The following is a 114,367-nucleotide window of genomic DNA, read 5'->3' on the forward strand; positions in this document are numbered from 1 at the left end:
ACCCGCTGCACGATCCCAAGGAGAAGCTGGCGGTCTCGGAGATCACCGCGCTGAGCAACACCGTCTTCCTGGTCGACGAGCGGGACGGCAACAAGGCGCCGAAGGCCAACAAGAAGCTGTGGACCATCGACATCACCGGCGCCACCGATGTCGGGCCGGACTCGAAGGTGCCGGGGGCACAGTACGATCCGGCGCTGGGACTGGTGATCGACGACAAGGCCCTGGAGACCTACGTGGGCGCGGTCCCGACCGCCGACGGCGTCGCCGCGCTGCAGAAGGCCGGGATCACCGCGGTCGCCAAGAAGTCGAATCTCGACCTGTCGGCGCTGCTGTCGGGACTGAACCCCGACGGGAAGTTCTTCGGCCACGACAAGATCGAGGGCGTGGCCACCACCGACGGCGGGAAGACCCTGTACATCGCCAACGACAGCGACTTCGGGCTCGGCGGCTCGACCGGTGACAAGCCGCCGTACGGGCTCGAGGCCAAGACGCTGCCCAACGGGGTCCAGGATTCGGGCGAGATCCTGCTGGTGGACACCGGCAAGCTGCCGGCGCGGACGCAGACCGCGACCATCAGCATCGAGGTGCGCTGAACCACCGCGGTTCACGCCGGACCACCGGCCGGCCACGACCGGCCGGGCAGCGATCGCGCCGAACGCGATCGCTGCCCGGCGGCGGTGTTCAGTCGAACATGATGACCTGGCGCAGGGCATGACCCGCGGCCAGGTCGTCCATGGCACCGTTGATGTCCTCCAGCCGGATACGCGCGGAGATCAGGCGTTCGACCGGGAGTTTGCCCTCGCGCCACAGGCGCACGTACTCCGGGATATCCCGGTCGGGCACCGCGGAGCCCAGGTAGCTGCCGATGATGGACCGGCCCTGCGCCACCAGCGCGAGCGGGGAGATGCTGGCCCGCGCGTCGGGGGCGGGCAGTCCGACGGTGACCGTGGTGCCGCCGGGCGCGGTGGCGTTCACCGCGGTCTCGAACGCGCGCACGTTGCCCGCGGCTTCGATCACGATCTCGGCCGTGATGCCCTGCTCGGCGACCTCGGCCGGGGTGTACGACTCGCTCGCACCCAGTTCCAGGGCGGCCTTGAGCTTGTCGCCCACGGTGTCCACCGCGATCACCTCGCGGCCGGTGCCCTCGCGCAGGGCGGCGGCCACCAGCACCGCGGCCATGCCGACCCCGCCCAGCCCGACCACCATGATGCGATCAGCGGGGCCGGGCTTCGCCGAATTCAGCAGTGCCCCACCGCCGGTCAGCACCGCGCAGCCGAGCACCGCGGCGACGTCGGCGGGGACGTCGTCGTCCACCGGGACCACCGAGCGGCGGTCGACCACGGCGTGGGTCGCGAAGGCGGAGACGCCGAGGTGGTGGTGCACCGGCTCGCCGTCGCGCAGCAGGCGGCGACCGCCGCCGAGCAGTTCACCGGCGTTGTTGGACATGCTGCCGGGCAGGCAGGGCGTGCGGCCCTCGCTCATGCAGCCCGAGCACTCCCCGCAGCGCGGCAGGAAGGTCATGACCACGCGCTGGCCCACGGCGATGTCGCTCTCCGGATCGCCGACCGCCTCGACCCGGCCGGCGGCCTCGTGCCCGAGCAGCATGGGAACCGGGCGCACCCGATTGCCGTCCACCACGGACAGGTCCGAGTGGCACAGACCGGCGGCCTCGATACGCACCAGCAGTTCGCCGGGACCGGGATCACCCAGGTCGAGTTCACTCACGCTGATCGGCTTCGACTTCGCAAAGGGCGCAGCCTGCCCGATTCGTTCCAGTACGGCCCCACGAATCCTCATGCGCCAGACGCTACTCCACGGGCCCGCGGATACGCAGCGGATGAACCTTCCCAGACAGTCGAGAATCTGCTTCGATGGGACCGGATAGGAGCACCCATGAACAGCACGTCCCACACCGCGGGCAATCGCGGCCTCAACAGCGTGGTGACCCGGTTCTTCGGCAACGTCGCCCGCGCCTACGACACCGCCGCCCTGCAACGCGCGGTGTATCTGCCGCCGCAGGATCAGGTGATCACCGAACTGCGGGCGGCCGGATCGCGGCGGATCGCCGACATCGGTTGCGGTACCGGCATTCTCACCGCGCGGATCGCGCGCGAACTGCGCCCCGAGGTGATCTACGGGGTCGACGCCTCCACCGGCATGCTCGACCAGGCCAGGGCCCGCTCCGCGGCGGTGCACTGGCGCACCGCGGCGGCGGAGAAGCTGCCGCTCGGGGCCGGCGAACTCGACGCGATCGTCTCCACCAGCGCTTTCCACTTCTTCGACCATCCGGTGGCGCTGCGCGAGTTCGCGCGGGTGCTGGTGCCGGACGGTTTGATCGCCATCGCGACGATGCATCCGGCAGCGCCCGCCGCGCGCCCGATCCAGCGCCTGACCCGCAGCCCGCTGTTCCCCGCGCACGCGCCCTCCCCGCGTGAGACCCGGAAACTGCTGGGGGACGCCGGATTCGAGGTGGTCGATCAGCGCAAGGTGAGCCGGCCGGTGCCGGAATGGCTGATCCCGGACGTGATCACGGTGGGCCGCCTGCGGTCCGCGTGAGGCGACGGCCGGACGTTCAGTGGCCGGGTGTGTCCGAGCCGCGGAAGCACACGGTCATGCGGCGCTTGTCCCAGACGACCCAGACCGCGCCCTGATCGTCGCGCGGGCAGTTCGCGCCGCTGGTCGTGTCGGTCAGCACGGCGGTGACCTGTACGACGTTGGCGCCCCGGGTGCCGCACGCCACCTTGGCGGGCTCGTCCATGTCGGCCGTGTCGTAGCAGAATCCGGCGCGCCAGTCGAAGCCTAGGCACAGGTGGTAGATCAGATTGCCGGAGCGGTCGCGGCGGCTGGATTCGAGTTTGTAGAGCGGATCAGTGCACGCGCCCGGACCGGTCTGCAGGACACGGTAGTTCGCGTCCACCGTGTTGCAGTCCGCCTGCACGGGACTGCCGGGCTGCCACGCGGTGCGGCCCTGCGCGTCGGTGGTGCGCTCCATCGGCACCTCGACACAGTCCCCCGGCTTCAACAGTGACATCGGATCGGGGGCAACGGGTTTCGTACTCGTCGGAGTCGTGACGGCCGCCGCCGGAATCAGCCCCGGCGCGGCGGGCACGGCCGTGCCCGCGACGGTGTCGCCGGTCGGCGGGCCGAGAACCGGAATCATGGTGGCGATCAACACCACCCAGCCCACCACGGCCATGGTGGGCGCCAGCACCCGCGCCACGAACAGCGCGCGCCGCTCCCCGGCGCCTCCCCCGGCCCGGCGCACCCGCGCGATCGCCCACCCGCCCCCGGCGGCCGCCGCGCACAACAGCGCCACAGCCGTGCATATCAGCACAGATTGCACGTCGAAACTCCCCACCCCACACGTGGAATCGCCTACACTTTTCCATCCCGCTGCGCCTGCAAGCTATCGCACCTCCCGAACCGGGGCAATGTGACGAACCCCGAACCGGTTGTAGCCGAGCGGTATCCGAGCGGGGCGGCTCGAGAAAGAAGTGGCGGTGAAGTCCACGCCGGTGGCGCCCGGTCGTGCGTGGCCGCCGCCCACTCGGATCACGCGTGTCATCGGGACCGGTTGCGACGAGCCGCACCCGGACAGAAGAAAGACCCGAGGGCCGGCCCGCGCGACTCGCAGCGGGTCGGTTGCCGCGTATCGAATCCGTCCGCCCGCAACAGTCTGCGGCGCCCGCGGGATCGGTTCGGGGTGAGTTCACTACTCGGTAGCGCCGATGCGAGAGCCGGAACGCATCGTGGTGACGGCGTCGCCGTTCGACGTGGAATTCCGCTACGCGGCGACGCGAGGTTTCGATCGCACGGTTCGACGACCTCGGAGCCGCCGGGGCAACGACGGCACGGTATCGGGGCGGCACGCGTGGCACGTGCGGCATTCGCGCCGGTTTTCGCGGAGGATGGGGATATGGGTGGTGTTCCCGCACGACTTGCGACCGGATTGGTGGTGCTGGCGGTCGCCGTCGGCTGCGGTACCGAGGACGCCTCACCGCCACCGGCGGCGACCGCGGTCACCACGGCGACGAGCGTGCCCGCGGGGAGCGTGGACCTGGAGGCCGGGCAGGAGATCGCGCAGGGGCTCGAGACGCCCTGGGGGCTGGCGTTCCTGCCGGACGGGACCGCGCTGGTCAGCGAGCGGGATTCGGGGCGGATCCTGCGGGTGGTCACCGGGGCCGCGCCGGAGCAGGTGTACCGGGTGCCCGGGGTCGAGGCGGCGGGTGAGGGCGGGCTGATGGGGCTGGCGGTGTCGCCGGACTACGCGCGGGACGGGTACCTGTACGCGTATTTCACCGCGGCGCAGGACAATCGCATCGTGCGGTTCCGGCTCGACGGGCAGCCGGAGGTGATCTTCAGCGGAATCGCCAAGGCGTCCAATCACAATGGGGGACGCATAGCGTTCGGGCCGGACGGGATGCTGTACGCGGGCACCGGGGACGCGGCCGAGGCCGAGCGATCCCAGGACGCCGGGAACCCCGACGGGAAGATCCTGCGGCTCACCCCCGACGGAGCGCCCGCCCCGGGGAATCCGACCCCGGGATCACCGGTGTACAGCCTCGGGCATCGCAACGTGCAGGGGCTGGCGTGGGATCGCGACGGGCGGCTGTTCGCGGCCGAGTTCGGGCGCAACGCCTTCGACGAGATCAACCTGATCGAACCCGGGCGCAACTACGGGTGGCCCGAGGTGGAGGGTCGCGGCGATACCCGGGACGGCCGCTTCACCGACCCGGTGGTGGTGTGGAAACCGGCCGACGCCTCCCCCTCCGGTATCGCCATCGCCGGAAACACGCTGTACGTGGCGGGATTACGCGGGGAGCGGCTCTGGGCGGTGCCGCTGACCGACGGGCGGACCGGTGAACCGCGCGCCTGGTTCGACGACCGCTACGGGCGGCTGCGCGCGGTCGCCGTCGCACCGGACGGCGCGCTGTGGCTGGGCACGTCCAATCACGACGGCCGCGGCGACGCGCGCGCCGGAGACGATCGACTGCTCCGCTTCCCCGCCCGCTGAGTTCCCGGCCGAGTTCGGCTGCCGCACGGCCCGGTTCGCCGCACGCCGTCCCGACAACCCGGCGGCACGATCAACCCGCGGACTCCGCCTTCTCCAGCTTCGCCGCCGCGCCCACTGTCACCGCGGGGGTGTCTGCCAGCGGCGGCGGCCACTGCTCGGGCCGCACGTTGACGGGTTTCGCGCCCGGATTTCCGGCCCAGTCGACCTGCACGCCGACCCACGCCTTGGGACGTTCGAAGCTGATGTCCTTCGCCTCGAAGACCGCACGGCGGAAGGAGATCTCGCCGAAGAAGTCGCCGCCGGTGAAGACCACCGCGCGCCCGCCCAGCACCGCGTCGGCGAAGGAGATGCGCCCGTGCAACTCGGCGCGGGCGAAGGACACCTCGCGGGTGCGACCGGCCCGCCACCGCGACTTCGCGCCGAGTTGCGCGCAGTCGAACGCGGTGGCCTCGGCGAAGAACCGGGTGGCGATGAAACTCGTGCGCGGGCCGGTGAATTCGGCGCTGGTGAAGGTCACGCGGTCGCCGTCGAACATGCAGCGCTCGAAGGAGGTCAGATCGGCGGTGAATTCCGCGCCCGCGAAACCGGTGCGCTCCCCGGCGAACCGGGCGCCGGTAAAGGCGGTGCGCCCGCCGCCGAAGACGGCGTTGTCGAAGGTGACCGAACCACCGAAGGTGGCGTCGATGAAGGTCGTTCCGGCACTGTCGCGTTCAGATCCGGCGATATGGGTGTGCGCGAACACCGCGTGCTCGAAGGTGGTCTCCGAACCGCGGAACATGGCCCCGCGGAAGGTGACCCGCGCCCCCAGGAACCGCGCCCGCTCGAAGCTGGTGACGCGCGACCCGGTGAATCCGGCATTGGTGAATCGGGTGCTGCGGCCCGCGAACACGGCATCGGAGAAATCGGCGTTCTCGAACACGGCATCGGAGAAGTCGAAATCACAGGTGGACCACGAACTCTCGGCGCTGCGCCGGATCCGGTCCGCGATCACCCGCACGATCGTGTCGCGCACCTGTCTGTCGTTCTGCCGGAAGTGGTAGACCCGCTCCACCGCGGTCCCGGAATCCTCGATGCGCTGGGATTTGGATACCAGGTGGCTGATGCCCTCGTCCGGCGCGTACGGCAGCCGCAGATACCCGCACAGCACGTCGACGCACTGCTGGCGCCTGCCCCGCTGGGAGAACTCGTCGGCCACCCCGGCCATCGCGTAGACCCCGGCGATGCGTACGGCCACATCGGAATCGCCCAGTTGCTTGGCCGCCGCGCCGAACAGGTCCGCGAAGCGCCCGCGTTCGAGATCGCGCTGCCGCCGATACGCCACCACGAGCGCGACCGCGAACCCGATACCGGCGGCGATGGCGAGCGCGATCTTGGTGAGCTCCACCTGATTCGGCGTCTCGTCCCGCGCGCCGAGCAGGTTCCACAGCAGCCACCAGGTGCCGCCGAGCAGGGTCACCGCGGCCACTATCGCGGCCAGCACCGAGAACAACAGCGCCGACCGATTGACCGTCCGGCTCACCCACCCACCGAACCTCGCCCACCACCGCATAGCGGAAGGATAGCGATCGGCTTCGCGAAACGCACAGCTTGGACCGATACGCGGTCTCGGGCAGTACGTTTCGCGCCGGCGCCGGCTCGGGAAGCCGTGGTTCGCGCCGCCGGAGCCGGCGCGGAACGACGGCTCCGGCGGTCGCGATCGGCTCGCTATGGCAGTTGCGGTTCGGTGACCTCGGCCGCGACCGGGATCGTCTCCACCCGCCGCCGCAGCCCGAGACCCGCCGCGCCCAGGCAGGCCACGGCCACCGCGCCGACGAACCACGGGAAGATGTTCTCGATGCCCCAGGTCGTGGCCGCCCAGCCCGCGAGCACCGTAGGCAGCGCCATGGCCGAGTAGGCGAGCAGGTAGTAGGCCGACATGGTCTCGCCCCGCTTGTGGTGCGGCACAACGTTGGACAGGTGGCGCAGCGATCCGCCGAAGCCCAGGCCGAAGGTCGCGCCGAGGGCGAATCCGGCCAGCAGCACCAGGCCCCAGCGACCGGTGGCCAGTGCCGGAATGGTCAGCACCAGCGCCACCGCCATGCCGATGTCACCGGCGATCGCGGCCCGGCGCGCCGGGATGTCGGTGGCGAACAACTGCGTGATCGCACCGGCCAGCGCCGTGGAGGCCACCACCGCGCCGCCGAAGACCAGGTTGTGGATGCCGGTCTGGGCCGCGGCCAGCGAGGGATACAGCGACAGCAGCACCCCCAGCACCGACCAGGCGGCCATCACGCCCAGCGCGGAGAACCAGAAATCACCGCGAATCTCCTGCGGCACGGCGGGTTTGGCGATCCGGATGCGGCCGTTGGTGCGCGCGGTGTGCGGCTCGCGCAGCAGCAGCACGCCCGCGGCGATGATCAGGCAGACCAGGGTGATGATCACGTACGGGGTGCGCAGCGGATGCGGGGCGTACTGCGCCAGCACCGCCGAACCCAGAATCGCCACGGCCATACCGACATTGAAGGCCACCCCGGAGAGCTGACCCGACCGCGCGCCGCGCTGGGGCCGCAGATCCAGCAGTGCCGCCGCGCCGGCCACCACGATCGCGCCCACCGCGGTGCCGTGCAGGGCGCGGGCGATCAGCAGCATGGCCACGTTGTCCGCGAGCAGGAAGACCACCAGGCCCGCGATCATGATGCCGAAAGCGCCGAGCAGCACCGGCTTTCGGCCGACGACGTCGGAGATGCGGCCCGAGACCAGGACCGCGGCCAGCGCGGCGACGGCGTAGACCGCGAAGACGAAGGTGGTGGTCAGCGGGGAGAAGTGCCACTCCTGCTGGTACAGGCCGTAGAGCGGGGCGGGCGCGCCGGATACCCCGAGCGCGACGCCGCTGGCGGCCAGCACCAGCGCGTACGCCCACGTTTGGCTGCCCTGTGTGTCGACCCGGCCCGGGTGCGTCACTGACGCTGCCATCGAACCCTCCATCAGGTAAGTTTGATAATGATCGAACCTGACGCTACTCCTGGTTCGATCGTCGTCAAACCCGATATCCGAGTGAGGTAGCTCATGGCAGACATCGAAGCGCTGCACTACGAGTCCCCCCTGCCCGCCGTCCTGCCGGTGGCGCCGCTGCCGACCGTGCTGGGCGCGCTCCAGGACCCGGTGCGCCTGGAAATGCTGCGCCGCCTGGGCAACGCCGGCGGACCGCTGCGCTGTTCGGCGCTGTACGAGACCATCGGCAAGTCGACCGCGGCCCATCACTTCAAGATCCTGCGCGAGGCCGGCCTCACCGAACGGGTGATGATCGACGGCCAGACCTGCCAGCGCCTGCGGTTCGACGACGTCGACGCCGCCCTGCCCGGACTGCTGTCCGCCGTTCTGGGGGCGGCGAACCGGGTATCGGAGTGATTCCACCGCCCGGGTGCGCTAGTTTCGGAAAATGCGCATTCGTGCGGCGAGATCCGACGACCTCCCCACCCTTCAGCACATCGAGGCCGCGGCCGGAGAACCCTTCCGGACCGTAGGCATGACCGAGATCGCGGAGGATGATCCGCCCACCATCGAAATGCTGGAGGAACACCGCCGCGCGGGGCGCGCCTGGGTGGCCGTGGACGACGACAGCGACACCCCGATCGCCTACCTGATCAGTGAGGAAGTGGACGAGACCGAGCACATCGGCCAGGTCTCGGTGCACCCCGACGCCGCGCGCCGGGGCATCGGCCGCGAACTCATCGAACACGCGGGACAGTTCGCCCGCGACGCCGGCCTCGGCGCGCTGACACTCACCACGTTCGTCGAAGTGCCTTGGAACGCACCGTATTACGAGCGCCTGGGCTTCCAGATCATCGACGACGAGGACCTGACGCCCGGCCTGAGCAAGATTCGCACCCGCGAAGCGGAGTACGGGCTGGATCGCTGGCCGCGTACGGTCATGCGGCGCGAGCTCTGAACCGCGCGGGCGTCGCCCGGTCGGTGCGGGACGCCAACCCGCCGTTCGGAGTGCGCCCGCGCCCGCCGGGCGACGGCTGCGGACCCGCTCCGGTGGCGAAACGACTCCCCCGGCAGTCCGCACCCACGGCTAGGCTGCGGCGGGTGAGCGATCGGATATGGGACGGCGTGCGCGAGCGCGTCGCAACACTCGGGCGTGCGAACAGCTCGGTTTTCGGCATGCAGGGCCACCGGTTCGAGCTCGAACCGGTGCTGTCGCCCGGCGAGGTCGCCGAACTGGAGGCGCAGATCGGCACGTCGTTGCCCGCGGACTACCGCGCCTTCCTGCTCGAGGTCGGCGCGGGCGGCGCGGGTCCGTCCTACGGGTTGTTCCCGGTGCGGCGGGTCGACGGCCGCTGGCGCTGGGACGGCGACGGCGCGGATCTGACCGAACTCGGCAGGCTGGCCGAACCGTTCCCCGCGCGCGGGCCGGACCGGGAACTGCTCGCCGCTCTGCGCGCCGAGGAGCCTGATGAAGCGGACTTCGATGATGAGGACGAGTTCGATCTCGTCTACGAAGCCTGGGACAACCGCTACACCGCCGTGTGGTGGAGCGACGATCTGACCGCGGGCGCCGCCGCGATCTGCCACCTGGGCTGCGCCATGCGCCAGTGGCTGGTGATCACCGGCCCGCACGCGGGCCGGATCTGGTCCGACGACCGCGTCGACGGGGCCGAAATGACCCCGCTGCTGGACGATTCCGGCGCGCCGATGACCTTCACCCGCTGGTACCTGGACTGGCTCGACGAGGCCGAACGACTGACATCCCCCGAATCAGAGCCCGCGACCTGATCGCACACCACCCGCCACCGCACAAACTGATCCGGGCAGGACCGGGCGTACTCGACCGCACCGGGCCCCGCGCGGCAACGCCGCGCGGGGCGAAACCCGTGCAGCTCAGCGCAGGATGCCCGCCCGGCGGGCGTCGTTGATCCAGGACGGGAACTCGCCGAGCAGGCGGTCGTAGAGCTCGCCGTCGCTGACCGTGTCGATGTCGTCGACGGCGAAGAAGCCGACGTTGTCGACGCGGCGGCCCGCCATGGTGTCCAGTTGCTCGAGGACGCCGTAGCCCGCCTTGCTGCCCAGGCCGATGAACTGCCAGAAGATCGGTTCCTCCACGGCGGCACGGAGTTCGGCCTCGATCTCGTTGTTCTTGTAGACGCCGCCGTCGGAGAAGAACAGCACCAGGGTAGGCAGCGGCAGCGGTTCGTGCCGGACCTGGGCGCGCACCTCCGCGATGACCTTCTGCTCCTCGTTCTGGATGCCTATCTTGCGCATGTCGACCTGGCCGGGTTGCAGCTTCTTGCGCCCCGAGCCGGGCAGGATCTTGAACTCACCGCCGCGCACGTGCAGCGAAAGCCACTGCGGCAGATCGGCGATGGTGAGATCGGGCAGGCGTGCGCAATTGCTGGCGAACGTCCAGGCGGCCATGGTGCCGTTGTCGTCGAGCTGCGCGGCCACCGCCGCCATGCGCTCCACGACACGGTGTACCACCTGCTTGCTGTAGAGCATGGCCATCGAACCGGACGCGTCCAGCACGATGATCACCCGCGCGGTCAGTTGCGGCACACCGTGTTTGGCGAGCGAGACCGCCACCTGCTCCTTGCGCAGCGACAGCCGCTTGCGCATGTCGACCGGCAGCCGCTCCTCCCCCTTGGTCAGGCGGACGCCGGGCGCGGGCGCACCGGCGGCGGCCGGCGCGGGAGCCATCCCCGGGCCGGGCGGCGGCGCGTATCCAGGCGCGGGAGGCGGCGGCGCGTACCCCGGCGCGGCGGGCCGCGGCGCGTACCCCGGCGCGGGCGGGGCATATCCCTGCCCCGGCAGCGGGAATCCCGGCGCCTCCGGCGGAACCTGGCCCGCCGGAGGCGGGGGTGCGAAACCCTGGCCCGGGGGCGGGAATCCGGGAGCCGGGTGCTGGGGCGCGGCGGGGACCGGCGGTTCCTCCTTGTCGACGCTGATGCCGAAATCGGTTGCCAGGCCGGCCAAGCCGCTCGACCAGCCCTGGCCGACCGCGCGGAACTTCCAGCCGGGGCCGCGACGGTACAGCTCACCGCAGAGCATGGCGGTCTCGACGCCCGCGGCGATATCGAAGCGGGCGATCTCCGCGCCCGCGGCGTCCAGCAGGCGCAGGTGCAGACCGGGCACCTGCCCGAAGGAACCGCCATCGGCGGAGGCGCACACCGCGATTCGGTCGACGACCGGTTCGACCGCCGCGAGATTCACGTCCAGGCCGTCGACGGTGTCGCGCTTGCCGAGATGGCGTACCGCGCCGCTGGCGTGTCCGGGCTGGTTGTAGAACACGAAATCCGCGTCCGAACGCACTCGCCCGTCCTGACCGAGTAGAAGCGCCGACACATCTACATCGGGTACCCCTGCCCCGCCCGACCACGCCAGGACCGCTCGCACCGCACTCGCGGTAACGGGCACATTCGCACCTTTGCTGAGGTTCGTCACCCGTGTCAGTCTGCCCGCTTCCCGTGAATCCCGACACCGTCCTCGCGAACAGCACATAGTCTGCTGCGCGAATTGATCCGGCAAGTCGAAGGAAACCATGATCCCTGCCCGGCCGAACCCCACATCCGCAGGCTCCATCCGGCGCTGGTTCGCCGCGATCGCCGTCACGATCACCGCGTTCGCCGGGGTGGCCGTCGCGACGGGAACAGCTGCCGCGGAACGGATTCCGACGCCGGATCACGACTCCTTCTACGACGCCCCGCCGAATCTAGGAACGTACGCCAACGGCACGGTGCTCGAGTCTCGCACGGTGGATCCGTACGGCGTGGACGCGGCGCCGCTGCTGCGGGTGTGGCAGGTGCAGTACAGATCCTCGGACGCGAACGGCGCGCCGAGCACCGGCGTCGTCACGATCGCGGTGCCCATCGTGCCCTGGACCGGCCCCGGCGCCCGTCCGCTGCTGAGCTACCAGGTCGCCGAGGACAGTCTCGGAATCGACTGCACCACTTCCTATTCCGTTCGAGCCGCGTTCGCCGCCGGGTTCAACAACACCAACGGCGAGGCCCTGGGCGCCCTCGCCCTGCTGCACCGCGGCTGGGCCATCGTGCTCCCGGACTACCAGGGCCCCGACCAGCGCTTCCTGGACGGGCCGCAGGGGGCGCACGGCGTGCTGGACGGCATCCGCGCGGCCCGCGCATTCGCCCCGGCCGGTCTGGGCGCCTCCCCCGTGGGCCTGCTCGGCTATTCCGGCGGCGGCTACGCCACCAGCTTCGCGGCCGCGGCCCAGCCGGTGTACGCCCCCGAACTCCCATTGGCCGGGGTCGCCATGGGCGGGCTGCCCGCCGATCTGATCAGCGCGCTGCGATCCACCAGCGGCACCTACAGCGCCGGTCTCGGCCTGCTGGCGCTGTCCGCGCTGGATCGCATCGCGCCCGAGGCGAACATCCCAGCCCTGCTCAACGAGCGCGGCCGCACGGCCCTGGCCCAGAACCGGCGCGCCTGCGGCCACGATTTCGGGAGCAAGTACGCCTTCAGCCACCTCGACGACTACGCCGCCGCCCCCGGCCTGGCCACCCATCCCCGAATCACCGCCCTGGCCAACCGCTTCCGCCTCGACGCCAACACCCCCGGCGCCCCCGCCTTCGTCTGGCACTCCACCGGCGACGACTCCCTCCCGATCGCGGGCACCGACGCCGCGGTAGCGGCCTGGTGCGGCGCCGGCGCCCGCGTGAGCTATGTCCGCACCAGCACCCCGACCCACCTGGTCTCGGCCCTGAGCGGCGTCGCCGATGCCCTGCACTTCCTGGACGAACGCTTCGCCGGCGTCCCGGCTGCGTCGGGCTGCCAGTAACCCGGACCAGTACGCCCACAACACATCTCCGTACCTAGGCCACTCGCGGACGGCACCCGCGCCGCCGACATGGGCGCTGTGGTCGAGCACTCCGGTCCATGAGCAGCGGCGAGGCTGATGATCGCCCGGCGCCCGGGCGTGAGGCTTTCTCGCACAGCCGGTTCGGACACCGGCCCGGCCGACACCCCTCGACGCGAATCGGGTCACGCGGCGCGAGCCCGGCGCGCGACCCGTCAGGGGCGGGGGTGGGCGCGGCGGTGCTGGATCGCCCACCAGATCTGGACGGCGGAGTGGGGAGTGCGCAGGTCCGCCCCGGTCAGTTCCTCGAAGCGGGACAGGCGGTAGCGGACGGTGTTCTGGTGGACGATCAGGGCGTCGGCGGTCGCCTCCACGCGCATGCCGAGGTCGAAGAACCGTTCCACGGTGTCGATCACGGTGCGCGCCTGATCGCCGGCGCCCAGCGGATCGAGGTAGCGGCGGGCCAGTTCCTCGCCGAGATCGCTGTCGGCCAGCACGGCGGGCAGCACGCCGAGGGCGCCCAGGTCCGCGGCACCGGTGCGGCCGTACACCTGCGCGGTGGACAGCATCCGGCTCGCCAACCGAAACGAGCGGTCGAGCTCGCCGAGCCGGACCGGCGGGCCGAGGCCGACGAGCCCGGCGGTCTCCACCGGGTGGCCGCTCTCCAGGAACCCCGCCAGGTCGCCGTCGACGACGGTGTCGAGGCCGCGCAGGGCGCGAGCGGGCTCGCCGCGCAGCACCAGGCGCAGGGCCGACCCGGCGGCCCGATCGTCCGGGCGCGCACGAAAGGCCCGGTAGGAGCGTTCGACATCGAGACCGTAGTTCTGCGCGCCGATATGGATGTCGGCGGGACCGAGCCCGCCGAGCAGGAGCCCGCGCGCGTACTCGGCGCGCTGATCCCGATCGTGCTGGGCCAGTTCGATCTCGACGTCGCGATGCCCGCCGGTGTAGTGTCCGGCCGCCTCGTCCACGATCTCGAGCAGATCGTGGGTCAGCTCCAGCATCGCGCGCGGCCCGACCCGCACGGTCCGGCCGGATTCGGTGAAGTCGTCCAGCAGCTCGCGCACCGCGATGCGCCAGCCGTTCTGCACCTCGGCCAGTGAAATGCCCTGCCGGGCACGGGTTTCCCCGAACTCGCGGATGGCGCGCAGGTCGTCCGCGCCGAGCGGGCCGCCGTCGCGCAGCGCGATCAGCAGCCGGGACAGGATGCCCACGGTCGCGGTGACCGTCGACGCGGTGGGCAGGGCCGCGTAGGCGGGCATCTCGGCGCGAGCGCGCGCGACCACCCGGGCGGCGAGCTGCTCGGAGTGGCCGAGCACGTGCGCGGCCAGCCGGCGCTTGGCCGGCGATCTCGAGGCGTCCCTGGCGGCTGTCATGGCACTGCCGAGGCTACGTCCACCCTTTGGAAAAACCAACAAAACGGACAAGTCATAGTCCGGCTGCTTCTCCATGGCCCAGGTCACACCCCCGCGGCGATACTCGTCACACCGACCATCGCTGTTCGACGAAGGATCCCGATGTACTTGACCCAGGGCCTGCACCGAGGCGCCCAGCAGCACCCCGACGCGCCCATGACCATCTGCGGCGACCGCACCCGCACCTTCGCCGAGACCAAGGACCGCGTCGCGCGGTTCGCCGGCGCGCTGCGTGAGCTGGGGGTCGGGTCCGGCGACCGGGTGGCCATGCTCGCGCTCAACTCCGATCGCTACCACGAGTACCTGCTCGCGGTGCCGTGGGCCGACGCCGTGCTCAATCCGGTCAACACCCGCTGGAGCCCGGACGAGATCGCGTACTCGCTGCGGGATTCGGGCACCGAGGTGCTCGTGGTCGACGACGCCTTCGCGGCCATGGTGCCCGCCATCACCGAGCGCTGTCCCGAACTGCGCGCGATCATTCACGGCGGCGCGCAGCCGACCCCCGAGGGACTGCTCGCCTACGAGGAGCTGATCGCGGCCGCCACCCCGATTCCCGACGCCCGTCGCGGCGGCGAGGCCCTGGCCGGGGTGTTCTACACCGGCGGAACCACCGGCTTCCCCAAGGGCGTCATGCTCAGCCACAACAACCTGGCGACCTCCGCGCTGGGCGGGGTGTCCAGCGGCTTCCTGTTCGCCCCGCGCGGGCGATTCCTGCACGTGGCGCCCATGTTCCATCTCGCGGATCTGGCCGGCTGGTACGGCGCGCTCATGCTCGGCGGCACCCACGTCATGATCCCGATGTTCGACCCCGTCGCGGTGCTGTCCGCCATCGAGACCCATCGCGTCACCGACACCGTGCTGGTGCCGCTCATGATCCAGGTGCTGGCCGACCATCCCGCGATCGCCGACCACGACCTGTCCAGCGTCGAGCACGTGATGTACGGCGCCTCACCGATTTCCGCGCCCGTGCTCGAACGCGCGATGAAGGCGTTCCCGCAGGCCGGCTTCACCCAGGCGTACGGGATGACCGAGCTCGCACCCATCGCCACCCTGCTCGGCCCGGCCGATCATGCCGCGGGCAACCTGCGCTCGGCCGGTCGCGCGGCGCCGCACAGCGAGATTCGCATCGTCGACGCCGACGGCGCGGAGGTCCCGCGCGGCACGGTCGGTGAGATCACGGTCGCCGGCGGGCACGTCATGCTCGGTTACTGGAACAAGGCCGAGGAGACCGCGACCGCGGTCCGGGACGGCTGGATGCACACCGGCGACGGCGGCTACATGGACCCCGAGGGCTACGTGTACATCGTGGACCGGCTCAAGGACATGATCGTCACCGGCGGCGAGAACGTGTACTCCGCCGAGGTGGAGAACGCCGTCGCCGGGCACCCCGCCGTCGCGGCCTGCGCGGTCATCGGTGTGCCGGACGAGGAATGGGGCGAGCGGGTGCACGCGGTGATCGTGTGCCAGCCGGGCGCGAGCCTGACCGCCGAGGACCTGCGCGAGCACGTGAAGACCCTGATCGCCGGATACAAGGCCCCGCGCACCATCGAAATCGTCGACGCCCTACCGGTGTCCGGCGCGGGCAAGATCCTCAAGCGCGATCTGCGCGCGAAGTACTGGGACGCCACGGGACGCCAGGTGCACTGACGCCGGGTTCCGTCAGGCCGGGTTCCGCTGAGCCGGATGGGATCCCGGCCCATCGCGCCGGGGTGGCGAGGTTGGGACGCCACCCCGCGCGATGTGCCCCGACCTCGCCGCACAACGGCGCGCACCGTCGCCGCGGTCGGATTCGAGCCCGAACCCATCGGGCTCATCGCACCGAAAAGGCCGTGTGCCGCAACCCGATCCGGTTGCGGCACACGGCCTTTGCACGGTCCTCGCTATTCGACCAGCCGCCGGACCACGGCGGGCAGGTCGCGGTTGCGCCGGTACGGCCCCGCCACCGCCGCGCCGAAGGGCCGCGACAGCAGCGTGGCGGCGATCCGCGACACCTCGCCGGTGGTCACCTCGTCGATCCGCGCGAGGGTCTCCGAGACGCTGCGGTGGTTGCCGTAGCTGAGTTCGCTGCGCCCGATGCGGTTCATGCGCGAGCCAGAATCCTCCAGGCCCAGCACCAGCCCGCCGCGCAGGGAACCCTTGGCGCGGGCGCATTCGGCATCGGTGATGCCGTTCACGGCAACGTCTTCCAGCACATCGCGCGCGAGTTTGGCCACCTGGCCGAGGTTTTCGGGCTGGCAGCCCAGGTACACCGAGAACGCGCCGGTATCGGCGAAGGTGTCGACGCTGGAGTACACCGAGTACGCCAGGCCGCGCTCCTCCCGAATACGCTGGAACAGCCGCGAACTCAGCCCGCCGCCGAGCACGGTGTTGAGCACCGAGAGCGGCCAGCGCTTGTGGCCCTCGTGCCTGCCGAACGCGCGGGTGCCGAACACCAGGTGCGCCTGCTCGCTGTCGCGGTACATGCGGATCAGCTCCGGATCGGCGCGCGGGCGGAACTTGCCCTCGCGCCGCGGCGCGGGCTCGCGCACCGGATCGAGCCGGGCGGCGAAGGCGCGGTGCACCAGCTCCACCGTGTGCTCGTGTTCGATGTTGCCCGCCACCGCGACCACCATGCGGTCCGGGCGGTATCGGCGCTGATGGAACGAGCGCAGCTGGGCCGCGCCCATCGTCTCGATGGACTCCACGCTGCCGATGACCGGGCGGCCGATCGGGTGATCGCCGAACAGCGCGCTCAGGAAGGCGTCGCCGACCATGTCCTCGGGGTCGTCGTCGCGCATGGAGATCTCCTCCAGCACGACCTGGCGCTCGACCGCGACGTCCTCGGCCCGGCACAGGCCGTTGAGCACCACGTCGGTCACCAGATCGATGGCCATCGACAGGTCCTCGTCGATGACGTGCGCGTAGTAGCAGGTCTGTTCCTTGGCGGTGAAGGCGTTGAGCTCACCGCCGACCGCGTCCATGGACTGCGCGATATCGAGCGCCGACCGGGTGGGCGTGGCCTTGAACAGCAGGTGTTCGAGGAAGTGCGCGGCGCCCGCGACCGAGGAACCCTCGTCCCGGGAACCGACCCCGACCCACACCCCGATGGAGGCCGAGCGGACCCCGGGCACGTGCTCGGTGACCACCCGTAGCCCGCCGGGCAGCACGGTTTTCCGCACGCCGGTATCGGCGAACGGCGCCTCGGCGGCGGAGCGGACCAACGCAGAACTCTTACCCGACAGTGGAGTGTCCTTCTTCCGAACCATGCTTCCCAACCCGCATGAGCGATGACCGATGTTTTCGCGAATCCGCGAAAGCTCGTGGCCCCCTGCTCCGTTTCCGGAGCAGGGGGCCACAGAACCTTACGTCAGAGAACCGACAATCACTCGGCCGCGACTTCGGCGGCGACAGCGGTGTCCGCGGTGTCCGCGTCCTCGTCGACCGGGACCAGCGAGATCTTGCCGCGGTTGTCGATGTCGGCGATCTCGACGCGGATCTTGTCGCCGACGTTCACCACGTCCTCGACCTTCGCGACCCGCTTGCCGTTGCCCAGCTTCGAGATGTGGACCAGGCCGTCGCGGCCCGGCAGCAGCGAGACGAACGCGCCGAAGGCGGTGGTCTTGACGACCGTGCCCAGGAAGCGCTCGCCGACCTTCGGCAGCTGCGGGTTCGCGATGGCGTTGATCAGATCGATCGCCGCCTGCGCCGCGGGGCCGTTGGTCGCACCGACGTAGACGGTGCCGTCATCCTCGATAGAGATGTTGGCGCCGGTTTCCTCGGTGATCTGGTTGATGACCTTGCCCTTGGGCCCGATGACCTCACCGATCTTGTCGACCGGGATCTTGATCGCGGTGACGCGGGGAGCGTAGGGGCTCATGTCGTCCGGGGTGTTGATGGCCTCGGCCATGACATCCAGGATGGTCAGACGGGCGTCCTTGGCCTGGTTCAGCGCACCGGCCAGCACCTGCGACGGGATGCCGTCGAGCTTGGTGTCCAGCTGCAGCGCGGTGACGAACTCCGGGGTGCCGGCGACCTTGAAGTCCATGTCGCCGAAGGCATCCTCGGCGCCCAGGATGTCGGTCAGCGCGACGTAGCGGACCTCGTCCTCGCCCTTGTCGTTCTTGATGGTGTCCGACACCAGGCCCATGGCGATACCGGCGACGGGGGCCTTGAGCGGCACACCGGCGTTCAGCAGCGACAGGGTCGAGGCGCAGACCGAGCCCATCGAGGTGGAACCGTTGGAGGACAACGCTTCCGACACCTGACGGATGGCGTACGGGAACTCCTCCTGCGACGGCAGCACCGGCATCAGGGCGCGCTCGGCGAGGGCGCCGTGGCCGATCTCGCGACGCTTGGGCGAGCCCACGCGGCCGGTCTCACCGGTGGAGTACGGCGGGAAGTTGTAGTGGTGCATGTAGCGCTTGGAGGTCTCGGGCCCGAGGGAGTCGACCTGCTGCGCCATCTTGACCATGTCCAGGGTGGTGACGCCCAGGATCTGGGTCTCGCCACGCTCGAACAGCGCCGAGCCGTGGGCACGCGGCACGACCGCGACCTCGGCGGACAGGGCGCGGATGTCGGCCAGACCGCGGCCGTCGATGCGGAAGCCGTCGGTCAGGATGCGCTGGCGCACGAGCTTCTTGGTGACCGAACGGAAGGCCGCGCCGATCTCCTTCTCGCGACCCTCGAAGGTCTCGGCCAGGCTGGAGAGCACATCGAGCTTGATCTCGTCGATGCGATCCTCGCGCTCGTGCTTGCCCGCGATGGACAGCGCCTCGTTCAGCTCCGACTTGGCGGTGCCGAGCACGGCCTCGAACACGTCGGACTGGTACGGCAGGAAGACCGGGTACTCGGCGGTCTCCTTGGCGGCGAGCGCGGCCAGGTCGGACTGCGCCTTGCACAGGCGGGCGATGAACGGCTTGGCAGCCTCGAGGCCCTGCGCCACAACGGTTTCCGTCGGCGCGGTGGCGCCGTCGGCGACCAGGGCGAGCACCTTGTCGGTGGCCTCGGCCTCGACCATCATGATCGCGACGTCACCCTCGACGACGCGGCCCGCGACGACCATGTCGAACACGGCGCCCTCGAGCTGCTCGACGGTCGGGAACGCGACCCACTGGTCACCGATCAGGGCGACGCGCACACCGGCGACGGGGCCGGAGAACGGCAGGCCCGCGAGCTGGGTGGAGGCGGAGGCGGCGTTGATGGCCACGACGTCGTACAGGTCCTTGGGATCCAGGGACATGACGGTCACGACGACCTGGATCTCGTTGCGCAGGCCGTCGACGAAGGACGGGCGCAGCGGCCGGTCGATCAGGCGGCAGGTCAGGATCGCGTCGGTGGAGGGACGGCCCTCGCGACGGAAGAACGAGCCGGGGATGCGGCCCGCGGCGTACATGCGCTCCTCGACGTCCACCGTCAGCGGGAAGAAGTCGAACTGGTCCTTGGGGTGCTTACCGGCGGTGGTCGCCGACAGCAGCATGGTCTCGTCGTCCAGGTAGGCGACGACGGAGCCGGCGGCCTGCTTGGCCAGGCGGCCGGTTTCGAAACGGATGGTGCGAGTGCCGTAGCTGCCGTTGTCGATCAGGGCGACGGACTCGAATACGCCGGGCTCGACCTCGGCGGCGGAACTGGTCACTGTTTCGGTCATTCTCTTCTCTCAACCTCTCGTCTTCGCCGAGTTCGAGCGCCCGTGCCGTGCACAGGGGCGATCCCGGCTGTTGTGTCCCCTTGACAGGGGGTGAGCAGTACCCGGCTCGGGCGCGCGGCGGCCCTCCTGGCCACCGGGCGCACACCCGGCCGTCTCCCCCCGGCTGTTCCGGGGCTGGAAACGGCGACGCAGAGGCGGTCATCGATCGAAGCTCTCCGGCGGCGCGTTCGTTCATCCTCTTGCTTGCGCGCCGAAAAGCCACTACCGAAGACCGACGCCACGCGACGGGTGCATACGGCTCTGTTGGCGTGCATCGGGCAGCGTTCACCAGATGCACGAAAGGCCAACGAGGAGATTCTATGCCTCCCCGCTGGCCGGTTCGTCAACTACCCGAGGTAGTCATGGGCTCGTCCCCGCCCAGGCGGGGAAAACTGCCCGTCGTGTCGCACACGTGCGACACGGGTGTCACGAAGATCAGCGACGTGGTGTCGCGACGATCAACGACGCAGGCCGAGACGCTCGATGAGCGAACGGTAGCGGTTGATGTCCTTGGCCTGCAGGTACTTCGAGAGGCGACGACGACGACCGATCAGCGCGAGCAGACCGTGCCGGGTGTGGTGGTCGTGCTTGTGCTTCTTGAGGTGCTCGGTCAGGTCGGCGATCCGCTTGGACAGCAGCGCGATCTGCGCCTCCGGGGAACCGGTGTCGGTCGGGTGCAGACCGTACTCGGCCAGGATGGTCTTCTTCTGCTCGGTGGTCAACGCCACTGATTCACTCCTGATTTCTCAGTCCGCGCTCGAAGGACCGGGACGAACCCGGGCGGGCGCCGCCGCGGACCGCAGCAAACCCGACGAGCCAGGGTACCGGACCGCTGACCTGGACCGGAAATCGGGTCCGGGCGCGAGCTACCGCTCGGCGGCCTGGTTCTCCGCGACCCCGTTCTCGGCCGCGTCCGCGGTGAGCACCTTGCGGGCCTCGTCCACGTCGGCGCCGATGGCCTCGACGAGTTCCTCGATGGACTCGAACCGGCGCATGCCGCGCAGCTGCTCGACAAAGTCGACCGCGACGTGCTTGCCGTACAGATCGCCCTCGAAATCGAGGATGTGCGGCTCGACCGTGCGGTTGCGGCCGCTCTCGAAGGTCGGGTTGGTGCCGACCGAGATGGCGGCCGGGCGGCGGACCGCGCCGGGCTCGTCCAGCACGGTGAACCAGCCGGCGTAGACGCCGTCGGCCGGGATCGCGCTGTGCGGAACCGGGTTCACGTTGGCGGTCGGGAAACCGAGGCCGCGCCCGCGCCCGTCGCCGTGCACGACCTCGCCCTCGACCCGGTGCGGGCGGCCCAGCGCCTCGGCGGCCGCGGCCACGTCACCGGCGAGCAGGCAGGAACGGATATAGGTGGAGGAGAAGGTGACCGCGTGCTCGCCGAGCAGCTGCACCGCGTCCACGTCGAAGCCGTAGCGGCCGCCCAGCTCGCGCATGGTCTCGACGGTGCCCGCGGCCTGCTTGCCGAAGGTGAAGTTGTCCCCGACCACGACCTCGGAGACATGGAGCTTGTTCACGAGAAGTTCTTCGACGTACTGCTCGGGGGTGAGCTTCATGAACTCGCGGGTGAACGGCATGACCACGAACACGTCGATGCCCAGTTCCCGGGCCAGCTCCGCGCGGCGCGGCAGCGTCGAGAGCTGCGCCGGATGCGAGCCCGGCCGGATCACCTCGAGCGGGTGCGGATCGAATGTCATGAGCACCGACGGAACACCCCGGACCGCAGCGGATTTCACCGCACGGCTGATGAGCTGGGCGTGACCGCGGTGCACGCCGTCGAACACCCCGATCGTGAGCACGCATCGGCCCCACTCCGCGGGCATCTCATCGAGACTTCGCCATCTCTGCACACCGGAAGCCTACGCAAAGCGCGTCACAGACAGTATTCTCGCCTCGGTCGAATACCCGGACGGCCCGGAAGTTCACGTGGACGCCACGCCCGTCACCGCCCGTTCACACGCGCCTCGCAGCTGATCTACCAGCGGGCGCGCCAATGTGTGAAACCGGACCAGGTATGCCTAAGCTCGAGTACGTGCCCGGAAAACGAGACATCGCCACGCGCCGCGAGCTGGCCGATCCGTCCGCGCCTTCCGAAGCCGCGATCACCGCCGCCACCGCGAACAGCGTCGCCCCCGTGTTGTCCTCGGTCGCCCAGGATTACCTGAAGGTGATCTGGACCGCGCAGGAGTGGTCGCCGCAGGAGAAGGTCACCACCAAACTGCTGGCCGAGCGCATCGGCGTGTCGGCCTCGACGGTCTCCGAGGCCGTCCGCAAACTCGCCGACCAGGGTCTGGTCGAGCACGCGCGCTACGGCGCGATCACCCTCACCGAGGACGGCAGCAAGGCCGCGGTCGCCATGGTGCGCCGGCATCGGCTCATCGAGACCTTCCTGGTCAACGAACTCGGGTACGGCTGGGACGAGGTGCACGACGAGGCCGAGGTGCTCGAGCACGCGGTCTCGGAGACCCTCATGGCGCGCATCGACGCCAAACTCGGCTACCCCGACCGGGATCCGCACGGTGACCCGATTCCCTCGGTGGACGGCGCGGTGCCGACCCCGCCCGCGCGCCAGCTCAGCGATTTCCGCGACGGGGAATCCGGCCGGGTGGCGCGGATCTCCGATTCCGATCCGGCCATGCTGCGGTACTTCGACTCGCTCGGGATCGCCCTGGACACCCCGATCGCGGTGGTGGAGCGGCGCGATTTCGCGGGAACGATCGCGGTGCGGGTGGATCAGGAGCGCACGATCGACCTCGGCAGCATCGCGGCCGAGGCGATCTGGCTCACCAGCGAGAACTGAGTCCCGGCGCGTTGCGCACGCGGCGGGATATTCGTCGGTACCCGCCGGGGTCGCCCGGCCCGGGCGCCCGGGCGGCGAGCACCTGCACCCGCGCGCGCCACTTGCGATCCGGTGTCGACCGAACCGCGTTGCCCGGCAATCGATTACGGCGCGGGCTGACAGCCGCCCGTGAGCGCCTCGGCGAGCGCGTGCAGGACCGAGTTGCGCGCGGCGGGACGCCAGGCGGCGATGTAGGTGATGGTCAGCGGGCGGGGGCGCAGCGGGCGCCAGGCCAGGCCCGGGGTCGCCGCGGCCGCGCGGGCCGAGCCGAGCCCGATCGCCGCGGGGCGCAGCGGCAGCAGAGCCAGCAGTTGCGCCTGGCCGACCGCCAGCGCGCTGAGCATCACGGCCGCGCCGAGGTCGCGCAACTGGGCGAGCAGGCTGTCGTGCAACTCCGGGGCGGTGTCCCGGGGAAACATGATCAGTTCTCGGTCGCGCAGCTGGGCGGGCTCGATGTGCGCGCCGGCGGCCAGCGGGTGTTCGCGCGACATGATGATGCCGAGCTCCTCGGCCGCCAGCGGCGTGGACACCAGATGGTCGGGCAGGCGGACCGGCAGGCGCAACACCGCCACGTCCACGTCCTCGCGGTCGAGCAGGCGTAGCTGATCGGTGGCCGGTCCCCCGGTGAGCCGAACGCGCGCACCGGGTTCGCGGGTTTCGAGCAGCGTCTCGATGCGCGTTGCCAGCCAGCGCGGGGCCCCGTTCACCAGTCCGAGGCGCAGCAGGGCGCGTTCGGGATCGGCGACCGCCCGGGTCTCGCGCATCGCGGCCTCCGCGGCCTCGAGCACGCCCCGGGCGGCCTTCAGCAGCACCTCACCGGCGGCGGTGAGCTCGACCCCCTGCGAACCGCGAATCAGCAACGGCCCGCCCACATCTCGCTCCACGGCCCGAATCTGCTGACTCAGCGTGGGGGTCGAGATGAACAGGCGTTCCGCGGCACGGCGGAAGTGTAGTTCCTCGGCCACCGCAACGAAGTACCGCAACTGCCGCAATTCGACCACCCATGCACTGTAGGCGGCTCAGGTGTCGGTTCGGGGCCGAGCCGGTCAGCAGGGTGAGAAGTACTTGTGCAGCGGCGCGGGGACGCCGTCCGTCTTGGCCTTGTCCAGGCACACCTGGTGCGGGAAGACGACGTAGTTCTTCCAGCCGAAATCGGTGCCGCGGTGCACGATTCGCTGACTGTCGCCGGGCACGTTCCAGGAGATGACCGCCCAGGAGCCGTCGCAGTCGGTGACCGTCGGGGTCGCCTTGCGCAGGCCCTCCTCCACCGCCAGATCGTGCACGATGGCCTGGGACGCGCACAGCGGCTGCGGCGCGGGATCCTGGAATCGCAAGCGCCCGTTCACCACCTGCCCGGCGGTCTCCACGAACAGGGTGTGCAGCCCCTCCGGCACGGGGTTGGTGCCCACGGGCGGATCCATGCCGAAGCGGTAGCAGCCCACCGGAACCGAGAACACGGCCTGGCCGTCGATGTCGGTCACCGCGTCCCAGCGCTGGCTCTCCGGGGTCCCCTCGGGCAGATCGTGGGTGGCCGGATCGCAGGGCCGGTAGAGCCGCAGGTGCACCGGCACATAGGGAATCGCGGTGCCGCCCAGGGTGGCCGTGCGGATCGCGACCGCGCCGTTGGCCGGGGTGGTCGGCTGGCCGCCCGGCGGGGCGGTGGTCTTGGAGATTGAGGTGAGCGACGAGGTGTTCGGCGCGCCGGGCGCCCCCGGCGTGGTCGGCGCGCCGGAGCCGGACGAGCTCACCGGCGCCGTCTCGGTGACGCTGACCGTCGAGGTCGTGCCGTCGCTCGACGGCGGGTCCGTGGTGCCGCAGGCCGTGGCAGCCACCACGACACCGAGAGTGAGCACTGCCTGTACAAACCTGGAAACGTACATCGCAACCGTCCTTGGAGCCGCCCCCGATGCCGGTCCGTCGCCGGTCCGGGGACCCGGAATTACCTCGGCAATACCCCTTTCCGACAGCGACACTCGCCCGAACATGGTCATCGACATGATGAACGGGCACGCTCGGGCGTGTATCGCGATCGCGGGGAATCGGCCCGCCACGCCGGACGGCGGGCCGATGGGGCGGCGTCGTCGAACGCCCCCGCGTCGCGCCGGAAGCCCCTGCGGGGGCAGGCCGGCGCGGACTCCCGGTGGGTCAGCAGGCCGAGAAGTACTGCCGCATGGTCGCGGCGGGCGCTCCGGCCGCGGCGGCCTCGCTCCAGCAGGTGTCGTGCGGGAAGATCACGTAGTCGGCCCACTTGCCGTTGTCGCGATGGACGATGCGAGCGCTGTCGCCGGGGGAATCCCAGCTGATGAACGCCCACGTGCCGTCGCAGTCCTTGACCGTGGCGGTGGCGTCGCGCTGCCAGTCACCGATCGTCAGGTCCTTGACGACGTTCTGCACCGCGCAGGCCGACTGCGCGGAATCGGGCGGGGTGCTCACCACGACCGGGCCACCGCCGGTATCCGGCTCGCAGGCCGCGGCAGCGAGAACGACACCGATCGCGAACGCCGACTGCATAATTCGCTTGCCATAGCTGTTCATACCGAGTTATCTGTGTGGCGCGCGCTCTGCGCAACGAGGGCGATGCCCCCAATTCCAGTGGCTCGGAGATCATTGCGCCGAACGGCGGTCTTCGAGTATGGCGAGCCGGATGTACAGCGGCGGCAGCAGCACCTCCAGGGCGGTCAGGACCAGGATGAACGGGTGCGGCCAGCCGTACACCGCCAGGGACAGGAAGCGGCCGAGCGCTCCCAGCAGGAAGATGCCGGCGAGCCGGCGCACCGCCCGGGTATCGATGACGGGGCCGCGCACCGCCCATATCCAGGCCAGTCCGTAGCCGACGAAGACCGCGCCGAAGAAGCGGCTCTGGCTGTCCGGCGTCGCGGCCGCCGGGCCCATGTCCGGCACGGCCGCCTCCCCGATCGCCAGGTGCGCCAGACCGATTGCGACGCAGGCGTATCCGACGATCAGGCTCATCCACTTCAGGGTCGAGTGCGGCCACACGGGGGCGGTGTTCGTGACGGTGTCGGCCGTTGCGTTCATGCGAACCTCCGGGGCTTGGGTGGACGCCACGCAGTTAGTAGACGTGCGTCTACTAACTGAGGCTACGACGCTAGTAGACACGCGTCAACTAAGCTGGCGCGATGACCCGCCGCCGCCTGCCGCCCGAGGAACGCCGCCGCCTGCTCGTGGACGCGGCCGCGGGACTGTTCGCCGAGCGCGACTATCCGACGGTGCTCATGGAGGACGTGGCGGCCGCGGCCGGGGTGTCACGGGCGCTGCTGTACCGCCACTTCCCCAGCAAGCCCGACCTTTTCGCGGCCGTGTACCGGCAGGCCACCGCACAGCTGCTGGTGGACACCACCCTCGATCCGGCGCTGCCGTTCACCGAGCAGCTCGCCGCCGGCCTCGATGTGCACTTCGACTACTTCGAGGCCAACGCCCGCACGGTGATCGTGGCGAACCGCCTGCTGGCCGCCGACCCGACGATTCAGTCGATCATCACCGGTGAACTGAGCGAGCTGCGCGAACGCCTGCTGGACACGCTGGGCGTGGAAGGCCCCGCCCGCCAACTGACTTCGACGGTCCTGATGAGCTGGCTGACCTTCGTCCGGGTCCTGACGGTGGAGTGGCTCGAGACCCCGACGTGCCCCCGGCCGGTGCTGCGCGAGATCTGCGTGGGCGCGCTACTCGGGGCGCTCGAACCGCTGCGCGGGGCACCGCCGGAGTAGACGGCACCCCGGCTCGAGGCAGGCGGAGACGGGGGCTTCGACCCGGGTCGGGCGTCGCGGTGTAACCCACTGCCGCACGGCATGACAGGGAATGCCTCGGGGACGGCGAGCGGTCACACGGCCGTGCGGCAAGCGGTCCCAGAGCACGCGGCAGCGGGTCGCCTCGGAGACGATGGGCAACCCGCCCCGTCGCGTTGCGCCGGGCTCAGAGGTTGGCCGGGCGGACGACCATGACGGACGACGCGCGCTTGCCGCTCTCCTGGAGGAGGGCTATCGCGTTGCCGTGCGCATCGACGGCGGCGTAGACGCCGGGGATGCCGACCGGGTCCAGCCAGCGGCCGTTGCGGAGGTCGTCGGCCTGCTTGTCCTCGACCTCGCGCAGGGGGAAGGCGGCGCGGACCGCGGCGTCGATGTCGAGGCTCAGGAGGGGTTGCCCGGCCTCGGCGGCGGCTTCCAGGGCGGTCAGGGTGCGGGCGTGTTCCAGGGTGAAGGGACCCACGCGGGTGCGGCGCAGGGCCGTGAGATGGCCGCCCACGCCGAGCTTTTCACCGAGATCGCGGGCCAGGGCGCGGATGTACGTGCCGGAGGTGCACTCCACCTCCACGTCCAGGTCGACGAATTGTTCTGTGCCGGTGTCGATGTCGCGGCGTTCGAGGATGTCGAAGCGGCTCACGGTGACCGGGCGGGCCGCGAGCTGCACGTCCTCGCCGGCGCGAGCGCGGGCGTAGGCGCGCTCGCCGTTGACCTTGATGGCGCTGACGGTGGCGGGGACCTGCTGGATGTCGCCGGTCAATTCCGCTACGCGCGCGGCGATGTCGGCATCGGTGAGGTGCGCGGCCGATGTCGTGTCGGTGACCTCGCCCTCGGCGTCGTCGGTGATCGTCGACTGCCCGAGGCGGATCGTGGCGGTGTACGCCTTGGTGGTCAGGATGAGCTGGCCCAGGATCTTGGTGGCCCGTTCCACACCGAGCACCAGGACGCCGGTGGCCATCGGGTCCAGGGTGCCCGCGTGGCCGACCTTCTTGGTGCGCAACAGCCTTCGGCTCTTGGCGACCACGTCGTGGCTCGTCCAGCCGCCGTCCTTGTCCACGATCAGCAGTCCGCCCAGCGCGTCGACGAGCGGGGGCTTGCGCTCGCCCATCAGGCCTCCACGATCGCGGTGAGGATGAGACCGTCCGAGATCGCCCAGCGGCCGTCGAACGTCTGCAGGTCCGCGCCGCCGTCGGTGGTGTGCCCGGGGATGAGCAGTTCGGTGTGGAACGTGCCCGCGCCGCCGTCGGCGTTCTCGTCGTCGACGACGAAGGTGATGTGCGCGTCCTCGAAGCCGAGCCAGCGGCCGGTGAGCGGCCGCCACGCCTTGTAGGTGGCTTCCTTGGCGCAGAACAGCAGTCGATCCAGATGCAGGTCGGTGGCCTGCAGCGCCGCCCGCAGCCAGGCGCGTTCGGCGGGCAGGCTCACCGAATCCAGCACGCCGTCCGGGAGCGCGGCGTGCGGCTCGGCGTCGATGCCGATGGACCGGAAGCGCAGGCTGTGGCCCAGCGCGGCGGCCTTGTAGCCGTCGGTGTGGGTGAGGCTGCCGACGACGCCGCGCGGCCACAGCGGTCCGCCGTCCTCGCCCTTGCCGATGGCCACGGCGGGCTCACCGAGCTGGGTCAGCGCCTGGCGGGCGCAGTGCCGGGCGCCGATGAAATCGCGCCGGCGCTTCTCCACCGCCTTGGCGATGAGGTGCTCTTCGCTCGGGTGCGGCTTCAGATCCTCCGGGTACACCACCAGCTCGGCGGATGCGACGCCCGAGGGCAGGATCCTGCCGAGAATGCGCGCCGATTCCGCCGCGACTGCCCGCTCTTCGATGACCGCCTCCTGATCCGCACCGCTACTTGCCCGGACGAGCCTACCGGCCCGCGCGGGACCGCCGCGCACCCCCGAACCGGGGCCTTGCCCGCCAGGAGGCGCGACCGCGTTCGGCGGTTGGGCGCGACCGTGCTCAGTGATGAATGGGACCGTCCAGCGTCCCCAGCGGGCGGCCGGTCGCCCCGCCCGCCTCGGCGATGATCTGCGCGACGATGGAGACCGCGGTCTCGTCCGGGGTGGTGGCGTTGAGGTCCAGGCCGACCGGACTTCGCAAGCGCGCCAGGAGATCCGGGGTGAGGCCCGCGGCGATCAGGCGCGCCGTACGGTCGGCGTGCGTGCGCCGCGAGCCCAGCGCCCCGACGAAGGCCAGGTCCGGCAGGTTCAGCGCCTCGGCCAGCAGCGGCACATCGAACTTGGCGTCGTGGGTGAGCACCAGCACCACGGTGCGGGCGTCGACCCGCCCGCCCGCGTGCTCGGCCCGCAGATACCGATGCGGCCAGTCCACGACGACCTCGGCCGCCGCCGGGAATCGCGCTGCGGTGGCGAAGGTTTCGCGCGCGTCGACCACCGTGACCCGGTACCCGAGCTGGCTCCCGAGCCTGCTCAGCGCCCGCACGAAGTCGTTGGCCCCGGCCAGGATCATGCGCGCGGGCGGCCCGAAACTCTGCACGAAGGCCCGCGACGGCAGGTCACCGACCTCGCACTCGTCCGACCCGATGGTCCCGGTGCGCCCGGCCCGCGCCATCTTGATCGCGTCGCGCGGTACTGCTGCCGCCATGGACCCGAGTCCGGGCCGTTCAGGTGTGCCGGCGGACTCGGGTGGTCCGGGCGGCGCTGCCGACTCGGAGTCACGAACACGATCGGCTGGCGCGAGCGGGTGGTCCGCGCCCGCACCACCCGCGACGCCGGGGCCACGGGCGCCCGGCACCGGATCCGACAGCAGGCGCCATTCCGGTTCGCCCGCAAGCGAAGTCAGGACCGCTACCGGGCGGCACGCCTCGATCTCCCGGGCCAGCGTCTCGAGCAGCGCGAGCCGATGTTCGTCGACCCGCTCGAGGAAGACCTCCATCTCCCCGCCGCAGGTCAGCCCGATCGCCATCCCGTCCGGGTCGGCGATCCCGAACCGTTCGAGCACCGCCACCCCGTCGCGCAGCACCATGGCGGCCGACTCGACGACCGCGGCCTCCACGCACCCGCCCGACAGCGACCCGATGACCTCCCCGTCCCCGGTGACGACCATGCTCGCCCCCACCGCCCGCGGCCCGGCCCCGGTCACCCCGACGACCCGCGCGAGGACCACCGGCCCACCCCGGACCCGGTCGATCAGTTCCTCGAGCACATCCCGCATTCCCCCATCATCACCGCTGAACAGGGCCCGCGCACGACCCCGCACCGGATGGCAACACCACCGCAACACCCCCGAATCGTGGGGCCTCGGCGATCGCCGACCCGAGCTGCGATCACGCCCGGCGGCGGCCGGCACTCGATCGCACAGCCGGTCCGCGAAACCGGCTGTGCGGCAGCCCCTTGCCCCACCGCGGCCGGGTCCGACCAGCCCGCTGATCAAGAGTCAGCTGCTCTGCCAATCCCGATCCTGCCCTGTCGGCCACACCGCGCGTACTCGGTGCGCGGGTGCGCGCGTGGGTCCGCGTTCACGCGGGGCGTCCGGCACGGTTGGCGGCGGCACGCGCGCGAACGTCATGCGGCCCCGGACGTGGTCGGATCAAGTCCTCCTTGCCGGCCGCCCGCTGTCGGCACGAAGGCGGCGCGGACATCGGGCGGCCGCCCGGCGCACGGCGGTCGGGTGTCAGAGCCCGCGGCGGCGCTGGGCCTGTTCGCGCATCTTGGCTGCGGCCTCGGCCATCTCGGGGGTGATCTTGAAGTGGCCGCCCCACTCGTTGAGGGTGTCGCCGTAGTCGGGGACGGGCAGGATCTGGCGCAGGAGCTGCTCGGGGAGGCCGCGGCGCTGCCACTCGCGGGGGTAGCCGAGGGAGACCTCTTCGTGGCGGACGCCGTCGTAGTAGGTGGTGCGCGGGATGTGCAGGTGGCCGTAGATCGAGCAGACCACGTTGTAGCTGGTGTGCCAGTCGGCGGTGAGGTCGGTGCCGCACCACAGGGCGAACTCCGGGTACCAGAGCATGTCGGTGGGTTCGCGCAGCAGCGGGAAGTGGTTGATCAGGACCACCGGGGTGTCGGCGGGCAGCGCGTCCAGGCGGCGCTTGGTGTACTGCACCCGCGCGTGACACCAGGCGTCGCGGGTCAGGTACGGCTCGGGCGAGAGCAGGAACTCGTCGGTCGCCACCACGTTGCGCTCGCGCGCCAGCGCCAGGCCGGCGGCCTTGGTGACGGTGCCCTCGGGCAGCCACGAGTAGTCGTAGAGCAGGAACATCGGCACCAGCGTGACCGCGCCGCCGAACTCCTCGGCGCCCGCGCCGGTCCACACCGGGAACGGGTCCTCGGGGGTCAGCACGTCCACGTCGCGGCAGATCGAGACCAGGTAGTCGTATCGCCCCGCGCCGTGCATCTGCACGGGATCCTTTGCGGTGGTCCACAATTCGTGGTTACCCGGCACCCAGATGACCTTGGCGAACTGCCGGCGCAGCGTTTCCAGGGCCCACCGGAAGTCGTCGGTCTTCTCCCCCACGTCCCCCGCGAGGATCAGCCAATCCTCGGGTGAGTCCGCGCGAATACCCTCGACCACCGGCTTGTTGCCCTGATGACCGACATGGATGTCGCTCACCGCAACCAGTTTCGGAATCACCCAGCTCCGCCTTCCTGTTCACGAACGGTCCTCGCAGCAACAGCACCGATCCAGAACAGATTCCCACGCCCCCGCCGCGCACTCGCGGGCAGGGAGCGTCCCGCACGAAGATCGCCCGGATCCGGCGCGCCTCAGCCGGTGACGTGGAGGCGCGCGGCGGGGGCGAACCCGGCTGCCACGGTGAGGGTTCCGGTCGCTTCGCGGCGGCAGGAGGCCACGGCGACGTGGCAGGGGCGGGGGACGTCGGCGGGGAGCTTCGCGCCGCCGTCGATCTGGTAGCGGGTGTTGGTGACCTTCCACTTGCGCGCGGCGGCCGGATCGTCGGGGTCGGTGGGCGGCGCGTCGGCGCGGGCCACCACCATGACCTCGGTGACGCCCGCGGGCCATTCGAAGGTCAGCAGGCCCGCGTTCGCGGTCAGGCCGCGCACGGCGGGCATGCCGCTCGGGGTGTCCGAGGGCGGGGATGCGGTGGGCGAACCGTGCGGACCGGCGCCGAACCCGCCCGTCCGGGAGGCGGCGGGCGACGGGCCGGGGTGCGTGGCCGTCGCCGCGGAGGACGACGCGTTCGCCGGGGTCGGCGCGGCGTCGGCGCGAGCGGAGTTCGAGGCGTGCGATCCCGTCGTGGACGACCGGTTCGGCTCGACGGCCGGGCCGTCGGAGCGGCTCATCTCCGACGCGCGCCCGGAGATCGAGGCCACCACCCCGTAGACGGGCACCGGACCGGTGCCCGCGCCACCGTCCTCCAGCGCGGTGCCGCGCGTGCGGCCCACCACGCGCCAGGAACCGTCGGATTGCAAACGGGTGACCCGGTATTCGACCTGTTCGGTCACCGAGGGCGACCACGCGATCTCGACGGTGCCGTCGGGCTTGCGGGTCGCGGACACGCGGCCGGGGGCATCGACCGGCAACTCGGCCAGGGCCGCGGTCGCGCCGGTGTGATCGGCGCACAGGTCCAGCACCGACAGCAGGGCGCGTACGCGGGCGGCGGCGGGCGCGGCGGGAGCCGCGGCGAACAGCCGGTCGGCCTCGGCCATCGCGTTGCGCGCCTGGGCGAGCAGCTGCTCGAGCCGGGGGCCGCGGCCGTCCGGGTTGGGCACGTCCGAGGCCGAGCGGGTCAGGTACTCGAGGTGTTCGAGGGCGTCGACGTAGCGTCTGCCACCGCAGCCGGAGGCGGCCGAGCGCCAGCGCAGGGCGGCCTCGGCCAGGATGCGGTCGACCTCCTCGGCGACGGGGCGCACCGCGGTGTTCCCGGCGCTGTCACCGCCGACCGCCAGCTTGGCCTCGTCCACCCGCTGCGACGCCTCGTACGGGCGGCCCGCGCGCAGGGCCGCGCGGGCGGCCTTGAGCGGCTCCTCCCAGGCGCGGACGGGCGGGCCGGTGGGCGTTCTGCCGCCGGCGGGGGTGATCGGGGTGCGCGACGCCGAACCCGTGCCGCGCCCGGGGTGGGCGTAGCGCCCGGAACCGGCGCCCGTGCCGGCGGAGAATCCGGAGGCGGAGCTCGAACCCCGGTGTCCCGGAATCGAATCCACGCCCCGCTCGCGACCCTCCACGGTCGTCCCGAGCTCGGTCGCCAGACCGATGATCACCTTCTCGGCGGCGACGCGGTCCAGCCCGGCGGTGATGGCCTCACCCACCAGGTACTCGAAATCGCCCGCCACCAAATGGTCTTCGACCAGCACCGCCGCCCGCACCTGCGGGCGCAGCGCCTCGGTCACGTCCTCGACGATCGCGGCCAGATAGTCGTCGACGATGGCGCCGCCCGCCTCGAGCACATCGCTGATGTGCACCAGCAGTTCGTCGAGCACCACGCGAATACGCCCGGGCGGAAGTTCCCGGGTGCGGCTGCGCAACGCCTCGGCGCGCAGGCGGATCTCGCCGGTCTCGTGCGCCTTGGTGAAATCCAGGCGCAGCAGCACCAGCAGCGTCGGCACCGGATCACCCGGCAGCAGCCGCTCGTATTCGGCCAGGAGCTTGCGAATCTGTTGCCGCCGTTGGGCACTGATCTCGCTGGTGCGCGCGGCCGGGGCGGGCGCGGCGGCGTCCTCGATCCGGCGGTGTCTGCGCAGGCGCGCCTCGATCTCCTTCGGGTCCAGCCCGCCGAGTTTGCCGAGATCCTCCAGCCCGGCGATCTTGCCGACCGGAATTCCGCCGTGCCGCTGCACGAGTCGTTCGATGGCGCTGTCGAGCATCTCGTAGCGCTCGGTGTCGCGCCGGTCGCGGGTGCGCCGCACCTGCTCGGCCTCCACGCGCCGCGAGGCCGCGCTCAGCAGCGGATAGGAACGCTCCTCGTGCCCGTCGACCAGCAACCCGACCAGCACCCGGTACTTGGGATGGTCGCGCTGCTTCTGCCAGAAGGCCCACACCTCGTCCAGGCGCGCGCCGACCTGCGCGTCGGTGAGCTGTTCGGCCTCCTCGAGCGGAATGTCGTACAGCTCGAAGGGATCCGAGGAGTCGATGCCGCCGCGGCGTTCCACCGCGGCCAGCACTCGCTTGCGATAGTCGTTCGGGTCGAAGGCGTGCATGGTTCGTCGTTCAGACGGCCCGGCGGCGGGTGCGCTGCAGCTGATCCAGTTCCCGTGCGACGTCGGCCTGGGACAGCGTGGCCCCGGTCTGCACCGAGAGCACCAGCGGCATCTTGGCGTCCACGTGGTACGCGGTCACGTGCAGAACGCCGTCGAAACCCATCTCGAAGGTGACCCGCACTTCGCTGCCCGCCTCGTACCCGGGCGGGATATCGCGAATCTTGCCCTCCACCAGGATCTTCGAATCCTCGGGGCGGGTCGAGGCGGCCTGCCCCTGCTGTTCGACGATGGTCAGCTCGATCTGGTCCTGATCGGTGCGCACGGTGCCGTACGAACGCCGCACCTTGATGGGCAGCGTCTGATTGCGATGCACCAGCCAGCTCGCGGCCAGCCCGTTGTACGGGTCGAGGGCCAGCACGCCGAACCCGCGCGAGACCACGGTGTCGACCTGGATCTCGAGCATGCGCCGCACCAGGGCCACCGGCTGCCCGAACGAGGCCGCGACCCGCGCCACGGACTGCTCCAGTTCCCGGGGATCGGCCTCACGCAGTTCCGAGCCGTCGCGCAGGCGGCCGCGGGTCACCAGATCGGCCAGGACGAGCCGTTCCATCTCCAGCTTCTCCCCGTACAGCGCCGCGCCGCGGGCCACCGAGAGATCCGGATCGCGCAGCTCGCCGACGAGGCCGAGTTCGCGCTGCAGTTCACGCGCCACCATGGGCATGCGCGAGGATCCGCCGACCAGCAGCAGTCTGTCGACCTTGTGGACCCCGCGCTGCCCGGCCGCGGCCAGGCACGCCCGGGTGAGGTCGACGGTGCGCCGCATGAGCGAGGCCGTCATCGCCTCGAGCTCGGCACGGGTCAGGGTGATGACGGCGCGGACGCCGTCGTGCGCCACCACGACCTCGGTGCTCTCGGCGTCGGTGAGTTCCATCTTCGCGCGCTCGGCGGCCAGCACCAGCATCTGCGAACCGGCCGAATCGTCGAGCGGATCCTCGGCGTCGGGGTTGGCGGCGCAGAACTGCTGGGACAGGTGCAGGGCGATGCGCTCGTCCCAGTCGGCGCCGCCGAGCTGGTGGTCGCCCTCGACCGACAGCACCGAGATGCGGCGGTCGGACAGTTCGATGACGGTGGCATCGAAGGTGCCGCCGCCCAGGTCGTAGACCATGACGGTCTCGCGCGGGCCGCCCTTGCCGATGTCGATGCTGCCGTCGAGGCGGCCGAAACCGTAGGACAGGGCCGCGGCGATGGGTTCGGACAGCACGCCCGCCACGTCGAATCCGGCATAGGTGCCGGCCTGGATGGTGGCGCGCCGCTCCTCGTCGCCGAAGTAGGCGGGCACGGTGATGACCACGCGCGAGACGGTCTCGCCGCCGCCGAATTCGGCGTCGGCGGCCAGGCTCTTGAGGATCAGGGAGGACACCGCGGGCGCGGACCAGGTCTGCCCGTGTGCCACGAAACGCCAATCCGCGTCGCCCATGCGCCGTTTGACCAGCGCGCAGACGTGCTCGGGATCGAGGCGAGCCTGGCGCCGCGCGCCCTCGCCCACCACATGATCGTTCGCGGAGGCGAACAAGACCACCGAGGGAACCGTTGGCTCCCCGTTCATGCCGATCAGGACATCAGGACGGCCGTCAGCGTCGATCCGCGCGATAGCCGAATTCGTTGTGCCCAGGTCAATACCGAAGACCCCCATGGCGGCGATCGTAGCAGCCACCGCCGACACCCGGGATTAAGGTTTCGAGCATGACCGAACCCGCCGCCGTGACCGGGAATTCCGATAGCGCAAGCGAACCCACCACCGATCAGTTTCCCGTGCAGCAGCCGGCCGATATCGCACTGCCCGCGACTCCCGGGATCGAGCCCGCGGTGGCGAGCATCAACGAGCGCGTCGAGGATCTCGCCCGGGTGATCGCCCGGCAGGCCGGGACCATCGAGCGCCTGGCCGACGACGCCAAGGCGCGCGCTCAGCGGGAGCGGGCCGGGGCGGACGTGCCGCTGCTGGTGGAACTGTTCGCCCTGCACGGCGATGCCCGCACCTGCGCGGCCACCGCGCAGTCCGACACCGAGCGCGCGGCCTTCGACGCCTTCGCCGCGCGGGTGGAGCGCCTGGTCGCCGGTCGCGGCGGGCGCATCGTGGAACCGGCCCCCGGCACCGCCTTCGACGCGCTGACCATGGAGGCGATGGACGTGACCGCGGCCGTGACGGCGACCGAGGACCGGACCGTGGCCGCGGTCATCGAACCCGGGCTGGCCGTGGCCGAGCGACTGCTGCGGACCGCGAAAGTCGTTGTCCGCCGGTTCACCGAGCCCGCGGCCTGATCGGCACGGGGCCGACATCACCCCTTGTCTATTTAAGCGAACATGCTTAATCTCGGGGAATGACAGGCTCCGCGCACGTTCGGACCATTGATGTCGGCAAGCCGATGACGCGTTTCGCACGCGGCTGGCACTGCCTGGGGTTGGCGGAGAGTTTCCGCGACGGGGAACCGCACTCCGTCAACGCCTTCGGCACCAAGCTCGTCATCTGGGCCGACAGCACCGGGAAACTCAACGCGCTCGACGGTTACTGCCGTCATATGGGAGCGGACCTCGCCTACGGCAGCGTGAAGGGCGACAACATCGCGTGCCCGTTCCACGATTGGCGCTGGCGCGGGGACGGCAAATGCGACGCGATCCCCTACGCGCGCCGGGTGCCGCCGCTGGCCCGGACCAGGTCCTGGATCACCTGCGAGGAGAACGGGCAGTTCTTCGTCTGGAACGATCCGGAGGGCAACAAGCCGCCGCCGGAGGTCGCCATCCCGCACATCGAGGGCATGGGCACCGAACAGTGGAGCGACTGGGACTGGAACTCACTGCTCATCGAGGGCGCGCACTGCCGCGAAATCATCGACAACAACGTGGATATGGCGCACTTCTTCTATATCCACTACGCGTACCCGGTGTTCTTCAAGAATGTGTTCGAAGGACACGTGGCGACCCAGTTCCTGCATTCCAAGGGCCGCCCGGATGTGCACACGTCCTCGAATTACTCGACCGAGATGCAGTTGCTGCGTTCGGAGGCCTCGTATTTCGGGCCGTCGTACATGATCAACTATCTGCACAACGACTTCGGCGAGAACACCGTGGAGGTGGCGCTGATCAACTGCCACTATCCGGTCACCCACGATTCGTTCATGCTGCAGTGGGGTGTGAGCGTGCAGCGCATCGAGGGCCTGCCGCCGGAGAAGTCGCAGAAGCTCGCCAAGGCCTTCGGCAAGAGCTTCGGCGTGGGCTTCCTGCAGGACGTGGAGATCTGGAAACACAAGACCCGCATCGACAATCCCCTGCTGACCCAGGAGGACGGCCCCGTGTACCAGCATCGCCGCTGGTACGAACAGTTCTACGTGGACGTCGCCGACATCACCCCGGATATGACGGCGCGCTTCGAGTTCGAGGTCGACACCACGCACGCCAACGAGAACTGGCAGGCCGAGGTAGCGGCCAATCTCGCGGCGCGGGCGGCCGAGAACGACTGAACGCGCACATCGGCGGCGGTCGTTTCGGCAACCACAGCGGCGGTGCCGGGTCGCGATCGCCCGCCGCTGTCAGGCCAGGGTGCGGGGGACCTCCGCGCCCGCGCGGGCCCAGCGGCCGGAGAGTGCGCGCCAGGAGACCGCGGCCAGGCGTAGGAGCATGAAAATGACCAGGCCGGACCAGATTCCGGCGATGCCCCAGTCGTTGGCGAGGGACAGCCAGATGGGTGGGAGGAAGCCGAGCAGGGCCGCGCCGAGGGTGGCGTTGCGCAGGAACGCGGCGTCGCCCGCGCCGAGGAGGACGCCGTCGAGGGCGAAGACCACGCCCGCGAGGGGAATGATGCCGACGAAGAACCACCAGGCCACGTGGGTGCGCTCCAGGACCGAGGGGTCGTCGGTGAACAGGCGCGGGATGACCGAGTAGCCGGCGGCGAAGATCAGGGCGAGGACGGCCGCGAACGCGGTCGACCAGGCGGTGATCCGGCGCGCCAAACCCTGTGCGCCCCGGACGTTCCCGGCGCCGAGCGCCGCGCCGACCAGGGTCTGGGCGGCGATGGCGAGCGAATCCAGGGTCAGGGCCAGGAAGTTCCAGAGCTGGAGCACCAGCTGGTGGGCGGCGACCGACGCCGCCCCGAACCGGGCGGCCACGGCGGCGGCGGAGATGAAGCACGCCTGGAAGGCCAGGCTGCGTGCGATCAGGTCGCGGCCGAGCACCAGTTGCGCCTTCATGATCTCGATGCGCGGGGCCAGGGGCACCCGGGTGCGCACCAGCGCCGCCACGAACAGCAGCGCGGTGACCGTCTGGCCGATCACGTTGGCCACCGCCGACCCCGCCAGTTCCAGCCGCGGCGCGCCCAGCAGCCCGTGCACCAGCACCGGGCACAGCACCCCCGAAAGTCCCAGTCCCGCAACCACGTACAGCAGCGGCCGCCGGGTCTCCTGCACCCCGCGCATCCACCCGTTGCCTGCCATGGACAGCAGGATCGGCGGCACCCCGAACAGCGCGATCCGCAACCACGGCAGCGCCTCCCCCGCGATGTCACCCCCGCCCGAGATGGCCCGCGTAACCGGCCCCGCGAACCCCTGCAGCACGACCACGATGGCGAGCCCGACCCCCACCGCGATCCAGCTGGCCTGCACCCCCTCCCCCATCGCCCCGCGCTCGTCCCCCGCCCCGTGCCGGCGCGCCGCCCGCGCGGTCGTCCCGTAACTCAGAAACGTCAACTGCGAACTGACCTGCGCCAGAATCAATCCCCCCACCGCCAGCCCCGCCAGCGCCAGCGCCCCCAGCCGCCCCACCACCGCCATGTCGAACAGCAGGTAGATCGGCTCGGCGACCAACACCCCCAGCGTCGGCACCGCGATCCCCAGGATCCGCCGGGGCCCCGCGTGCGCGGCCTCCTCCCCCCGCTCCGCCACCGATCGACCGCCCTCGTCCTCCCGCATGACCCCACCATCGCACACCCGCCCGGAGTCCCCGCGCCCTCCGTAAACTTCGCACCCCCACGCGTCCGCCCCGCACCGCCCGCCCACACCGAGATGCCGTCGCGTCCCCGTTTCCATCGCAACCACGTCGCGCGGAGGGCCACTGCGCGAAGCCACCAGCACGCACCAGCCGTGACCGACACGCACAGACCGACCCGAAAGCCCCGACACTGCAACCGATCAGCATCCCGGCGGCCACTTCCGCTCGTGTGATCGCGAGGTCGATCGGTCCGGGACAGGGACGGAGCACCATGAGCGCATCCGCTGCTCCCCGGTCGAGTTGAAACGCATCGGGGCGGCCGCGTCGCAGCAGGTGTGGATCCGGTGCTGCGCACGGGCTTCGGAGTCCAGCGCCGACCACTTCGAGCCACCGACGCGAATCAGGGCTCATAGGTCCGGAACATTCAGGCCGCTCGAGCCCGGAACCCAGGCTCCGTCTCACAACCGTCGAACTGCCCGACGACCCGGCTCGGGACGCCAACTCGAGCGCCGACGGCGGCCGCGCCGCCGCCGGCGGTGAGCATCAGGGCCGCATGTTCTGGAACAGGTAGGTCGCTTCGCGGCCCGGGACAGGCTCCGAGTCGCCGACCGTGAAGTTGCCCGACATGTTGTCGGTGCACCGCAGCGACAGCGAATAGGCGATCGGCTGGCCGGCATTCGCCTGGGTGGCGTCGATGACCGCGTGGCCGGGCTCGGGCACCGTGTAGCTGTAGGTGCCGTCGTGCCACATCCCGGTGCCGACCACCATGTACTGCATCGTGTCAGGGGTCGGGAAACGGGCCACCACCATGGAGTAGTCGCCGCCCGGCACCATCGGCACCGACGGCGCGGTGCCGCGCAGGATCAGGAACTTGCCGGTCGCCTGGTCGGGCACCGTGCACTGGGGGGCGGGCTGGTCCTCGGGCTGGGCGTGACCCACTCCGCCCGAGAGCAGTGTGCCCGTGGCGAGCGCGGCGCCGATGGCGACGCGTACGGGGTACCTCATGCCATGCTCCTTTCGCCAACGTCGATGTGGGGTGTTCCGAGGTCGAATTCGTCAGAGGCCGAGCACGATTCGTGTCTCAGAAGCCCCAGCACCAGTCCAGGGTGGCGGATCCCGGGGTCGGGATGTGGACGCAGATGTTGATCCAGATGTAGGGGGCGTCCGCATTGGTGCGCAGCGGCAGGTCCGTCCTCGAACCGGCGGATTGATCGGCCGCGGACGTTTCGGGCTGATCGGCGAAAGCGGTGGGTGTCGCGAGGGCGACGAGCGGGACCGCCATGGCGGCGACCACCGCCGCGCGGCAGAATCCTGCGAGCATGTCGTTGCTCCTTCGAGTCAGAGATCCGTGGCTGTGAGCTTCGAAGAGTTCTAGACGCAACCCACGCTAGCATCCGTTCAGCAAACATACGGGGGTCGCCCCGAATTGCGACTCGGGAGGCTCAGGGCAGGTGCGGAGGACGGTCTACGGTCACCTCGGGCGGTTCAGCTCATTCGGGGCTACTCCAGCAGGCCCACCGCGCGCAGGTCGGCGGCGTACTTGGCGATCAACGCGGGGGTCAGGTGCGGGATGTCGGAGTCCGGGGTCAGATGGGCTGCGCGGACCGCGGCGCGGAAGCGAACGGCGGTGCCGGTCAGGTCGACGGGCGGGGCCTGATGGCGGTAGGCGTGCAGGAGCGGCAGCACCGAATGGCGGCGCAGACGATCGGGGAGGGCGCGCAGGGCCGCCTCGAAGCGGGTCAGCCACTCGCGGTAGTCGTCGATGCGCTCGACGCGCTCGCCGGACTCGATCAGCCAGGTCACGAACTCGTCCAGGGCGATGCCGTCATCGTGGGGGTTCAGGACGTCGTAGGTGGCGAAGCCGGCCTCCGGGCGGGGGCCCAGGGCCGTGACCGCCGCCGCGGTGAAGTCCGCCGGGAGACCGGCGTAGTGGGGGCGAACGCCCCCGGTATCGGTGCGGTAGAAGGACTTCGGCGCGATGCCGGTGGCCAGGATGCTCAGCAGCAGGCGGGTGAACATGTCGGGCAGGTTCAGCTGACCGGGATAGGTGGAGTGGGCCAGGATCATGTCCGAGCGGAAGACCGCCACGGGCAGCCCGCACAGGTCGTGCGCTGCGCGCAGCAGGACCTCGCCCGCCCATTTGCTGTTGCCGTAGCCGTTGGCGTAGCCGTCGTCCAGCGCCCGCACGGCGCTGATCTCGCGGATGTCGGCGTCCTCGGTGAAGCGCGCGGGATCGACGCCCGCGCCGACGGCGACGGTGGAGAGGTAGGTGACCGGGGTCAGCCGCGTGGTGAGGGCGAGCCGGACGATCTCGGCCGTGCCCAGCACATTCGGGCCGAAGAGCTGGTCGTAGGGCAGGACGTGATTAACCAGCGCGGCGGAGTGCACGATGAGGTCCACCTCGGCGGCCAGTCCGCGCCAGTCCGCATCGGACAGGCCGAGATTCGGTGCGCCGACATCCCCGGCGAGCACCCGTAGCCGGCCCGCCGCCAGTTCCCGGTAGGTCGCGGCGAGCCCGGGGTCGCCGGCGGTGAACACCGCGTCCAGGCGCGCGCGGGCCGCCGCGTCGTCCGTGCCGCGCACCACGCAGATCAGCGTGCCCGCCGAATCCCGCAGTCGATCCAGCCATTCCAGCAGCAGGAAGCGGCCCAGGTACCCGTTGGCTCCGGTCAGCAGCACCGTGCGCGCGGGCCCCGGCGGGACCGCCGGACACGATGGCGCGGCGCGCAGGGTGTCCGCGTCGATGAAGGTACCGAGGGTGAGATCGGCGGCGCGGATGGCGCCGCCCGGGCCGTGCACGGTCGCGACGGTGGGGCGGACATCACCCGAATCCCTTGCGGCGGTGACGAACCGGGCGATCGCGGCGAGATCGGCGGTGGGACCGACGATCAGCGACACCGGAACCTCGACGCCGAACAGCTCGCCCAGCAGCGACGAATACGACAGCGCGGACAGCGAATCACCGCCGAGATCGGTGAAACGCGCGTCCGCCCGCAGCTCGTCGGCGGCGGACCCGAGTACGACCGCGGCGGCCCGCCGGACCGTCTCGGGCACGGGCCGGTCGGTGACCGTGCGACGCAGGGCGAGCAGTTCGTCGTCGCGCCGGCGCGCCAGCTCCGAGTACAGCTCTTCGAGCCGGTCGCCGTAGCGATCGGTCAGCCTGGGCCGCAACAGTTTCCCGATGCCGGACAGCAGGCCGTTCTCCTGGGTGAACGGCTCGGTCTCGACCAGGAACTCACGCGGGATCTCGTAGGGTTCCAGCTCCGCGCGGGCGGCGCAGCGGCGCAGTGAATCCGCCAGCGACGCACGCAGTTCCGCCGGGTCGAGCGCGGCGGCGGCCGGGGTCGGCACGACCACCGCCAGCAGGTAGGACCGTTCGCCGTTGCCGTACACGAAGATCTGCCGGATCAGCTCGCTCGCGCCCAGCGCGGCCTCCACGGTCGCCACCGTCACGAACTCGCCCTGGGACAGCTTCAGCACGTTGTTGCGCCGATCGACGTACACCAGGTGATCGGGTTCCAGCTCGGCCACCACGTCGCCGGTCCGATAGAACCCCTCGTCGTCGAACATCTGCGCCGTGATCTCGGGCCGCCGGTAGTACCCGGGGAACATCGTCGTTGTCTTGATGAGCAGCTCACCGCGCGGATGCGGGGTGTCGGTGCCGAAGTAGCCCAGTTCGGGCACGTCGACGAGCTTGTAGTCCAGCACCGGTGGGCGCCTGATGCGGTTGTCCATGAGCACCCCGCCGCCGGCCTCGGTCGAGCCGTACCCATCGTGCACCTGCACCTCGAGCGCGGATTCGAGCACGGCCTTCAACTCGGCCGACAGGGGCGCGCTCGCGCTCAGCGCGGTGAGGTAGCGGCCGCCGAAAACCTGTTCGCGCAGTTCGGCTTCCACCGCTTCGACCGCGTCCGCCCGATCGGCGCCGGCCAGTACCCGCTGTTCGATCGCGTCGAGCCGCCGCTGGTGCACCATCTCGCACACGCGCGGCACGAACACCAGCTCGGTGGGCCGCACCAGCGCGTAGTCCTCGAACAGGCTCGACATGTCCGGGCGCGCGGTGAAATACGCGGCGCCGCCGCGTGCGAGCGTCCCGTACAGGGTGAGCCTGCCCGCCACGTGCGACAGCGGCATGTAGTTGAGCGTGATAGCGGGCACCCGCAGCTCGTACGCCGCCCAGAACGCCGCCACCAGTCGCCGGGTGTACATGGCGCCCTTGGGCGTTCCGGTGCTGCCCGAGGTGTAGATCAGCAGCGACAGCGGATCCTCGTCCCCGAAGTCGGGAGCCGGGGCATCGGGCAGGCCCCGGCCGTGCTCGACGACCTCACCGAGGAGGTCCACCGCGATATCGATGCCCGCGTCCGCGAGCCGTTTGCGCGCGGAATCGACAGCGGCACGGTGGGTTCGGTCCCCCGGCGCCTGATCGAACACCAGCAGCCGCCCCGGCGCTACCCCTGCCGCCACGGCCGTCACCGCCGCGTCCAGCGCGTCCACGCTGACGGCCAGCACCCGCGGCCGCGTCTCGTCCAGGATCGACATCCACTGTGCCGCAGGCGCACCGGCCTGCAGGGGCACGGCCACCGCCCCGAGCCGGACACACGCCAGGTCGATCGTCACATAGTCCGCACTGGAAAAGCCCAGCGTGCACACGAAGTCACCCGTCCCGACCGCTCCCGACCGCGCCCACGCCGCCGCGAGGGCCCGCACGCGCGCACCGAGTTCCCCGTAGGTGATGGTCCGGAATTCCGGCAGTAATCCCCGCGCCCCGTCGCCGTCGGCGCCCGTGTCGAAGGCCCGCTCCCCGAGCGCGATCCGGTCCGCGTACCCGCTCAGCACCGTGTCCACGATCGCCCCGAGCTCGAGCCCCGGTTCCCGCAGCCGAGCCACGATCCCCGGCTCCCCCAAGGTCGCCCGCACCTGCGGATCGTGCAAGGCGTCCGCGATCCGCCGTTCACGCCGAGCCTTCTTGATGTCCAGCTCCATGACAGACCTCCCTGGCCCGGGCCCACGGGACCCCGGCAACCGGCCGAAGATCCACCGCCTCGCCCCATTAACTTAGCAACGCGTAACACCACTCACGGTGGCCGCCCGCCCCCACCCTGTCAAGGACACCACGCGCCAAACCACCCCCGCCGCCAGAACCCGCCGACGCCCCGGCCACCGTCCCCCAACCCGACCCGAGTCCACCGCCGACGGCCCTCTATCCGGCCCGTAGCCGCAACGTCCAGAACACAGTGGAGAGCCTGCGGGCACACCGTCGCCCAAAGGTGCAGAGGTTCCACATCATCACCCCGGATCCAGTGCAGCCTTGATCCACTACGACACCAGCCAGGTTCCTCGCCGTGTCATCCAGGCCGGTCCGCTGCTGGAACCCGGCGGATACCAGCACCAAAGTTGTTCGACCGCAGCGATTCCGCACCGATCACCCTGGGCCGCTCGACACTCGCCGACATCGCGGGACCAGTGCTGCGGGGCGTGAATCCACCGCATAGCGCACCCGGCCCGTGCAGCACTAGAACGGCGGGGAGTTGTTCGACGATGCCCGCGCGCCATCGCCAAAGGTGTTCGAGTTCAAGGGTTTCGAGTTCAAGGGTTCCGTGCCAATCGAGCTCACGTCCGGCGTATCGCGGGCCCCATCGCGCCCGGCGATCAGCCGCCCGGCGCGCGACCAGCTGATGCGTTGCCAGCGGCTCGACATTCCGGCGCGCGCAGGGCCGGTCGCGTGCGGGGGCGCCGGTCAGTCGCGGGCGAGCTCGGTGCGGAGGCGGTCCACCAGCTCTTCGGGCGTGCCGGTGGCGGAATAGCCTGCGGCATAGCGGTGTCCGCCGCCGCCGAGAACGGTGGCGACCCTCGAGACGTCCACGCCGGGGGAACCGTCCGGGCCCTCGTGGGAGCGCAGGGACACCGTCCAGTGCTCGGCCGAACTCCTGGCCTCCTTGAAGACCGCCGCCACCTGGGCCTCGGATGTGGTGCGGACCAGGTCGACCACGCTCTCGACCTCCTCCGAGCGCACGCCGCCGGTGTCGGCCCGGCGGACGAAAACGTAGACCAGGCCCGCGCCGTGGGCGGCGTCGCGATCCAGCTGGGCGGTCGCCAGCACCCGCGACAGCATGGGCAGCCACGCGAACGGGTGGGTGTCCATCAGGATGCGGGTGATGCCGGGGCCGTCGATACCGGTGGCGAGCAACCGTTCGGCCAGCGCGTGCGATCCGGGGCGGGCCCATTTGAACGAGCCGGTGTCGGTGACCAGACCGGCGTAGAGGCAGTGCGCCACATCGCGATCGATCGGTTCGCCCCACGCGTCCAGGACGCGGGCGACCAGTCCCGCGGTCGACTCGGCGGCCTCGTCGATGACGTTGACCGAGCCGAACCGGGTATTGGATCGATGATGATCGAGCACCAGCGAGACGCGCGCGCCGTCGAGCCGGTCCCGGAGCGACCCGAGCCGGCCAGCGCTGCCGCAGTCCACCGCGACCAGCACGTCGACCTCGCGCGCGACCTTGTCGGCCGGGACGAGCAGGTCGGTCCCGGGCATCGAGCGCATGGACACCGGTAGTTCGGCGGGCTCGGCGAACGAGACCTGCACGGGCACGCCACGCCGGCGCAGCACCTGCGCCAGGGCCAGGCCGCTGCCGATGGTGTCGGCATCGGGCTGGACGTGACACAGCACCGTGACCGAAACGGCGGTGTCGAGAATCGACACCGCCGCGGACAGATCGACCGGTTCCATCACCGGCGGTCTCCTCCCACTGCGCGCGAGCGCAGGTCAGTCTTCGTCGTCGGCGTCGTCGGCGACCTTGTACGGGTCGACGTCACCGGCGTAATTCGCGTTCACCGCGACCTGGGCCACCCGAGCGTCGGCGGCGCGGGCGCGGGCCAGCAGCTCCTCCATCTCCTTGGCGGCGGTCGGCACGGTGTCGAGCTTGAAACCGAGGATCGGGGTGAACTTCACCCCGGTCGCCGCGCCGACCTTGGAACGGAGAATGCCCTTGGCCTTCTCCAGCCCGGCCGCGGCCTCGGTGTAATCGGGTTCGGCGTCCAGGGTTTCCCCCATCACCGTGTAGTAAATCGTGGCTTCTCGCAGATCACCGGTCATCTTGGTGTCGGTGATGGTGACGAAACGCAGCCGCGGATCCTTGATCTCGTATTCGATGGCCGTGGCCACGATCGTGGAGATCCGCTTGGCGAGTCGGCGTGCCCTGGCCTGATCCACCATGGTCATGCCCTCCTCACAGGGATTGGTTCAGTCTTCGGGTCCGAAGACGCGGCGGCGTACCGCCAGCAACTGTAACTCCGGCCGTCCCGCGACATGCCGTTCACACCTGTCCAGCACCTGGCTGAGATGGTCCATTCCCGCACTGACCATCGCCACGCCCAGCAGTGAACGCCGGTGTAGATCGTGATCTCCGCCTTCGACGGCACTCACGCCGAACTTCTGCAGTTCGGCCAGGACCGGGCGGATGACGGAGCGCTTCTGCTTCAGCGAATGCACATCGCCGAGCAGGATGTCGAACTCGAGCGCCCCTACGAACAAGTCGTTGTTCATGTGATGCGCACGCACTTGTCTCTCGAAAAACCGGCGCGCCCGGATGGCGTGCGCAGAACGTGCCGGTATGTGGGGGTCACAGCCCTGCCGGGTCCGGATCGCTCCGGACCCGGCAGGTGTGCTGTGTCGATACCTGTCAGTCGCGCGGCTTCTCGCGCAGCTCGTAGGCCTCGATGATGTCACCCTCGCGAATGTCGTTGTAGGTCAACGTCATACCGCATTCGTAGCCTTCACGAACCTCGGTGGCGTCATCCTTCTCACGACGCAGCGAGGCGATGGTGACGGTCTCGGCGATCACGATGTTGTCACGCAGCAGGCGCGCCTTGGCGTTGCGCTTGACCGAGCCCGAGGTGACCCAGCAACCGGCGATGTTGCCGAACTTGGAGGAGCGGAAGATCTGGCGGATCTCCGCCCGACCCAGCTCGACCTCTTCGTAGATCGGCTTGAGCAGACCCTTGAGGGCCTTCTCGATCTCGTCGATCGCCTGGTAGATGATCGAGTAGTAGCGAATGTCCACGCCTTCGCGGTTCGCCAGCTCGGTCGCCTTGCCCTCGGCACGCACGTTGAACCCGATGATGATCGCGTTCGAGGCCGACGCCAGGTTGACGTTGGTCTCGGTGACGCCACCGACGCCGCGGTCGATGACGCGCAGACGCACCTCGTCGCCGACATCGATACCGAGCAGCGCCTCTTCGAGGGCCTCGACGGTACCGGAGTTGTCGCCCTTGAGGATCAGGTTCAGCTCCGAAGTCTCCTTCAGGGCGGCATCCAGATCTTCCAGGGAGATCCGCTTGCGGCTGCGCGCGGCCAGGGCGTTGCGCTTGCGAGCGTTGCGGCGGTCCGCGATCTGCCGGGCGATGCGGTCTTCCTCGACCACGAGCAGGTTGTCACCCGCACCCGGAACCGAGGTGAAACCGATGACCTGGACCGGCCGCGACGGCATGGCCGCCTCGACGTCGTCGCCGTGCTCGTCGACCATGCGGCGGACGCGACCGTAGGCGTCACCCGCCACGATCGAGTCGCCGACCCGCAGGGTGCCGCGCTGGATGAGCACGGTCGCCACGGGACCACGGCCACGGTCGAGGTGGGCTTCGATGGCCACACCCTGCGCGTCCATGTCCGGGTTCGCCCGCAGATCCAGCGAAGCGTCGGCGGTCAGAACGACAGCCTCGAGCAGCGAATCGATGTTCGTGCCCTGCTTGGCCGAGATGTCGACGAACATGGTCTCGCCACCGTATTCCTCGGCGACCAGACCGTATTCGGTCAGCTGCTGGCGAATCTTCTGCGGATTCGCGCCTTCCTTATCGATCTTGTTGACCGCCACCACGATCGGCACGTCCGCGGCCTGCGCGTGGTTGATGGCCTCCACCGTCTGCGGCATGACGCCGTCGTCGGCCGCGACCACGAGGATCGCGATGTCGGTGGCCTTCGCACCACGGGCACGCATGGCGGTGAACGCCTCGTGACCGGGGGTATCGATGAAGGTGATGAGGCGGTCTTCGGCGTTCACGTGCGTGAGCACCTGGTAGGCGCCGATGTGCTGGGTGATGCCGCCGGCTTCGCCCTCGCGGACGTTCGCCTTGCGGATGGTGTCCAGCAGTCGGGTCTTACCGTGGTCGACGTGGCCCATGACGGTCACGACCGGCGGACGGATCTGCAGGTCGTCCTCGTCGCCCTCGTCCTCGCCGTAGGTGAGGTCGAAGTTGGCGAGCAGCTCACGGTCCTCGTCCTCGGGCGAGACCACGTGCACGACGTAGTTCATCTCGCCGCCGAGGAGCTCGAGGGTCTCCTCGTTCACGGACTGGGTCGCGGTGACCATCTCGCCGAGGTTGAACAGCGCCTGCACCAGCGAGGCCGGGTTGGCGCCGATCTTGTCGGCGAAGTCGGACAGCGACGCGCCGCGGGCGAGACGGATGATCTCGCCGTTGCCGCGCGGCAGCCGCACGTTGGCCACGGGGGCCTGCATGTTCTCGTACTCGGCGCGCTTCGCCCGCTTCGACTTACGGCCCTTGCGGGGCGCGCCACCGGGACGACCGAAGGCACCCGCGGCACCGCCGCGACCGCCACCGGAACCGGGACGACCGCCGCCACCGCCGCCACCGGGACGACCGCGGAAACCACCCGCCGCCGCACCACCGGCGCCGGGAGCGCCACCGGTACCCGGGGCACCGCCCTGGCCACCGCGGTACGGACCACCGGCACCGGCCGGACGACCGGCGCCACCGGGACGCGGACCACCCTGACCCGGACCACCGGGACGACCGCCGCCGGGCGCGGGACGCGCGGCACGCGAGGGCATGGCACCCGGGTTCGGGCGCGGGGGCATCGAGCCGGGGCTCGGACGCGGGCCGCCGGGGCGGGGACCGCCCTGACCCGGAGCCGGACGGGGACCGCCCTGACCGGGAGCCGGACGACCGCCCTGCGCGCCACCGGGACGCGGGCCACCCTGGCCGGGAGCCGGACGGGGACCGCCCTGACCCGGGGTCGGGCGCGGACCGCCCTGACCCGGACGCGGGGCGTTCTGGCCGGGGGCCGGACGCGGCGCCGGGCGCTCGGGCGCCGAGGAGAACGGGTTGTTGCCCACGCGCGGCGGCTTGGGACCGGGCTTCGGGCCGGCCGGACGCGGAGCGCCCGGGGTCGGCGCGGCGCCACCGGCCTGCTGGGCCGGACGCGGGGCGGGAGCGGGGGCAGCCGGACGCGGGGCGCCCGGGGTCGGCCGCTGCTGCGGCGCGGGCGCCGGAGAAGCGGAAGCCGCTGCCGGAGAAGCGGTTTCAGCCACGGGGGGCTTGGGGGCGGGACCCGGCTTGACGGCCGGGCCCGGGCGCACGGCCGGAGCCGGTGCGGCGGCCGCGGGTGCGGCCTGCTCGGCGGCGGGAGCCTTCGGCGCCGCCGGAGCGGGCGCGGGGGCTGCCGGAGCCGGTGCGGACGGACGGGGGGCGCCGGGACGGGGTCCGGAGGTGGCGCCGGGCTTGGGGCCGGACGGACGCGGGGCGTCGCCGGGCTTGGCGGCCGACTTGGCGGCGCCGTTCGCGGGGGCGCTCTTGGGTGCGAGCGACTCACGCAGGCGACGTGCGACGGGGGCCTCCACCGTCGACGACGCGGACTTCACGAACTCGCCCTGCTCCTTGAGCTTCGCGAGTAGTTCCTTGCTCGTGACACCGAGTTCTTTGGCCAACTCGTGCACGCGGGCCTTGCCTGCCACTGCTCTCCTCACTGAGAGGTCGAGCGCGGCAACCCTTTTGGCAAAGGGCGGGCCCGCACGACCTCAGATTATTTCCGATGGTCGATCATCGTTGGTGCTTCACGGTGTGCTCATGAGTGCTCGTGCCTGTTCTCTACGTAATGCTCCAGGGCTGAGATATCCAGATGTCCGGACACTCGTAGTGCTCTGCCGAATGCTCGGCGCCGAACTGCGTTGTTCAGACAAGCCGAAAGGGGGTGCAACCAGGCACCCCTCCCGGGCAGTCTACGCCGAGGATCGGGAACAACCGTGGTTTCGGTTGCCACGACTCGCAGCAGATCGGCGGCCAGTGCGCGTTTGCGACATCCGACGCAGGTCCGCACGGGTGCGGACGAGGAGGAAATCGAAGACTCGCGCTGAGCCTGCGTCCACTCTACCGCTGTCATGTCCCGATCTCCGCATCCGTCCCCGTGGGAAGTTACCAACATGTCATCCGTGGGGTCTGTTTCTTTTTCCGATCCGGTCCGGCCGGGAGCCGGACCGGGACCAAGATCGGCGCCCCGCCGCGATCAAGATCGCTGCGCCTCCGAGCGCACCGAGCCGGCCACATCCGGGGCCGCATCACTGCGAATGTCGATTCGCCAGCCCGTGAGCCGGGCCGCGAGGCGGGCGTTCTGGCCCTCCTTCCCGATCGCCAGCGAGAGCTGGAAATCGGGCACCACGACCCGCGCCGCACGCGCGTCGGGGTCGACGATGGTGACGGAGACAACTTTCGAGGGGGACAGCGCATTCCCCACGAACGTCGCCGGATCCTCGGCGTAGTCGATGATGTCGATCTTCTCGCCGGCCAGTTCGCTCATGACGTTGCGCACGCGCTGACCCATCGGGCCGATGCACGCGCCCTTGGCGTTGACGCCCTGCACGGTCGAGCGCACCGCGATCTTGGAGCGATGCCCGGCCTCGCGGGCCACGGCGGTGATCTCCACCGAACCGTCGGCGATCTCGGGGACCTCGAGGGCGAACAGGCGGCGCACCAGGTTCGGGTGCGTGCGCGAGAGGGTGATCTGCGGGCCGCGCGGGCCGCGCGAGACGCCGACCACGTAGCACTTGATGCGGTCGCCGTGCTCGTAGGTCTCCCCCGGCACCTGCTCGGCCGGCGGGATGACGCCCTCGGCGCCGTGCGCCTCGCTGCCGATGCGGACCACGATGGTGCCGCGCGCGTTCATGCGCGCGTCGCGCTGCACGACACCGCCGACGATGTCGCCCTCGTGCGTGGCGAAGTCGCCGAAGGACTTCTCGTTCTCGGCGTCACGCAGGCGCTGCAGCACGACCTGGCGCGCCGTGGTCGCGGCGATGCGGCCGAAACCCTCTGGGGTGTCGTCCCATTCGGAGATGAGGTTGCCGTCGGCGTCGACCTCGCGGGCCATCACGCGCACGACACCGGTCTTCTGGTTGATGTCGATGCGGGCGCTGGCCTGGTGGCCGTCGGTGTGCCGGTAGGCGGTCAGCAGCGCGGACTCGATCGCGGAGATCACTGTCTCCATCGAGATCCCCTTGTCGGCGACTATCGCGCGCAGGGCTTCGATTTCGATGTTCATTCCACGATCCCTTCGGTCGGTGAATCGGATGCAGCTTCTACGTCTTGTTCGTCTTCGGAGCCGTCGCCGGGTTCGGCGTCGTCCGGGTCTTCGGCGTCGTCACCGTCGCCGGATAGGTCGTGCGCCTGCGCGCCCGGTTGCGGACGGCCGGGGGCGACGCCGCCGGCCAGTTCCAGTTCGGCCGCGCCGGGTGGCGCGAACTCCACCTGGACGACGGCGAATTCGATGTCGGCCAGCGGGACGCTCACCCGGTGCGGTTTGCGCTTGCCGCCCAGGACCAGGGCCACCTCGGTCTCGGAGGCCGCGCCGACGCGGGCCTCGAAGCGGGCCTTGCCCTTCTCCTCCGGGGATTGCACACCGGCGCGCAGGGTGAGTTTGACCTTGCGGCCGCGAGCGCGCTGCCAGTGCCGTAGCTCGGTGAGGGGTCGTTCGACGCCGGGGGTGGTGACCTCCAGCAGGTAGGGGGTCTCGCCGAAATCACCGGCGGCGTCCAGGGCTTCGGAGATCTCCGAACTGAGCACGGCGACGGCGTCCAGGGGCGCGGCATCGTCGCGATCCACCGTCACCTTCACCTTGGCGTGCGCGGTACCGGCAGCCGAAATCGCAACGCCTTCGAGGTCGAATCCTCGGCGTTCGACGAGCTCAGCAACTAGCTGGCTCACCCTTTCCTCGGACGGCATCGGCATGTGGGGCGGCTCCTGGTTCAGTTGTGACGGTTTGAGTTGTGTCCGGCAGTGGAGCGGAAACGCTGAATATCCGCACCGAAGGTCTAGCGTAACGCGCGGAAAGAGTGTAAAGGACCAGCCGATCGTGGCGACTTCGGCATGGTTCGCGCTACCGGCATCGCGGCGTGTCCGTGTCGCGGGTGCGACAGCGGCGGCGACGCGCCCGTGCCGGGGACATATCGATCGAGATCACAGCCTATCGGACGGCCCGGGTGCGGTGAGCACGCCGGAACGACTGGCACCATGTACCCGTGCCCAGCAGTCAGAGCGGCCCTATGGCCGGTGTCACACGCGCGCCCCTACCCGCATATCCGCTGGACCGCCGGGCGGCAGCCACCCTCGATCGCCGGGCCGCCCTGCGATTGGCCGGCGGCGGCGCGCTGGTCGTGACCGCGCTCGGGGCCGGGACCGCGTGCACCCGAGAGGAAGCGCCCGCGCTGCCGGATCCGCTTCTGGCGCAGGAGGAGTCGGCGCGCAAGGACGCGGCCGCGGCGACCGCCGCCATCGCCGTCGCACCCGATCGCGCGGGGGTGCTGCAGGTCATCGCCACCCAGCGCACCGCGCACGCCGACGCGCTGCGGGCCGAAATCGACCGCGTGGTGGGCGTTTACGGCGACGGCACGGTGCCGAGTCAGCGCAGCGCGCCCATCTCGGCCGCCGCGCCCGCGACGCCGCCGTCGGTCGCGCAGGTGCAGGCCGCGCTCACGGGGGCGCAGCGCTCGAGCGGCGAGCTGGCGGTGCAGTTGTCGGGGTATCGGGCCGGGCTGCTGGCCTCGATCAGCGCCGCGTGCGCCACGCACGCCGGGGTGCTGCTCGCGTGAGCCATGCCTGCGGGCGGCTCGGCACGGGCGCCGCACACGAGCGGACGGAATACAGCGGGAGCGCGCGGGCGCGCACCGGACCACGGCACATCATTCGGGCGGGGAGGAACACGGTATGAGCGGGGCGGATTCGAAGGCGCTGGCGGACGCGCTGAGCGCGGAGTACGCGGCGGTGTTCGCGTACGGGGTGATCGCGGCCTACGCGAATCCGGATCGGGAGCGACTCGTGGCGGAGTACACCGCCGCGCATCGGGCCCGCCGGGACGCGACCATCGACGCGTTGAAGGGGCTGGACGCCGCGGTGCCGGCGCCCGCGGCCGCGTATCCCAGCCCGGTGCCGGTGGACGACCCGATCCCCGCGGCCAAGCTCGCGGTCGTGGTGGAGACCGACACCGCGACGGCGTGGCGGGCCGCGGTCGAGGCGGCGGCGACGCCCGAGGTGCGGCGCACCGCGGTGGAGGCGCTCACCGAGAGCGCGCTGCGGCTGGCCACCTGGCAGTCGATCCTGGGTGTGAATCCGGCGACGGTGGCGTTCCCGGGGCAGCCCTGAGATAAGCCGAACGCACGCAATTCCCGGCCCGCACACCCGAATCGGTGTGCGGGCCGAGCCATTTCCCGTACACCGATCCTGAAAGCATCGCGAATTGCGAGTAAGGTCGCACCGGCGCGGTCCGATGTATTTTCCTGCCGCGCAATCAATTTCCGGTGGGAGTCGAGGAGAGATTGTGGCGGTCGATGCGGCCCGGGAAGAAAAAGCACTGCACGCGGTGACGAATCGCCTGGTGGAACGCTATGTCGAGGTGCATACAGCGGAGCAGGTCGAGGCCGTGGTCGGTACGGTGCGGCGGCGGTTCGATGGGCATGCGGTGCGGGAATTCGTACCGATTCTGGTGGAGCGCATGGCACGCCGGGAACTGGATCCGGACGACGCGAAAGTCGAACCGGAACAAGTGGATACGGAATTGTCCACGGCAATTCCATTGGCCGACAATTCGAATTCAACGCGTAGTCATCTATTCGACACCTTGGACCTCTCGGTGTTGCGGCGGCGATCGGTTCTGCTCGGTGCGGGCGCGCTGGTGACGGTTGTCGCCGTCGCGGCGTTCGCCGCTGTGCGCGAGCCGGATCCGGCGCCGGTGGCTCCGGTCGCCGCGCCGCTCGCCACCGTGCGCGGCGTGGTCGGGTCGGAGAAGGTCGCGTTCTTCGAGGATCCGCGGGTGGCCGAGGTGCTGGCGCGCAACGGGATCCGCGCCGAGGTCGATCCCGCCGGTTCGCGGCAGATCGCCACCTCGGTGGATCTGGCCGGCTACGACTTCGCCTTCCCCTCCAGTTCGGCCGCGGCCGAGCGCATCCAGCGCGGGCGCGGGGTGAGCGCGAAGTACACCCCGTTCTCCTCTCCCATGGCCATCGCCACCTTCGCGCCGATCGTGGAGTTGCTGACCGCCGCGGGGATCGTGACGCCCGGCGCGGCACCGGTTTTCGACGTGGAGAAGTTCCTGGCCCTGGCCGAGCGCGGGGTGCAGTGGGATCAGCTCGCGGGCAACACGACCTACCCGGTCCGCAAGAACGTCCTGGTCGGGACGACCGACCCGCGCACCTCGAACTCCGCGGCCATGTACCTGTCGGTCACCGCCTACGTGGCCAACGACAACACCATCGTGCGCGGCGCGACCGCCGAGGCCCACGCCCTGTCCCGCATCTCCCGCCTGTTCACCCGCCAGGGCTACACCGAGAACACCTCCGACGGCCCGTTCAAGGAGTACCTGGCCGCGGGCATGGGCCCGACCCCCATGGTCTGGATCTACGAATCCCAGTACGTGGCGGCCGCGGTGAACAACCAGCTGAAGCCCGGCATGGTGCTGATGTACCCCTCCCCGACCGTGCTCTCCCAGCACACGGTGATCCCCCTGAACGACGACGGCGACCGCCTGGGCAAACTCCTCGCCACCGATCCGGACCTCCAGCGCCTGGCCGCCGACCACGGCTTCCGCCCCAACGATCCGTCCCTGTTCACGAAAGTCGCCGCCGACCACAAGGTTCCGGTGAACCCCACCCTGATCGACGTCGTCGACCCGCCCGACTACGACACCCTCGAACACCTGCTGGACGGGGTGGCCAGGGCCTACAACTAGACCCGGCGTCCCACCCGGACCCGCGGCCGACGCCCGGCATCACCTCATAACCCGGCGAGCCGCACACCCGAAGGTGCGCGGCTCGCCGGGTTGCCGGGGCAGCGCGATCAGCCGCGGACCTTCGCGATGATCGAGGCCACGGCGGTCTCGGCGGGGAACTCCTCGCTCTCGCCGGTGAAGCGGTCGCGGAGCTCGAGCTTGCCTTCGGACCAGCCGCGGCCGATCACCACCACCAGGGGCATGCCCAGGAGCTCGGCGTCCTTGAACTTCACGCCCGGGGAGGCCTTGCGGTCGTCGAACAGGACGTCCAGGCCGGCGGCGTTCAGTTCGGTGACAACCTTTTCCGCGCCTTCGCGGGCGGCGTCGTCCTTGTTCGCGATGACCACGTGCACGTCGTAGGGGGCGATCTCCTTGGGCCAGCGCAGGCCCTTGTCGTCGTGCTGCTGCTCGGCGACCACGGCCATCATCCGGGAGATGCCGACGCCGTAGGAGCCCATCGTCAGGCGGACCGGCTTGCCGTTCTCGCCGAGCACGTCGACGTCGAACGCGTCGGTGTACTTGCGGCCCAGCTGGAAGATGTGGCCGATCTCGATGCCGCGCGCGGACTCCAGCACACCCTTACCGTCCGGCGAGGGGTCGCCGTCGCGGACCTCGGCGGCCTCGATGGTGCCGTCGGAGGTGAAGTCGCGGCCCGCGACCAGGTTCACGTAGTGCTTCCCGGCCTCGTCGGCACCGGTGATCCAGGCGGTGCCCGAGACCACGCGGGGATCGAGCAGGTAGCGAACGCCGTTGGCCAGCAGCGCCTTCGGGCCGATGTAGCCCTTGACCAGGAAGGGGTTGGCCTTGAAATCCTCTTCGGCGAGCAGCTCCACCTCGGCGGGCTCGACCGACGCCTCGAGGCGCTTCTCGTCCACCTCGCGGTCGCCGGGCAGGCCGATGCCCAGGATCTCGGTCTTGCCGTCCGGGTAGCGCAGCTTGACGATGACGTTCTTCAGGGTGTCCGCGGCGGTGACGGGACGGCCGAGCTGGTCGGCGATGCCGTTGGCGTTGGCCCACTCCACCAGCTTCGCGATTGTCGCGGTGTCCGGGGTGTCGTGCTCCTCGGCCGCGGCCAGACCCTCGAGGGGGATCTCGGCCGGAACCGCGGTGACGACGGCCTCGACGTTGGCGGCGTAACCGGATTCGCGGCTGATGACGTAGGTGTCCTCACCGACGGGGCTGTTGGCCAGGAACTCCTCGGACGCCGAACCGCCCATGGCGCCGGAAGTGGCGGCCACGATCACGTACGAGACGTTCAGGCGATCGAAGATCTTCTGGTACGCGCCGCGATGCGCCTGGTAGCTGGCGCTGAGGCCCTCGTCGTCGAGATCGAAGGAGTACGAGTCCTTCATGACGAACTCGCGCCCGCGCAGGATGCCCGCGCGGGGACGCGCCTCGTCGCGGTACTTGGTCTGGATCTGGTACAGCGTGACGGGCAGATCCTTGTAGGAGTTGTACTCGCCCTTCACCGTCAGCGCGAAGAGTTCCTCGTGGGTGGGCCCGAGCAGGTAGTCCGCGCCCTTGCGGTCCTTCAGGCGGAACAGCGCGTCGCCGTACTCGGTCCAGCGATTGGTCGCCTCGTACGGTTCGCGCGGCAGCAGCGCCGGCAGCGAGATCTCCTGGGCGCCGATGGCGTCCATTTCCTCCCGGACCACGTTCTCGATCTTGCGCAGCGTGCGCAGGCCGAGCGGCAGCCACGAGTAGATGCCCGGCGCGATGCGGCGCACGTATCCGGCGCGGACCAGCAACTTGTGGCTGGGCACCTCGGCGTCGGCGGGGTCATCGCGCAGCGTGCGCAGGAACAGATGCGAGAGACGGGTGATCACGGATCCACAGAGTAGCCGCTGCACACGCGATGCTCACAAGGCATTACCGTGTTGGCTCGTGCTGGTGCTGCTGCCTCCCTCCGAAACCAAGTCCGACGGTGGCTCGGGCGATCCACTGAACCTGGACTCCCTCGCGATGCCGCAGCTCACGGCGGTCCGCGACAAGCTGGTCACCCAGCTGAGCCGGCTGGCCGCCGATCCCGACGCCTCGCGCTCGGCACTGGGTCTGGGCAAGGGGGCTGACGCGGAGATCGCGCGCAACGCCGCGCTGCGCTCCTCGCCCACCCGCCCGGCACTGGACCGCTACACGGGCGTGCTCTACGACGCCCTCGACGCGGCGTCGCTGACCCGGACCCAGCGGGCCAAGGCCGACGCGCGCCTGGCCATCGGGTCGGCGCTGTTCGGCGTGGTGCGCGCGGGCGATCCCATTCCGGCGTACCGGCTTTCGGGCGGATCGAAGCTGCCGGGCCTGCCCACCCTGCAGTCGGTGTGGAAGCAGGTGCTGCCCGAGGCGCTGCGCGCGGAGACCGACGGCGAGCTCACCGTGGACCTGCGCTCGGGCACCTATCAGAATCTGGGCCGCATCCCCGGCGCGGTCACCGCCACCGTGCTCACCGAACGGCCCGACGGGAGCCGAACGGTGGTGAGCCACTTCAACAAACACCACAAGGGCCTGCTCGCCCGCGCGCTGGTGCTGACCCGTTCGGAACCGGCCGACATCAACGGCCTGGCCCGGGTGGCGGAGAAGTTCGGTCTGCGCATCGAAATCGCTTCTCCCACTGAACTTCTGGTGCTCACCTAACATCGCGCACGGTAAGAAGGCGCCGGAATTACAGCACCCCGCCGGCCGGGCCCACGGCGGCGGCCCGGCCGGACCGCACGCGCTCGGGCGCACTGTTACCGGCCGGAAGCGATCGGACAGCACCACAGCCGAATCCGCTTCCGGTTATGGTGGCGAACAGTGGGCGATGGGAGATTGCTGTGCCGTTCGTGAGTACTGCCGGAGCGAAAGTTCATTACACCGACACCGAGGCCGACGGCCCGGTCGTGGTGCTCAGCCACGGATTCTTTCTCGATGAGGAGATGTTCGCGCGTCAGGGGGCCGGGCTCGCACCGGATTACCGGGTGATCGCCGTCGACGCGCGCGGGCACGGACTGACCGAGGACTACCGGGATCCGTTCACCTATTGGGATCTGGCCGAGGACGTCTGGGCGGTGCTCGACGAACTCGGCGTCGACGAGGTCGTCGCGGGCGGCATGTCGCAGGGCGGGTACACCGCCCTGCGGATGGCGTTGCAGCAGCCGAGCCGGGTGCGCGCGCTGGTGCTGATGGGCACCTCGGCCGAGCCGTACGATGTCGCGGCGCGCGAGCGCTATCGCGGAATCATGACGGCGTGGATGGAATCCGAGCCGTTCCATCCGCTGGCCGCCATGATCGCCAAGAACATGATCGGCGGGACCCCGGCCGAACAGCAGTTGTGGATCACCAAGTGGTGCAACAGCGATCGCGGACGGCTGCGCCTGGCGGCGGACTGCCTGATCGAGCGGGATTCGGTGGCCGAGGCGATCGGCGGGTTGAGCTGTCCGGCGCTGCTGGTGCGCGGTGAGCACGATCAGGCCGAGAGCGACGCGGACATGACCGCGCTGGCGGCCCAGCTCGGCGGTCCCGCACGCTTGCACACCGTGGCGGGGGCGACGCACGGGGTGAACATCACCCATGCGGCGCAGGTGAATTCGCTGCTGCGCGAGTTCCTGGACGCGCTACCGTCCTGAGAAGCGGCGAAAGGTGTTGCCCGGCAGTCCCGGACAACACCTCGCGAGCGAAACCTACTCCGCGGCCAGGGTGGCGGACGCCTGCGCGTGGCTGGGCAGCACGCACACCGCGTCCAGGCCGAGCACGTGGTTCAGGCGGCCGAAGGCCAGCCACGAGCCCAGGCACATGGACAGTTCGGTGACCTCGGCCTGGGTGTAGTGCGCGAACATGCGCTCCCACCAGGCGTCGTCGAGGCCGTGGTGGTCGAGGGCGTAGCGCTCGGCGTACTCGGCGGCCAAACGGGTGCGCTCGTCGAAGGATTCGGCGGTGCGCCAGTTGGTGACCTCGTCGGCGAAGGACTCGTCGACCTTCTCGCCGTTGCGGTCGGTGCGCCAGTCCAGGCAGAACAGGCAGCCGTTGATCTGCGCGATGCGCAGCCGGGCGGCTTCGAACTCGGGCAGGCCGAGGGTGGTGTGCTCGTAGACCGCGAGCGAGAACGCGGCCGCGGCGACGCCGATGCCGGGGACCATTTCGCCCCAGACGTAGCCGATGGGATCCTTGCCTTCGGGAATGTCGATGATCACGGCTGATTCCTTCCGAGTGTGCCGTTGCGCAGGGGGATGTCCAGCGCGTCGTAGAGGCCGGGTTCGGCGGCGGCGAGCCATTCGATGGCGCCCACCAATCTGCCTACGGCCGTGGCGTTTCCGCCCGCGGAGTGGTTGCTGCCCTCGTCGGTGGCCTGGATGGTGACCTCGATGCGCGGGCTGCCCTCGATGATCACGCGGTGGGCGCCGGCGCCGCTGTGCGGGATGGGCCAGTCGGGCGCGCAGGTGGCGTGGATGCGGGTGACGTGTTCGATGACGATCCGCGGGCGGCCGTCGACGATGCCCTGCACCTCGAAGCGCACCGCGCCCTGCCCGCCGGCTTCGAAGTCGCCCATGAGCTCGGTGGTGACGGTCTGCTCGAGCGGCCGGCGTTCCACGACCTCGCGGACTTCCTCGATCTCGACGCCGAGGCCGCGCGCGATGAGCCGAATCTGCCCGCCCCACACCATGGTCGGGATGCCGGGGGCGAGCATGGGCGGCTCGTACTCCAGGGGCTGGCCCATGCCGACGAGCCAGCGCACCGAGTCGGGCTGGTCGTAGGTGGTGTAGTCGAAGATCTCCTGGCAGCGGATGACGTCGACGGTGTGGCCGAGTCCGCTGATCAGCAGCGGCAGTACGTCGTTGCCCCAGCCCGGGTCGATGCCGCTGACGAACAGCGAGCCGCCGCCCTCGGCGACCGCGGCCAGCACCTGCTCGCGCAGTTCGGGGGGCGCGTTGCGCTGGTCGTACAGGGCGTAGAGCGAGGGGGTCACCACGACCGCACCGGCGCGGATCGCGCGCGCGATGTCGGCGAGGGCGTCGTCGGGGCGGATCTCGCCGGAGCCGGCGTAGACCAGCGCCCGCGGGCCCGCGGCCAGGACCGCGTCGATGTCGTTCGTCGCGGCGACACCCAGTTCGGTGTCAAGGCCGGCCAGGGTGCCGGCGTCCCGGCCGACCTTGTCGGGGTTGTTGACCAGGACGTCGGTGAGCTTCAGTCCGGGATGGGCCGCGACTGCACGAATGGCGGCCCGGCCCACATTGCCGGTGCCCCAGACCACGGTGGGAATCATGGCCGCAATGTAGCAAGCGCTTGGTTGCTAAGTAGGTAGAACGAGATGTTCAGTTCCGGACTACATCGAACCGAAACGCTGATCGAGCACCTGCGCCCAGTTGACCTGGTCCAACGCGTGATAGTCGACGCGTATCACGTCGTACACATCGCGGCCCTCGCTGAGCCAGCCACCCTTCTTGTCGGCCTCGATGATCACGTCGAGATTGTGCGCGCGGGCCACGAAGGTGACCTCGATCTGCTTCAGATGCGGGTAGCGCGGAGACCCGAAGAACTCGATCTCCTGGAAGAACGGCAGCTCCTGCTGAATGCCGCTGAGACGGCCCCACTCGCAGTCCGCGGAGTGCAGCCCGAAACCGAGCTGTTCGATGGCGGCCAGGATGTGGTGCTGGGCGGGCAGCGCGCCCACGCCGAGCGGATCACTGTCCCCGGCGTCGACCGCGCCCGCGATCTCGACCATCGTGCGCACCGCGACCTGCGCGCCGGGCAGGTGCCGCCCGTTGTAGAAGGTGATCGGGGTTTCCAGCGGGGTGTACAGCCCGAACGGAATGTCGTAGAGCGCCTTGGGTTCCAGGCGGAACGGGCCGTGCACGGGGGTGAGATGGAAGCCGCGCAGGCCGCTGGTCTCCTCCTCGGTGTGCTCGAATTCCACCCGGGTCACGAACTCCAGCGCCACCCGGGAGATGTCCTGCGCCACGCTGCCCCCGCGCAGCCGGACCACGCCGTGCACGGTGCCGCCGGGCTGAACGCCGGGGGTGTGCAGTTCGGTCTCGACCTCGGCGCCGCCTACTCCGGCGGCCGCCAACAACTTCTTGAACATGGGAACAGTCTGTCCGGTGATCGGCCGGAGTGATTCCCGGATCGGCAACCCTGTGTTCCAATTCATCCCGACTAGTTCTCGGGAGGTAATCGCTATGGACCACACCGCGCTGGAAGAGATCCGCCAGCTCAAGTACCGGTATCTGCGCACGCTGGATTTGAAGGAGTGGGACGAGTTCGGCGCGACGCTGAGCACCGACGTGATCGGCTCCTACGGCTCGCCCTCGGGCGGGCAACCACTCGAATTCACCGGCCGCACCGCGCTGGTCGACTACATGCGCACGGCGCTGGGCGGCAACATCATCACCGTGCACGTCGCCAATCATCCGGAGCTCGAGGTGGATGGCGAAACCGCAAGGGGCAGTTGGTGTCTGGAGGACACGGTGATCGTGCCCGACTTCCAGATCACCATTCGCGGCGCGGCCTACTACCACGACACCTACGTGCGCGAGGACGGTCGCTGGGTGATCGCCAGCACCGGGTATCAGCGCATCTACGAGACCCGCACCTCGACCGCGGATCAGCCCGGCTACCTCATCACCGCCAACCGCTGGGCGCCCACCGAAGTGTCCTAGCCGCCCGCCGGCTTCCGGCCGCCGCGCGTCCGCACCCGTGAGCCCGCGCCTCGATTCACCGTCGAGGCGCGGGCTTTCGCGTGTGCGGGCCCGGGCTGCGCGTTCGGTCGCGTGTAAACGCTCCCGGCGCCGGCCGCGATTAGTTGTTCGTACCGGTCAGACGGTCTTGATCGGTAGTACTTCAGTTCGCCTCGAAGCTAGGACATCTCATGCGCAAGATCCTGTTGGGCACCGCCGGCATCTCCTTCGCCGCCCTCGCCACCCTCCTGCCCGCCGCACCGGCGCAGGCGTACACCTACTGGGGCGCGATCGCGGTGTCCAGCAACGGCGACCTCGGCTGGTCGTGGAACTACGACACCGAGGCCGGGGCGAGCCGCGCCGCCGAGGACAAGTGCGGATACAGCGATTGCTCGACGGTCACCACGTTCACCGGCTGCGGCGCGGTGGCGTACTCCGAGATCATGAACAAGTACACCGGCGGCTACGGCGCCACCCGGGTCGAGGCGGAGAACGGCGCGCGCTGGTACAGCGATTCGGTGCTGGTGCACGACGCCGTCTGCAACGAGTGATCCGTCCGCACCGAGTGCGATGACCCGGGCTCGGCGCCGCGCGGCGCCGACCGGTTTCCGGATGGCATCGGCGGCGTGGGGAATGTTCCCCCGCCGGACCCGGCCGCGCCGCTCAGTCCGTGACGCCGATGTCCTCGTGCCAGAGTTCGGGCCGCTCGGCGATGAAGCGGGTCATCATCTCCACGCAGGCCGGATCGTCCAGGACGGTGACGGAAACCCCGTGCGCGGCAAGCCATTCGTGGCCGCCGGAGAACGTGCGGGCCTCGCCGACGACGACCGCGCCGATGCCGAACTGCCGGACCAGGCCGCTGCAGTACCAGCAGGGCGAGAGCGTGGTGACCATGATGGTGTCGCGGTAGTCGCGGCGGCGCCCGGCCCTGCGGAAGGCGTCGGTTTCGGCGTGCAAGCTGGGATCGTCCGACTGCACGCGGCGATTGTGCCCGCGCCCCAGCAGTTTTCCGGTGCTGTCGAACAGCGCGGCGCCGATCGGGATACCGCCCTCGTCCAGTCCGAGCCGCGCCTCTTCGTAGGCGGTGCGCAGCAGATCGTTCGGATTGATCATGCCGATCATGGTGCCACCGGAGCAGCGGCGCGCCCGGTACGCGCGGTCGGCGTGAGCGCGCGAATCCCCCAGCCTGACTTCAGTTTACTAGATCCAGCCAGTAGGCTGGCGGGCATGGACAACGACTTCGCCCGATCGATGTGGCGGGTAATCGAACCGCTGCACGCCATCACGTACTTCGCGCCGGACTGCCGCGCGGCGAACAAGGCGCTCGGACTGCGCGGGTACTGGATGGGGTACTTCGCCACCCGCTCGGCGCCGATCGGAGCGGTCGGGCCGGGGGTCGTCGAGGCCACCTTCTACAACTTCGCGCCCGCGATGGTGCGCCGCGCCCTGCCCGACGCCTGGGGTTTCGCGACCAGGGACGCGGTCCTGGACGGCCGGGTCGTCGCGGCCGCCGGTGTCCTGCGCACGCTGGTTCCCGATATCGAGACCGTCGCCGGGAGCGCCCTGCCGATCCTGCACACCGCGATCGCCGACGCGCCCGCCGACGGTCGCACGCTCTTCGGCGCCAACCGCGATCTGCCGACTCCGCCCGATCCGGTCGCCGCGCTGTGGCAGGCGGTCACGACCCTGCGCGAGCATCGCGGCGACGGCCATGTCGCCTGCCTGCTCGCGGAGGGCATCGACGGCTGCGAGGCGCACGTGCTGTTCTCGGCGGCGACCGGCGTGCCCGCGACCGTGTGGCGCGATGTGCGCGGCTGGAGCGAATCCGATTGGGAGGCGGCCCGGCTGCGGCTGGAGACCCGCGGCCTGCTCACCGGCGACGAGATCACCGCCGCCGGCCGGGCGCTGCACACCCACGTCGAGGCCCGCACCGACGCCCTGGCGATGACCGCCTACCGCGACACCGCCGCGCACACCGAGATCCTCGACCTGCTGACCCCCGCCGCGACGGCGATCGCCCACAGCGGCACGGTTCCCTACCCCAACCCGATGGGCGCCGACCCGGCTTGAGGCACAGGCCGGGCGCCGGCGGCTGTGCCGTGCCGGCCGTCACGTGCGCGGGAGCACCGGGCGCGGCGTGTTCGTGCGAACATCCGCGCGGCGAATACGAGCCGATGTCGGACATAACCGGCAGACTCGTGGCATGGAGATCACAGCGGCCGTCGGGGCGGTGCTCGGCGCGTTCGGGCTCTCGGGCGCGGCGGGGCTCAACGCCTGGTTGCCACTTCTGCTGGTGGGGTTCGCCGACCGATTCGGCTGGATCGATCTGGGCGACTCGTACAGCTGGCTGTCCTCGACGCCGGCGCTGATCGGTGTCGCCGTGGTGTTCGTGCTGGACCTGATCGGGGACAAGATCCCGGCCCTGGACTCGGTGCTGCACGGGTTCGGCGCGCTGGTGGCGCCGGCCTCGGGGGCGATCCTGTTCGCGGCCGAGACCAGCGTGTCCGCGCAGCTGCCGCCCGCCGTCGCGGCGATCCTCGGCGCCGTCACCGCGGGCAGTATCCACGCCGGGCGCACGGTGGCCCGCCCGTTCGTCACCGGAACCACCGGCGGCGTGGGCAATCCGGTGGTCTCGACCGCCGAGGACGGCACCTCCCTGGTGCTGACCGTACTGGCCCTGGCGGTCCCGGTCCTGGCCTTCGTCGCCGTCCTGATCCTGCTGGTCGGCCTGACCTGGCTGGCACTGCGCGCCCGTCGCTGGCTCCGCACCCGCAAGCAACGACGCGAGACCGCGACCGGCGCGGACCCGATCGCCTGAGCGGCGGCCCGAACGGCACGCCGTCCGGGCGATTCACCCGGTTGTCTCGACGCCACCGGACGATTCGCCGCATCATCCCGCACATGCGCCGTTGAACGGCGCACAGCCGTCGCGCCGTCGAGCAGGTCGGGGCATCGGCCCGGACGCGGCGTGGCTTCGGTGCCGACGCGAGACCGCGCGTCCCGAGGCACCTGGCCAACGCCGAAAACCCTAGCGGGGCAGGTGGTCCGGGAGCGTGAGGTCGCGGATGAGCAGGGCGGTGTGGAGGGACGTGCGGGTCTCGCCGTCGTCGAGGTCCACGTCGAGGAGGCGTTCTATGCGGGCCAGGCGGTCGTAGAGGGTGGGGCGGCTGATCATCAGGCGTTTGGCGAGTTCGGTCTTGTTGCCCGCCAAATCCAGGAATTGCCGCAGGGTGCGGGTCAGGTCGGTGGCGTGGCGGATGTCGTGGCGTAGCAGGGCGCCCAGTTCGGTCTCGGCGAAACCCTGCACGCCCGGTTCGTCGCGGATCAGCGCGAGCAGGCCGCGCAGGCGGACATCGCCGCTGCGGTAGAACGGGCGGGGCGCGGCGGGGGTCAGGGCGAGGGCGACCTCGGCCACGTGCGCGGCGCGGGCGAGCTCACGGGCGGTGTCCAGCAACGACTCCGAGGCCGAGCTCACCCCGATGACCGCGCGATCCACCCCGGGCACCCGCCGGACCTCGCCGAGCACGGCGGTGCACACGGCGGTCAGCAGCGCGTCCAGCTCGCCCGTACGGGACAGCGCCAGTAGGAGATTCACGCGATTGCCGTGCTCGGGGGTGGCCAGCGCGGTCGCCTTGGACAGCGCCACCCCGTGCAGCGCGGCATCGATGATCGCGGCCGTACGACGCTGGTGCGCAACGGGATCGGCCTCGACGGTCCCGGCCACATCCAGGGCCAGGGGTAGGTAGCGGGCCCGGCGGGCCAGGCCCAGGGTCGCGGCCATGGCGACCGCGTCGCGCTCGTCGGTGAGGCGGCCGGTGACCATGTCGTCGATGAGCCCGGTCTGGGCCTGGCGGTGCAGGCCGAAACGATCGCGCTCGATCATGCGGTGCAGGGTCAGGGTCTGGGCGGCGCGTTCGAGCACCACCCGGGCGCGGGCGGCCGGAATCGCGGTCCGCGCGTCCGCTGTCGCCGGGCGCACGATGAGCCGGCCCCAGGGCTGCGTGTGCGGGCCGACCGGCACCACGCTCGCGTCACCGTCGGGCAGCAGCCGGGACGTCGTCTCCCACCGCTCGAGCAGCGCCGAGGTGGCGGTGTGCCGGGCGGTCGACGCCAGCACCCGGTGGGTCAGATCCTCGAGTACCACCGAGGCGTCGAGCATCCCGGCGGCGGTCTTGACGATCTCGGCCAGGGCGGCGCGGCGCACGCTCAACGCGGTGAAGGTCTCGTGCACGGTGCGCGCGAACTCGAGCTCGGCGTACTGCTCGGCCACGATGATGCGGTGCACCGCCTCGGTGATCTCCACGAACCGCACCACCGCGCGCAGCGCCACCACCGGCAGGCCCAGCCGATCGGCGGTCTCCCCCACGCACGGCGGCAATTCCGGTACCGAGGTGCCCAATTCGACGAACAGGCCCGCGACCCCGGCGGCCGCGAGCGCCTCCAGATAGCCGACAGTGGCGGCCGCATCGCCCGCCAGCGCCTGGCCCGTGGTCAGGATCAGCTCTCCGCCCGCCAGCAGCGCCGCCACGTCGGGCAACTCGCTCACGTGCACCCAGCGCACCGGGCGCGTCAGCGACCCGCCGCCCGCGACCTCGGGTTGCCCGGCGCGCACCACCGGCATCGCCAGAATGTCAGCAACGGTGAGGAGCACCGACGAATCGTAATACCGCCAACGGAATTTCGTACAGATCGTCGGGACCGGCGCCCGCGCCCGGGGCGCACAGTGGAAACCGGGCCGCGGCCCGTCCCGACCGCCTCCGGAATCGAGGAGCTATGCAGACCATCGGACACTGGCTCGACGGCAAACCCTTCCCCGGCTCGGGCACCGCGACCGCGCCGGTGACCAATCCCGCGACCGGCGTGGTGACCGGACAGGTCGCGCTCGCCACCGCCGCCGACGTGCGCACCGTGGTGGACGCCGCCGTGGCCGCCTTCCCCGCGTGGCGCGATTCCTCCCTCGCCCGGCGCACCCAGGTGCTGTTCCGCTTCCGCGAACTGCTCAACGCGCGCAAACAGGAACTGGCCGCGCTGATCACCGCCGAGCACGGCAAGGTGCTGGGCGACGCCCTCGGCGAGGTCACGCGCGGGCTGGAGATCGTCGAATTCGCCTGCGGCATACCGCACCTGCTCAAGGGCGGCTACACCGAGAACGCGTCGAGCCGGGTCGACATCTTCTCGATCCGCCAGCCGCTGGGCCCGGTCGCCATCATCTCACCGTTCAATTTCCCGGCCATGGTGCCCATGTGGTTCTTCCCGCTGGCCATCGGCGCCGGAAACACCGTGGTACTCAAGCCGAGTGAGAAGGATCCCTCCGCGTCGCTGTGGCTGGCGGCGCTGTGGGAGGAGGCCGGGCTGCCGCCCGGGGTGTTCAACGTGGTGCAGGGCGACAAGGTCGCGGTGGACGAACTGCTGGCGCATCCGGCGATCCGGGCGGTGTCGTTCGTCGGTTCCACGCCGATCGCCGAATACGTGTACACCCACGGCACCGCCGCCGGAAAACGCGTCCAGGCGCTGGGCGGGGCCAAGAACCACATGGTGGTGCTGCCCGACGCGGACCTGGACCTGGCCGCGGACGCGGCGGTGAACGCCGGCTTCGGCTCGGCGGGCGAGCGCTGCATGGCCATCAGCGCGCTGGTCGCGGTCGGGCCGATCGCCGACGCGCTGGTGGCGCGAATCAGCGAGCGCGCCCGCACGATTCGCACCGGCGACGGCACCGCCGAATCGGATATGGGACCGCTGGTCACGCGGGCGCACCGCGACCGGGTCGCGGACTATATCGCGGCCGGGGAAGCGGACGGGGCCGCGGTCGTGCTCGACGGGCGGGGCGTGCGCGCGGACGGTGACGAGAACGGATTCTGGCTCGGCCCGACGATTCTCGACCACGTCACCCCCGAGATGAGCGTGTACACCGACGAGATCTTCGGCCCGGTGCTCTCGGTCGTGCGGGTCGAGACCTACGACGAGGCGCTGGCCCTGATCAACGCCAACCGCTACGGCAACGGCACCGCCCTGTTCACCAACGACGGCGGCGCGGCCCGGCGCTTCCACAACGAGGTCGAGGTCGGCATGGTCGGGATCAACGTTCCCATCCCGGTTCCCATGGCGTACTACAGCTTCGGCGGCTGGAAGAACTCGCTCTTCGGTGATTCGCACGCGCACGGCGTGGACGGCGTGCACTTCTTCACCCGCACCAAGGCCGTCACCACCCGCTGGCTCGATCCCAGTCACGGCGGGCTGAATCTCGGCTTCCCGCAGAACAGTTGAGAGGACCCGTCATGACCCTGCCCAACGGATTGTCCCTCGAGACCGCGCGCGCCGAGGCCGACCGCGCGTACGAACTCGACCGCGCGCACGTCTTCCACTCGTGGTCGGCCCAGGCCACGCTCTCGCCCATGGTCGTGGCCGCCACCCAGGGCTCGTACGTGTGGGACGGCGCGGGCACCCGGTATCTGGATTTCTCCTCGCAGCTGGTGAACACGAACATCGGGCACCAGCATCCGAAGGTGGTGGCGGCCATCCAGGCCCAGGCCGCCAAGCTCTGTACCGTCGCGCCGCAGCACGCCAACGACGCGCGCTCGGAAGCCGCGCGGCTCATCGCCGAGCGCACCCCCGGCGAGCTGAACCGGGTGTTCTTCACCAACGGCGGGGCGGACGCGGTGGAGCACGCGGTGCGCATGGCGCGCCTGCACACCGGGCGCTACAAGGTGCTCGCGCGGTATCGCTCGTACCACGGCGGCACCGAGACCGCGGTCAATCTGACCGGGGACCCGCGCCGCTGGCCCAATGATCACGGCAATGCCGGGGTCGTGCACTTCTTCGGGCCCTTCCTGTATCGGACGCAATTCCATTCCGGCACCGATGAGCAGGAGTCGCAGCGCGCGCTCGAGCATCTCGAGCAGACGATCGTGTTCGAGGGGCCGGGCACGATCGCCGCGATCATCCTGGAGCCGGTGCCCGGCACCGCGGGCATCATGGTGCCGCCGCCGGGCTACCTGGCGGGCGTGCGCGAACTGTGTGACCGGCACGGGATCGTGCTCATCGCCGACGAGGTGATGGCGGGGTTCGGGCGGACCGGAAAGTGGTTCTCCATCCAGCATTTCGAGGTGACGCCCGATCTGCTCACCTTCGCCAAGGGCGTGAACTCGGGGTACGTGCCGCTCGGCGGGGTGGCGATCGCGCCGCACATCGCGGCGACCTTCGCCGATCGCCCGTATCCGGGCGGGCTCACCTACTCCGGGCATCCCCTGGCGACGGCGGCGGCGGTGGCGACCATCAACGCCATGACCGAGGAGCGGATCGTCGAGAACGCCGCGCACATAGGCGAACACGTGCTCGGGCCGGGGCTGCGGGAGCTGGCCGAACGGCATCCGAGCGTCGGCGAGGTGCGCGGGCGCGGGGTCTTCTGGGCGGTGGAACTGGTGCGCGATCGCGAGACCCGCGAACCTCTGGCCCCGTACGGCGGGACCAGCCCGGCCCTGACCGAGACCGTCGCCGCCGCCAAGGCCGCCGGGCTGCTGCTGTTCAACAACTTCAACCGGATCCACGCCGTGCCGCCGTGCACGGTCAGCGAGGCAGAGACCCGGGAGGGGCTCGCGATTCTGGATCAGGCGCTGAAGGTGGCGGACGAGTACGCGGACTCGGCCGGGTAGCCGGGGTCGCCGAATATCGGTCCGTCCAACGGGATTCGGCTCCGGCCAGCACCCGTAGCAGGGCCCGTCCCGGAGACCAGGCGTGCCGACCCGGCCTCCGCGACCGACTTCACCCGACGGCGGACGTGGCAGCACGCGGGGCGGCGACGGCCGGGGCGGACCGAAATCGGCTGCCGCCCCGGCCTGCTCGTCAGGCCGCCGGCGACCGCAGGACCAGGACGGTGATCTCGCTCGGGGCGAAGACCCGCAGCTGCGGACCCCAGAAGCCGGTGCCGCGGCTGGTGTAGAGCTGGGTGTGCTCGCTGTGCCGGCTCAGCCCGGCCACCACGGGCTGGTCCAGGCGGACCAGGTAGCGGAACGGCCAGATCTGGCCGCCGTGGGTGTGGCCGGAGATCTGGAGCGCGACTTCGGCTTTCACCGCGTCGGTGATCTGCTTGGGCTGGTGGGCCAGCAGGATCACCGGGAGCTCCGGGTCCGCGCCGGTCAGGGCGGCGGGCAGATCGGGGCCGTGCCCGGGCACGGCCACACCGGTGGGATCGTCGATACCGGCGATGATCAGGCGCTCGCCGTGGTGGGTCAGGGTCTGGTGCTGGTTGCGCAGCGGCTGCCAGCCCAGGCCCGCCATGTGCTCGATCCAGCCGGGCGCGTCACCGAAGTACTCGTGGTTGCCGGTGATGTAGAAGCGGCCGAGCGCGGCCTCCACCTTGCCGAGCGGATCCACCTGGGCGCGCCGCTTGGCGACCGAGCCGTCGGCCAGATCGCCCGCGTGGCAGGCGATGTCGGGCCGCTGCGCGTTGACCGTCTCGACCACCCGCTCGGACCAGCGCAGCCGGTCGGTGGCGGCGTAATGCGTGTCGGTGACGACCACGACCCGCAGCCCGTCCAGCGCGGGCGCGAGCTTGGGGATGGTCACCTCGACGGTCTTCACCCGCGGCAGCCGCCGGGCCTCGTAGATACCCCACGCCGTCAGCACCGCCGAGATCGCCAGGACGCCGAGCGCCACCACGCGCGATCGCACCGGATCGTCCACGCCCGCGACGATCAGCACCGCCCGGGCCACCGCCCCGATGGCCGACCAGCTGAACAGCACCCACAGGATGCCGAGCATCGTGTCCCCCACCAGCGCCGCCGCGTCGGACTCGCGCGGCCCGTGCCCGGTCACCATAGCGAGCGGCAACGCCACGTATCCCAGCAGGAACACCGCGGTCCCCGCCCAGAACGCCGCTCCCGACAGCGTCGTGTACACCAGCAGCCACCACGGGAGCAGGAACAGCAGTGCCGGAACGACCAGCATGAATACCGCGCGCGGAATCTTTATCACCAGGAGCTCATCCTCGAGAGGGGACCGTGCCCGGAAAGACCTCCGGCCACCGCAAACTCCCTCGACGATACCCGCGGGTAGCCCACGCCCGCCGGTGCCGTGAACCACGTCCGGAGCACACGGAACACCCCGCCCGCAGGCCATGCCCGCCCCGACGACGCGTTTCGTAGGAACCCCGCGTCCCGCACGACCGTCCGGCGTTCGCGCTGAGCGCAACGCGCGCGATCGACGCGTATCGGGTGCGCCGTAGCCTCAGGCGATCTCGGCGGTCAGGCTCGCTATCTCGGCGGTCAGGTTCGCGCGGGCCGGGGCGTCGTAGCGGGCGCGGGCGGTGGGGGTGCGAAAGAGGTTGTCCTGCTGGACGAGTGCGGTCAGGACCGCGGCGCGGCCGGGGCGGAACAGATCGTCGGGGACGTGGGCGTACTCGGCGCGGACCGCGCGCGTGTAGGCGGCGTAGGACGGCGCTTCGGCGGCCAGGATGGCCAGGTCGGCGTCGCACAGGACCGCGCCGTTGCGATCGCCCGGGTCGGGGGTGTGGCCCGCGGTCAGGCGGACCAGGCGGGCCACCTCGGCGACGGTGTCCGCGTTCAGACCCAGTGCGGGCAGGGTTTTCTCGGCCAGCTGCGCGCTGGCCTCCTCGTTGTCGGGGCGGTCCACGGCGTAGATCGCATCGTGGAAGAAGGCCGCGTAGCGCACGGCGGCGATATCGTCGGCGTCGGCCTGCAGGTCGTCGATGACGGTGAGCATGGCGGCCAGGTGCTCCACGGTGTGGTACCGGCGGTGCGGCTCGCGATAGCGCCGCACCAGATCCTCCCCCACCCCGCGCGCCGACGGCCCGGCCAGCTCGATCCAGCGGTCCAGCAATACTGCGTCGAGGTTCCCCATCCTGGCAGTGTGCCGAATCAGCGCCTCCGGCAACACCCCTCGCGGGCGGTGCTTTTCACCACGCCGCCCGCTTCACGGCAATAGCCCGATTTGCGCTGGGGCCCAGCGCTTCCGGGCTCAGTTCTTCTGGGCTTCGTCCTGCGCGTGCTGCGCCTGCGAGAGCTGCTCGGGGGTGTAGCGCAGGGTCAGCGCGAGCAGGCCCATGACCGCGGTGCCGAGCGCGCACACCAGCAGCACCAGCATGTACCCGCTGCCGAGTGCGGCGATCTGCATCTCGTTCATGTCGGTCACCTTGCCGTTGGTCCCGTCCAGCGACAGCGTGCGCGAGAGCGCGACCGGGCTCAGCAGGCCGACCGCGAACGGCGTGCCCATGTTCATGAACATCTGCCCGACCGCGGACAGCGGGCCGATGTTGGCCATGTCCACCCCGACCAGCACGCACAGCGGCAGGATCACGATGACCACGCCGACCGTCGCGCCGACCACCGACAGCAGCAACAGCAGCGTCGGGAAGTACTGCACCGAACCGTCGAGGGTCGAACCGAAGTACAGGGCCGCCGACAGCAGCATCGCGGCGCCGAACAGCAGCCAGCGCGGCTGCACGTACTGCACGGCCTTGGACGCGACGGCCGTGCCGACGCCCGCGCCGAGGGTGAACGGGATGCTGGCCAGACCCGCGTTGAGCGGGGTGTAGTCGAGCACGTTCTGCAGGAACTGCGCCACGAAGAAGGTGGTCGCGCCCAGCACGCCCGAGGCCAGGAAGATGGCGATGAACGAGATCACGCGATCGCGGCTGTCGAACAGCGACCACGGCAGCAGCGGGTTCTTCACGTTGCGCTCGGCGAAGACGAACAGCAGCAGCAGCGCCAATCCGCCGATCAGCGAGCCGAGAATGATCGGGCTGTCCCAGCCCATCTGCGGTCCCTCGGTCGCGCCGAAGACGATGGCCGCGCACGCGACGGTGCCCAGCACCGCGCCGCGCACGTCGAGCGAGACCCGGTGGTGTTCGGTGTCCTGCAGCACCTTGATCGCGCCGAGCACGATGAGGATGCCGATCGGCACGTTGATCCAGAAGATCCAGCGCCAATCCAGTTCGGTGAGCGCGCCTCCGACCACCAGACCGCCGACCGAGCCGACGCCGACCATGGAACCGAAGATGGCCACCGCCTGGTTGCGCGCCGGACCGGGCGCGAAGGTGCTGGCCACCAGCGCGAAGGCGGTCGGGGCGGCGATGGCCGCGCCGGTGCCCTGCAGGGCGCGCGCGGCGATCAGCCAGGCTTCGTTCTGCGCGGTGCCGCATAGGGCCGAGGCGAGGGTGAACAGCGCGACGCCGTAGATCAGCATGCGCTTGCGGCCGAAGGAATCGCCGAGCCGGCCGCCCAGCAGCATGAGGCCCGCGAACGGCAGACCGTACGCGGTGACGGTCCACGCGCTGCCCGCGCTGGACAGGCCCATCTGCTCCTGAAGCCTGGGCAGCGCGAGAATCATGACGGTGCCGTCGAGCACCACCATCAGCTGCAACCCGCTCAAGACGAGAATCGCGAGCCCGAACGCCCGCTTGGTCACCGGATACTGCATCGTCGCAGCGGGGTTATCGAGCACGCGCCCACTGTAGTGGATGGCCTGCCGCGAACCGGATCGAACTTCTTCCACAATGGGCGATGACGGTGACGAAACAGCCCGTCGCCGTACCGGATCGCCAGGTCAGAGCAGGGTCTCGAACTCGCGATAGGCACGATAGTTCCGGAAATGGCGGGAGTATGCGGCCGCTCAGACCGTGCCGGTCTCCGTGTCCGGCGCGCCCGCGGTGAAACCGGCGGTCGGCCCGATGACGATGATCGCCGGCGGGCGAATCGCCTCGGCGCGCACGGTGTCCGCGGCCGTGGCCAGGTCGGCGCGCACGATGCGCTGGGTGCGCAGGCTGCCCTCCTGGATGATGGTGACCGGGGTGTCGCCCGCGCGCCCGCCGGCGAGCAGGGCGGCGGCGAACTGCTCGATCCGCTCGACCGCCATGAGCAGCACGATGGTGCCGCGCAACCGGGCCAGGGCGGGCCAATCCACCAGCGAGTCCGGGTGATCCGGGGCGACATGCCCGCTGACCACGACGAACTCGTGGGTGACGCCGCGATGGGTGACCGGGATACCGGCCAGCGCCGGCACCGAGATCGCGCTGGTGACGCCCGGGACGACGGTCACCGGGACACCGGCCTCGACGCAGGCCTCGAGTTCCTCGTAGCCGCGGCCGAAGACGTACGGGTCGCCGCCCTTGAGCCGGACCACGAACTTGCCGGCCTTGGCGCCTTCGATGAGCGCGGCGTTGATGGCCTCCTGCGCCATGGCGCGGCCGTACGGGATCTTGGCCGCGTCCACGACCTCGACGTCGGGGCCGAGTTCGGCGAGCAGCTCGGGCGGGGCGAGCCGGTCGGCGACAACGAGATTGGCGTGCGCGAGCAGGCGGCGGCCGCGCACGGTGATCAGATCCGGATCGCCGGGGCCGCCGCCGATGAGGGCGACGCCGGGTGCGACGGGCTCCGAATCATCGCTCACCACACCGGATTGCAGCGCTTCGAGCAGCGCGTTGCGGATCGCGGCCGAGCGGCGGTGCTGCCCGCCCGCGAGCACGCCCAGGCTCATGCCGTCGTAGCGCGCGGTGGCGGGGGTGACGGCGGTGCCGAGCCGGGCGGTGTCCGCGCGCACGCAGAACACGCGGCGGCTGGTGGCCTCGGCGACCACGGCCGCGTTGGTCTCGGGCTCATCGGTGCAGGCCATGACGTACCAGGCGCCGTCGAGATCGCCGTCGGCGTAGTCGCGCAGTTCCAGGGTGATCTGCTCGGAGGTCGCCATGCCCTCCACGGCCGGGGTGGCCTCGCGGGCGATCACGTGCACCTGCGCGCCGGAGGCGATGAGCAGGCCGAGACGGCGCTGGGCGACGGTGCCGCCACCGACGACTACGACGCGCCGACCGTTCAGATCGAGCCCGACCAGGTAGTTCGGGTCACCTACGGGCTGGTCCTGCGATGCGGCTGACGTGTTCGGCACAAGGATTGAGCCTACGGCGTGTATTCGCGAAGGTAACAATCGCCTCGCGGCTGTCGCGCCGGGTTCGCCCGAAAGGTCCGTGGCACGGACGCTGGTCCCGGCCACCTGCGCGGGATCGCCCGGGCACGTTCCTATGCTGTGCCGCTATGACACTCGCCAGCGCAGCGCACGCGATGCTCGTTCCCGCACTACGGATTTGCGCGGTGCTGACCGTCCTACTCCTGCCCGCGACGAGTTCGGCGATAGGCACCGCCGACGCCCCGGCGGCCGCCACCGTGGAGGCCGGGTACGCCGAGCGCGGGCCGTGGGCGGTGACCGCCGTACCCGGCTTCGGCTGCTGCGACTCCAGCGGCGCGTCCTACGACCTGTGGCGGCCCGCCGACCTGGGCGCCGGCGGCGTCCGGCACCCGATCGTCACCTGGGGCAACGGCACGAACGCCACGCCCGATCAGTACGCCCACCTGCTCGAGCACCTGGCGTCGTGGGGTTTCGTGGTCGTCGCCGCGCGCAATCAGCAGACCGGCTCGGGCAAGGACATCGCGGGCGCGGTGGAGTACCTGCTGCGCCAGGCCGAGGATCCGGCGAGCCCGCTGTACGGCAGAGTCGATCCGGACGCGGTCGGGGCCGTCGGCCATTCCCAGGGCGCGACCGGAGTGCTCAACGCGATGGCGCTGTCCGGCGGCAGAATCAAGACGGCGGTTCCACTGGAGCTGCCGATTCAACTCTGGTGTTCGACCGGCTCGTGGTGCCCGGACATCGCCGGCTCCGGGCACGGGTCGATCTTCCTGGTGAACGGATCGGCGGACGGGGTGATCTCCCCGTCCCGGCAGCTGCTGCCGCCGCAGGTCATCGGCCTGCAATCGATCCAGGCGTACTACGAGGCGATTCCGGCGAGCGTGCCCAAGGTCTGGGGCACGCTCGCCGAGGTGAATCACAATGACGTGCAGGGCAAGCCGCAGTGCTCGCGGACCATTCCGCTGTGCGCGCTGGGCGTGCACGGCTACCTCGGCTATCCGACCGCGTGGCTCGCGGCCAGACTGCTGGGCGACACCGCCGCCCAGCGGGCCTTCGTTTCCGGGAGCGGAGAGTTCTTCACACGGAATCCGAACTGGTCCAACCAGATCGGCAACATCACCGACTGAGGTCGGGTCGTCAGTTGGCGGGGAAGTCCTGCACGAGGTGAATACCCTTGTCCCGCAGCGGGAATCGATCGGGATCCAGGAGCGTCAGCGTCATCGTCACCGGACTGCCGGACAATTCACCGGCGAGCACGAGCCGGTCCGGCGCGGGACGCTCGACGGTGAACTCCCCCAGGGGTTTCGGGGTCGCGGCCGGATCGGCCGCGGCCTCGGGATCGGTCAGGGTGAGCCGGCGGGCCTCGGGATCGAGGTCGACGGCGACCATCGCCAGCGTGTCGTCCATCCGCTGATAGTGGGCGAACGGCACCTCCTCCAGAATCAGTCGCCGCCAGCGGGTTTCGTCGGTGAGCAGCGGCGGCACCGGCTGCCCGTCCCGGGTGAACTCGGTGACGTCCCAGATTCCGGCGAGCGGGGAACGCTCACGCCCCCCGCCCCATTCGTGCCAGCCGTCCCACTGCGCGAGCGAGTTCCCCGCCAGGAACCACACCGCCAGCACCAGCTGGGCCACCACCACGGCCCGCGTCGCGCGCGGCCCGCGCACCACCGGCGGGGTCCGAGCCGGGCCCGCGGCCCGCCCGGTCAGCAGCAGCGTCAGGCGCCGGGCCTCGGGCGCCAGCAGCACCAGGCACAGCAGCAGCAGGTGGAACGACAGCAGCTTGACGGGCACGTCGTAGGTCATGTTCAGCACCCACACCTGCGCCATGCTCACCAGGCTCAGCAGCACCCCGGCCAGCGCGGTGCGCGGTATCAGCAGCAGGACGCCACCGAGCACCTCGGCCACGCCGAGCAGGATTTCGTACACCGGCGAGGCGCCCACCTGCGTCCACAGCAGCGACATGTGCGAGAGCTCGCCCAGCGGGGTGACCAGCGCGGACAACGCCGGCTCCGGCATCTGGGTCGGGATCATCTTGGCGAAGCCGTACAGCAGCATCTGCCCGGCCAGGAACACGCGCACGGCGAGCAGGAACCAGCCGGCCAGCCGGCGATAGTCGGTGCGCCGGCGATCCAGCAGCGTCCACACCAGCGTGGCGAGCACCGCCAGCAGCAACAGGCCGAACACCAGAACCCACAGGTAGGTCTGATCACCGCTGCCCGAGCCGGTGTTCAGGCTCGCCTCCACGCCGAAGACCGTGCGGCCCAGCCACTCCACGACCGGACTCGGTAGCTGCGCGAACGAGAGCACGGCGTCGTCGGGCAGCCAGCGCGCCAGCGGGCCGGTGAAGGCGAACAGTAGCTGCGGATAGCCGAGGCAGAACAGCGTCACGTAGGCGAAAACGAAGCGGAATCCGATCCTGGCCAACGGATTCCAAGCCCGCGCCGATTCCACCGGCGCGGGGCCGAGATCGGTCTCGGGGTCGATCGTGCTGGTACTCATCCGGTCCTCCCGCTCGGAACTGCTCGTTCCGACGATAGGAATCACCGCGGCCGGACACCTCCGGGATGACCCTGAGCAATCCCCGGTTCCCGGCGTCGCTCCGGTACCCCCGGGGGCGTACGTGCCCGCACTACCGGCGCCCCCGGGACCGAATCGAGCACCATCCCATTCACCGGTACTTACCATGCGAATCCCTGTCCCAACAGACTGGAACACGTTACATTTTCTTGGCACCGTGTTATCCGGATCACACCGGTCCTGCCCGACCTCTGTGCGCCGCATCGACACGCCCGCTTCAGCGCGCCAGGAGGAAACCGAACATGTCGGCCGACGACCCGAATCAGAGATGGGAACTCACCGTCTCCGATCGCGACAACGACGAACTCGCGAATCAACTGGCGCAGTGGCTCGCCACCAAGGTCGACGCCGACGAAGCGCCGCGCGTCACCTCGCTCACCAAACCGCAGGCGGGCGGCATGTCCAGCACCACCCTGCTGTTCGACGCCGAATGGACCGTGGCCGGACAGCCCGAGGGCGGCTCGTTCGTGGCCCGGCTCGCACCGGAGGAGAGCTCGTTCCCGGTCTTCGAGAAGTACGACCTGGAAACCCAGTACGCCATCATGGCCGGGGTCGCCGCGGCCACCGACGCGCCGCTGCCGCCGCTGTGCTGGCTCGAGACCGATCCCGCGGTGCTGGGGTCCACCTTCTTCGTCATGCGACGGGTGAACGGGCGGGTGTGCGAGGACAATCCGCCGTACGTGTTCTTCGGCTGGGTCTTCGACGCCACGCCCGAGCAGCGGTTCGAGATCACCCGCAAGACCGTCGAGGTCATCGCCACGGTGCACGGCATCGACCGGCCCGAAGAGCGTTTCCCCATGCTCGACGGCGAGGGCTCGGCGCTGCGCAGGCACTTCGACGCCCAGAAGCGCTGGTACGACTGGGCGCTGGCGAACGACGGCTACCGCATCCCGCTGCTCGAGCGCACCTTCGAGTGGCTCGAACAGAACTGGCCGCAGGATTCCGGGCCCGACGTGCTCACCTGGGGTGACGCGCGACCCGGCAACATCATGTTCGCCGAGGACGAGGGCGCGGACACCGTGGCCGTGCTCGACTGGGAGATGGCCGCCATCGGCCCGCGCGAACTGGATGTGGCCTGGCCCATCCTGATTCACCGTTTCTTCCAGGACATCGCCACCAGGTTCGACCAGCCCGGGCTGCCGGACTTCCTGCGCCGCAGCGACATCGAGAAGCTGTACGAGGAGGCCACCGGGCACGCCGTGCGCGACCTGGACTGGTACCTCATGTACGCGGCACTGCGCCACGGCATCGTCATGGGCCGCATCAAGCGGCGCATGATCCATTTCGGCGAGGACACCGACACCGCCGATCGCGACGACTACGTCATGCACCGTCCGCTGCTCGAGGCCCTCCTCGACGGCACCTACGCCTGGGATTGAGAGATATGCGACCCATGATCGGCCCGCTGGACGAATACCCCATCCACCAGACGCCACAGCCGATGGCGCGGGTATCGAGCAGCGACAAGAACTTCTACGACCGCAGCTACTACAACGCCATCGACACCACCGGCGACCTCATGCTCATCACCGGGTTCGGCGTGTACCCGAACCTGGGGGTCAAGGACGCGTTCGCCACCGTGCGGCGCGGGAACACCCAGCACACGGTGCGCTTCTCCGACGCGCTGGACCAGCGCGGGCTGGACCTGGCCGTGGGCGGCTACCGCATCGAGGTCCTCGAACCCCTGCACAAGCTGCGGGTCGTGGCCGAGCACGAGGACCTGTCCTTCGACATGACCTGGGAGGGTTCGCATCCGGTCGTGCAGGAGGAAGCGCACACCATCATCACCGGCATGAACAAGGCGATGATCGACGCGCAGCGCTTCGCGCAGGTCGGAACCTGGTCCGGCACACTGCACGTGGACGGCACCGATTTCACCGTCGATCCCGGCGCCTGGGTCGGCACCCGCGACCGCTCCTGGGGCATCCGGCCGGTCGGCGACGCCGATCCGGCGGGGCGCGTGGCGTCCGAGCCGTCCGAGGGCTTCTGGTGGCTGTACGTGCCGCTGCGCTTCGACGACTACTCGATCATCGTGATCGTGCAGGAGGAGCCCAACGGCTTCCGCACGCTCAACGACGCGACGCGTATCTGGCACGACGGCCGCATCGAGCAGTTGGGCTGGCCCCGAGTGCATCTGACGTACAGGTCCGGCACCCGGATCCCGACCGCCCTGCGCCTGGAACTCACCACCCCGGACGGCAAGCCGCTCGAGGTGGAGGTCGAGGCGGGCACCCACATCGCGCTGCACGTGGGCTGCGGCTACGGCGGCGACCCGGACTGGGTGCACGGTCAGTGGAAGGGCCGCGGCTTCGCCGAGAGCCAGAGCTACGACCTGACCGACCCGGCGATTGCGGGCCGCGTGCCCTTCGGCGTGATCGACCACGTCGGCCGGGCCCGCTGCAACGGCGACCAGGGCTGGGGCCTGTTCGAGCACGGCTCCCTGGGCCGCCACGATCCCACCGGCTTCGCCGATTGGGGCTCGGTGGCCCCCTGATCCACCCCGACCGCGAATCGCTCTCCCACACAGGGTGATTCGCCCGGCCGCCGCACCCCCATACCCAACCTGCCGGGGTGCGGCGGCCGCTCCATGTCACCGGGTGGTCACCGGTATTCGACCAGACAGAACTCGTGTCCCTCCGGGTCGGCCATCACCACGACCACCCCGCCCGGATGCTCGTGCCGCTCCCCGGTCGAGCTGCCGCCCAGCGCGATCACCTGGGCCATCCCCGCGGCGATGTCGTCAACCGCGATGTCGAGGTGCAACCGCACCTTGCCCCGCGCGGGCTCGCCCACCGGCTGAAAGACCAACCGCGGCTGCGCGTCTCCCGCCTCCCCCAGGTAGACCCACCCCGCCTCCGAAGACCCCGGCGCCCGCTCGAGCAGCGCGCTCCAGAAGCCCGCCACGCGCCCGACGTCCACACAGTCGACCGTCACCCCAACCCACCGGTTCCCCATCGAGCCAGTATCGCGGCAACCCCGCGAGTCCGCTCGGGCCGCCGCGATATCGGGTTCGCAGGTGCGACGGGTGTTGTGGTCAGGGATGGTGCATGACCGCCGTGGCGGCGGTGACGCCGGCGACCTGGAGTTTGGGGACGTGGACCTGGGTGGCTCCGGAGGCCAGGAGGGCTGCGGCTTCGCAGACGCTGGGGCTGCCCAGAGCATGGGCGGTGCGGGGAGAGGGGGTGGGTACCTCGACCTCGGCCAATTGGGTTGGGGTGTAGGCGACTACGGGAACACCCAGGTGTGCCGCCGCTTCTTCGAGGCCGGGGTCGGTGGCGCGGCGATCGACGGTCGCGAGGCAGGCTATCGGTGCGCCGGCGGCGGCTGCGTGGACCGCCGCCAGGATCGAGTCGGCCGTCGCGCCGGGGCGCATGCCCACGCCCACTGCGAGCTCGGGGCCCGCGGCACGAGCCCGGTCGTGGGTCGTGGCAACGGCCGTCGGGACGGCGCGCCCGGTGGGAACCGGATCCGCCAGAGCCGGATCGGCCGGGGGCGGGGTGCCGTGTGCGTCAGGCGGGGGCATGGGATTGGGCGAAAGCCCTTGCCGCGGTGACGAAGCGGGCTATCGCGGCGGGGTTTCCGGCGGGGTGGGTGTGCAGGTAGGAGGCGTGGACGTTGGCCGGGGCCGAGCCCTCGCGGACCGTGTCGCCGGTGGGGGCGCGCCACGCCCAGGCGGCGGGGGACGTGGCGGGGGTGGTCAGGCGGGTGCGATGGAACTCGTGGCCGCGCACCCGATCACCTGCGGCGAACAGGACCGAATCGGTGAGGGCGACCGCGTCCCGGTAGCCGAGCGTCAGGCGGGGGCCGAACTCGGCGTCGGCGTCGATCACCCCGGCCATGCGGTGGCCGTCGAGGGAGCGGGCCAGGTAGAGCAGGCCCGCGCATTCGGCGTGGATCGGCAGGCCCGCGCGGGCCCGGTCGGCGATGGTGGTGAGCAGGGGAACATTGGCGGCCAGGGCGGCGGCGTGCTCCTCCGGGAAGCCGCCGGGAATCACCAGACCGGCGGTGCCGGTGGGCAGTTCGTCGAACGCGGGATCGAACACGACCACGCGGGTGCCCGCGGCCTCCAGCAGCTCGCGATGCTCGGCGTAGCCGAAGGTGAAGGCAGCACCACCCGCGACGGCGATCACCGGCCCCACCGCATCACCCGCGGCGCGATCGGCGTCCCACACCTGTCCGGCGGGAGCGGATTGCCCGTCGCGAGCACCGTAATACGGTGCGGCGGAGCCACCCTCGACAGCCGATGCACCGGATTCGAGCGGCGCGGACCCGGCGGCGGCCTCGGACCCGGGCGCGGCGGGCAGCGCCGCACGGAGTTCCGCGACCGGATCCCAGGCGTCCCCGGCCGCGTCGGAGGCGGCGAGCGAGACCACCGCGGCCAGATCCACGTGGGCCGCCACCAGATCGCTCATGGCGTCCACCGCCAGCTGGGCCGCCGAACCGTGTTCGGCGGCGGTGATCAGGCCCAGATGCCGTGCGGGCACGGCCAATTCGGCCAGGCGCGGCAGCGCGCCGAGCACCGGCAGACCGACCCGGTCGCAGGCGGCGCGCAGCACCTGCTCGTGGCGTTCGCTGCCCACCCGGTTGAGAATGACGCCGCCGAGCCGGATTCCGCTGTCGTAGGTGGCGAAGCCGTGCAGCAGCGCGGCCAGGCTCTGGCTGTGCCCGCGCGCGTCCACCACCAGGATCACCGGCGCGCCGAGCATCGCGGCGATCTGCGCGGTGGAGCCCTCGGCGACGGGTTCGGCGTTGTTCTCGTCGATGCGGCCGTCGAACAGGCCCATGACACCCTCGACCACGGCGATATCGGCGTCGCGGCTGCCGTGCCGGTACAGCGGGACCACCCGCTCGACCCCGCACAGCACCGGATCGAGATTGCGGCCCGGCCGCCCGGCGGCGAGGCCGTGATACCCCGGATCGATGTAGTCGGGCCCCACCTTGAACGGCGCGACCCGATGCCCGGCCCGCCGCAGCGCGCCGATCAATCCCGTAGCGACGGTGGTCTTTCCGCTCCCCGAGGCGGGGGCGGCGATCACCACGGCGGGCACACTCACCACTCGATGCCCCGCTGGCCCTTGCGGCCGGCATCCATGGGGTGCTTGACCTTGGTCATCTCGGTGACCAGGTCGGCGACCTCGAGCAGCGCGGGCGGCGCGTCCCGGCCGGTGATGACCACGTGCTGATTGCCGGGCCGGTCGCGCAGGGTCTTCACGACCTCGTCGACGTCGACCCAGCCCCACTTGAGCGGGTAGGTGAATTCGTCCAGGACGTAGAAGCGATGCTGTTCGGCCTCCAGCCGGCGCGCGATCTCCTGCCAGCCCGCGAGGGCGGCGGCCGCGTGATCCTCGTCCGAGCTTTGCTTGCGGGTCCAGGACCAGCCCTCGCCCATCTTGTGCCATTCCACGGCACCGCCCGCGCCGGTCTGCTCGTGCAGCGTGCCGAGGGTGCGGAAGGCCGCCTCCTCCCCCACCTTCCACTTGGCGCTCTTGACGAACTGGAAGACCGCCACGTCGAACCCCTGGTTCCAAGCCCGCAGGGCCATACCGAACGCCGCGGTCGACTTGCCCTTGCCCGGCCCCGTATGCACCGCGAGCACGGGCAGATTGCGCCGCTGCCGCGTCGTCAGACCGTCATCGGGAATGCTCTCCGGCAACGGAACACCCTGGGGCATGGATCCGGTCTCCTCTCGTGGCACGGTCGCGCGACCCTGTGCGCCCCCTCACCGTGCCATACCCGCCGGTCCCCGCCGCGCTCAGGTCAGCGCGTGCACGATCCCGGACACCACCCGGCCGATGGCCCGGCCCAGCACGGCGAGCAGACCCGGTGCCGCCTCGACCATCGCGGCGCCCGCCTCCCCCGCGAAGTCGGCACCGTCGGCCAGCCGCTTGTTCCGCTTGGACTTGTTACGACGAAAGATCCCCATACCCGGTACTACGCACGGAAACCCGCCCGAGTTCCCTCGATTCGCGAATCTTTTCTCAGGCCGCGCGCGACCCGGCGCGGACGATGCCCGCCACCGCCTCGCCGGTCAGCTCGCCGAGGGCGAGATAGCCCGCGCGGAGGTCGGCGGCGAGATCGCGGGCCAGGCCCAGGCGGATCATGCCGCGTTCGCAGTCCACCACCATGGCGGTGACCGCCCGGGCGGCCAGCAGGCGGGCGGCGGTGCGGGCGCGCGGGACCGGGTCCGTACCGCCGGTGGCGCGGCCGTCGGTGAGCAGCACCAGCATCGGGCGGCGGTGCGGGTCGCGGACCTGTTCGCGGGCGATCACCTCGCGGGCCTTCAGAAGTCCCTGCGCGAGTGGGGTTTTGCCGCCGGTGCGCATATCGGCCAGGCGGCGGACCGCGATGTCGACCGAGGAGGTGGGCGGGAGAACCAGTTCGGCGTCCGCGCCGCGCACGGTGATCACGGCGACCTTGTCGCGCCGCTGATAGGCGTCGCGCAGCAGGGCCACCACTGCGCCGGTGACCGCGGAGAGCCGGTCGCGGGCGGCCATGGAGCCGGAGGCGTCGACCACGAAGACCACCAGATTGCCTTCGCGCCCTTCGCGATACGCGCCGCGCAGATCGCCCGGCGCGAACTCGAGCGGGCCGGTCACCCGGCCGCGGGCGCGCTGGTGCGGCGCGGCGGCGAAGACGGTGCCGAGCAGGTGCAGACCGGTCCCGGTCTCGGGGGTGGCGCGCACGACGCGGCCCTGCCGGGTGCGGGCACGCGAGCGGCGGCCGGGCGCGCCCTCGCCGACGCCGGGCACCTCCCAGCGCGGCGGCTTGGCCGCGATGTGGCCGGGCAGGCCGGTGCGACCCTCGCGGGCGGGGGTTCCCGACGGATCGCTGCCCGACGGTTCGGTTCCGGATTCCGGTGCGCCGGAAGGGTTCCGCGGCGGCGCGGGCGGATCGGCCTCGTTCCGGTCGCCCGCGGCGTCGCGCTCGGGCCCGTCGGACTCGGGGGCCTCCTGCCCGCCGCCGGGCGAATCGGGTCCACCGTCCGGATCGTGGTCCGGGTCGAGCTCGGGGGAAGGATCCTGCGGTCCCGCGTCATCCCGCGGGACCGCTTCACCTTTTCCCAGGTCGCCCGCACCGCCGTCCTGGGCGCGCGCGGCTTCTTCGGCGGCCTGTTCCATGGCCTGATCGAGTTGGTCCTCGCTGATGCCCGGTTCGTCGAAGGGATCGCGCCGGCGCCGGTGCGGCAGCGCGAGTTCCGCGGCGACGCGCACATCGTCCTCGGTCACCGTGCGGCTGCCGCGCCAGGCGGCGTGCGCGGTCGCGGTGCGCGCGACCACCAGGTCCGCGCGCATGCCGTCGACGTCGAACGTGGCGCACAGCGCGGCGATCCGGCGCAGCTCCACGTTGTCGAGCTCGACCTCCCCGACCCGGTCCCGGGCGGTGAGGATGCGGTCCGCGACCTCGCGGTCCGCCGCGGCGTACAGGTCCGCGAACCCGGCGGGATCCGCCTCGAAGTCCAGGCGGCGGCGCACCACGGCCATCCGCACGTCCACGTCGCGGGAGGCCACGACGTCGACGGTGAGCCCGAACCGGTCGAGCAGCTGCGGGCGCAGCTCGCCCTCCTCCGGGTTCATGGTGCCCACGAGCACGAAACGCGCCGGGTGCGAATGGGATACGCCGTCGCGCTCGATGTGCACCCGCCCCATGGCGGCGGCGTCGAGGAGCACGTCCACCAGGTGGTCGTGCAGCAGGTTCACCTCGTCGACGTACAGCACGCCGTGATGGGCCGCGGCCAGCAGACCGGGTTTGAACGCCTGCTCGCCATCGCGCAGCACGCGTTCCAGATCGAGGGAGCCGACCACGCGGTCCTCGGTCGCGCCGACCGGCAACTCCACCAGCCGCGCCGGGCGCGCGCCACTCTCGTCGACCACGGGCGGCAGCAGCTGCGCCAGCGCGCGCACCACCGTGGACTTCGCCGTCCCCTTCTCCCCGCGGACCAGGACACCGCCGATGCCGGGATGCACCGCGCACAGAATCAGCGCCAGCTGCAACCGCTCCTGCCCGACGACAGCGGAGAACGGGAACCCGGCCTCCTCACCGGAGGCCGCGCGCTTGGATTCCGAATAAGCCACAGAGGAAACGGACACGCCCCAACTCTAGGCGCGCCGGTATCGCGCGCGACGCCGGGCTCCCCGGACGCACCCGCGTCCCCGGGCCGCGGCCTGCGAAAACACATGGCCCGCAACCGAAAACGGTTGCGGGCCACCCTCGTTCGATCCGGTTCGCATCAGCCCTTGCGCATGGGGATGTGCGGGATGCCGTCGTCGATGTACTCCTCGCCGTCACGCTTGAAACCGTGCTTGGTGTACATGTCGACCAGGTAGGTCTGGGCGTTGAGGCGCACGGTCGCCGAACCGGCCTCGGCCAGGGCGGCCTGCAGGACCCGGGTGGTGTAGCCGTGCCCGCGCGCGGACGGGGTGGTGCACAGTCGGCCGATACGGAAGGACTTCACGCCGTTGTCGTGCTCCTCCAGCAGGCGCACCGTGCAGATCACCTCGCCCTCGTCGTCGAGCCAGAAATGACGGGTCTCGGCACCCAGGTCGAGCCCGTCCAATTCCGGGTAGGCGCACTTCTGCTCGACGACGAAGACTTCTACGCGAAGTTTCAACAGCTTGTAGAGGGTCTCGGTGTCCAGGTCCTGGGCCCACGACCGTTTCAGCGTAACCGTTGACATCATCGAGTCTTGCTATCACACCTACGCGTGCGAGGGAACCCCCGCGTGCTTCGGCGTGTTGACCCCGTCCAGGCGCAGCGCCTTGTTGGACCAGTCCCAGACCTCGTTGAACAGGGCCTGGTTCTCCGAGAGCTTGAGCCCGAGCGAGGGCACCATTTCCTTGAGTTTCGGCTCCCAGGAAGCGAATTCGCCCGGGAAGCACTTGCGCATGACGTCGAGCATGGCGCTCACACAGGTCGAGGCGCCCGGCGAGGCGCCGAGCAGACCGGCGATGGTGCCGTCCTCGGCCGCGACGACCGCGGTGCCCAGTTCGAGCACGCCGCCGGCGCCCTTTCTGCGGATGACCTGCACGCGCTGACCGGCAATGATCAGCTCCCAGTCTCTGCCGTTGGCGCGCGGGATGAACTCCTCCATCGCGCCCACGCGACCGGCCTGCGACTTGAGCAGCTCGCCGACCAGGTAGTTGACCAGGCCCATCTCGGTGACGCCGACGCCCAGCATGGAGAACAGGTTGTTGGGCTTGACCGACTTGATCAGGTCGGTGAGCTTGCCGTCCTTGAGGAACTTGGGCGTCCAGCCGGCGTACGGGCCGAAGAGCAGGCCGCGCTCACCGTTGATGACGCGAGTGTCCAAGTGCGGCACCGACATCGGCGGCGCGCCGACCGATGCCTGGCCGTACACCTTGGCCTCGTGCTGGGTGACCAGGTCCTTGTTGGTGGCGCGCAGGAACAGACCCGAGACCGGGAAGCCGCCGAACCCGGAGATCTCCTTGATGCCCGCCTTCTGCAGCAGCGGCAGCGCGCCGCCGCCCGCGCCGACGAAGACGAACTTCGCGTTGATGACGCGGGTCTTGCCGGTGCGCAGGTTGCGGACCTTCACGTACCAGGAGCCGTCGGACTGCTTGGACAGGTTGCGCACCTCGTGGCCGAAGGCGATGTTCGCGCCCGACGCGCCCAGGTAGGCGAGCAGCTCCTTGGTCAGCTCACCGAAGTCGATGTCGGTGCCGGAGTCGGTCCAGTTCAGCGCCACCGGGTCGGAGAAGTCACGGCCCTTGGACATCAGCGGTAGTCGCCGCTTGAACTCGTCGGCGTCGTCGATGAACTCCATGCCTTCGAACAGCGGATGCCGCGAGAGCGCCGCGTGGCGCTTGCGCAGGTATTCGACGCCGTCCGGGCCGTGGGTGAAGCTCACATGCGGAATGGGGTTGATGAAGTTCGACGGGTTGCCGAGCACACCGTTCTCGACCGAGTAGGACCAGAACTGGCGCGAGACCTGGAAGCGCTCGTTGATGTCGATGGCCTTGGCGATCTCCACCGTGCCGTCGGCGTTCTGCGGCGTGTAGTTCAGCTCGCACAGGGCCGAGTGGCCGGTGCCCGCGTTGTTCCAGGGGTCGCTGGACTCGCCCGCGGCGGAGTCCAGCCGCTCGAAGACGGAGATCGACCAGTTCGGCTGCACCTGGCGCAGCAGCGCACCGAGCGTGGCGCTCATGATGCCGGCGCCGATGAGGACTACATCGGTCTTTTCGATCTTCGCAGCGTTCGACACGGCTTTGTCGACTTCCTTGTCTGTTTAGGGCAATCCAGCGGCAGCTAGGTTACCCGTCGTTCACCTACGGCCAATTGTGCCCCTGGACACGCGCAAATCCCGCAACGAAAACCCCGAATGTGAGAGATACCTCCGGTTCTCACTCGCCGGTCGGGCGACTACCTTGGATATGTGACCTCTGATACGTCATCTGCAGCCGTCTCATCCGCGCCGTCTCCGGCCCCGGGTACCTGGCAACCCGATGTCCTCGGAGACGCCTACCAGCAATTGACGATACCCATGGGTGTCGATCCGGACGGTGAAGGCGAGGCGATCGCCACGCTGGTCCGGTACACCCCCGCCGACGCGCCCGTCGCGACGCAGGCGGTGCTGTTCGTGCACGGGTTCACCGACTACTTCTTCCAGGAGCATCTGGCCCAGCACATGGCCGCCCAGGGCTACGCGTTCTACGCGCTGGACCTGCGCAAATGCGGGCGCTCGCGGCGGCCGGGGCAGACGCCGCACTACGTCAGCGACCTGTCGCTGTACGACGTCGAGCTCGATCGCTCGCTGCGCATCATTCGCGAGCAGACCGGCCTGCCGGTGCTCATGATGGGTCATTCGACCGGCGGGCTCGTGCTCTCGCTGTGGATGCATCGCCTGCACGCGGCGGGCCGCACGCGCACCGAGGGCGTGACCGGGCTCGTGCTGAACAGCCCGTGGTTCGATCTGCAGGGCCCGTCCTACTACCGGTCGCTGGGCACGCCGCTGATCAATACGATCGGGCGGCTGAGCGGGCTGGCCAAACTGCCGCTGGGTTCGATCTCCACGTACGGAGAAAGCCTGCACCACACCAAGTCCGGTGAATGGGACTACAACCTGGACTGGAAGCCGCTTGCCGGTTTCCCGGTGCACGCCGGCTGGCTGCGGGCGGTGCGGCGCGGCCACGCGCGCCTGCACCAGGGGCTGGACATCGGCGTGCCCGCGCTGATCCTGCGCTCGAAGGTGACACGGTTCATGAGCAAGTACGGCCCGGCCGCCGACGTGGCGGACGTGGTGCTCGACGTGCGTCAGATCCAGCGCTGGTCGGGCTGCCTGGGCACGCGCACGAACATCGTGCCGATCGAGGGCGCGCGGCACGACGTGTTCCTGTCGTCCGAGCACCCGCGCACCCGGGCGTTCGCCGAACTGGATTCGTGGCTCAGGTGGTTGCCGACCTCACCAGAAGCTGGTGCGTAGCACGATCTCGGTGGCGAGTTCGTGGCCCGCTTCGGCGGCCACGTCCGCGACATCGACCGGTACGAGCCGGAATTCGCCGTAGACGTGCCTGCCCGAGCCCTCGGCCACGGGGGCCGGCAGGCGCTTGGTGGCCAGCAGCGTGGTGGGGATCTCCACCGGCGGGCAGGTCGCGTCGGCGATCTCGCCGTCGGCGCCGGGGGCGGCCGGGTGTCCGCTGCCCGCGGCGATGAGGCTCATGAAACGCCCGAAGCCGCGCGCGGCGAGCTGCCAGGCGAGGTCCGCGCCGGTGCCGCAGCCGACCAGGTTGGCCCACGGCACCTTCAGCTCGTCGAGCAGGGCGAAGACCGTCGCGGTGTCGAGCCCGGGGGCCGGTTCGATGACGATGGTGCGCAGGTCGGAGGTCTGCAGTCGATCGCAGACCCCGTCGTATACGTCGGCCGGATCGCCCACATCGGGTAGTAGTACGACGTGATGCCGGGAGTCGTTGCCTCCGACCCGTACGCCCCACTCGCGATCACCGACCGTGATCCGCCGAGATTCCATTTCGATGACGCTACACGGCGCGCGAAACTCCCGGACGTCTGTCGCGCGGATTGTCGTGATGGTCGTCACCGCCGCCGCGTCAGGGGCTCGCGCGCACCGTCAGCGTCGGCAGCCCGGCGGGCGCGCCCGCCCCGATGAGCCGTTCGAGCGCGTCCAGGTCGAGGTGCTTCTCCAGCAGGTCGGCGAGCAGGTCCAGCTGCGCCTCGCGCACCGCGGCCACCGAAACGTCCTCGGCGACAACGAAACCCCGCCGACCGGCGCGAGCAGCCACCTCCCGCAGCCAGGCCCGGCGGAAGTCGTCCGATTCCAGCGCGCCGTGCAGGTGCGTGCCCCAGATCGCCCCGCGCACACTGCCTTCGGGTTCCCCGTCGAGCACCAGCCACGGCGCATCACCGTTGGCACGGACCCGCCCGTGGTGAATCTCATAGCCCCGCACGGGGATTGCCTTTTCGACCGCTGCCGGTTCCGCGGGGCCGCCGGGAGCTGCCGATGCCGGAACGATCCCGCTCGCGCCCGTCGGGCCGCTCTCGGCGACGGGCGCGGGGCCGGACGCCGACGTGCCCGGGGCCACAGCCGCCGAGCCCCGCGCTGTGTCGGAGATCGCGGCCGCGACGGCTGTGTTCGATATCGCGTCCGGCGCAACGAAGCCCGGAATCGCGTCGTCGTCCGCCTCGGGCGAGTAGATCCGATCCGCGCCGCGCGCGAGATCGGGCCCGTCCGCGAGGTGGCCGGCGGCGCGGCGCAGCACCTTCGGGTCGGCGAACTCGATCTCGAGGTCGAGGAGGTTCAGGCCGGGGACCGCGCCCGCGCCGGACTCGACTGTGTCGGTGATGGCGCGGGCGAGCATCTGGTAGCCGCCGCAGACGCCGAGGATCGGGCCGCCCGCGGCGGCGCGGGCGGCCAGCGCGTCGGCTATTCCGGTGCGGCGCAGCCAGTCCAGGTCCGAGACCGTGGCCTTGCTGCCGGGCAGGATCACCAGGTCCGCCCCGGCCAGGCGGGAGGGGTCGGTGACCCAGCGCACCGCGACGCCCGGCTCGCACGCCAGGGCCTCGACGTCGGTGGAGTTGGAGATGCGGGGCAGGCGGACGGCGGCGACGGTGAGCCACTCCGTGCCGAGCGGGGGCAGCGAGCGGCCCACGGGGGCGTCGGCGACGGTGCCCAGGGAGTCCTCGGCGTCGATCCAGAGGTCCTCGGCGAAGGGGATGACGCCCAGGGTCGGACGGCCCGTCAGCGCGGTGAGCTGGTCGATGCCGGGGCGCAGCAGATCGACGTCGCCGCGGAACTTGTTGATGACGAAGCCCGAGATGAGTCGCTGGTCCTCGGGTTCGAGCACGGCGACGGTGCCGAACAGGTGCGCGAGGACGCCGCCGCGGTCGATGTCGCCGACGACCAGCACCGGCAGATCGGCCGCGCGAGCCAGGCCCATGTTCGCCAGATCCGTTGCCCGCAGGTTGATCTCGGCGGGCGACCCGGCGCCCTCGCAGATCACCACGTCGAATTCCGCACGCAGACCGGCCAATTCCTCCGCGACGATCGCCCGCAGTTCGGTGCGGTGCCGGAAGTAGTCCTTGGCCCCGACGGTGTCGATGGCCCGCCCGCGCACCACCAGCTGCGAGCGCCGGTCACTGCCCGGCTTGAGCAGGATGGGATTGAAGCGCACGCTCGGCTCCAACCCGGCGGCGCGCGCCTGCAGGGCCTGCGCGCGCCCGATCTCCCCGCCGTCCAGGGTGACGACGGAGTTGTTCGACATGTTCTGCGCCTTGAACGGCGCGACCCGCACGCCCCGGCGCGCGAGCAACCGGCAAAGCCCCGCCACCACAACGCTTTTGCCCGCGTCCGAGGTAGTGCCCGCGATGAGCAGAGCGCCCTTCACCGGTCGCGCTCCGCGCGCGCACCGCACATCGGCACCGAGCCACCGGCCCTCTCGACGAGTACCCGGGGAAGCGGTTCGCGTTCGAGCGACGACCGGGAGATATCGGCGCCACGCACCGGCCGGGGACCACCGGTGACTCGAAGGGAGGAACCGCTCACGGGAGGGTCAGAATCTCCGAGCCGCTGTCGGTGACGACCAGGGTGTGCTCGAACTGAGCGGTCCACTTGCGGTCCTTGGTGACCACGGTCCAGCCGTCGGGCCAGATCTCGTAGTCGATGCCGCCGAGGTTGATCATGGGCTCGATGGTGAAGGTCATGCCCGGCTCGATGACCGATTCCACGGCGGGCTGGTCGTAGTGCAGGATCACCAGGCCGCTGTGGAAGGTGGGCCCGACGCCGTGGCCGGTGAAATCGCGCACTACGCCGTAGTCGAAGCGGTTGGCGTACGCCTCGATGACGCGGCCGATGACATTGAGCGCGCGACCCGGCTTGACGGCCTTGATGGCGCGCGCGGTGGCCTCCTCGGTGCGCTCGACCAGCAGCCGCACCTCCTCGTCCACGTCACCGGCGAGGTAGGTCTTGTTGGTGTCGCCGTGCACGCCGCCGATGAACGCGGTGACATCGATGTTCACGATGTCGCCGTCCTCGATGACGGTGGAGTCCGGGATGCCGTGGCAGATGACCTCGTTCAGCGAGGTGCAGCAGGATTTGGGAAAGCCCTTGTAGCCCAGCGTCGACGGGTACGCGCCGTTGTCGATGAGGTACTCGTGCACGATGCGGTCGAGCTCGTCCGTGGTGACGCCGGGGGCGACGGCCTTGCCCGCCTCTTCGAGGGCCTGCGCGGCCAGCTTGCTCGCGACCCGCATGGCCTCGATCGTCTCGGGGGTCTGCACCCAGGGCTCGTTGCCCTCCTTGGCCGTCTTCTTCCAGACGTACTCGGGCCGCTCGATGGATTTCGGCACCTCGCGAATGGGCGATTGGGTGCCGGGAACGAGGGGTTTGCGGGTGCGCACTGACATGGGTTCCAGAGTATCCGGACCGCACGGGGGCTTCGCGCCGGAGGCCGACCGGGAACATTTCCGGACCGCAGTCCGTTTATGCTTTCGGTTGACTTGGAAACAATGATGGAAGGGCGGCTTGCCATGGAACTGGGTGTGACGACATTCGCCGAGACGCATCCCGTCGGCGGCGACGGGCCGGTGCCGACCGCCGGTGAGCGGCTGCGCCAGGTCGTCGACGAGGCCGTGGCCACCGAAGGGGCCGGGCTGGACGTCTACGGCGTGGGCGAGCACCACCGCGCGGACTTCGCGGCCTCCTCCCCCGCGATGGTGCTGGCCGCGATCGCGGCGCGCACCGAGCGGATACAGCTCACCAGCGCGGTCACGGTGCTGAGCTCCGACGATCCGGTCCGGGTGTACCAGGATTTCGCGACCCTCGACGGATTGTCCCGGGGCCGAGCCGAACTCATGGCCGGGCGCGGGTCCTTCACCGAGTCGTTCCCGCTCTTCGGCTACAACCTGGCCGACTACGACGAACTCTTCGAGGAGAAGCTGGCGCTGCTGCTGAAGATCCGCGAGGAGGGCCCGGTCACCTGGTCCGGAAAGTTCCGGGCGCCCCTGAACGACGCCATCGTCTACCCGCGCACCGAGGACCGGCCGCTGCCGGTGTGGATCGCGGTGGGCGGCAGCCCGGAGTCGGTGATCCGCGCGGGCCTGCTGGGCCTGCCGCTGGCCATCGCCATCATCGGCGGGCAGCCGGCGCGGTTCAAGCCGCTGGTCGAGCTGTATCACCGCGCCCTCGAGCAGGGCGGGCACGACCGGCAGCCGGTCGCGGTGCACGCGCACGGCTACCTCGCCGACACCGAGGAGCAGGCCGTCGCGGACTTCTACAAGCCGTACGCCCGGGCGATGAGCGGCATCGGACGTGAACGCGGCTGGGGCCCGATGACACCGCAGCAGTTCGAGGCCCTGCGCGCGCCCGGCGGCTCGCTGTTCGTCGGCACCCCGGACCAGGTCGCGGCCAAGATCGCTGATGTGCGCGACACCCTGGAACTGGACCGCTTCATGCTGCACGCCAGTGTGGGCACGCTGCCGCACGAGAAAGTGCTGCGCGCCATCGACCTGCTCGGCACGAAGGTGGCCCCGCAGGTGCGCTGAGCACGGCCGCGGCGGGGGCCGAACGGCCTTCCGGCGCGGGGGCGCAGCGAGTACTGTCTGCTAGGGCCTCGCGGGGCCCTGGCAACGAACGCGTTGTCGACTACCCGGATCAAGGTTTGCGCACCGATCAGGAGAGTTCGATGAAGCTGCGCCGTGCACCGCTGATATTCGTCCCGGCCCTGTTGCTCGCGCTCCTGGTGAGCGGCACGGGCCACGCCGAGCCGGTCCTGCCCGCGCGCCCGTTCCACGTCCACAAGACCGGGTCGAGCCTGGAAGTGGCCATCGACAACGGCACCTTCGCCATGAACGGCGACCTGCTGGCGATCCTGAGCGGCGACGGCCGGGTCCTGGCCACGCTGCCGCTGCGCTTCCGGCTCGCGGACTTCCTGTTCCCCATCTCGGTGAAGATCGACGGCGGCACGGCCGTCATCACCCCCAGCCTGGACGTGTCCCAGGCGCTGTACCGCCCGGTGTCCGAACCGATCGACCAGCGCGCGGCGCAGGACCGGCTCAACGGCGATCTGATCGCGGGCGCCGGCATCGGACTGCTGGTCGGCACCACCACCGGCACGGTCGGCGGCTGTCTGCTCGGCGGGGGCATCGGCGCGATACTCGGCGGCCTGTCCACGGTGCTGGGCACCGCGATCGTCGGGCTGGGCGGGCTCGGGGTCGTCCTGGTGCCCGCGCGCGCGATCGTCGGCTGCGGCGGCGGAGCCCTGACCGGCGGCGTGATCGCGGCCGCGGCCGGTGCGGCGTTGAGCGCGGGCGGCGGAGCGATCTACTTCTACACCGTCCCGCCGCCGCCCTCGGCTCCCGATCACGGCCCCGGGGAGATCGCCACCGGCAACTGATGTCGTTCACGGCCGGCGCCCGCCGGAACCGGCGGCGCGGGCGCACCGCCGGTTCGTCCCGTCAGTTCGGGTAGTACGGTCCCGGGAACAGCGGTTCGGGCAGATCACAGCGCTGCAGCTCGTATTTGGCGATGCGCTCGATGCGCGTGCTCGCGAACCCGATGGCCTGGCGCAGATTGTTCCGGAAGCGCGTGAAGGTCAGCGGCGCCCGCGAGGACGCCAGCAGATCCTGGGTCTGCGGGCAGGACAGCGCCTTTCGCGCCTGTTCGACGTGCAGCACCCGGATGTGCGCGGCCATCCACGGATGCAGGGCCACCACGCCGGTGTCGGCGACCGCCCAGCTGGCGTCGAGGTTCTTGTCGTGGCCGATGCGCCCGTCGGTGAGCCGATCACTGTGCGCGGCAACCGGATACGCCAGTCCGACCGGATCGATGACGCGCACGTCCAGGGGCACGTTCATGCTCGACATGCCCAGATTCAGGAAGTAGACCGTGTGCCCGGTGCCGCCGGCGGGCACGGGCTCGGGCGGCGGGATGACGTACCAATAGGTCTGGTCGGGCAGGTTGATGGCCAGGCCGCCGTTCGGCGTCTCGGCGATGTCGTTCATCAGCGGCCGCATGCGCGGGAAGTCCAGGTAGTCCTCGGCGCGAATCGGGTGGTCGTGCCCGCTGAGCAGCACGTAGTAGATGCGCTCGTCCACGATGCCGCTGGCGCGGATCTCGGTGCCGGAGGTGATCGCGGTGGTGTTGGCCGCGAACAGCGCCCAGCCGATGGTGGCCGAGAGCGTCACCAGCGCGGTGGTCGCGGTCCAGTCGACCCGGCGGCGGCCGCCCGCGGTCGCGAGCCGGGGGCGCAGGGGCAGCACCATGACCGGCAGCAGCAGGCAGAACAGCTGGGGCAGCAGCATGCGGCCGTGCATGAAGTCACCGCCGACGCGAGTCTCGTAGACGGTCAGCACGATTCCACTGCCGACCATGAGCACGACGACCGCGGCGGGGCTGTGCAGGCGGCGGCCGAACGCACCGATCCTGGTCCGCAGCAGGTCTTTCCAATCGGTGGGCGCGGGACGCTCGACGCCCGGGCCGCGCGCCGCGCGCCGCTGCCACACCAGCGCACCGGCCCATCCGGCGAGCAGCACCAGCGGCAGCGCCAGCCAGTACGGCAGGGCCAGGTCGCCCAGATAGATCAGGCCCTGCTGCCATTTCGCGCCGCTCGCCTCCTTGGCCACGGCCGTGTTCGGGTAGGGCAGGCCGTAGTAGCCCATGCGCCAGATCTGATAGCCGACCGGAACCGCGCCGGCCACCGCCACCGTCGCCGCGCGGAACACCCACGGCCGCAACCGGGTTCGCGGCACCGGCGCGCAGAACAGCATCAGCAGCGCCAGTCCCCCGACCAGGGCCAGCTCCGGTCGCACGAGCGGGGCCAGACCCGCCCAGAACACCGTCGCGAAGAACGCCGCAGGCCGCACCGCCGCGGTCTGCGACCAGCGCAGCATGGACCACCACAGCACGGCCAGCCAGAACAGCACCAGGCAGCTCTCCAGGCCGGAACTGGCGTAGTCGCGGGCCGGCGGCAGCGCGATGTAGACCACCGCGCCGGCGGGCACGAGCAGCGCGGACGCCGATCCGCCCCAGAGCCTGGCCGCGCCGAGCATGGCGATGACCACGGCCGCGACGGACAGCGTGAGCGAAATGCCGAGCACGACGTATTCCAGGCGCAGTCCGGTCAGCCAGCTGAAGAACCACACGACGTACGTCCACGCCGCGCTGGTGTTGGTCTCGACGCGCTCGCTCATATTGAAGACGGGGCCGTTGCCCGCCAGCAGGTTGCGCACCGTGCGCAACACGATCAGGCCGTCGTCGGCGATCCAGCGGCGCTGCCAGGCCCCCGCGGCGAAAAGCACCGCCGTCAGCGCGATTCCGCCGATCAGCAGGGCCCGCGAGAGCACCGGCCGGTCGGCGGGCGCGGACGCGGGCGGCGGCGTCTCGCGCGGTTCGGGCGGCGGCGCCGGGGTCGCGGGGAGTTCCCGCAGAAGGGGTTCCACATCGATATCAGGCGAGATGGACAGCGTCACCTACGACTCCGATCCGGGACATGTGCGCGGGTAGTTGGGGCGGGACCGGCGACACCCGTGCGATTCCGGGACAGCAGCACGGAGGCCACGGTCAGGACGCACAGCAGCGGGTAGCAGCCGGCGTAGAACGGCACCGCGAGATAGGACCACCAGTCCGGGATGTCGTCGCGCGGCAGCATGAACAGGCCGATGCCGATGGGATGCGGGGACTCCGCGAGCGGCGGGCGGTCCGGATAGTTCCACCACCAGCAGAAGGCGATGGACAGCACGGTCGCCAGGGGTAGCAGGCCCCGGCGATCGGCGGCGGTGCGGGCGTGCTGCAGGGCGAGCACGGCCAGCGGCACGAACCACACCCAGTGGTGCCCCCAGGAGAACGGGGACGCGCACGCCGAGGTCATGCCGGTGATGGTGACCGCCAACAGGATTCGGCCGGTGCGGTGGGCCACGACGGCGGCGGCCAGGCCGAGCGCCACGACGGGTAGCGCGGCGGCCAGCCACATCCACGTCGGCGGGGTGTACACGGCCCACCCGGACGCCTCGGAGATGAATCCGTCGGCGTCCAGGAACCGGAGCAGTTGCGCGAGCAAGCCGTTGATCGACTGGTTGCCGGGCGAATCGACCGAGCCGACCCGTCCGGAGGTGGTCACCTGCGCACCCCAGTAGGTCCAGGAGTCGCGCGGGCGCGCGAGGAACCCGACGCCGACGGTCCCGGCGAAGGCCGCGGTCGCGACGGCGAGGGTGCGCCACTGCCGGGTGCACGCCAGGTACAGCAGGAAGAACGCCGGGGTCAGCTTGATGCCGGCGGCGACCCCGACCCCCAGCCCGCGCAGCCGGGCCGCGGGCGGGCGGGTGAGATCCCAGACGATCATCAGGACCAGGAACACGTTGATCTGCCCGAGCCAGATGGTCGAGCGCACGGGTTCCAGCGCGGTGCACAGCACGGCGAGCAGCACCGCGAACGCCCATGTCCGCGCGGTGTTCTCGTACCGCAGCACGCGCAGGCAGCGGGCGACGAGCGCGATCAGGGCAGCCATGATGGACAGCCACCAGATCACCTTGGCGGCGGTGAGCCCGAGCAGGGCCAGGGGGACGAAAGTAAGTGCCGCGAACGGGGTGTAGGTGAACTCCATCTCCCACACCACCGGGCCCTGATAGAGCGGGTTCCGGTCCAGCAGCGCCTGCCCGCCCGCGCGGTAGACCTGCATGTCCAGGTCGCAGCTGAACAGGCCGTAGTACGGATTGCCCAGGGGCAGCGCGAAGACGTGCCAGACCAGTACGCCCACCGCCAGGACCGCGCAGACGGCCAGCACGGGGTCGGCCACCGCGCGGGCGGCCGTCGATGTCCCGCGCGGGGCGGAATCCGCGGCGACCGGGTGGGCGATCGCGGGCTCGGTGCTGTTCACGGGGGCGGCGCTCACCGTCGTCTCCTGTTCGGCAGAACTGTTGCGTCGATCAGGGCGAGGGCCGGAAACGATTCGCCCGTACTGATATGCGGCCGGGATGGAAATCGACCGGGCAAAGAATGGGGGTATTTCAGCCGAAGCGAATACTAGCGGCATCGATACCCCCTTCGAAGCCACGAAACACCCCAAAAGCGGCTTACCGGACAGGATTTCGGAATCAATTCGGCGAATTCGATGGCGACAGCACGCCGAAGCCACAAAAGCGACAGGGCCGCACCCCCGAGCGGAGTTGCGGCCCTGAAGAAAAAGGCGGACGGCGGGATTCCCACGCCGGACAAATGGGTACTCGAATTGCCTTGCGCCCGCGCACTGTCCGGCGCTGCGCTTTTCTCGCTGGTCAGACGGTATTCACGCGAGTGAAACGGCGTCAATTACCGCCGCAGCCGGTCGCTTCGAAATCCGCGACGGTCCGGTAGTACTCGCCGCCGGGATAGTACGGGCCCATTCCCGCCGCTTCGGAGCCGCGCGTGAGGTTCTGAATCGCCTCGGCGAAGTCCGGATCGGGAATCATGTTGCGCACCATCAGCACCGACTGCGGCAGCGCGCCCGCGGGCAGCCAGGCGATGCCGCATTCGAGGCGGGCATTCGCCGGACGCCGCGGCCCGGTCGAGACGGCGATCGTGTAGAAGCCGTGCGCGTCAACGGGAATCTGCTCGTCGTACAAGCACTGATACACCGCCGTCGACCACGGATTGTTCGAGCACACCGACCAATACCGCACCTGGCCCGCGCCCATGCGGGCGGTGCCGTCCAGGGTGCGCGGCGCGGTCGGCGCCTTGCCGCGCAGGACCAGGACCTCGCCCAGGCCGGTGTCCATGGTGGTGGCGATGTATTTGTTGTCCGGATTGTCGAAGAAGCCACCCGCGGCGCCGAGGCGTTCGGTCACCTCCTGCACCCGGGGCAGCACGGTGTCACCGGTGATCTCGTTGCCGAACAGCAGGCCCGCGATAGCGGTGGGCAGATTGGTGAATTTGGACCAGCTCGGCGGATTGGTGCCGAACAGGCCGACCGCCGGTGTGTCGAACAGGGACGCACCGGTGCCGGGATCGGTTGGCGGCTGCGGATATCCGGCGGGCGCGCACGCGGGCGCCGGGGTGCGCCGCCCGTCGGCCGCCACCAGGGTCACCGCGGGCAGGGGTACGCCGCCCGCGAGATCGGCGCCGGTGTCGGGCAGGTACACGCGGATCAGGAACAGCGCGCCGTTCTCCGCGGTCGAGCGGGCGCCGTCGGAGCTGGTGGTGTACAGCGTGTTCGCCGGGCGGCCGGTCTCCGGGGCGCGGCCGTCGACGAGCCGGACCGTGTAGGAACGGCTTTCGGCGGTGCGGTCGGCGCCGGGCAGGAAGGGGTTGGCCGATCCGGCGTCGGGAACGATGGCCTGGTCGTTGAGGCCGTCGACCGAGGTGGAGGTACGACTGTAGGTGGCCATCGACAGGTACCGGGCGTGCGGGAACTGCCCGCTGATTTCGATGTACCCGCCCTGCGGGACGGGCATGTTCGAGCCCCAGTAGGTGGCGCCGGTGTCGGGATAGGCGATGTTCACCCGGTCCGGTCCGGCCTGGAATCCCCACGCGCACGAGGTATTCGGGCCGAGCAGTATGTTGCCGGCCGGGGCGGCCGTACCGGCGCCCGCGAGTATCGTCGTCGCGCCCGCCAGCACGGTCGAGGCCAGCGCGAGCCGCGCGGCCCGGCCGCGGAATCCGTCGAGCATGTCGTTATTCCTCGTTGTCCAGATAGGTGCGCGCCTGCGCGGCGACGATATCGACGAGATCGGGTTGCGCGAGATTCACATCCCACAGGTGCAGACCCCACGTGGGATCGGGGACGACCGGCAGCGCGGTCGCCGCGGGCGCGCCGGTGCCGGGACCGCCGCCGTCGATCATGAGCACGTGCGGCCCGTCGCCGGTGGTGCAGGATCCGGTGTAGGCCCGCACCTGAAGACCACCGACCGAACTGCGCAGCGTCCGATCGGAACGGCCGGTGAGCGGCCCCGGATCGATGCACAGCACCTCGTAGTCCGGTCCGAAGACGAAACGTCCACGGGTGCCGGAGGTTCCGGCCTCGGTGGGCGCGAATCCGTAGCGGGTCCCGGGCGGCGGGGTGACCGCGAAGGCCGAATAGGCGATGACGCAGCCGATCTGGGCGGGGGCGGTGCACCCCGGGACGGAGTCGAAGTCGCCGCCGGTCAGCTCGCCCCGGCGCACCAGCACGTTGCTGCCCGGCACGATCGCCGAGATCAGCTGCCGCTGCGCCGGCTGCCCGTCGATCCGATTGCGGATCAGCGCGCGCAGCATGGTCGACCCCTGCGAATGCCCGATCAGTACGACGCCGCGACCGTTGTTGTGGTGCGCGAGGTAGTCCTGCCAGGCGCTCTCGAGACTGTCGTAGGCCACGTCGAGCGCCGCCGATCGCGCGGGGCCCGGCGAGTTCTGCAGGCCGCGCAGCGTGCTCTGCCGGTACACCGGAGCCCAGACGTTGCAGGCCGCCCCGAACGGCTCGGCCTGCTGCCGCGCGATGAACCGCTGCTCGGGTCCGGGTGTCAGATCGGCGTTGTCCCCGGCCTGCGTCGAGATGGTCGGGTACACGTAGAAGCAGTCGACGGGCGCGTCCGACCGGCCCCCGCAGGGGTCCTCCGCCTGCCCCGGGCGGCACAGCCACACCGTCTCCGGCTCGGCGGCGCGGGCCGCCGACACCGGCACGATGCCCAGGGCCGCGGCCAGCAGTGCCATGGTCACGGCGATCTCGGCGCGGGCGGGCCGCCGCCGGGCCGGACTCGTCTTCGAGCGCATGCGCGGAATCTAGCAGGCCACCGCAGTGTCCGGCGGTGCAGCGCGCGGCTGTCGAAAGGCTCGGGATAACGCGGTTACCCTTGCGGGGTGGTTCGAGAGCAAGAGTCGGAGGTGACGGCCCGCATCCTCGCGGTCGTGCAGGAACTACTGGCCGCCGACGGCTACAACGGCGTGCAGTTGCGCACGGTCGCCGCCCGGGCGCACGTCTCGCTCACGCGCATCTACAAGCTGTTCCCCACGCGGGACGATCTGATCCTGGTCGCGCTCGAGCGGTGGATGGCCGAGCACTCCTACGCCGAGGTCGAGTTGCCCGCGCCCGACGAGTCGGTGCGCGACGCGCTGAACCGCGTGCTGCACTGCGTGTTCGAACCGTGGGAGCGCAATCCGCGGATGCTCGAGGTGTACCACCACGCGCGCTCGGGGCCCGGTGGCCAGCGCCTGGACGAGCAGGGCCTGGCGGCCGTCATGCCGGTCGCGGTGCACGCGCTGCGCGACCTCGATCCGGAGTACATCCAGGATCTGGCGATCATCCTCACCAATATGGTGCTGTCGCTGATCAGCCGATTCGCCACCGGCACACTGGAAATCACCGGCATCCTGCCGATTCTCGAGCGCACCGTCTACCGCCTCACCGCCGACAACGAGACCGCCAGCCGCCAGCGCACCCCGAATTCCGGGGACGGTCCGGTCACCGCGTCGCTGGCCGACATCTCCGAGAGTCTGGTGCAGCCGGTCACCCGGCCGGGCGCCGAACCGCCGCGGGGCGCGGCCCGGGCGTGAGCCGCGCGGCCGATCGCGCACCCGCCCGGCCCGAGTGAAACGTGTTACATTTTTGACCCCGCGGCCGAGGCCCGGGCGGTTCACGCTCGGGCTCGGGGCGCGGCCGGTAGGAGGTGACGGGTCGGTGCGGTCCCGGGACGATGGTTCGCCGTCGATCAGAAGCAAGTCGTCCTCACTACTGCTCGTCACCGCGTCGTACGTGGTGGCGATAGCGGTGGCCGGGGCGTGGCTGGCCTGGGGGCCGGGCACCGATCGCCCGCTGCTCGACGTGCTGATCGCGGACGTGCTGGCCACCCTGGTGATATTCGGATTCAGCCGGGCATACCGCAATTCGAGCTTCTACGACGCCTACTGGAGCGTCATCCCGCCGCTGATGCTGGTGTACTGGTGGGCCGGGAGCGAGCCGGGCGTGGATCAGCTGCGCTGCTGGCTGATCGCGACGGTGATGCTGCTGTGGGCGGTGCGGCTCACCGGGAACTGGGTGTACGCCTTTCCCGGTCTGCACCACGAGGATTGGCGCTATCCGATGCTGCGCGAGCGGGCCGGGCGCTTCGGCTTCCTGGCCGATCTGGTCGCGATTCACCTGGTGCCCACCGGCCAGGTGTTCCTGGGCATGATTCCGGTGTACGTGGCCGTGACCCGGCCGGGCGAGAGCGTGACCTGGCTGCTGTGGGTGGCCTTCGCGCTCGGAATTGCCGCGGTGGCACTGGAATTGGTCGCGGACACCCAGATGCACCGGTTCGTCGCGCGCCGCGCGCCGGGCCAGGCGATGGACACCGGGCTGTGGAGCTGGTCGCGGCATCCGAACTACTTCGGCGAAGTGAGCTTCTGGACGTCCATGGCGCTGTTCGGGGTGGCCGCCGCGCCGGGTGACGCGTGGTGGTTGTTCGTCGGGGCGCTGGCGATGCTGGCCATGTTCCTGGGCGCGAGCATCCCGATGATGGAGCAGCGCAGTCTGGCGCGGCGGCCGGAGTACCAGGACGTGATCGACCGAGTGTCGAAGTTCTTCCCGCGCCCGCCGCGTCCGCGCGTCCCGGCCCGGGGGTAGCGCTCAGACGCCGAGCGCGGCGGCGAACACCGGCCAGGAATCGTGCAGGTCGTCCTGCCAGTACGGCCAGGCGTGCGTCCCGGACCGAAAGACCGTGGTGGCCGGAATACCCAGGGCCGCAAGGCGACCGGTGAGCGAGAGGGTGCAGTCGCGCACGACGCTCTCCATGGCGCCGCCGACCAGCATCCGGTCGGCCAGGCGGGCGACGTCGCCGCCGATGGACGGATCCGCGAGGGTGTCGTGCACGCCCGGCGCGCCATTGCCCGCCGAGATGTACAGGGCCGTACCGCGCAGGCGCTCGGCGTTGACGACCGCGTCGTTGGCGACCCAGGCCGGATCGTCGGGCGACCACATGTTGTCCGGGTTCGCGCCGAACAGGCGCAGCGAGGAGCGCACGACCGCGCGGGCGAAGGGGTCGTTGGTGCGCGGGCAGCCGCTGAACGCGCCGACCGCGCTGAAGTGGCCGGGCGCGGCCAGGGCCAGGGCCAGCGCCGAGGACGCCGACATGGAGATGCCGGCGACGGCGTTGCGCCCGTTCAGTCCGAAGCGGTCGCCGAGCACCGCGGGCAGTTCGTCGAGCAGGAAGCTCGACCACTTGTTACGGCCCAGCGCCGGATCGTCGACCGCCCAGTCGGTGTACTGCGAGGCACGGCCGCCGATGGGCTGGATCACCGTGACCGGCTTGTCGGCGAAGAAGTACGCGGCGTCGGTGCGATTGGTCCACGGCCCGCCGGACTCGCCGCCGTCGATGGCGTTGAGCAGGTACAGCGCGGGCGCGGAGCCACCCGCGTGCGAAATCCACACCGGCACGGTGCGATCCATGGCCGCGGAGTAGACGGTGGCCTCGTACTGGCGGCCGCCGAGGGGGCGCACGTCCAGGAGCGCGGGCGCACCGCCCGGGGCGGCGGTCGCCACCCCGGGCACAAGTACGGCTATCGCGGCGAGCAGGACGAGCAGACAGAGCGAGGGCCGACGCATGAGGCGATTATTCCCCGGCAGCGGCCCGGATTCCGGTAGCAGCGCGCGGTGTCGCCGCACGGAATCCACACGGCGGACCGGTGGTTCGGCTAACGGGTGGCGACGGTCGGTTCATCTGCGGGGGCGGGTCCGCCCGGCGGGAACTCAGGGGGTGAGCAGGTGGTTGGGGCAGTAGGTCATGATGTCGATCTCGGTGGCGGTCATGCCGTTGATGCCGACGTTGGTGCCCGGGTGCATCCGGTCGAAGGCGATGAGCACGCCCTTGCGGCCGGGGTTGCGCTCGATGTCGGCACAGGTCTTGCGCCCCAGCTTGATCGAGAGCTGTTTGAAGGCATCGGACTGGTTCTGATCACCCATCAGCAGCAGCCGCAGTTCGTCCTGCGGCGCGTACGCGTGGGCCTGCACGGAACCGGCCAGCGACAGGGCGGCGGCGGCGATGCCGACCGCGACGATCCGACGAAACACGTGAACCCGCCTTCCATCTCCACTGATACCCGGCCGCTATGACCGGTGCCCGGAATCTACCGGCCCGATCCCCCCGAACCGGGGATTGCGACCGGCCCCGCACGGGATCAGACCGAAAAGTCCGCAATGCCGGTGCCCGCCGCGACGGGCGGGCGCCGGCACGCGCCCGGGCGCTACAGCGGCAGGGCGGAGCGGTGGGCCTCGGCGGCGGGCAGCAGGACCCCGCGCAGCTCGGCGATGCCGGCGAAGACCTCGTCGGGACTGTCGGCGTCCGCGTCGGTCCACAGCTCGAACCACTCCGAGTCCTCGCCGACCACCCGGGTCAGGGCCCGAATCGCCAGGGCGGCAATGTCGTCGGTGAAGGTGATGGCGCCGCCCTCGACCAGGAAGGCGGGGGCGTAGTGCGAGGTGATCGGCGTGCCGCCGGGCAGGGTCGAGGCCACGATGGCGGCGGCCGCGACGGCCGCGGACGCCGCGTGGTCGTCCAGGTAACCGGTGGTCTCGGCGGTCACCGTCAGCGCCCGGCGCACCAGTTCGGCCCGCTGCGCGGGGTCCGCGTCCTGGAGCGCGCCGCACCAGTCGGCGGCGCTGTCGTTGTCGAACGGCCCGGTGTCCCAGGTACCCATCAGCATCCTTTCGTCGGTACCGGCACCGTACGCACTCGGGCCGACAAAACTCGGCACCGGCACGGAAGTTCTTTCGGCCGAGCAGGATTCGCGGGTGAGCGGGCGCGGCTACGGCGCGAGCATGCGGGGCGGGTACGGCTGCAGGTCGATCGTCGCCACCAGGTCGCCGTAGGGGGCGGTGCCGTGCGAGAAGCGATGACCGATGCGGGCCAGGGTCGAGCGGAGACCGTGTTTCGTGCGGACGCTCTCGTTCAGGCGGGCCGCCCAGTTGTCGTCGCGGACGATGCGGACGATGCCGTAGTGCTGACGACTGCCGAGCGCGGGTCTACCGCGCCAGTCCCCGGCCTGAATCACCACCCGGCGGTCGCGAGCGAGCTGCTCGGACTCGATGTCGTAGGAGGAGAGCAGAAAGTTCAGCCGGCCGTACTCGGCGGGCAGGACCAGGTGTGGCGTCGTGGCGATGCGGTTCGGCGCGATCGGGCGGGTTACCAGCACCGACAGCGCGTTCCACCACATCGCTCCGGGTTGTGCCGCCGCGTTGGCGGCGGGCAGGGTGTTTCCGCGTAGATTCACGGCGGCCGTCGGCGCGGGGCGCATGGTCACGGTAGATCTCCAAACTCGTTGTTCTTCAGTACCTTTCGAACCCAAGCCCGGAAATGGGCAGGCGGGAAGAACAACCTCGGACGCCCCCGCGCCGATGAGTGAGCGCCGCAATTGTCCCGATCTCGAGGTTAGCCTCGCTTACGAATCCGTGCCACGACCGACACGACGCGGCCCCGGGACCAGCGATAACGATCGGCGCACCCGTCAATCAGTCAGCGTGGCCTGGAACGCGATGCGGTCGCCGCGGTAGAGCGAGCGCACATGTTCGATGGCGATCCCCTCGGCGTCGACGCTGCGGCGATGCAGCAGCAGCATCGGCAGCGCGGTGGTGCACTCGAGCAGCGCGGCCTCGCGCGGGGAGGCCAGCACCGTCTGAATGCGTTCGGTGGCGCCGGCGTAGACGACGCCCATGGCCCGGGTCGCCGCGTACAGCGAGGTCTGCGGGTCGTAGCCGGCCCGCAACGGGGCGAACCGCGGCAGCGGCATGAAGGTGGACTCGAGGCCGATGCGCTCGCCGTCGGCCAGCAGCACGCGCTCGAGATGCATGACCCGCGTGCCCGGCGCGAGGCCCAGGGCCGCCGCGGTATCGGAATCGGCGGGTTCGTCGGTCCAGCCGACCAGTTCGCGCCCGGGCGTGCGGCCGAACTCGAGCGCGCCCTCGGTATAGGAGCGCAGGGACAGCGGCTGCACCATCTTCGGACGCGAGACCACCGTGCCCCGGCCCTGACGGCGAACGCGCCCCTCCACCAGCAACTCTCGCACCGCCTGGCGCACGGTTTCCCGCGCCACCCCGCACCGCAGCGCCAGCTCGCGCTCGGACGGGAGCGGATCGCCCTCGCCCAGTTCGCCCAGCAGCGATTCGAGTTCGGTGCGCACCCGGTACGACTTGGGCAGGCGCGCCTCGGCGTTCGCGGACGATGCGAGGGAAGACGCTGGGCCGGAAGCTGTTTCGCCGGGGGCACGGCGACCGGTCCGCGGGCCGCCCACCCCGGCAACCTCGGTTGTGTCCATGCGCCCAGCATACAGATGATTGGTCTATACCAATTGTTTACCCAGCGTTATCCCACGAAACACTCCTAGGTCTAGACCATTGGCCACGATGAGCCCATGCGATTGGTGATTATCGGCGGCGGCATCCTCGGCACCGCCCACGCGCTCGCCGCCATCCGGCGCGGGCACCGGGTCGTACAGCTCGAGCGCGAGGTCGAGGCCCGCGGCGCGACCGTGCGCAACTTCGGCCTGGTCTGGGTCTCCGGGCGCAGCGCGAACGAACTCGACCTCACCCTGCGCTCGCGGCAGCTGTGGGAGGAGATCGGCGGGCGGGTGCCGGGCGTCGGCTTCCGCGCCACCGGGTCCCTGACCCTGGTGCGCACCGAACACGAACTGGCGGTCGCCGAGGCCGCGGCCGCGAGCCCGGCCGCCGCGGACCGCGGATTCGAACTGCTCGACGCCGACCGGGTGCGCGCGCTGAACCCCGCGCTGCGCGGCAAATTCCTTGCCGGACTGCACTGTTCGACCGACGCCGCGGTCGAGTCCCGGCAGGCGCTACCCGCGCTGCGCCGCTACATGGAAGCCACCGAGCGGTACAGCTTCTTCGCCGGCGCCGAAGCGCGCACCATCACCGGCGGCACGGTGATCGACGATCGCGGCCGTCGGCACGAGGGCGATCTCGTGCTCGTCTGCCCCGGCGCCGCGCACTCCGGACTGACCCGCGAACTCGTGGGCGACATCCCGGTCCGCCGCGTGCGGCTGCAGATGATGCAGACGACCCCGCTCGGCGAACCGCTGCCCACCGCCGTGGCCGACGGCGACAGCTTCCGCTACTACCCCGCCTTCGCGGGCGCGGACCTCGATCGCCTGAATCTCGAACAGGCGCAGCCGTTCACCGCCGCCCAGCACAAGATGCAGCTGCTCATGGTGCAGCGCCTGCACGGCGGGCTCACCATCGGCGACACCCACGAGTACGACGAACCGTTCGCCTTCGACGTGGACGAGGCGCCGTACGAGCACCTGATCTCGGTGTCCGAGGAACTGCTCGGCCGCAAGCTGCCGCAGGTGGTGCGCCGCTGGGCGGGCGTGTACAGCCAGTCCATCGATCCCGGCGCGATCGTGACCCGCGCACAGGCGAGCGAGTCCGTCTGGGTGATCACCGGGCCGGGCGGGCGCGGCATGACCCTCGGTCCCGCGCTCGGCGAACAAACCGCCGACCTGCTGCATCTGTGACCACTCACCGACCACGACCCGACAGGGGAATCATCTTGTCCGACAAGCGTATCGACCTCGCCGTGCTGGATATGGCGGGCACCACCGTCGCCGACGACGGGCTGGTGGAGCGCGCCTTCGAGGCCGCGGTCACCGCCGCGGGCATCCCGGCGCAAGGCCCCGAGCGCGAGGCCGCCCGCGCGTTCGTCCTGGACACCATGGGGCAGTCCAAGATCTGGTGCTTCCGCACGCTGCTCGGCGACGAGGACCTGGCGCAGACCGCGAACCGCGCCTTCGAGGCGGCGTACACCGAACTCGCCGAAGAAGCCGGTGTCGCACCGATTCCCGGCGCGGCCGAGGCCATCGCCGAACTGCGCGCGGCGGGCGTGAAGGTCGCTCTGACCACGGGCTTCAGTCGCGACACCCAGGACCGGCTGTTGCGCGCGCTGGACTGGACCGAGATCGCCGATCTGACCCTGGCGCCCTCCGACGCCGGACGCGGCCGCCCGTACCCCGACCTGGTGCTCACCGCGGTGCTGCGCCTGGAGATCGACGCCGTGGATCGCGTTGCGGTACTGGGCGATACGACCAGCGACATCGCCACCGGCCTGGCCGCCGGCGCGCGGATCGTCGCGGGCACGCTCACCGGCGCGCACGGGGAGGAACAGCTGCGCGGCGCGGGCGCGACCCACGTGCTGGCGTCGGTCGCCGACTTCGCGCGCCTGGTCCTGGACCAGCGGGCCTGATCCCGAAGACCCCCCGCGTTCCCGGACGCGGGGTTCACCCCATCCCTTCGACTCGCCTCCCCTCGAACCGAAAGTTGTAGTCACCGTGCGTAATACGAACAACCGCCTCGCACGCACCCTCGCCCGCACCGCTCTCGTCCTCACCTCGGCCACCGCGCTCGCGTTCGGGCTGACCGCCTGCGGCGGCACCGGCACCGACGCCGGCGACGGCAAGACCGTCACCGTGTACTCCGCCGACGGCGTCGGCGACTGGTACAAGAACCAGTTCGCGAAGTTCAAGGACCAGACCGGCATCGCGGTCAATCTGGTGGAGGCGGGCTCGGGTGAGGTCGTCAACCGGGTCGACAAGGAGCAGTCCAACCCGCAGGCCGACGTGATCGTCACCCTGCCGCCGTTCATGCAGAAGGCCGACAAGCAGGGCCTGCTCGAAGCCAGTGGCGTGGACACCGCCGCCTTCCCGGCCGCGGACAAGGACGCGAACGGCAAGTGGGTCACCCTGGCGGGCAACTACCTCTGCTTCATCGCCAACCCGTCGGTCGACGCGGCCAAGCTGACCTGGGACGACCTGCTGAAGCCCGAGTACCAGGGCAAGCTGCAGTACTCCACCCCCGGCCAGGCCGGCGACGGCACCGCCGTGCTGATCCTGCTGCAGCAGCTCTACGGCAAGCAGGGCGCGCTGGACTACCTGACCAAGCTGCAGGTCAACAACGTCGGACCGTCCTCCTCGACCGGCAAGCTGCAGGCCAAGGTCGACAAGGGCGAGATCCTCATCGCCAACGGCGACATCCAGATGAACCTGGCGACCGTGAAGGAGAAGGGCTCCAAGTTCAGCGTGTTCTTCCCGGCCGCGGCCGACGGCAAGGCCAGCACCGTGGCGCTGCCGTACCTGATCGGCCTGGCCAAGGGCGCCCCGCACAGCGCCGAGGGCAAGCAGCTCATGGAGTTCCTGCTCTCGGCCGAGGTGCAGAAGACCCTGCCCGCGGCGAACGCGGTGTCCGCGCGCACCGACGCCAAGGACGCGCCCGCCGCGGGCAACGGCCCCTCCCCCGCCGCGCTGGTCAAGAACGTCGAGATCGTGCGCCCGGACTGGAACCAGGTCCTGACCGATCTCGACGCCGACATCGCGGCGTACACGAAGGCCACCGGCAGCTGAGTTTCCCGATCCCGCAGAGCCCAGGAGCAGCAACCATGTCCTCCGCGTTGACGACATCCACGGCGACGGCGACCACCGCCGGCGAGCCGGCCATCGTGTTCGACCGGGTCGGGGTCACCTACCGTCGCGGTCGCACGACCACCGTCGCACTGGCCGATTTCACCCTGCGCGTCGCCGCGGGGGAAACGGTTGCGCTGCTGGGACCCAGCGGGTCCGGCAAGTCCACCGCGCTCAAGGCGCTGGCCGGGTTCGTCCGGCCCACCTCGGGCGCGGTGCGGCTGGCCGGGCGCGAGGTCACCAACCTCTCCCCCGCCAAACGCGGCATCGGGGTGGTGGTGCAGTCCTACGCGCTGTTCCCGCACATGCGGGTCAGCGAGAACGTGGCCTTCGGGCTGAAGGCACATCGGGTGCCGCGCAAGGAGATCGGCGCGCGGGTGACCGAGGCGCTGGAGATGGTCGGCATGGGCGCGTACGCCGCGCGACTGCCGCGCGAACTCTCGGGCGGACAGCAGCAGCGGGTGGCCATCGCCCGCGCGCTGGCCATCCGGCCGAAGGTGCTGCTGCTCGACGAGCCGCTCGCGGCGCTGGACGCGCAACTGCGCCAGTCCATGCTCGGCGAGCTGCAGCAGTTGCGAAAGGCGTTGCCAGACACGGCGATGCTGTACGTGACTCACGATCAGTCCGAGGCGCTGGCGCTGGCCGACCGGATCGCGGTCATGCGCGATGCCCGGCTGGTCGACATCGACACCGCCCGCAATCTGTGGCGACAGCCCGCGACCGAGTTCACCGCCTCGTTCCTGGGCGGCGCGAACCTGTTGCCCTGCACCGTGAATCATGTGTCGGGGACCGCGGCGCTGGTCACCGTCGGTACGCACACGCTGCGGGCGGAGGCCCCGTTGCCGGGTATCGGGCGGCCGGACTGGGCGCCGGACGCGCGGGCGCAGTTGTGCGTTCGCCCGCACACGGTACGGATCGTGCCGCTGACGGAGCGAGATGCCCTGCGCGGCACGGTGACGACCACCGTGTGGAAGGGCGCGGTGACCCGGCTGCACCTGTCGGTTCCCGGGATTCCCGGGGAGCTGATCGCCGAGACGCCGGGGCACACCGAACTGGTGGCCGGTGATCACGTGGGTGTTCGCTTCCCCGATCCGGCGGGTGTGCTCATTCCGCCGGGCATCGGGACCGACGCGGCCGCCGACGATCCCGAGGTGCGGGCATGAGTGCCGCACTGCCGCAACGGCATCGCGTGGATGCCGGCGAGGTGCTCGGGCTCGCCGGGCCGGAGATGACGGTGCTGTCCGGCGCGGCCGGGCCATCGCACCGGATCGCGGCGACCGGGCCGGCGTCATCGGGCTCGGCCACGGCTGCGGACGCACCGGCCGCGCTCCGGTCCGACGCTCTCGACGGGTGGGCGGACCTCTTCTCGACCGTGGCGGCCGTGCGCGACAGGAGGCGGGCATGACCGTGCTACTCGAAACACCGCCCGCACCAGCGGATCCGGAGCCGCCCGCGCGGCGGCGCGCCCTGCGATCCGTCGCCTGGACGCTGCCGCCCGTGCTGGTGGTGCTGCTCATCGCGGCCTACCCGATCTGCCGGGTGCTGTGGGAATCGACCGCGACCGCGGACGGCGGGCGCGGCCTCGGAACCTGGACCGGCGTGCTGGCCGAGTCCTCGTTCCGGAACGCGCTGTGGCGCACCGTGTCCGTCGCGGTGTGCTCGACCATCGGCTGCCTGATCCTGGGCACGTTCCTGGCGATCGTGCTGGCGTTCATCCCCTTTCCGGGATCGCAGCTGGTGGGCAGGCTCATCGACACCGTACTGACGCTGCCGTCGTTCCTGGTCACGCTGGCGTTCACGTTCCTGTACGGCACCGCTGGCGCGGTGAACGCGTTCATCTCCCGGCTCACCGGGAATTCCGAACCGGCGCTGAACTTCCTGAGCACGCCGTGGGGCATCATCCTCGCCGAGATCACCTTCTTCACCCCGTTCGTGGTGCGGCCGCTGCTGGCGGCGTTCGCGCAGCTCTCGCGCGAGCAGCTGGACGTGGCGGCGAGCCTGGGCGCGTCGCCGTGGCGGGTGCTGCGCTCGGTGGTCCTGCCCGAGGCGTGGCCCGCGCTGGCCGCGGGCGGCAGCCTGGTGTTGCTGTTGACGCTCAACGAGTTCGGCATCGTGCTGTTCACCGGCGCCAAGGGCGTGATCACGCTGCCCGCGCTGATCTACACGCGCGGCATCGTCACCTTCGATCTGCCGGGCGCCGCGGTGCTGGCGTCGGTGCAGGTGCTGCTGTCACTGAGCCTGTACCTGGGGTACCGGCTACTGTTCGCCCGCCTGACCGGAACCCGTGGGGAGAGCTGAATCATGCTGGTGTGGACCCGTTCCGGGCGGCTCGCGGTACTCGCGTTCTTCGCCCTGGTGGTCGTCGTCGTGTTCGTCGCGCCCATCGCGACGGTGGTGGCGGCCGCCCTGGCCGGGCGCTGGACCGGCCCGCTGCCCTCGGATCTCGGCTTCGCGAACTTCGGCCGCGCCCTCGAGGGCGAACAGGCGGCCAGTCTGTCGGTGAGCCTGCAGACGGCGCTGCTGGCCGGCGCCGTGTCGCTGGTGCTCGGGACCTGGGCGGCGCTGGCCGCCCGCGAGGCCCCGCGCTGGCTGCGCCGCGTCACCGACGCGGTCTTCCACCTACCCGTCGCGATTCCCTCGGTGGCGATCGGCCTCGGCGTCCTGATCGCCTTCAACGAGCGCCCGCTGCTGCTGGGCGGCACCAAATGGATCGTGATCGTGGCCCACACGGTGCTGGTCCTGGCCTACGCCTTCAGCGGCGTCTCCGCCGCCCTGGACCGCCTCGACCCCGGCTACCGCCAGGCCGCCGAGTCCCTGGGCGCGGGCCCGGTCCGGGTGCTGTTCCGCATCACCCTGCCCCTACTGCTTCCCGCCCTCGGCGCGGCCGCGGGCCTGGCGATAGCCCTCTCGATGGGCGAACTGGGCGCGACGATCATGGTCTACCCCGCGACCTGGAAGACCCTCCCCGTCACGATTTTCGCCGCAACCGACCGCGGCGAGGTGTTCGACGCCGCCGCCAGCACAACCCTCCTGGTCCTGACGACCCTGGCAGCCCTGGTCCTGCTCGGCCGCCTGAAAGGCCGGGCGGCCCTGCGCTGACGGTGCGCCCCGCTACGATCCCCGCCGTGAGGATCGACATCGACCGCGTGGCCCGAATAGCCGCCACCGCAGCGGAATTCGACTGGACCTGGCGCCCCGCCGACCTGCCGCGCTTCTGCTCGGCGACCGGGTGGAAGATCGCCGCCGAGAACGCCAGATCCGCCCGGCTGATCACCGACCTGAGGCCCGGCCGGGCCACGGCGTCGTACGGCGCGTACCCCTCCGGCGACCGGTCCGATGAGGGACTGTGGCTCGAGTATCTCTCGATCACCGTCGCCGAGGCGGAAGCCGCTGCCGCCGAGGACGTCACAGCGATGCACGCGGCGTTGACGGCGGAGATCGGAAGCATGATCGGCCACCCTGTGGCGACCCGCCGCCCCACGCACGCCGCTACCACGTGGCGGTCACCCCGAGCGTTGGTATCCCTGCACGCCGATTCCCGTTCCATCGCACTCGATGTCGTCAATCCGCGATACTTCGACCGCACGGACACCGGGCCGAAACCGAGCCACGTGGTGGCCGGGCCCATCCGGCACCGGGATTGGGAGGCCCTCGCGGATGCGCTGGGCCAGACGCTGTGGTGCCTCCCCGCGCCCAGCTACGTCATCATGACGGCCCCCGGGAGTCGCTTCGCGCAGTTCGCGGTGGCCCACGATGAACTGTCCGCCGAGATTTCCAGCAATACCTATGTGGAACCGGAATTTCGTATGACGGCCCAGGACGAGATTCGGATGACCGAGCTGGGGTGGTCGCCCTACAGCGAACAGGGCTGCCCCAACTGGTACTACGACGTCGCCTTCCCCGCTCGCGAAGCGGACTTCCGGGCGTCCGCGAAGCGCGCGATCACCACACTTCGCGGGATCATGCGCATATCCGATCCGGCACAACTGCACGTGGAAGCCTGGACAGTGGCAACTCGGCTGGTCCCCGATCTCACCGCGCTGCTGGCCGGGTAGCTGCCTCAAATACTGAAGAAACCGGCCACACCGCGTCCGGGAGACTCCGCAGCCTCCCGAGCCCATCTGATCGCCGCGTCGGCCCACTCCCGAGTGCCACCATCAAGGGTGGCCAACTGTTCCGAGGTGAGCGCATCCCACTGCTCACACATACGCACGCAGCTCTCATGGCTCCATTCACCGTAGCCGCCTTCATCGTTCGTCAGCGGCGCGGGATAGGTCCACTCGAACGCGGTCAGGCCCAGATCGACACCGAGCTCGTCCAAGCGGTCGTCCACCACCGAGAGCCAAGCGCCGTGGTACGGCCCGTGACTATCCGAGAACTCCGCGTAGAACGCGCAGATCTTCTCGAAGGCGTCCGCGTAGCAATACCAATAGCGTTCGAGGTAGGGACCACCGTTGATGACCGCGTGCACCGCATCGCCCATCGTCGGAGCCTCCTCGTCACGGCACGGGTGTCCGTCCTCGCGCTCGAACTCCTCGGCGAACCGACGCTCGATCATCCGCCGCAGCTTGTCGTCCCCCAGCCCGATGGCCTCCACGGGCTTCGCCGGATCGACGACATAGACCCTCAAAAATCTGCCCACGGCCCGAGACTATCCGGCGGTCACGACACGAATCCCGTTCGCGCGCAACGCGGGGCGACCGGCGGGGCCGCGACCGTGGCTCGCGCCGGCGACGGCGATCCGATTCACGCCGGGGGCGGGGTGGCGGCGTTGATCACGCCTTCGAGGACCTCGTGGGCGCGGTGCAGGTCCTTGATCGTGGCCTCTATGCGGTCGCGTTCGGCGGTGAGGGTGCGCAGGAGGTAGGGGGTGGCCACCGCGGTGGGGGTGCCGTCCTCGTCGTTGATGCAGGGTAGGAGGCCGACGATCGTGCGGCTGTGCAGGCCGGCGGCGTACATCTCCTGGATCCGTAGCACCCGGTCCACGGCGGTTTCGCGGTAGTCGCGCTGACCGCCGGGGGTGCGGGTCGCGGCCAGCAGGCCCTGGGACTCGTAGTAGCGCAGGGAACGCACGCTCACGCCGGTTCGGTCGGCCAGTTCACCGATGCGCACGACATTCCTCCTTGCACCTGACATTGATGTCAGGTTCTACGGTACCGGCATGATGCTGCTGACCGAATATCGCGGACCCCACCTGTTCCTGCCGAACCGGGTGATCATGTCGCCCATGACGCGGCTGCGCTCGCACCCCGACGGCTCCCCCACCGCCGACGTCGCCGACTACTACGCCCAGCGCGCCACCGCCGGACTCGTTGTCACCGAGGGCATCTGGCCGCACAGCAGCGGTCAGAGCGAGGCGTGGGTGCCCGGACTACAGACCGTCGAACACGTGCGCGCGTGGCGCGTGGTCACCGAGGCGGTGCACGCGGCGGGCGGTCGGATCTTCGCTCAGCTCATGCACGGCGGGCGCAAGGGACACCCGCTGGCGCGGATCGACGGCAGCGTGCCCGCGGGCGCGTCGGCGGTCGTCGACCCGGAGCGGGTGCACCTCATCGCCGGGGGCAAGGCCGACCCGATCGTGCCGCGGGCGATGACCGCGGCAGAGATCGACGCCGTCGTCGACCACTTCGCCGACGCGGCCCGCAACGCCGTCGCCGCCGGATTCGACGGCGTGGAGTTGCACGGCGCGAACAGCTATCTGCTGCACCAGTTCCTGGCCGACAACACCAACCTGCGCACCGACGAGTACGGCGGGTCCATCGCGAACCGCGTGCGCCTGCCGTTGCGGATCGTGGAC

104 protein-coding genes (1 of these 104 cut by a window edge) are annotated in these 114,367 nt (G+C 70.5%); 40 read left to right on the forward strand and 64 right to left on the reverse strand.

Going from position 1 to position 114,367, the window contains the following annotated elements; all coding sequences use genetic code 11:
• On the forward strand, positions 1-593 hold a 593-nt coding region (locus ACWDOP_RS12665), incomplete at its 5' end, for an esterase-like activity of phytase family protein (RefSeq protein ID WP_456345170.1).
• Positions 594-681: 88 nt separating this feature from the next.
• Here ACWDOP_RS12665 and ACWDOP_RS12670 read toward each other — a convergent pair.
• On the reverse strand, positions 682-1,797 hold the full coding sequence (locus ACWDOP_RS12670; protein WP_456345171.1) for an alcohol dehydrogenase catalytic domain-containing protein: 1,116 nt from the start codon (positions 1,795-1,797) through the stop codon (positions 682-684).
• A 96-nt stretch (positions 1,798-1,893) separates the two neighbouring features.
• Here ACWDOP_RS12670 and ACWDOP_RS12675 point away from each other — a divergent pair, with 96 nt between their 5' ends.
• On the forward strand, positions 1,894-2,556 hold the full coding sequence (locus ACWDOP_RS12675) for a class I SAM-dependent methyltransferase (protein WP_456345172.1): 663 nt from the start codon (positions 1,894-1,896) through the stop codon (positions 2,554-2,556).
• A 16-nt stretch (positions 2,557-2,572) separates the two neighbouring features.
• Here the strand turns inward: ACWDOP_RS12675 and ACWDOP_RS12680 are convergent, their stop codons facing one another.
• Complete coding sequence (locus tag ACWDOP_RS12680; protein WP_456345173.1) at positions 2,573-3,343, reverse strand: hypothetical protein; 771 nt, start codon at positions 3,341-3,343, stop codon at positions 2,573-2,575.
• A gap of 573 nt (positions 3,344-3,916) precedes the next feature.
• Here ACWDOP_RS12680 and ACWDOP_RS12685 point away from each other — a divergent pair.
• Complete coding sequence (locus ACWDOP_RS12685; RefSeq protein WP_456345174.1) at positions 3,917-5,014, forward strand: PQQ-dependent sugar dehydrogenase; 1,098 nt, start codon at positions 3,917-3,919, stop codon at positions 5,012-5,014.
• A 70-nt stretch (positions 5,015-5,084) separates the two neighbouring features.
• Here ACWDOP_RS12685 and ACWDOP_RS12690 read toward each other — a convergent pair whose 3' ends face one another.
• Positions 5,085-6,563: a pentapeptide repeat-containing protein gene (locus ACWDOP_RS12690; protein ID WP_456345175.1), complete on the reverse strand. Its 1,479-nt coding sequence runs from the start codon at positions 6,561-6,563 to the stop codon at positions 5,085-5,087.
• 155 nt (positions 6,564-6,718) lie between these two features.
• The gene (locus ACWDOP_RS12695) at positions 6,719-7,966 is read right to left on the reverse strand and encodes an MFS transporter (protein WP_456345176.1); all 1,248 of its coding nucleotides are present in this window, start codon (positions 7,964-7,966) and stop codon (positions 6,719-6,721) included.
• A gap of 93 nt (positions 7,967-8,059) precedes the next feature.
• On the opposite strand from ACWDOP_RS12695, the gene ACWDOP_RS12700 reads away from it, so the two are divergent.
• From ACWDOP_RS12700 to ACWDOP_RS12710, 3 genes are all read left to right on the forward strand, one after another.
• Positions 8,060-8,401: an ArsR/SmtB family transcription factor gene (locus ACWDOP_RS12700; RefSeq protein ID WP_454203977.1), complete on the forward strand. Its 342-nt coding sequence runs from the start codon at positions 8,060-8,062 to the stop codon at positions 8,399-8,401.
• Between the two features lie 31 nt (positions 8,402-8,432).
• Complete coding sequence (locus ACWDOP_RS12705) at positions 8,433-8,942, forward strand: GNAT family N-acetyltransferase (RefSeq protein WP_456345177.1); 510 nt, start codon at positions 8,433-8,435, stop codon at positions 8,940-8,942.
• A 143-nt stretch (positions 8,943-9,085) separates the two neighbouring features.
• The gene (locus tag ACWDOP_RS12710; protein ID WP_456345178.1) at positions 9,086-9,772 is read left to right on the forward strand and encodes an SMI1/KNR4 family protein; all 687 of its coding nucleotides are present in this window, start codon (positions 9,086-9,088) and stop codon (positions 9,770-9,772) included.
• Between the two features lie 105 nt (positions 9,773-9,877).
• Here ACWDOP_RS12710 and ACWDOP_RS12715 read toward each other — a convergent pair whose 3' ends face one another.
• Complete coding sequence (locus tag ACWDOP_RS12715; protein ID WP_456345179.1) at positions 9,878-11,572, reverse strand: VWA domain-containing protein; 1,695 nt, start codon at positions 11,570-11,572, stop codon at positions 9,878-9,880.
• Here ACWDOP_RS12715 and ACWDOP_RS12720 point away from each other — a divergent pair.
• Entirely contained in the window at positions 11,532-12,785 is a 1,254-nt protein-coding gene (locus ACWDOP_RS12720; RefSeq protein WP_456345180.1) for a lipase family protein, read from the forward strand. The genes ACWDOP_RS12715 and ACWDOP_RS12720 overlap by 41 nt on opposite strands.
• 233 nt (positions 12,786-13,018) lie before the next feature.
• Here the strand turns inward: ACWDOP_RS12720 and ACWDOP_RS12725 are convergent, their stop codons facing one another.
• Positions 13,019-14,179 carry a PucR family transcriptional regulator gene (locus ACWDOP_RS12725; protein ID WP_456345181.1) on the reverse strand — a complete coding sequence of 387 codons (1,161 nt, stop codon included), beginning with the start codon at positions 14,177-14,179 and terminating at the stop codon, positions 13,019-13,021.
• Positions 14,180-14,320: 141 nt separating this feature from the next.
• Between ACWDOP_RS12725 and ACWDOP_RS12730 the strand changes: the two genes are divergently transcribed.
• A complete protein-coding gene (locus tag ACWDOP_RS12730) occupies positions 14,321-15,865 on the forward strand; it encodes an acyl-CoA synthetase (RefSeq protein ID WP_456345182.1) in 1,545 nt (514 codons plus the stop codon).
• 233 nt (positions 15,866-16,098) lie between these two features.
• Here the strand turns inward: ACWDOP_RS12730 and ACWDOP_RS12735 are convergent, their stop codons facing one another.
• The 4 genes from ACWDOP_RS12735 to ACWDOP_RS12750 form a co-directional block, all read right to left on the reverse strand.
• Positions 16,099-17,463, reverse strand: coding sequence for a M16 family metallopeptidase (locus ACWDOP_RS12735; protein WP_456345183.1), 1,365 nt, complete (start codon positions 17,461-17,463; stop codon positions 16,099-16,101).
• A 116-nt stretch (positions 17,464-17,579) separates the two neighbouring features.
• On the reverse strand, positions 17,580-19,841 hold the full coding sequence (locus tag ACWDOP_RS12740; RefSeq protein WP_454203969.1) for a polyribonucleotide nucleotidyltransferase: 2,262 nt from the start codon (positions 19,839-19,841) through the stop codon (positions 17,580-17,582).
• 497 nt (positions 19,842-20,338) lie between these two features.
• Complete coding sequence (gene rpsO / locus ACWDOP_RS12745; RefSeq protein ID WP_454203968.1) at positions 20,339-20,608, reverse strand: 30S ribosomal protein S15; 270 nt, start codon at positions 20,606-20,608, stop codon at positions 20,339-20,341.
• 138 nt (positions 20,609-20,746) lie between these two features.
• Complete coding sequence (locus tag ACWDOP_RS12750) at positions 20,747-21,733, reverse strand: bifunctional riboflavin kinase/FAD synthetase (protein ID WP_456345184.1); 987 nt, start codon at positions 21,731-21,733, stop codon at positions 20,747-20,749.
• 164 nt (positions 21,734-21,897) lie between these two features.
• Here ACWDOP_RS12750 and ACWDOP_RS12755 point away from each other — a divergent pair, with 164 nt between their 5' ends.
• Positions 21,898-22,683 carry a metal-dependent transcriptional regulator gene (locus ACWDOP_RS12755; protein ID WP_454203966.1) on the forward strand — a complete coding sequence of 262 codons (786 nt, stop codon included), beginning with the start codon at positions 21,898-21,900 and terminating at the stop codon, positions 22,681-22,683.
• A 143-nt stretch (positions 22,684-22,826) separates the two neighbouring features.
• On the opposite strand, the gene ACWDOP_RS12760 is transcribed toward ACWDOP_RS12755, so the two are convergent.
• The 4 genes from ACWDOP_RS12760 to ACWDOP_RS12775 all read right to left on the reverse strand — a co-directional run bounded on the left by ACWDOP_RS12760 (position 22,827) and on the right by ACWDOP_RS12775 (position 25,758).
• Complete coding sequence (locus ACWDOP_RS12760; protein ID WP_456345185.1) at positions 22,827-23,723, reverse strand: LysR substrate-binding domain-containing protein; 897 nt, start codon at positions 23,721-23,723, stop codon at positions 22,827-22,829.
• 45 nt (positions 23,724-23,768) lie between these two features.
• Positions 23,769-24,557, reverse strand: coding sequence for a hypothetical protein (locus tag ACWDOP_RS12765; protein WP_456345186.1), 789 nt, complete (start codon positions 24,555-24,557; stop codon positions 23,769-23,771).
• Positions 24,558-24,867: 310 nt separating this feature from the next.
• The gene (locus ACWDOP_RS12770) at positions 24,868-25,257 is read right to left on the reverse strand and encodes a hypothetical protein (RefSeq protein WP_456345187.1); all 390 of its coding nucleotides are present in this window, start codon (positions 25,255-25,257) and stop codon (positions 24,868-24,870) included.
• Positions 25,258-25,326: 69 nt separating this feature from the next.
• Positions 25,327-25,758 carry a DUF4345 domain-containing protein gene (locus ACWDOP_RS12775; RefSeq protein ID WP_456345188.1) on the reverse strand — a complete coding sequence of 144 codons (432 nt, stop codon included), beginning with the start codon at positions 25,756-25,758 and terminating at the stop codon, positions 25,327-25,329.
• Between the two features lie 101 nt (positions 25,759-25,859).
• Here ACWDOP_RS12775 and ACWDOP_RS12780 point away from each other — a divergent pair, with 101 nt between their 5' ends.
• Positions 25,860-26,447, forward strand: a complete 588-nt coding sequence (locus ACWDOP_RS12780; RefSeq protein WP_456345189.1) for a TetR/AcrR family transcriptional regulator — start codon at positions 25,860-25,862, stop codon at positions 26,445-26,447.
• Positions 26,448-26,652: 205 nt separating this feature from the next.
• On the opposite strand, the gene truB is transcribed toward ACWDOP_RS12780, so the two are convergent.
• The 6 genes from truB to ACWDOP_RS12810 form a co-directional block, all read right to left on the reverse strand.
• A complete protein-coding gene (truB, locus tag ACWDOP_RS12785; protein ID WP_456345190.1) occupies positions 26,653-27,588 on the reverse strand; it encodes a tRNA pseudouridine(55) synthase TruB in 936 nt (311 codons plus the stop codon).
• Complete coding sequence (gene npt / locus ACWDOP_RS12790; RefSeq protein ID WP_456345294.1) at positions 27,588-28,262, reverse strand: 4'-phosphopantetheinyl transferase Npt; 675 nt, start codon at positions 28,260-28,262, stop codon at positions 27,588-27,590. The genes truB and npt overlap by 1 nt, the downstream gene beginning before the upstream one ends.
• A gap of 169 nt (positions 28,263-28,431) precedes the next feature.
• Positions 28,432-29,646 carry an XdhC family protein gene (locus tag ACWDOP_RS12795; RefSeq protein WP_456345191.1) on the reverse strand — a complete coding sequence of 405 codons (1,215 nt, stop codon included), beginning with the start codon at positions 29,644-29,646 and terminating at the stop codon, positions 28,432-28,434.
• 459 nt (positions 29,647-30,105) lie between these two features.
• Positions 30,106-31,059 (reverse strand): metallophosphoesterase family protein, encoded by a 954-nt coding sequence (locus ACWDOP_RS12800; protein ID WP_454203958.1) that lies wholly within the window; start codon positions 31,057-31,059, stop codon positions 30,106-30,108.
• Positions 31,060-31,190: 131 nt separating this feature from the next.
• On the reverse strand, positions 31,191-33,581 hold the full coding sequence (locus tag ACWDOP_RS12805) for an Ig-like domain repeat protein (protein ID WP_456345192.1): 2,391 nt from the start codon (positions 33,579-33,581) through the stop codon (positions 31,191-31,193).
• A gap of 10 nt (positions 33,582-33,591) precedes the next feature.
• Positions 33,592-35,274: an Hsp70 family protein gene (locus ACWDOP_RS12810; protein ID WP_454204157.1), complete on the reverse strand. Its 1,683-nt coding sequence runs from the start codon at positions 35,272-35,274 to the stop codon at positions 33,592-33,594.
• Positions 35,275-35,324: 50 nt separating this feature from the next.
• Here ACWDOP_RS12810 and grpE point away from each other — a divergent pair, with 50 nt between their 5' ends.
• Both grpE and ACWDOP_RS12820 read left to right on the forward strand, forming a co-directional pair.
• Complete coding sequence (gene grpE / locus ACWDOP_RS12815; RefSeq protein ID WP_456345193.1) at positions 35,325-35,900, forward strand: nucleotide exchange factor GrpE; 576 nt, start codon at positions 35,325-35,327, stop codon at positions 35,898-35,900.
• 59 nt (positions 35,901-35,959) lie between these two features.
• On the forward strand, positions 35,960-37,096 hold the full coding sequence (locus tag ACWDOP_RS12820; protein WP_456345194.1) for a Rieske 2Fe-2S domain-containing protein: 1,137 nt from the start codon (positions 35,960-35,962) through the stop codon (positions 37,094-37,096).
• A gap of 69 nt (positions 37,097-37,165) precedes the next feature.
• On the opposite strand, the gene ACWDOP_RS12825 is transcribed toward ACWDOP_RS12820, so the two are convergent.
• The 11 genes from ACWDOP_RS12825 to rimP all read right to left on the reverse strand — a co-directional run bounded on the left by ACWDOP_RS12825 (position 37,166) and on the right by rimP (position 51,569).
• Positions 37,166-38,539 carry an MATE family efflux transporter gene (locus ACWDOP_RS12825; RefSeq protein ID WP_456345195.1) on the reverse strand — a complete coding sequence of 458 codons (1,374 nt, stop codon included), beginning with the start codon at positions 38,537-38,539 and terminating at the stop codon, positions 37,166-37,168.
• 562 nt (positions 38,540-39,101) lie between these two features.
• On the reverse strand, positions 39,102-39,563 hold the full coding sequence (locus tag ACWDOP_RS12830) for a hypothetical protein (protein ID WP_454203950.1): 462 nt from the start codon (positions 39,561-39,563) through the stop codon (positions 39,102-39,104).
• 76 nt (positions 39,564-39,639) lie between these two features.
• Positions 39,640-39,879: a hypothetical protein gene (locus tag ACWDOP_RS12835; protein ID WP_456345196.1), complete on the reverse strand. Its 240-nt coding sequence runs from the start codon at positions 39,877-39,879 to the stop codon at positions 39,640-39,642.
• A gap of 179 nt (positions 39,880-40,058) precedes the next feature.
• Positions 40,059-43,541, reverse strand: a complete 3,483-nt coding sequence (gene car, locus ACWDOP_RS12840; protein WP_456345197.1) for a carboxylic acid reductase — start codon at positions 43,539-43,541, stop codon at positions 40,059-40,061.
• A gap of 754 nt (positions 43,542-44,295) precedes the next feature.
• Positions 44,296-45,288, reverse strand: a complete 993-nt coding sequence (locus ACWDOP_RS12845; protein ID WP_456345198.1) for a DHH family phosphoesterase — start codon at positions 45,286-45,288, stop codon at positions 44,296-44,298.
• Between the two features lie 36 nt (positions 45,289-45,324).
• On the reverse strand, positions 45,325-45,774 hold the full coding sequence (gene rbfA / locus ACWDOP_RS12850) for a 30S ribosome-binding factor RbfA (RefSeq protein WP_454204156.1): 450 nt from the start codon (positions 45,772-45,774) through the stop codon (positions 45,325-45,327).
• A 27-nt stretch (positions 45,775-45,801) separates the two neighbouring features.
• The gene (locus ACWDOP_RS12855; protein WP_454204155.1) at positions 45,802-46,092 is read right to left on the reverse strand and encodes a DUF503 domain-containing protein; all 291 of its coding nucleotides are present in this window, start codon (positions 46,090-46,092) and stop codon (positions 45,802-45,804) included.
• Between the two features lie 148 nt (positions 46,093-46,240).
• On the reverse strand, positions 46,241-49,306 hold the full coding sequence (infB, locus tag ACWDOP_RS12860) for a translation initiation factor IF-2 (protein WP_456345199.1): 3,066 nt from the start codon (positions 49,304-49,306) through the stop codon (positions 46,241-46,243).
• A 110-nt stretch (positions 49,307-49,416) separates the two neighbouring features.
• Positions 49,417-49,731: a YlxR family protein gene (locus tag ACWDOP_RS12865; RefSeq protein WP_454203945.1), complete on the reverse strand. Its 315-nt coding sequence runs from the start codon at positions 49,729-49,731 to the stop codon at positions 49,417-49,419.
• 123 nt (positions 49,732-49,854) lie between these two features.
• A complete protein-coding gene (gene nusA / locus ACWDOP_RS12870; protein WP_454203944.1) occupies positions 49,855-50,883 on the reverse strand; it encodes a transcription termination factor NusA in 1,029 nt (342 codons plus the stop codon).
• Positions 50,880-51,569: a ribosome maturation factor RimP gene (rimP, locus tag ACWDOP_RS12875; RefSeq protein ID WP_456345200.1), complete on the reverse strand. Its 690-nt coding sequence runs from the start codon at positions 51,567-51,569 to the stop codon at positions 50,880-50,882. Before rimP ends, nusA begins: the two co-directional genes overlap by 4 nt.
• Before the next feature lie 314 nt (positions 51,570-51,883).
• On the opposite strand from rimP, the gene ACWDOP_RS12880 reads away from it, so the two are divergent.
• The 3 genes from ACWDOP_RS12880 to ACWDOP_RS12890 all read left to right on the forward strand — a co-directional run bounded on the left by ACWDOP_RS12880 (position 51,884) and on the right by ACWDOP_RS12890 (position 54,561).
• A complete protein-coding gene (locus ACWDOP_RS12880; protein ID WP_456345201.1) occupies positions 51,884-52,429 on the forward strand; it encodes a hypothetical protein in 546 nt (181 codons plus the stop codon).
• 115 nt (positions 52,430-52,544) lie between these two features.
• Positions 52,545-52,979: a DUF4439 domain-containing protein gene (locus tag ACWDOP_RS12885; RefSeq protein ID WP_456345202.1), complete on the forward strand. Its 435-nt coding sequence runs from the start codon at positions 52,545-52,547 to the stop codon at positions 52,977-52,979.
• Positions 52,980-53,154: 175 nt separating this feature from the next.
• A complete protein-coding gene (locus tag ACWDOP_RS12890; protein WP_456345203.1) occupies positions 53,155-54,561 on the forward strand; it encodes a three-helix bundle dimerization domain-containing protein in 1,407 nt (468 codons plus the stop codon).
• A 107-nt stretch (positions 54,562-54,668) separates the two neighbouring features.
• Here ACWDOP_RS12890 and ACWDOP_RS12895 read toward each other — a convergent pair whose 3' ends face one another.
• On the reverse strand, positions 54,669-56,426 hold the full coding sequence (locus tag ACWDOP_RS12895) for a proline--tRNA ligase (protein ID WP_456345204.1): 1,758 nt from the start codon (positions 56,424-56,426) through the stop codon (positions 54,669-54,671).
• Positions 56,427-56,484: 58 nt separating this feature from the next.
• Here ACWDOP_RS12895 and yaaA point away from each other — a divergent pair, with 58 nt between their 5' ends.
• Entirely contained in the window at positions 56,485-57,228 is a 744-nt protein-coding gene (yaaA, locus tag ACWDOP_RS12900) for a peroxide stress protein YaaA (protein ID WP_454203936.1), read from the forward strand.
• 188 nt (positions 57,229-57,416) lie between these two features.
• Positions 57,417-58,199 carry an alpha/beta fold hydrolase gene (locus ACWDOP_RS12905; protein ID WP_456345205.1) on the forward strand — a complete coding sequence of 261 codons (783 nt, stop codon included), beginning with the start codon at positions 57,417-57,419 and terminating at the stop codon, positions 58,197-58,199.
• A 54-nt stretch (positions 58,200-58,253) separates the two neighbouring features.
• Here the strand turns inward: ACWDOP_RS12905 and ACWDOP_RS12910 are convergent, their stop codons facing one another.
• Genes ACWDOP_RS12910 through ACWDOP_RS12920 form a run of 3 tightly spaced genes read right to left on the reverse strand, consistent with a single transcriptional unit; the run spans position 58,254 to position 60,652 of the window.
• A complete protein-coding gene (locus tag ACWDOP_RS12910; RefSeq protein WP_354988953.1) occupies positions 58,254-58,763 on the reverse strand; it encodes a carboxymuconolactone decarboxylase family protein in 510 nt (169 codons plus the stop codon).
• Positions 58,760-59,833, reverse strand: coding sequence for an NAD(P)H-dependent amine dehydrogenase family protein (locus tag ACWDOP_RS12915; protein ID WP_456345206.1), 1,074 nt, complete (start codon positions 59,831-59,833; stop codon positions 58,760-58,762). Before ACWDOP_RS12915 ends, ACWDOP_RS12910 begins: the two co-directional genes overlap by 4 nt.
• A 60-nt stretch (positions 59,834-59,893) precedes the next feature.
• Positions 59,894-60,652, reverse strand: coding sequence for a sporulation protein (locus tag ACWDOP_RS12920; protein ID WP_456345207.1), 759 nt, complete (start codon positions 60,650-60,652; stop codon positions 59,894-59,896).
• 94 nt (positions 60,653-60,746) lie between these two features.
• On the opposite strand from ACWDOP_RS12920, the gene ACWDOP_RS12925 reads away from it, so the two are divergent.
• Together ACWDOP_RS12925 and ACWDOP_RS12930 are read left to right on the forward strand one after the other, a co-directional pair.
• Positions 60,747-61,226: a nuclear transport factor 2 family protein gene (locus ACWDOP_RS12925; RefSeq protein ID WP_454203932.1), complete on the forward strand. Its 480-nt coding sequence runs from the start codon at positions 60,747-60,749 to the stop codon at positions 61,224-61,226.
• A gap of 209 nt (positions 61,227-61,435) precedes the next feature.
• Complete coding sequence (locus ACWDOP_RS12930; RefSeq protein ID WP_454203931.1) at positions 61,436-61,795, forward strand: DUF4189 domain-containing protein; 360 nt, start codon at positions 61,436-61,438, stop codon at positions 61,793-61,795.
• Positions 61,796-61,907: 112 nt separating this feature from the next.
• On the opposite strand, the gene ACWDOP_RS12935 is transcribed toward ACWDOP_RS12930, so the two are convergent.
• Positions 61,908-62,357, reverse strand: a complete 450-nt coding sequence (locus ACWDOP_RS12935; protein ID WP_456345208.1) for a nucleoside deaminase — start codon at positions 62,355-62,357, stop codon at positions 61,908-61,910.
• Positions 62,358-62,471: 114 nt separating this feature from the next.
• On the opposite strand from ACWDOP_RS12935, the gene ACWDOP_RS12940 reads away from it, so the two are divergent.
• A complete protein-coding gene (locus ACWDOP_RS12940) occupies positions 62,472-63,314 on the forward strand; it encodes an SCO6745 family protein (protein ID WP_456345209.1) in 843 nt (280 codons plus the stop codon).
• Between the two features lie 133 nt (positions 63,315-63,447).
• Complete coding sequence (locus ACWDOP_RS12945) at positions 63,448-64,062, forward strand: DUF4126 domain-containing protein (RefSeq protein ID WP_456345210.1); 615 nt, start codon at positions 63,448-63,450, stop codon at positions 64,060-64,062.
• Positions 64,063-64,272: 210 nt separating this feature from the next.
• Here ACWDOP_RS12945 and ACWDOP_RS12950 read toward each other — a convergent pair whose 3' ends face one another.
• Positions 64,273-65,895: a PucR family transcriptional regulator gene (locus ACWDOP_RS12950; protein WP_456345211.1), complete on the reverse strand. Its 1,623-nt coding sequence runs from the start codon at positions 65,893-65,895 to the stop codon at positions 64,273-64,275.
• Between the two features lie 122 nt (positions 65,896-66,017).
• Here ACWDOP_RS12950 and ACWDOP_RS12955 point away from each other — a divergent pair, with 122 nt between their 5' ends.
• Both ACWDOP_RS12955 and ACWDOP_RS12960 read left to right on the forward strand, forming a co-directional pair.
• Positions 66,018-67,508: a CoA-acylating methylmalonate-semialdehyde dehydrogenase gene (locus tag ACWDOP_RS12955; protein WP_454203926.1), complete on the forward strand. Its 1,491-nt coding sequence runs from the start codon at positions 66,018-66,020 to the stop codon at positions 67,506-67,508.
• Between the two features lie 11 nt (positions 67,509-67,519).
• Positions 67,520-68,893: an aminotransferase class III-fold pyridoxal phosphate-dependent enzyme gene (locus ACWDOP_RS12960; RefSeq protein ID WP_456345212.1), complete on the forward strand. Its 1,374-nt coding sequence runs from the start codon at positions 67,520-67,522 to the stop codon at positions 68,891-68,893.
• A gap of 190 nt (positions 68,894-69,083) precedes the next feature.
• On the opposite strand, the gene ACWDOP_RS12965 is transcribed toward ACWDOP_RS12960, so the two are convergent.
• The 4 genes from ACWDOP_RS12965 to cobA all read right to left on the reverse strand — a co-directional run bounded on the left by ACWDOP_RS12965 (position 69,084) and on the right by cobA (position 74,138).
• A complete protein-coding gene (locus ACWDOP_RS12965) occupies positions 69,084-70,187 on the reverse strand; it encodes a metallophosphoesterase (protein WP_456345295.1) in 1,104 nt (367 codons plus the stop codon).
• A gap of 279 nt (positions 70,188-70,466) precedes the next feature.
• Positions 70,467-71,099, reverse strand: a complete 633-nt coding sequence (locus ACWDOP_RS12970) for an HD domain-containing protein (RefSeq protein WP_454203924.1) — start codon at positions 71,097-71,099, stop codon at positions 70,467-70,469.
• A 117-nt stretch (positions 71,100-71,216) separates the two neighbouring features.
• Positions 71,217-72,677 carry an MFS transporter gene (locus ACWDOP_RS12975; protein ID WP_454204153.1) on the reverse strand — a complete coding sequence of 487 codons (1,461 nt, stop codon included), beginning with the start codon at positions 72,675-72,677 and terminating at the stop codon, positions 71,217-71,219.
• 192 nt (positions 72,678-72,869) lie between these two features.
• Positions 72,870-74,138, reverse strand: a complete 1,269-nt coding sequence (cobA, locus tag ACWDOP_RS12980; RefSeq protein ID WP_456345213.1) for a uroporphyrinogen-III C-methyltransferase — start codon at positions 74,136-74,138, stop codon at positions 72,870-72,872.
• Between the two features lie 146 nt (positions 74,139-74,284).
• Here cobA and ACWDOP_RS12985 point away from each other — a divergent pair, with 146 nt between their 5' ends.
• A complete protein-coding gene (locus tag ACWDOP_RS12985) occupies positions 74,285-75,280 on the forward strand; it encodes a poly(ethylene terephthalate) hydrolase family protein (RefSeq protein WP_456345214.1) in 996 nt (331 codons plus the stop codon).
• A 10-nt stretch (positions 75,281-75,290) separates the two neighbouring features.
• On the opposite strand, the gene ACWDOP_RS12990 is transcribed toward ACWDOP_RS12985, so the two are convergent.
• The gene (locus ACWDOP_RS12990) at positions 75,291-76,652 is read right to left on the reverse strand and encodes a DoxX family protein (protein ID WP_456345215.1); all 1,362 of its coding nucleotides are present in this window, start codon (positions 76,650-76,652) and stop codon (positions 75,291-75,293) included.
• Positions 76,653-76,972: 320 nt separating this feature from the next.
• Between ACWDOP_RS12990 and ACWDOP_RS12995 the strand changes: the two genes are divergently transcribed.
• Positions 76,973-78,109, forward strand: a complete 1,137-nt coding sequence (locus ACWDOP_RS12995; protein WP_454203920.1) for a phosphotransferase family protein — start codon at positions 76,973-76,975, stop codon at positions 78,107-78,109.
• A gap of 14 nt (positions 78,110-78,123) precedes the next feature.
• Positions 78,124-79,224: a hypothetical protein gene (locus tag ACWDOP_RS13000; RefSeq protein WP_454204152.1), complete on the forward strand. Its 1,101-nt coding sequence runs from the start codon at positions 78,124-78,126 to the stop codon at positions 79,222-79,224.
• Between the two features lie 107 nt (positions 79,225-79,331).
• On the opposite strand, the gene ACWDOP_RS13005 is transcribed toward ACWDOP_RS13000, so the two are convergent.
• From ACWDOP_RS13005 to mqo, 8 genes are all read right to left on the reverse strand, one after another.
• On the reverse strand, positions 79,332-79,685 hold the full coding sequence (locus ACWDOP_RS13005) for a VOC family protein (RefSeq protein WP_456345216.1): 354 nt from the start codon (positions 79,683-79,685) through the stop codon (positions 79,332-79,334).
• 79 nt (positions 79,686-79,764) lie between these two features.
• Complete coding sequence (locus tag ACWDOP_RS13010; RefSeq protein WP_456345217.1) at positions 79,765-80,253, reverse strand: cobalamin biosynthesis protein; 489 nt, start codon at positions 80,251-80,253, stop codon at positions 79,765-79,767.
• Entirely contained in the window at positions 80,240-81,784 is a 1,545-nt protein-coding gene (locus tag ACWDOP_RS13015) for a cobyrinate a,c-diamide synthase (RefSeq protein ID WP_456345218.1), read from the reverse strand. The genes ACWDOP_RS13010 and ACWDOP_RS13015 overlap by 14 nt, the downstream gene beginning before the upstream one ends.
• A complete protein-coding gene (gene cobO, locus ACWDOP_RS13020; RefSeq protein WP_456345219.1) occupies positions 81,781-82,401 on the reverse strand; it encodes a cob(I)yrinic acid a,c-diamide adenosyltransferase in 621 nt (206 codons plus the stop codon). The genes ACWDOP_RS13015 and cobO overlap by 4 nt, the downstream gene beginning before the upstream one ends.
• Positions 82,402-82,482: 81 nt before the next feature.
• Complete coding sequence (locus ACWDOP_RS13025; protein ID WP_456345220.1) at positions 82,483-82,653, reverse strand: hypothetical protein; 171 nt, start codon at positions 82,651-82,653, stop codon at positions 82,483-82,485.
• Positions 82,654-82,708: 55 nt separating this feature from the next.
• Entirely contained in the window at positions 82,709-84,817 is a 2,109-nt protein-coding gene (locus ACWDOP_RS13030) for a magnesium chelatase subunit D family protein (protein ID WP_456345221.1), read from the reverse strand.
• Positions 84,818-84,957: 140 nt separating this feature from the next.
• Positions 84,958-85,407 carry a GNAT family N-acetyltransferase gene (locus ACWDOP_RS13035; RefSeq protein ID WP_454208277.1) on the reverse strand — a complete coding sequence of 150 codons (450 nt, stop codon included), beginning with the start codon at positions 85,405-85,407 and terminating at the stop codon, positions 84,958-84,960.
• Positions 85,408-85,425: 18 nt separating this feature from the next.
• Positions 85,426-86,949 (reverse strand): malate dehydrogenase (quinone), encoded by a 1,524-nt coding sequence (mqo, locus tag ACWDOP_RS13040; protein ID WP_454208278.1) that lies wholly within the window; start codon positions 86,947-86,949, stop codon positions 85,426-85,428.
• 279 nt (positions 86,950-87,228) lie between these two features.
• Here mqo and ACWDOP_RS13045 point away from each other — a divergent pair, with 279 nt between their 5' ends.
• Positions 87,229-88,167 (forward strand): alpha/beta hydrolase, encoded by a 939-nt coding sequence (locus tag ACWDOP_RS13045; protein ID WP_454208279.1) that lies wholly within the window; start codon positions 87,229-87,231, stop codon positions 88,165-88,167.
• On the opposite strand, the gene ACWDOP_RS13050 is transcribed toward ACWDOP_RS13045, so the two are convergent.
• The 3 genes from ACWDOP_RS13050 to map form a co-directional block, all read right to left on the reverse strand.
• Positions 88,147-88,710: an alpha/beta fold hydrolase gene (locus ACWDOP_RS13050; RefSeq protein WP_454208280.1), complete on the reverse strand. Its 564-nt coding sequence runs from the start codon at positions 88,708-88,710 to the stop codon at positions 88,147-88,149. The two genes, ACWDOP_RS13045 and ACWDOP_RS13050, sit on opposite strands and share 21 nt — an antisense overlap.
• Before the next feature lie 79 nt (positions 88,711-88,789).
• Positions 88,790-90,583, reverse strand: a complete 1,794-nt coding sequence (locus tag ACWDOP_RS13055) for a cobyric acid synthase (RefSeq protein ID WP_456345222.1) — start codon at positions 90,581-90,583, stop codon at positions 88,790-88,792.
• A 154-nt stretch (positions 90,584-90,737) separates the two neighbouring features.
• Positions 90,738-91,601, reverse strand: a complete 864-nt coding sequence (gene map / locus ACWDOP_RS13060; RefSeq protein ID WP_454208282.1) for a type I methionyl aminopeptidase — start codon at positions 91,599-91,601, stop codon at positions 90,738-90,740.
• Between the two features lie 123 nt (positions 91,602-91,724).
• Between map and ACWDOP_RS13065 the strand changes: the two genes are divergently transcribed.
• The gene (locus ACWDOP_RS13065) at positions 91,725-92,738 is read left to right on the forward strand and encodes an LLM class flavin-dependent oxidoreductase (protein ID WP_456345296.1); all 1,014 of its coding nucleotides are present in this window, start codon (positions 91,725-91,727) and stop codon (positions 92,736-92,738) included.
• A 140-nt stretch (positions 92,739-92,878) separates the two neighbouring features.
• Positions 92,879-93,589, forward strand: a complete 711-nt coding sequence (locus ACWDOP_RS13070; protein WP_456345223.1) for a hypothetical protein — start codon at positions 92,879-92,881, stop codon at positions 93,587-93,589.
• A 61-nt stretch (positions 93,590-93,650) separates the two neighbouring features.
• Here ACWDOP_RS13070 and zomB read toward each other — a convergent pair whose 3' ends face one another.
• From zomB to ACWDOP_RS13090, 4 genes are all read right to left on the reverse strand, one after another.
• On the reverse strand, positions 93,651-95,621 hold the full coding sequence (gene zomB, locus ACWDOP_RS13075) for a flagellar motor control protein ZomB (protein ID WP_456345297.1): 1,971 nt from the start codon (positions 95,619-95,621) through the stop codon (positions 93,651-93,653).
• 38 nt (positions 95,622-95,659) lie between these two features.
• Complete coding sequence (locus ACWDOP_RS13080) at positions 95,660-97,081, reverse strand: glycosyltransferase 87 family protein (RefSeq protein ID WP_456345224.1); 1,422 nt, start codon at positions 97,079-97,081, stop codon at positions 95,660-95,662.
• A 412-nt stretch (positions 97,082-97,493) separates the two neighbouring features.
• On the reverse strand, positions 97,494-98,834 hold the full coding sequence (locus ACWDOP_RS13085) for a hypothetical protein (protein ID WP_456345225.1): 1,341 nt from the start codon (positions 98,832-98,834) through the stop codon (positions 97,494-97,496).
• A 4-nt stretch (positions 98,835-98,838) separates the two neighbouring features.
• The gene (locus tag ACWDOP_RS13090) at positions 98,839-99,912 is read right to left on the reverse strand and encodes a DUF3089 domain-containing protein (protein ID WP_456345226.1); all 1,074 of its coding nucleotides are present in this window, start codon (positions 99,910-99,912) and stop codon (positions 98,839-98,841) included.
• 87 nt (positions 99,913-99,999) lie between these two features.
• On the opposite strand from ACWDOP_RS13090, the gene ACWDOP_RS13095 reads away from it, so the two are divergent.
• Both ACWDOP_RS13095 and ACWDOP_RS13100 read left to right on the forward strand, forming a co-directional pair.
• Positions 100,000-100,692 carry a TetR family transcriptional regulator gene (locus tag ACWDOP_RS13095; protein WP_454208287.1) on the forward strand — a complete coding sequence of 231 codons (693 nt, stop codon included), beginning with the start codon at positions 100,000-100,002 and terminating at the stop codon, positions 100,690-100,692.
• Between the two features lie 214 nt (positions 100,693-100,906).
• Positions 100,907-101,740 (forward strand): DUF1295 domain-containing protein, encoded by an 834-nt coding sequence (locus ACWDOP_RS13100; protein ID WP_456345298.1) that lies wholly within the window; start codon positions 100,907-100,909, stop codon positions 101,738-101,740.
• A gap of 3 nt (positions 101,741-101,743) precedes the next feature.
• Here ACWDOP_RS13100 and ACWDOP_RS13105 read toward each other — a convergent pair whose 3' ends face one another.
• From ACWDOP_RS13105 to ACWDOP_RS13125, 5 genes are all read right to left on the reverse strand, one after another.
• The gene (locus ACWDOP_RS13105) at positions 101,744-102,718 is read right to left on the reverse strand and encodes an alpha/beta hydrolase (RefSeq protein ID WP_454208288.1); all 975 of its coding nucleotides are present in this window, start codon (positions 102,716-102,718) and stop codon (positions 101,744-101,746) included.
• Positions 102,719-102,862: 144 nt separating this feature from the next.
• A complete protein-coding gene (locus tag ACWDOP_RS13110; protein ID WP_454208289.1) occupies positions 102,863-103,183 on the reverse strand; it encodes a hypothetical protein in 321 nt (106 codons plus the stop codon).
• Positions 103,184-103,356: 173 nt separating this feature from the next.
• On the reverse strand, positions 103,357-103,809 hold the full coding sequence (locus tag ACWDOP_RS13115; RefSeq protein WP_456345227.1) for a DUF4259 domain-containing protein: 453 nt from the start codon (positions 103,807-103,809) through the stop codon (positions 103,357-103,359).
• A gap of 108 nt (positions 103,810-103,917) precedes the next feature.
• Positions 103,918-104,412 carry a hypothetical protein gene (locus tag ACWDOP_RS13120; RefSeq protein ID WP_456345228.1) on the reverse strand — a complete coding sequence of 165 codons (495 nt, stop codon included), beginning with the start codon at positions 104,410-104,412 and terminating at the stop codon, positions 103,918-103,920.
• Between the two features lie 204 nt (positions 104,413-104,616).
• Positions 104,617-105,423 carry a GntR family transcriptional regulator gene (locus tag ACWDOP_RS13125; RefSeq protein ID WP_454208292.1) on the reverse strand — a complete coding sequence of 269 codons (807 nt, stop codon included), beginning with the start codon at positions 105,421-105,423 and terminating at the stop codon, positions 104,617-104,619.
• 96 nt (positions 105,424-105,519) lie between these two features.
• On the opposite strand from ACWDOP_RS13125, the gene ACWDOP_RS13130 reads away from it, so the two are divergent.
• The 8 genes from ACWDOP_RS13130 to ACWDOP_RS13165 all read left to right on the forward strand — a co-directional run bounded on the left by ACWDOP_RS13130 (position 105,520) and on the right by ACWDOP_RS13165 (position 112,625).
• Complete coding sequence (locus tag ACWDOP_RS13130; RefSeq protein ID WP_456345229.1) at positions 105,520-106,635, forward strand: TIGR03364 family FAD-dependent oxidoreductase; 1,116 nt, start codon at positions 105,520-105,522, stop codon at positions 106,633-106,635.
• A 71-nt stretch (positions 106,636-106,706) separates the two neighbouring features.
• A complete protein-coding gene (locus tag ACWDOP_RS13135; RefSeq protein ID WP_456345299.1) occupies positions 106,707-107,360 on the forward strand; it encodes a phosphonatase-like hydrolase in 654 nt (217 codons plus the stop codon).
• A gap of 85 nt (positions 107,361-107,445) precedes the next feature.
• On the forward strand, positions 107,446-108,513 hold the full coding sequence (locus ACWDOP_RS13140) for a 2-aminoethylphosphonate ABC transporter substrate-binding protein (protein WP_456345230.1): 1,068 nt from the start codon (positions 107,446-107,448) through the stop codon (positions 108,511-108,513).
• A gap of 35 nt (positions 108,514-108,548) precedes the next feature.
• On the forward strand, positions 108,549-109,733 hold the full coding sequence (locus ACWDOP_RS13145; protein WP_456345231.1) for an ABC transporter ATP-binding protein: 1,185 nt from the start codon (positions 108,549-108,551) through the stop codon (positions 109,731-109,733).
• Entirely contained in the window at positions 109,730-109,975 is a 246-nt protein-coding gene (locus ACWDOP_RS13150; RefSeq protein WP_456345232.1) for a hypothetical protein, read from the forward strand. The genes ACWDOP_RS13145 and ACWDOP_RS13150 overlap by 4 nt, the downstream gene beginning before the upstream one ends.
• A complete protein-coding gene (locus ACWDOP_RS13155; protein ID WP_456345233.1) occupies positions 109,972-110,868 on the forward strand; it encodes a 2-aminoethylphosphonate ABC transporter permease subunit in 897 nt (298 codons plus the stop codon). Before ACWDOP_RS13150 ends, ACWDOP_RS13155 begins: the two co-directional genes overlap by 4 nt.
• A gap of 3 nt (positions 110,869-110,871) precedes the next feature.
• Positions 110,872-111,669, forward strand: coding sequence for an ABC transporter permease (locus ACWDOP_RS13160; protein ID WP_456345234.1), 798 nt, complete (start codon positions 110,872-110,874; stop codon positions 111,667-111,669).
• 26 nt (positions 111,670-111,695) lie between these two features.
• Entirely contained in the window at positions 111,696-112,625 is a 930-nt protein-coding gene (locus ACWDOP_RS13165) for a DUF6301 family protein (protein ID WP_456345235.1), read from the forward strand.
• Between the two features lie 5 nt (positions 112,626-112,630).
• Here ACWDOP_RS13165 and ACWDOP_RS13170 read toward each other — a convergent pair whose 3' ends face one another.
• Together ACWDOP_RS13170 and ACWDOP_RS13175 are read right to left on the reverse strand one after the other, a co-directional pair.
• Positions 112,631-113,212: a DUF7691 family protein gene (locus ACWDOP_RS13170; protein WP_456345236.1), complete on the reverse strand. Its 582-nt coding sequence runs from the start codon at positions 113,210-113,212 to the stop codon at positions 112,631-112,633.
• A 104-nt stretch (positions 113,213-113,316) separates the two neighbouring features.
• Positions 113,317-113,682: a MerR family transcriptional regulator gene (locus ACWDOP_RS13175; RefSeq protein ID WP_456345237.1), complete on the reverse strand. Its 366-nt coding sequence runs from the start codon at positions 113,680-113,682 to the stop codon at positions 113,317-113,319.
• A gap of 49 nt (positions 113,683-113,731) precedes the next feature.
• Between ACWDOP_RS13175 and ACWDOP_RS13180 the strand changes: the two genes are divergently transcribed.
• Positions 113,732-114,367, forward strand: partial view of an alkene reductase gene (locus tag ACWDOP_RS13180; RefSeq protein ID WP_456345238.1) — the 5' portion only. It continues 477 nt past the right edge of the window; only the first 636 of its 1,113 coding nucleotides appear in the window; the start codon lies at positions 113,732-113,734; its stop codon lies off the right edge, out of view.

It is taken from the genome of Nocardia sp. NPDC003693, assembly GCF_053981095.1.

Excerpts from the sequence above, each read along its gene's own strand:
- ACWDOP_RS13115 (WP_456345227.1), bottom strand. The coding sequence starts at position 103,809 with ATGGGTACCTGGGACACCGGGCCGTTCGACAACGACAGCGCCGCCGAC.
- ACWDOP_RS12830 (WP_454203950.1), bottom strand. The coding sequence starts at position 39,563 with ATGAGGTACCCCGTACGCGTCGCCATCGGCGCCGCGCTCGCCACGGGC.
- ACWDOP_RS12985 (WP_456345214.1), top strand. The coding sequence starts at position 74,285 with ATGACACTCGCCAGCGCAGCGCACGCGATGCTCGTTCCCGCACTACGG.
- ACWDOP_RS13065 (WP_456345296.1), top strand. The coding sequence starts at position 91,725 with ATGGAACTGGGTGTGACGACATTCGCCGAGACGCATCCCGTCGGCGGC.
- ACWDOP_RS12780 (WP_456345189.1), top strand. The coding sequence starts at position 25,860 with ATGACCCGCCGCCGCCTGCCGCCCGAGGAACGCCGCCGCCTGCTCGTG.
- rbfA (WP_454204156.1), bottom strand. The coding sequence starts at position 45,774 with ATGGTGGATCAGGCCAGGGCACGCCGACTCGCCAAGCGGATCTCCACG.
- ACWDOP_RS13150 (WP_456345232.1), top strand. The coding sequence starts at position 109,730 with ATGAGTGCCGCACTGCCGCAACGGCATCGCGTGGATGCCGGCGAGGTG.
- ACWDOP_RS12925 (WP_454203932.1), top strand. The coding sequence starts at position 60,747 with ATGGACCACACCGCGCTGGAAGAGATCCGCCAGCTCAAGTACCGGTAT.
- ACWDOP_RS12675 (WP_456345172.1), top strand. The coding sequence starts at position 1,894 with ATGAACAGCACGTCCCACACCGCGGGCAATCGCGGCCTCAACAGCGTG.
- ACWDOP_RS12700 (WP_454203977.1), top strand. The coding sequence starts at position 8,060 with ATGGCAGACATCGAAGCGCTGCACTACGAGTCCCCCCTGCCCGCCGTC.
- ACWDOP_RS12975 (WP_454204153.1), bottom strand. The coding sequence starts at position 72,677 with ATGCAGTATCCGGTGACCAAGCGGGCGTTCGGGCTCGCGATTCTCGTC.
- ACWDOP_RS12915 (WP_456345206.1), bottom strand. The coding sequence starts at position 59,833 with ATGATTCCCACCGTGGTCTGGGGCACCGGCAATGTGGGCCGGGCCGCC.
- rimP (WP_456345200.1), bottom strand. The coding sequence starts at position 51,569 with ATGCCGATGCCGTCCGAGGAAAGGGTGAGCCAGCTAGTTGCTGAGCTC.
- cobO (WP_456345219.1), bottom strand. The coding sequence starts at position 82,401 with ATGCCCCAGGGTGTTCCGTTGCCGGAGAGCATTCCCGATGACGGTCTG.
- ACWDOP_RS12795 (WP_456345191.1), bottom strand. The coding sequence starts at position 29,646 with ATGCGGGATGTGCTCGAGGAACTGATCGACCGGGTCCGGGGTGGGCCG.
- ACWDOP_RS13125 (WP_454208292.1), bottom strand. The coding sequence starts at position 105,423 with ATGGACACAACCGAGGTTGCCGGGGTGGGCGGCCCGCGGACCGGTCGC.
- car (WP_456345197.1), bottom strand. The coding sequence starts at position 43,541 with ATGGAGCTGGACATCAAGAAGGCTCGGCGTGAACGGCGGATCGCGGAC.
- ACWDOP_RS12970 (WP_454203924.1), bottom strand. The coding sequence starts at position 71,099 with ATGGGGAACCTCGACGCAGTATTGCTGGACCGCTGGATCGAGCTGGCC.
- ACWDOP_RS13145 (WP_456345231.1), top strand. The coding sequence starts at position 108,549 with ATGTCCTCCGCGTTGACGACATCCACGGCGACGGCGACCACCGCCGGC.
- ACWDOP_RS12720 (WP_456345180.1), top strand. The coding sequence starts at position 11,532 with ATGATCCCTGCCCGGCCGAACCCCACATCCGCAGGCTCCATCCGGCGC.
- ACWDOP_RS12945 (WP_456345210.1), top strand. The coding sequence starts at position 63,448 with ATGGAGATCACAGCGGCCGTCGGGGCGGTGCTCGGCGCGTTCGGGCTC.
- ACWDOP_RS12820 (WP_456345194.1), top strand. The coding sequence starts at position 35,960 with ATGACAGGCTCCGCGCACGTTCGGACCATTGATGTCGGCAAGCCGATG.
- ACWDOP_RS12965 (WP_456345295.1), bottom strand. The coding sequence starts at position 70,187 with ATGCTGGTCGTTCCGGCACTGCTGTTCCTGCTCCCGTGGTGGCTGCTG.
- ACWDOP_RS12990 (WP_456345215.1), bottom strand. The coding sequence starts at position 76,652 with ATGAGTACCAGCACGATCGACCCCGAGACCGATCTCGGCCCCGCGCCG.
- ACWDOP_RS13135 (WP_456345299.1), top strand. The coding sequence starts at position 106,707 with ATGGCGGGCACCACCGTCGCCGACGACGGGCTGGTGGAGCGCGCCTTC.
- ACWDOP_RS12880 (WP_456345201.1), top strand. The coding sequence starts at position 51,884 with ATGGCCGGTGTCACACGCGCGCCCCTACCCGCATATCCGCTGGACCGC.
- ACWDOP_RS12730 (WP_456345182.1), top strand. The coding sequence starts at position 14,321 with ATGTACTTGACCCAGGGCCTGCACCGAGGCGCCCAGCAGCACCCCGAC.
- ACWDOP_RS13050 (WP_454208280.1), bottom strand. The coding sequence starts at position 88,710 with ATGGAATCTCGGCGGATCACGGTCGGTGATCGCGAGTGGGGCGTACGG.
- ACWDOP_RS13070 (WP_456345223.1), top strand. The coding sequence starts at position 92,879 with ATGAAGCTGCGCCGTGCACCGCTGATATTCGTCCCGGCCCTGTTGCTC.
- ACWDOP_RS12960 (WP_456345212.1), top strand. The coding sequence starts at position 67,520 with ATGACCCTGCCCAACGGATTGTCCCTCGAGACCGCGCGCGCCGAGGCC.
- ACWDOP_RS12805 (WP_456345192.1), bottom strand. The coding sequence starts at position 33,581 with ATGCACGCCTTCGACCCGAACGACTATCGCAAGCGAGTGCTGGCCGCG.
- ACWDOP_RS13105 (WP_454208288.1), bottom strand. The coding sequence starts at position 102,718 with ATGCGTCGGCCCTCGCTCTGTCTGCTCGTCCTGCTCGCCGCGATAGCC.
- ACWDOP_RS12885 (WP_456345202.1), top strand. The coding sequence starts at position 52,545 with ATGAGCGGGGCGGATTCGAAGGCGCTGGCGGACGCGCTGAGCGCGGAG.
- ACWDOP_RS12725 (WP_456345181.1), bottom strand. The coding sequence starts at position 14,179 with ATGACAGCCGCCAGGGACGCCTCGAGATCGCCGGCCAAGCGCCGGCTG.
- ACWDOP_RS12715 (WP_456345179.1), bottom strand. The coding sequence starts at position 11,572 with ATGGAGCCTGCGGATGTGGGGTTCGGCCGGGCAGGGATCATGGTTTCC.
- ACWDOP_RS12670 (WP_456345171.1), bottom strand. The coding sequence starts at position 1,797 with ATGAGGATTCGTGGGGCCGTACTGGAACGAATCGGGCAGGCTGCGCCC.
- nusA (WP_454203944.1), bottom strand. The coding sequence starts at position 50,883 with ATGAACATCGAAATCGAAGCCCTGCGCGCGATAGTCGCCGACAAGGGG.
- ACWDOP_RS12690 (WP_456345175.1), bottom strand. The coding sequence starts at position 6,563 with ATGCGGTGGTGGGCGAGGTTCGGTGGGTGGGTGAGCCGGACGGTCAAT.
- ACWDOP_RS12955 (WP_454203926.1), top strand. The coding sequence starts at position 66,018 with ATGCAGACCATCGGACACTGGCTCGACGGCAAACCCTTCCCCGGCTCG.
- ACWDOP_RS12865 (WP_454203945.1), bottom strand. The coding sequence starts at position 49,731 with ATGACAGCGGTAGAGTGGACGCAGGCTCAGCGCGAGTCTTCGATTTCC.
- ACWDOP_RS12775 (WP_456345188.1), bottom strand. The coding sequence starts at position 25,758 with ATGAACGCAACGGCCGACACCGTCACGAACACCGCCCCCGTGTGGCCG.
- ACWDOP_RS13130 (WP_456345229.1), top strand. The coding sequence starts at position 105,520 with ATGCGATTGGTGATTATCGGCGGCGGCATCCTCGGCACCGCCCACGCG.
- ACWDOP_RS12940 (WP_456345209.1), top strand. The coding sequence starts at position 62,472 with ATGGACAACGACTTCGCCCGATCGATGTGGCGGGTAATCGAACCGCTG.
- ACWDOP_RS13010 (WP_456345217.1), bottom strand. The coding sequence starts at position 80,253 with ATGCCCCCGCCTGACGCACACGGCACCCCGCCCCCGGCCGATCCGGCT.
- ACWDOP_RS12845 (WP_456345198.1), bottom strand. The coding sequence starts at position 45,288 with ATGGAACCGGTCGATCTGTCCGCGGCGGTGTCGATTCTCGACACCGCC.
- ACWDOP_RS12770 (WP_456345187.1), bottom strand. The coding sequence starts at position 25,257 with ATGAACAGCTATGGCAAGCGAATTATGCAGTCGGCGTTCGCGATCGGT.
- ACWDOP_RS13025 (WP_456345220.1), bottom strand. The coding sequence starts at position 82,653 with ATGGGGATCTTTCGTCGTAACAAGTCCAAGCGGAACAAGCGGCTGGCC.
- map (WP_454208282.1), bottom strand. The coding sequence starts at position 91,601 with ATGTCAGTGCGCACCCGCAAACCCCTCGTTCCCGGCACCCAATCGCCC.
- ACWDOP_RS12695 (WP_456345176.1), bottom strand. The coding sequence starts at position 7,966 with ATGGCAGCGTCAGTGACGCACCCGGGCCGGGTCGACACACAGGGCAGC.
- ACWDOP_RS12705 (WP_456345177.1), top strand. The coding sequence starts at position 8,433 with ATGCGCATTCGTGCGGCGAGATCCGACGACCTCCCCACCCTTCAGCAC.
- ACWDOP_RS12755 (WP_454203966.1), top strand. The coding sequence starts at position 21,898 with ATGCCTAAGCTCGAGTACGTGCCCGGAAAACGAGACATCGCCACGCGC.
- truB (WP_456345190.1), bottom strand. The coding sequence starts at position 27,588 with ATGGGCGAGCGCAAGCCCCCGCTCGTCGACGCGCTGGGCGGACTGCTG.
- ACWDOP_RS12740 (WP_454203969.1), bottom strand. The coding sequence starts at position 19,841 with ATGACCGAAACAGTGACCAGTTCCGCCGCCGAGGTCGAGCCCGGCGTA.
- ACWDOP_RS13005 (WP_456345216.1), bottom strand. The coding sequence starts at position 79,685 with ATGGGGAACCGGTGGGTTGGGGTGACGGTCGACTGTGTGGACGTCGGG.
- ACWDOP_RS13000 (WP_454204152.1), top strand. The coding sequence starts at position 78,124 with ATGATCGGCCCGCTGGACGAATACCCCATCCACCAGACGCCACAGCCG.
- ACWDOP_RS12735 (WP_456345183.1), bottom strand. The coding sequence starts at position 17,463 with ATGGTTCGGAAGAAGGACACTCCACTGTCGGGTAAGAGTTCTGCGTTG.
- ACWDOP_RS12930 (WP_454203931.1), top strand. The coding sequence starts at position 61,436 with ATGCGCAAGATCCTGTTGGGCACCGCCGGCATCTCCTTCGCCGCCCTC.
- ACWDOP_RS13155 (WP_456345233.1), top strand. The coding sequence starts at position 109,972 with ATGACCGTGCTACTCGAAACACCGCCCGCACCAGCGGATCCGGAGCCG.
- ACWDOP_RS13045 (WP_454208279.1), top strand. The coding sequence starts at position 87,229 with ATGGGTGTCGATCCGGACGGTGAAGGCGAGGCGATCGCCACGCTGGTC.
- ACWDOP_RS12825 (WP_456345195.1), bottom strand. The coding sequence starts at position 38,539 with ATGCGGGAGGACGAGGGCGGTCGATCGGTGGCGGAGCGGGGGGAGGAG.
- ACWDOP_RS13035 (WP_454208277.1), bottom strand. The coding sequence starts at position 85,407 with ATGATGTCAACGGTTACGCTGAAACGGTCGTGGGCCCAGGACCTGGAC.
- ACWDOP_RS12835 (WP_456345196.1), bottom strand. The coding sequence starts at position 39,879 with ATGCTCGCAGGATTCTGCCGCGCGGCGGTGGTCGCCGCCATGGCGGTC.
- grpE (WP_456345193.1), top strand. The coding sequence starts at position 35,325 with ATGACCGAACCCGCCGCCGTGACCGGGAATTCCGATAGCGCAAGCGAA.
- ACWDOP_RS12685 (WP_456345174.1), top strand. The coding sequence starts at position 3,917 with ATGGGTGGTGTTCCCGCACGACTTGCGACCGGATTGGTGGTGCTGGCG.
- ACWDOP_RS12935 (WP_456345208.1), bottom strand. The coding sequence starts at position 62,357 with ATGATCAATCCGAACGATCTGCTGCGCACCGCCTACGAAGAGGCGCGG.
- ACWDOP_RS12920 (WP_456345207.1), bottom strand. The coding sequence starts at position 60,652 with ATGTTCAAGAAGTTGTTGGCGGCCGCCGGAGTAGGCGGCGCCGAGGTC.
- ACWDOP_RS12995 (WP_454203920.1), top strand. The coding sequence starts at position 76,973 with ATGTCGGCCGACGACCCGAATCAGAGATGGGAACTCACCGTCTCCGAT.
- ACWDOP_RS13090 (WP_456345226.1), bottom strand. The coding sequence starts at position 99,912 with ATGCGCTCGAAGACGAGTCCGGCCCGGCGGCGGCCCGCCCGCGCCGAG.
- ACWDOP_RS13160 (WP_456345234.1), top strand. The coding sequence starts at position 110,872 with ATGCTGGTGTGGACCCGTTCCGGGCGGCTCGCGGTACTCGCGTTCTTC.
- ACWDOP_RS13085 (WP_456345225.1), bottom strand. The coding sequence starts at position 98,834 with ATGCTCGACGGATTCCGCGGCCGGGCCGCGCGGCTCGCGCTGGCCTCG.
- ACWDOP_RS12810 (WP_454204157.1), bottom strand. The coding sequence starts at position 35,274 with ATGGGGGTCTTCGGTATTGACCTGGGCACAACGAATTCGGCTATCGCG.